Genomic DNA, 115,343 nt, shown 5'->3' with positions numbered 1-115,343 from the left:
CGAAGCGGCCATCCGGTCGAAAATCAAAGAGGGGGTGTGGATCGAAGGCCGTGAGTATGTTCGCGCGCCTGACGGTCATGTGTTTATAGACCGCGACGGCGTGCAGCGCTGGCTTGTCATGGGATCGTGATGAGCCCGACCGTCGACGTGCGCGGCGCGGCCGATTTGATGAAGGTGCACCCGAAAACTGTGCTCGACCTGATTGGCGCCGGAGCGCTGCCCGCTGGGCGCGTCGGCCGAGCGTACGTACTACTGACCCGCGATGTGATGCGCTTCATTGAACAACAAGTCGCCAGGCAAACTGCGGAGCGCATGGGAGGCCTCAAGCGGCGTAAGCGCAGCCTCTGAGACTGGCGAATGTAGCACGGTTCGAAGCGGCCCCAGAGTTATACACTTATCCACAGCCCTCTACTTCTGCCCCTTCTACTCTGCTCAGAATTGCGGATATACTCCGCCAGTCATGAGCGCGACCCTTTACTACAACGGCATTCGCATCAACGTGCCAACCAACGAACTGGCTGAAGCTCTTCGCCAGATCTCGTCGCTCTCAGGCGCCGTTCTCCAGCGTCCGACGCTCTCTGGCACCGTGGTTCTGCATCCTGCACCTCCCCCTTCGGGAGCCCTAGACACGGAAGGCCAACAGAGTATCGATTCACTGGATACATCCACAGAAAAACGAGTTGACACAGACATTGCGCTCGCATTTCTGAAGACGATTGCGGAGTACCGGCTGTCTGGTGGGGCTCCCATCAATGCGGTCATGGCGGTGCTCGGCGCTGCTCATGCAAAGGGCGTGGGCAGCAAGACAGTAATCGTCAACAAGGTACTGGACAGATTGGGCTTCGCGATCCCAGACGTGTACACGAACGACCGCGACTCCCTCGGTATGCGCAACTGGCGCCCCGGCCCGCGATTTGATGAGGCTGTGCGTATGCTTTCTCCGTCTCGCGACGAGGAGGAAGATGACCTATGAAAGGAGGAGGGCTATGTGCAGTCGCAGCACAAACGCAAAAAGCCCCTAGCTTTATGGACTAGAGGCTCTCCACGGGGTCAGGCGGCGCGAACCGCTATCACCATGTCTTTGGACGGACGACCCACAGTGTATTCACTGTGAGGGTGATGGACAAGTGCCGACTGACTTCTCCACACCACTATAGGGATACCCATGCCGCAATGCATGTACCCGCGTGGCGTGCACGTTCGCAGTTACGTTCGCTTCCGGTTTGGCCGGCTTGAGAACGTGTGCGAGCATTGCCGCTCGTACCCAGGGCAAATGAGCTTGTTCTAGCTGCTAGTGCTCCCCATTTTGCTCCCCATCGGCGCTAAAGAAAAAAGCCGGTTAGCGTTCGCTAACCGGCTTTTTTCTTACTGTCGTTGGTCGTGTGAAACCGATCTAAAGATGGGCTGTACACCGCATGAACGCTGACTTTCGCCAATTCGGAAAAACGTTTGTACCCCCTTCTGTACCCCCTCTCGGCCATCCGTCCTCCTGTGTTGTGTTCAGGCATTATTGTTGGGGCCGGCTCGACATGATCCGTGGCGGATCCAGGGGGAAGACGATCAGAGGACATGACCTCGCAACAACGGGCACGCAGGCCAGACTGGGCTCAAAATCAGTAGCCGTCGCCGGGCCCTTGTGGCACCAACGCGAACAAGACGCCGACTTTTTGGATGTGGATCTGGGTCGCCACGCCAGACAAAAGATGACTCCGGCCTGTCGCCGGTGTGGCGAAGTTCTCGGACGAGGATGACCCCATCAAATTGCTTGCCCTTCGCCTTGTGAATGTTCATGACCTGCAATCCAAGGTGCGCCTCGATTCCGTCCAGGATTTGCTCCTGGGCCAAGGCGTTATCAAGAGCGAATCTGGCGCGCGTGTAGGCGCCATCACGGAGCCACTCGGCGGCGAGCCCCGCCGAGATGCGATGACCGCGTTGAAACGCCACAAGAAAATCCAGTTGGGAGGCAGCACGTACCAACTCTGCCTGTCCGGTCTGGCGCAGGACATGCTTTACGAACAACCAATCGGCGGCCGGATCACCGGATAGCCCCTGCTCCCGAACATGCGTGACGACGAACCGCAGCGCTTTGGCGATATTGATCGTGAGCACCTTCCCTGCTCTGATCTTGATCGACTGCTCCAGTAGCTTGTCTACCGCCACCTTGCCGGTGCCCGTGGCGCGCCTTGCTGCAGCGAGCAGTTCCATGCTCGTGGCGACGTCCATTTCGGTGCCGTCCGCTTGCTTGGGCTCCAGCAGGAACGCTGCAAAGCGAGCAGTCAGCAGCGCTTCCGCTTCATCAAACAGAAGCTTGTGCCGCACGACCTTGCCAACGTTTGCGCCCAACGCGTTCAACGCGTTGGATATCTTTAGAGCACCGCCCTTTCCCATTGTGAGTATGGCAACAGACTTCGCGGATCCCTTGCCATCAGCTCGCATGTCGCGGTGCAATTCCGACAACGCACGCCGTAGTAGGTGGTTCCAGTTTGGCGCGTTCTTTCCTACTCCGTAGGAAATAGTTGCCACACCCTTGTACGGACCACCTCTCGGCTTCGTGGTCAGGACATCGTTGGCAAAGGCAAGAATCTCGGTGTCCGGGCTCCGATGATTGTCATTTCCCAGATCCACATCGAGCGGATCAAGGGTCGCCCGGATGACCTTGATCCGCTCGGGACCCACGCCGGGAAGGAAGTCGAATATCTGCTGCTCAAGATCGGCCAGACAAATGATCTGAGCACGCGGTGCGAGAAGTTCCACGCAACGCCAAGCGCTGTCACCCGTGTCTTGGGCCTCGTCAACGATGATCAAGGGGTGACTCAAGGCGATGTTGAGCTTCACATGCGAACTCTGCGCAAGCAGTTCTGCGGCATGGGAGGCAAAGAGATCGAAGGCCGTGCGCCCCTCCTCCATGAATAGCCGATAGCGCTCGGTGTGCCACTCCTCCCAACCTTTGTCTTCTTCGCCGATGCCGCCGGACAGAGCCTTCTCGTCCTGCGGGAGCAGAATGGATAACTTGCGCGGCGCGCCGATCAAATAGGCGTGCGACTTCAGAATCTCCCAGAAGAACGAATGAAAAGTCTGAACCGACAGCAGCGCAATTTCCTCCCTCGGAACCACAAGCTTCGCGGCGTCCAGGACACGAGTAACCGCCGCACGCGAGAAGCTCAGAAACAGGACGGTCTGACCTGGCACAACACCCGCCCGTATGCGTGCAACCGCCTTTTTCAACGCAAGCGTTGTCTTCCCGCTACCAGGACCGCCGATGACAAGTGCGTGGCCCTCGCAGGCCATAACGCTCTCACGCGGATCGGACATGGCTTGACCTGTCAAGCCTCAGCCCCCTGCTCCTCAACAGCATCGGGGACTTGTGGCATGGCGCCATAGACGGCGTATAAAAAATTCATGACAGACGCCGGCAGTTCAGCAAACTCACACTCCTCAAACAAGCGAGCCGCCCACCCCGCCCCCTTGCTACTCTTCAACGTGTTCCGGGCCAGAACACGAACACCGGCGTCATCAGGGCGTGCCGCCGGCAGGCCGACGCTCGCTGCCTCGCCGCTATCTCGTAACGACGACAGAAAATCCCAGAGACGCTCTGCCGGCATCTCCGCAGCTATGAGATCCTCGAAGCCCTTGTGCACGTGCTCCGTATTGATGTCGAAGTTTGCGGCCAGGCTGTCCTTCTGTGCTTGCTGACGATTCGCGACGAGGTCATAAAACGCGAAGGTCTTGAGCCCCATCGTCTTAAAGAACTTACCGAATTTCGGAACGTTGGACTCGCCATAGGCATAGAAGAACGTCGCACCGAGGATATCCAGCGGCTGGAATCCAAGCATGCCCAGTGACTCCTCAATACGCCTCGCCGCCACCGGCAGTGCGTGGAATTCTGTCAATCCCTCCAGGACGATGGCCGCCTTTCCAAGCATGCATTCGCAGAGTCCCCATCTTGCATACTGCTTGAACTCCTTGTCGGTCAACCCTGCTGCTTCGGACACTTTTCGCGCACTCACGACACCAGCATCGCGCGAAAGCAGAAGCGTATGAGATGGCTCGAACCGCTCGATCACGAAGGGCGAATGAGATGTCACAAAAGCTTGGGTCGTCTTGGTAAGCAGGTAGTGCGCGATCCGGCGCTGGGTATGCGGGGGCACCGCAATCTCTGGCTCCTCCATCGCGAAGATGACTGTGTCGGGCTTCAGTTCAGCGATGAATGAGAGTAAGGCCAGAACCAACGTGTTGAGCGTCCCCGTTCCTGCATGGGCGAATGGGACATGGCTCTGATCCGGCGACAGCGCCAGAAAGAACGCCATCGTTTTACGCAGATGGTCGCGTGTCAGTTCCGAAACATGTAGCTTGGTGGCGTGACCTGGCGCCTCCATCGCTATATACCGCGACAGTCGCTGCTCGACATTTCTGAGAACGGGAGTGATCTCGGCGGCATCGGCTTCAAGATCAAGGTCTCGCAAACGCTGGATGGTGTTCTCCCAGAGCGTCGTTCGAATTCCCTTTGTTCGGAGAATGATGTCGAGGAGGCTCCCACGCTCCAAGCTCAAGGCACGCGAACCCGTTCGAAGGGCACGCAAATACAAGAAGCCAAAGAGCCTCTTGATGGGCCTCGGAACCGGCTTGAGTTTTCCATCCTCTTCATCAGGGCTCCTAGAAAAGTACGTCTTCGCAACGAACTCATCCTCCTCTGGATCGTACTCGCCAATCGTTTCAAGCCGCAGGCATCGAACAGAGGTGGGTGGGTTGGCGAGAGCAGCCTCCCCGTCCCCGAGCAGTCGCTTCTCTGCTACGTGCCAGAACTCCAGATGCCCACCACATTTGATCAGCACCTCCTCGCTCGGCTCAACGAGGACCACCTCAATACGAATCTTGGTCAGCACTGGCGGCTCGCCTTCCGCCAACGCTGCGCTCATGTAGCGAGCGTTGTAGAAATCAAACTCGTCGATCGGAGGAAACCGATTGAGTCGATCAGTCCCGAGAACGAGGTCCAGAGCTTCGCAGATCGTGCTCTTTCCCACATTGTTCGATGCAACGAACAACGTATGCCCGTCGAACAGCAGTTGCGCTGACTTGATCCCACGGAAATTCTCTATTGCCAGTCGGACGACCTTCATGCAGTTTTCTCCGGCCGAAATTCATGTTGTCGATGAAAGGCGAGATAGCTAGCGTGCTCTCGCTTCAGTCCATTCAGGCGCCAATCGCCTGACAGCCCCAACTGCAGTCGTGCTGCCCCCGAGAGTGATGCTGAGGTCAGCAGTGCTCCATCGTCTTCGAAGGAAATCCAGCCCCCGTCGAACAGGGCATCCAGGTGCGGAGCTAGGAGCAGGCCATTGAAGACATCCAGCCGCTCGTCATCAGTCACGCACTTGGCCCAAGGCTTGATGTGGGAAGCACGCAGCAGGCTGGTCTCCACCAAGCCTGTAACGCAGCATCGCCCCTGCCAATAGTCGAGCAGAGCATCCCTGAACAGGCCCTGCCCCACCCGTTGAACAACCAAGCGCTCAGCCTCGGTCGACTGCGGGAGCTTGGCCTTTTCTTGTCGAAACTTGTCAGCAACCCTGTTCGGCATTGTTCTGGCGAGAGCCGATGCGCGTTGCAGGACGGCGTAAAGCTCGCCATACGCGTGAACCTCGACCGCATCACCAACCACACGGTCCAACAAAGCACCGGATGATGTCGACACCCTGAAGCTAGCAGCCGCACTGGTCGAAGCCGAAATACAAATGGTCTCTGGAAATGCCGCCGACCGCAGCTCAAGCACGCCATCATCGGTCAGGCGAGGGGTCATTTCGAAGCCGCAGTCTGCCCCGGCCTTCTCCAGCCGCAGGCGGTCGAGAGGGGTCATGCAGCGCCTCCATTTAAACTTTGGCTGCTTGCACGCACGGCGCCTGCGGCAGGCAGTCGACGGGTCGCCAGGAACTCCGCGCAGGACATGCTCCACCGAGCGCACTTCTGCGCCAAGGCTGCGGTGCCAACTCGCTTTCGCCAGCAGTGTGTTGGCCGTTCAGCCGAAGGGCGCATCACGACGGTCTTCCCCTGTAGCCGGCGGGCGCTGCCTTGAGTTCCTTCGGAGCCTTTGCTGGGTTGGTCGATTTGAAGGGCGCGGGGTCAACTTCGAACACGCTCACGGCAATTTGGTTGTTCCCATGAACGTGTGCAATGAGGCGCTCATGCTTCGGAAGCGGCGCCTGAGCAGTGGAACCACCGAACTCGCCGGAGTTGGCCAACACCACTGGCTGATACATGTGAAAGTGGAGCGCCGCCACCATGTTGTCAAAGGTCTGGACGTCCTGATTGAGTGCTGCGACCAAGAACACGTCGGACCGATCCCGAAGGTCGGCAACCAGGTCAAGGTCTGTTGCGTCGTAGCAAATGGCAGCGGCAATCCGTGTTCGCGTCTTCGAGCCGACCGGTAGCTCGACCAGCGTCAGGTGTGGCCGATATCCCTTCACTCCCATCGCTCGTTCCAGCTTCATCGGATGAAGCTTTCCTTGCCAGACGTACTGGATGCTGCGTCCGTGACCGGGAGACTCCGTGCGGATCAACCACAGCCCCTGGTTGATCGGTGCGCCCAACTTGGCCGACGCCTGGAACGTCAGCCCAGTGAAGATGTTCGCGCCAAGCTTGTCGGACAGTCGGCGAAGCAAAAAAACATGCTCGGGGTGTACGGCCAATTCTGGGAACAAGATGACATCCACGACCGGTCCATCTCCTTCTTCGCCCGCCGACGTTGAGCTCTGTGCCGAGGCCCAGGTTCGAAGCTTCTGAAAAGTCAGCCTGCACACCTCCGCCAAATGCCTCCGGTGTTCAGCGAGGACACCGGGGGTCCAGTGCGTCGGATCCTTGACATCAAACTCGTCCCTGCGTGGACGCATCGGCTGAACGATGGCGACACGCAGGGGCCTGTCTTGTAGCGGCGCGTGGTCGTCGGTCGGCACAACATACATGGGTGTCTTGCTTCGCGTTCCGAACAGGGCCCGCTGCACGGCAATCCGCTCCTCAAACACCGCAAGCAACTCATCGGCTGTTCGGGCCGTCCCCGCCGCGGCTGCGTGGTGCGCACGAAACTCGACCCCAGGCCAGCGCAGCAATGTGGAAAGCAACCCCGACAGCCACGGAGACACAGGCCCCGGTTCATCCAGCAGTCCGCGCCCAGAGTTCATTAGCCCGAATCTGCGCTTGAACCAACTGCTCCGAAGACCGGTGTAGTGACCTACCTCCTCGGTCACGAGATAGCGCCGGCTCGTGAAGTCAAACTCGCCGGTCAGCGCCGCTCGCAGAATTCGCCCCAATCCGTATAGCCACGCACTATCGTCGTCAACCCAAGGCGGATTGGCGTACAGAGGGCTTGCTGATTCGGTGCGTACCAAGGGCTGTACAGACAAGAAATCCTTCCCGTCGGGCAGCGCATGAATCCGTGTCCAGTCGTCGCACGCGAGCGTGATGTCCATCGCGCTCAAGCCTGAGTTCAAGTGCACCTCGATGCCCTCCACGCCGAGCAGCGCCTTGGCAAGCATCAGGACTCCGTTCTCCTGCGCGAACACATTATCGGCTTCCATCATGACGTGGTGGAGTGGCCGGACACTCCGGCGCACCCCACTGGTGCGGCGCGAAGACGTTCGCTTGTTGGTCTCAATCAGTGCGGGGGGGACAAACTTACGCCAGCGCGGAGCCCTGTTGCCCCGCCCATTCAAGGCCGCCAACATGAGGTCTGGCCGGTGCAGCGACACGGTCGTCACTACCTCCGCCTGCAGGGCGTCTTCCTTGGTCAGTCGCAGCCCCTCAGCCAACCAGACGCCGAATCGCCTCGGATTGGGGTGCAACTGCTGGGCAACAAGCGCCAACGGAAGCACCTCCTTCAACGCCCCGGAATGCGCGGGCTCGAACATGATTGCGCGGTTGAGCGCCTTGTAGGGCTGCACCAATGCGAAACTGCTCTCGTCCGTCACCGCCAGCGAGACATCGCCAATGGAGGACAGGTACAGATGCGCCTGTTGCAGCAGGTACCATGGTGAATCCGCACGCTCAAGAACCACTCGACGAGCCAGTGTGCCCAACTCCTCTCGATAGCCGGAAATATCGACGGACTCAGGGTAGTCCTCCTCTGCACGAAAGCCAGTTTCAACGGCACCTGCGCGCAGAAGGTCTGCGAGAACGTACTCGGCGACCCGAACCTGCCTCAGCTGAGCTGCACTGAGGCCGACCTGAGGGCAGAACAACTTGACGCTGAGTGCTTCGGCAACCGGCGACAACAACCTGGGATGCGGAAACAGATCCAATCCGCAGCGCAGCAAGAGGGCCAGTGATGGGTTTTCGGCCCAGCATTTGATGAGCTTGCGCGCCGTGGACTCGAACTCATGGGCCAGGGCCATGCCATTGGTCACACGGTCGCTGAGCACGTTGCCAGTGGACGTGTGTGCCGTGGCATCCGTCATCGCGAGACGATGTCGCATCAGCTGTGCCAAACGCGTTGCCACGAAACGCTTGACCGTATCGTCGCGTACGTCCGTGCTGGGCGCCGCGACAGTGGCCAGACGCAGGCGCGACGGCTTTGGCTCCTCGGCATCGTCAATCTGGTCCGACATCCACAACAGGCCATCGAGCCCGCCAGCAGCCTGGGCCAGCGACTCCAGGTCGAAGGTTCCGCTGAGCTCGGAGTTGAGCACGTCCATCAGGGCAGACATGTTGCTCTGGGCCGAAATCGAGCGGTATGGTGTCACGACGCACTTGCCGGGCGACAGCGACAGTTCAAGCACCTTCTGTGCCTTCAGCAGTTCGCAGTGGCTCTTCAGCGCATTGGTAACGAATGCGACTACGAGCTTCAGTATCTCGTCTTGCTCCGGACCACCGATGCCGCTCGGAGCTTCGACGACCATGCGCATGTCATCCACATATCGACAGTAGTCGACCAACTTCACATCGCGACCAACACTGGTTGCTCGATCTGCGGCTAGATGAAGCTCACGGTCCAGCCTCAGCAGGTATGCATTTGCCAGAAAACCGGAGGCAACCAGCCCTTGCGGCAGGCCAAGTTCCAGCTCTTCTTGACCAGCCCCGTGCATCAGCTCCGCTTGCTTGTGGTCTTCCGACCGCCACTGCCAACGAAAGATGCGCTCGGCGCCCTGCCAGAACGCTTCATCCGCCGCCGACCTATCGGGCAGCCCGAAGGCCTGCCGGTGCTCTGCCTCAATCCGGCGCAGTTCCTGCAAGAGTGCCGCCGTATCGACCCTGTCGAAGAACGACTTGATATCGAGCGAAACCACAAACAGCTCGCGTCTGGGCGGCAGCTGCGTCAGCAATTCGGCACACACTCGTCGCGGCCTTGCCAGGAACGCTCGATAGTCTTGAAAGTACTGGCGGTAAGTTCGACTGTTGCCCCAAGAAAACTTGGCGCGAGAAGGCGCATTGGGCTGCTCGACCCAATTGCACTGAAGGCGGTTGCCATAACTCACCACGCCCCGCTCGCGCATCGTCAGTACGTCCTTTCCGGACGTATCGCCCTGCGCCGTCTCAACGGCTTCCGCCAGACACATCATTACGGCCGTGGCCAGTGTCTGGTCTCGGATAGATAGATGTGCCAAGGGGCGCAGCTTTTGAGTCAGGTCGCTCGAAGCCGCATCGGCGCCAGGCTCGCTCTCCTTGGTCTTGGGCACCCAGTCATCGAATGTAGGCTCAGAGCCGAGGATGTCGAGGTCGAGGAGGTCTTCCAGCGAATGCACAACCGGGGTGGGCCTGAACTCCCACTTGGCAATCTTCGGGGCGGGCACTAGAAGCAATTCATGCGGGCGAAAGCTGTCTTGACTGACATCGGAACCCCAACGCAAGAGCTGGTCCTCGAGATCGACCGTCGACACATCTAGCTCCAGGATGTCGGCATACCAGTTGTGGCGGCGGATGAATGCGTGCGACTTCTTCCAAGCCTGAGAAAGCACCACCACATCGGCAAGGCTTCTGCCGTGCGGCACCAGCTCCAGATACGCCTCCTTAACAACTGACATGTAGCCCCTCCTCGTTCTTGTTCAGGTTATTTGCTCAAAAAGACGCTTTTTCATGCGCGTCGTTTCCCCCGGTTATTGGAAGCCGGGGAGTTCTGGCACAAGCTCGCGCCTAAACAACAGCTTCTCATCAGATCCTGGCTCCAGTTCGAGCACGACATGCGACTCACCACGAACCTTCTCGGGGGGCGGCGATGTCGTTGTCACGATGAACTGGAAAGGAGCCCCTTTGTCCCTACCCAATTGCTCCGCGGCCTCGGCAGCCACGAGAAAGAACTCTCGGTAGAGCACGTCGCTCATATCAGCCTCCCGTGGGCAGTCGTGCACTAAAAAGCCAGGGTGGCTACTTGCTTCGGATGTCGCGGAGTCAAGCAAGCACACGATGTCGCCCAGCAGCACTTCGAGAACCTGATAGGCCTCACCGCCTCTTGCGACCTCGAAAGGTCGATATTCATGATCCTGCACGAATCGAGCATGGCCCGACGCTCCAAGAAGCCTTGTTGATACAAGTGCTGTCATTGCCTTGATGGCGTCGGCACGAGCTGACTGCTGTGACCGACGACCGTGCAACGTAGAGCGCAGGCTATTAAGTTCACCTTCCAACCGTTCCAAAAGCCCACGCGCATTGACCAATTCTGCAGACTCGATTCCCTGCTCTCTTTGTGTGTGCAGAAGCTGAAGCTCCGCCCAAGAGGTCTTGAGGAGCGAACGAGAACTCTCGCTGGTCGCGACCCGAACTCGCAGACGCCGAAGCTCTGTTTGTTGAGCTGAGATTCGTTTCTGCTGCTCGGTCACTGCAGATTCTGCGCGCGCATGGTCGGCCTGGCACTGAGCGAAATGCCGTGCCCGTTCGGGCGCGTTCGCCTGGACTTCCTTGCCGTCTCGGAACCAAGTCATGTTGACCGTGCTCTTGCGAGATTGAATGTGCTGGCACGCAGAGAATTCAACGTCGCCATGGTCACATCGGCCATCCAGCCACGCCAACTTTTCACGGACTTTCGTCAAGCGCTCAAAGTCCGCCTGATTGGCTTCCACAAGTGACTTGGCGATGCTCACCTCAACTTCGGCCAGCTTCACCTTGTCGGTAAGGTGTGCAAGTTGAAGCTGCTCTTGAGCCAGCAGTTGTTCCGCTCGGGCTACATCGACCTCCCACGCCGCCTCGGACGTCTCTGCTGAAGCAAGAGCTTCTCGAACCCGAGCTTCGATGGACTCGCCCAGCATGGTTTCAAACACCGGCTCGTCCTCACCGGATCGGACACGGGCACGCAACTGCCGCTCCGCGTGCGAAAGGGCATACACAGGGGCACGTTCCAGTTCTGGGATTTGCTCTTTGGACTTGTCGAACTGCCCCTGCTTCGACTCAATATCGCGAAGCAGTTGATCCAAGCCCGCATCGACCAAACCCAGCACCGAACCGACAAACAGCGGCGGGTCACGCCGGGAACGAAGAAACCCGAGCCCTTCACCGTCGCGCCAGTGATAGAAACCGTCGAAGCGCGTGCGTTGATCTCTGATGCACCAAGCCAAAAGGTGACGCCACCGGAGCGGTTGGTTGGTGCCCGGCAGCGACTGCGAAGCGAGTCGACCTATAGAAAATTGCTCCAGCGCGCTAAGGTATTCTTGGAACTCATTGGGGACAGCCCCCTGCACCAGCGATTCCAACGCCTCGCAGGGCGCTGCGAGGGAGTGGCTATAGGCCCCGTAGGGGCGAAACACCAGCCAGGTAGTGCCGTCCACGTGCACCTTGGCAGCAACACCACCTTTCGGGAAGCCCGCCGACGCCTTCTCACGCAAAGTTGAAATGGCAGGCGCATCGTCGCCCAGGACGTACCGCATCAACAGGCACAGCGAAGTCTTTCCAACCCCGTGGCCTGCACTGGCCAGGCCTGATGCCTCCGTGGAGGTCGACTCCCGAGCCCAAACGATGTTCAGGCCTGGATGCAGATCTATGGTGCGAGTTACTGACAGGGGCTCACGGGACTCCACCAGCCAAATCGTCTCTATCCACATTCGAGGCTGATTGCGGACTGGTTCGTAGTCCTCAAGCCACTGTTTCTTCATACGTGTCACCTTGTTCCTGTAGACCTCGACGTCTGCTCGGTGCCTGACGTTCCTGCACGCTCAGATTCGAGCCGTCGTGTCTCCGCTGCAACAAGCAGCCGGGCAACTTCACCATGCTCCGGAACCTGACGCACGTCTCCAGGCAACACTGACGCACCTCGGGTGAATGTCGCCTCGCCCGTGCGCACCTGTCGAGTCAAAACACCACAGGATTCCAGGCGCTGAACGATGGGGCGGACCCGGTCCAGCAATTGCGCCGCGGCGTTTGAAATGCTCGATGAGCCCCAAAGCTCCGTGAACCGCAGTCCGTCCGGCGCTTCCAGGTACTGCAGCGCGTTAACTGAACGGGCCACGAGAGATTGCAGTTCGGACACCGAACTGCCTTTCGAGCGCTGCTCGACCAGAGCAAGGATGAGTCCGGCCAGCAGCGCCTCCTCTTCGTTTCGAATCATGCCCAGCTCGGAGAGATTGGGGGCAATAGCTGCGGCAGCCGACTGCACCTCAACGGGGGTAGAGCTAAGTCTGTCCCAGGCTTCCAACACCAAGCGCTGGGTACGGAACTCGCCGAACTCGCGCATCTCGTTGTTCTTGAGCACGCGGAAGGTCTCACTGGGGTAGTCCGGCCCCATCACATCGGCGGGATCAAGGATGTAGCGCAGCTCATTGCGAGTCAGGCCGTAGAGGCGGGCGTAGTAAGCGTCTAGTTCAGCGCGCAGTTGGATTCGGCGGTCGGGGTTCCATGCGAAGGGTTGCCCACGTTCGAGGACGGAACGGAGGTCATAGGCGGCCAAGTCGTCTGCCCAGGGGCGCAGATCGTGAGCGGTGTAAGTGAGTTCGAGGACGCGCGGAACGATGAATTCGAGGTCTTGTCGCGAAAAGAATTCAGGAGGCAGCGTCGGAAACTGTTTGACGTAGCCTAACGTCATGTTAGTCCCCCCCAGCTTCTGGCGCACCACATAGTCGAATGAGAGCGAAGTCTGCATCCCAAGGAGCGCTGCGGCGAGCGCAGGTGGAGTAGTCACGCTATACAGCGGCATCGAATGTCCGACGCCAAATCTCGGCATCACTGTTGCAATGAAACTGCGTTCGTCTGTACTGCGTGCAATATTTCGGAATCCAAAAAGCCATTTTGGGCTACGCCTGTCCATCCATTCGTCAACTAGGCTCAGCAGCGAATTCGCCATCACTGCCCGTTGCAGCGTCCCGCCTAAAGCCTCGAGTTCGGCATCTGATAGGCGCGCGTCGAGATTCTGTAGCGCCCATTTTGGGAACTCGACCAGGGCCTTTTGGGTTGTCAAGCCGGAGCTTAATAGCGCCTTTGACAAGGTCTCGAAGCTGGCTTTGAGCTGCATTTCGGTGCGAGCGATGTGGGTCAGCACACTCTTTTGCTGCCGGCCGGTCTGCCCTGCCAACTTTGCCACCTCAGGCTCGCCCGCCGTTCGCGTGAACAGTTCGCTCGCCACCCAAACAGCCAGGGCCAGCAGCAGCTCGGTAAGGGCGCTGTCTTGTCCTTCCCCCGGGGCGGCCGCATGCAACGCCAGCCAAGCACGTGCGACACGCGCCGGGACGCGCGCGATGCGAGCCAGCACCTCCCGCTCGGGCACCCAGTATCGTGGACGCACGGCGTAGGCTGGGTCGGTCTTCTGCGCGAAGCATACGTCGGCGGTATCCAGCCCCCCTGGTTTTTCGGGTGCGTCGAAGAAGGTGGCCCAGCGGTGGTCAAACTGGTGAATCATCTTGGCCTCGTACAGAGGTAGGGAGCGCGAGACGTTGGTCGAACTACTCTCGCTTTCGGGCTGGTCGAGAAAGAGCCCACTGTCGTTGGACATATCCAGCATGCGCTGGAAACTGATGCCCCACGGGTTGACCTCCGGTACCAGCAGTTCTCCCTCACGACCGAATTGCGGCTCGCGAACTAGGACCGGCGCGGTGCGGTAAAGCTTTTTGGTCAGTTCGGCATCGCGCTCACTACGGAAGACCGGGCAGGTGCGGGTATTGGGGTTGATGAGGGCAAACTCTTCCGACGTGAGCCGGAATTGACGTCGCATATCGTGAATCTGTTCAGGCTGGCGAGCAAAGAACACCAGAGAGGCGGCTTCACTCGAGGGTGTACCGGCCAATGTGAGGAGCGCAAAGCGGAACGAGTGATGTACGGAGGGGAATACAAACTCCTCGTTTTCTAGGCACAGCAGACTTCGAAGGAAGCCGCCAACCGCCAGTCGCTCAAAGTAGGCTTTTGTCGAATCATCGGTCGCGATTCCAGTCGGCACGATGAAACCAGCCCGCCCGTTCGGCGCCGTCGCTTGAAATAAGGTCTCGGAGAACAACGCGTATGTATTCACGTCACCCACGCCGGTCAACGGATAACGACCGCCATCGTGCGCAAATAGGCTCGCTGCCTCTGCACCCCGACGAGAGGCGATGAAGGCCTCGTAGAGCGCCATTTCGGCCCGGTTGGGCGGGACCCATCCTTCAGCGCGCTCAAGGGCTGGATTGAGGTTATGAAGCAGGACGCCTTCACGCAACCACTCGATGCGTTGTCCCCGTTCGGATTTGTTCTTGGCTGTGGCCACCAAGGGGCTGCGTGTGGCAAAGAATTCTTCTTCCTGCAGCTTGATACGCTCCCAAGGCGGGTTGCCCAACATGACCGAGAAACCACCTGTAGCGGCAACCTGCGGGAATGCCAACCACCAATGGAACACGCTGTGCGTGCGACATAGAAAGTGCGCTGCCTCTTCTACATCGGCCCTGGACGCTTGACCACTGAGCACGCCCCACAGATAGCCAGACAACGGCACTTGCTCACCCGTGTTCTCTAGCTTAGGCGCCAGGAAAGCCGCCACATAAGTATCGGCCAAGCGTGCTAGCGTCGAGTGCCGGGCGACGGTCTGCGCTTCGCGCCACGCGGCACGCTTGACTGCGATGCTCTCAGGGGTATCGTCAGGCAGTGATTCAACAGCCACCGCTTTAACCGCCAGCCCGGCTTGGGTGAACAGATCGCCAAAAGCAATGGCTCTCCAGCTTTTGAGGTCTGACTTGTTTTGCTTCTTCAAGGCGGAGGCCACCGCCTTATCGTCGCCGGAGAGCGCTGTGTAGGCCTCATCTGGAATACCGTGCTCCAACACCTTGGGATCCAGCACACCCAGCAGGGCATCGCCTACTTGCAGGTGATGATCAACGAAGGACAGTGGACGGTCGGGGGAATACGCCTCAAGCCACAGCGCTGTCTTGGCCAGCTGAATGGCCATCGGGTTCTTGTCCACGCCAAAGATGCAATGACTGACCACGTCGCGCAAGGCGTGGCGGTAGTCCACGGGTGTGGGGGCGCCGCCTTCACGCTCTGCTGCGGCGCGGTGCAAGGCCACCTCGTCGGCCAGGCGTCGGGCGGCGGACAGCAAGAAGTGGCCGCTACCGCAAGCAGGGTCGCAAATGGTCAGGCCAAGCAGCGCCTCGACTGGGCGCTCGGGGTTGGCGCGAACCGTGTCCACAATGACAGGCTCCAGCGCCGTCTTGATGAGCTCTTGAACCAGGCTGTCCGGCGTGTAATAGCTGCCGGTCAACTTGCGGGTGTTGCCTTTGGTGCTGCCCTCGCTGTCGTCATCGCCGACAAAGGCAAGACGAGCCGCTGACGGCTGCGACAGCATCTGCAGGTCGGGCACCAACTCCAGCAGGCTTTCGTAGACGCTGCCCAGCTCTTCAGGACCCATGTCGCGGTAGTTGACGCGGGTCAGGCCGCCGTCGGCACGGAACCAGCCCAACTGGAAAACGGCAGCCAGCAACCAGCGGTTTTCCAGCTGCGCGCCATCGAGCCACGCGCATTGGTCCGCATCGAACAGGCCACCAAGCGCGGGCAGACCCAGATGCGCTTCACCCCTTGCCAACGAGCCGAAGGTGATGCCGAGCGCCTGCCAGAGGTCGGCATGCCGGTCGTGCTGGCTGCGCCGCACAGCCCGCTCGCGCAGCCAGGTCATCGAGTAGCCTGACAGGTAGCGTTGCTGCACTTCCGGCGGCGCGTCGGGCGTGAAGATGAGGCGTTGCCCACTGGTCTTGTCAGTTCGGTCCTCGACCGTTGACAGGAAAATGAGGCGATAGACCAAGCGCAGGAGTTCTTCAAAGAAGGCTTGGCGGCCCAAGGCGCCGTCCTCGCCGTTCAATCGCTGCAGGGCCGCCCGCAGCTCGCCGTTTGCGGGGTGCGAGAGGAAGCCCGTGCCCAGTGCACGCAACGCATCGGCAACCTGAAAGCGCAGGTTGGTTCGCACGGTGACACCTGCTGCCTGGCCCGTTGCTCGCCAGCGTTCCCACACGCAGTTGGTGGGCTCGCGCGAGGGACTGCCAAATCGGCTGGCGTGCGCCAGAAGCCAGAACGCGGTGAAGTCGGGGTGTAGCTCTTCGGTAAAGAGCGCCTCCAGGTCCACTTCGACGTATGCCGGCCGAGTCAGGCTGGGATTGTCACGCAGGATGCGCAGCGTCAAACCGTTGGTGACAATGGCCCATAGAGAGGCATCAGAGGCATTGAGAGCCTCTTGGGCCAGCATGTAGGGACTGCGCCGGCGAACCTTGCCGGTGTCAGGATTAGTCTCACCGAAACGCCCAGCCGCCGCATCCAGCAGTTGGTCATGTGCAGCAAAGACCAGCGGCACGCGGCCGCCCTCGGCGGCGTGGCCAATGGCGTAGCTGTGCCCACTGCTCTCGATGGCCGCGCAACGGCCAACGTCGGCAAAGTGCAACACATCCCGCATCAAGGGCAGCAGCAGTTCCCGAACGGTCACCTCATGGGCGTTGACGTCGGTGCGCTTGCGCAGCGCCTTGAAGTCTTTCCACAAGCTCAGGGCAATCTTGAAGTCGCGCCCGATTTCGTCGCGAAGCTTGAGGCCCTTGGAGATTCGGTAGTGCGCCTCGGTCTGCTCTGTCGAAGCCGGCTCGGCCAGGGTGGTCAGGCGGGTGAGTTCGTCTGCAGGGATGAGCCCGCCTTCGATGCGGATGGCCCGGTAAGCCAGGGTGGTGACCTTCTTGCGTGCCATGGTGTCAGGCTCCCTCGCCCTGTGCTGCAGCGGCAGGGACCAGCACGTAAACGCCCATCACGTCCACGGGCAGGCTGGCGGTCACTTGATAGGTGCCCTTGGCATCAGCAGCCTCGCGCACACGTCGATGGTCTTGCAGCAGTTCCTGGGCACGTGCTTTGGCGATGGCTTCCAGTTGCGGCTGCCATGCCGGCAACCCCTCAAGTGCCGTTTGCAACTGGCGGTCTCGCAAGGGGCGCGGCATGTTGCGGGTGGCTTCGGTGCCCAACAGCTCACGGGCTTGGTCGGCGGCCAGCAACTCGAACGACGCGGCTCCTGCTGAGGCCACGGCCACGGACTCCTCGCAGAGAATGAGCCGCGTCTGGCTGCCGTGCGTGACGCTGAGCTGATGGCGCATCCGCAGCAGCAATACGGTGGTCTTGAACTGGACGTTGCCGACGAAGGCCGCACCGGCTCGGGCGACGGCGCTGTCGTCACTGGCGCCGTTCGTGGCGTCAAGTGCCCTTTCGAGCAGCGTGTCCGCAAACACCACCACCAGCGGGTGGGTGCGGTGAATGAATAGCGCACCCTGTGCGGCGGGTTGATGAAAGTCGATGCGTAGCGTGCCTTCAATACCCTCCGCACTGAGGCGTTCGCGAATGGGCTGCGGCAGGTGCTCGGTCAGGAGCTTGAAATGCCCGCGAACAGGCTCCAGCGGCGCTCCCAGCTCGGCGGCTGCACGAGTGACGAATCGCTCGACATCGGCCTCGCCACCTAGCACTGCGGCCGATTTTCGCCACTCGGGCAGCACGTCCTCAGGCTTCAGGCGGCGCTGGGCGAAGATGGAGCGATTCAGCTTGGCCTTCTCTTTGGCGCTCTGCCATGCCAGCTCAATCTGTCTGGCAGGCTCGCCAAACAGGTCGAGTTGCGACTGTGCGTTGATGGCCGTGCCCTTGCGCAGCAACACCGCGTTCAGCAGCGCCTGGGTCAGCTTGCCCTCGTCATCGGGCATAGGCACCAGCACGCCCAACTCCTTTCGGATGCTCTCGGCCTTCCGAAGAATGACCTGGAGCACAGCACCGTCCACCGGGTTATCTTCGCCGTACAGCATGGTGCTGCGAACTTCACGGGCCTTCTGGCCGAAACGGTCCACGCGGCCTTCGCGCTGTTCGTGACGGGTGGGGTTCCAGCTGAGGTCGTAGTGAACGACAGCCGTGAAAAGGCTCTGAAGGTTGACACCTTCGGACAGACAGTCCGTGGCCACCAGGACGCGGATCTCGCTTTCGCCCAGTTGCTCGACAGCGGCTTCGCGCTCGCCGGGCGTGAGCTCCCCCGTCACGGCCTTGACCGAGGCGGACTTGAACTTGTCGCGCAAGTAGGCCGCCAGGTAGTGTGCCGTGGCGATGTAGCGGCAGAACACGACCGGCTGGAAGCCATCTTTCAGTAGCACGGCCAGGTGCTCTTGCAACTTGGCCAGCTTGGGGTCGTTTTGACTGCCGGCCAGTGCATCGGCGGCGGAAATCAGTGCCTGGAGTCGTTGCGAGTCTTCTGTCTGCGCACCGGGCTCGATGTCGTCGGTCGAAAGTGCGTCGTCCGCACCGTCCAGCACCCGGTCACTGGCTTGCAGTTCCAGCTCTTCGAGGGACAGCGTCCCGGCTTCCCCATCGTCTACCTGAACACCATGCAGCCGTGTGCGCAGCGAATTGACGGCAGCCGCAGGCGACGACGAGATGCAGCGCAGCAAAGCCAGTGCGGCCCACCAGTTCATGCGCTGCTCACGCAGGCCCTGCCCCTCGGAACGTTCGACGAGCTCACGGGCGTAGACCAGGACGTCGTTAAACAGTTGCCCCCAGGCACCGGTCAGGCGGTAAGTTATCTCAGCCGTCCTGCGGTCCGGGAACATGGACGAGTCTTGCCACTCAGCAATGTCGGGCCGGCGCCGTTGGACGAAATGGCGCGACAGTGCCTCGCGCAGGTCGCTACGCTGGGTACTCGGCAGGTCCTTCAGCAGCGTGAAGTCCGTACGCAGCAGACCCAGGAGGTTGAAGAACGCTTCTTCGTCGCCGCTGTGTGGCGTGGCCGTCAGCAGCACCATGTGGCGACTGGCGTCTTCGGCCAGCCCCTTGAGGAGCTGATAGCGCTGCTGCCGGCCTTGACCACCCTGCGTGCAGGTGTGTGCCTCGTCCACGATGACGAACTCGGGGCAGAAGCGCTGAAAGGCCTCGCGCCGACGTTCGGACTTGATGTAGTCCAGGCTCACCACGGTGAAAGGGTGCGCGTCGAACACAGAAGTGCCGGGGGGTAGATCTCGCTCCAGCCGGTCGGCGGTGTTCGAGCGCACCACCATCGCGTGGATGTGGAAGCGCTCGGCCAGTTCACGCTGCCATTGCTCACAAAGATGGGGAGGACAGAGCACGGCAAGACGCTGAACCTCGCCGCGGTCAAGCAATTCACGGGCGATGAGGGCTCCCTCGATGGTCTTGCCGATACCGACGTCGTCAGCAATCAGCAGACGCACCGTGGGCAGCTTCAGTGCCATCAACAGCGGTACGAGTTGGTAGGCCCGTGGTTCAACAGCGATGTTGCCAAAACTTCGGAACGGGCCTGCGCCACTGCGCAGTTTGAGCTGCAAGGCATCCAGCAGCAGTTGGCTGGCGGAGTGATTGCGAGCCTGGCCGACCGTAGGCCAAGGGAAGGTTGCCGGTTGAACCGGATGGCGCTCCAGGGGCAAGAAGATGAGGGTTTCGTCGCGCTCACCGCCTCCCAAGGGGCGCAGGTGCAGCGTGCTGGTGTCGGACTCGGGCAGCACGATCCACTCGCGGCCACGAGCGGCAATCAGGCTTCCCGGAAGGAACTCCGGCAGGGGTGCATTCATATCGATTCAGTTCTTCCCGAGACCAAACAGGTCCGTGTTGTTCTTGAAGATGTCGGGCCAGGCCGTGGCCTCTTTGGGGAACCTCACGACCAGGTAGCCCAGTTCATCGAGCTTGCGATTGATGTCGGCGTCTTTCTGCTTCTGGCTCTCAGCATCGTGATGAGGGCCGTCGACGAAGACAGCCAGATGGAGGTCGTCGTAGAAGAAGTCTGCGCAAGTGCCTGCAGCGGCAATCGTGTGTTGGCCCCGGTCCGGCTTGCGGTAGCCGTTGTCGCTGACATGTGCAAGCCACGCCTGCTCCAGGCTGCTGCCGGCCGTGCGTGACAGCTCAGCGTCGTGTTGCTCAGGCGCACGGCCTTGTGTACCTTGTTCGGTACTGGCCAGCGTCAGTCGACAGAGGATGTCCAGCAGCAGGCCGCTGGCATCCTTGTCTTTTCGGTCAATGAGCGTGTGGTCAGGCTGGTTGTAGTACGACAGCAGGCATCGATAGCACCCCGCCTCGCACAGCGGCTGACCATCGGCATCACGCTCCTCTTCCAAGGTCCTACGCAACCAGGGCTGCCCAAGTGAGGGTGGCAGGAAGTGCATGACCTCCAGCGCCTTGGCGGCGATTGCCCCCATCGCGGTGGGCTCGGTTGCCAAACGAGTCAGCACGCCCGCGCCACCCTCGGCCGCCTCGAAGAAGAGGATGGACTGACGGTTGTCGCGCGTTGGAAGGGGTTCCGCCATCAGCTCGCTCTCTTCGAGCTGATACACCGCCTCGATGCCACGTTTCAGAGCGTATTGCAGGGTGGTCAACGTCGCTGCAGACAGAACACCGAGCCGGAAGTGCGGTCGCACGATGAGGATGTTTCGGCGGTCCTCGACGTAGGGGACGATGCGTTGCGGTGGCGTCTTGTCCGGCGGCGCCTCGCCTTCCATTTCAGACTCGCCGTTGCCATCGTCGACGCCGCCGACCCAATGGCCCGTGACGGGGTTCATCATGAAGCCTTGAATGGCCTTCTCTTTGCGGCGGCGCCAACCAAAGTTCATGCGCCACACCGTCGCAGCCGGGCCGTATTGCAGTTCCAACAAGGGGCCTTGGTCATCACTTGCGACTGTGGTCACCATCTGCAGCTTTCCGTCCGATTCGGCGAACTGCAGCGTGGTTTGCATCTCGTAGCCCTGTCGAACACGTTCCTCCTCGTTGGCGGTGATGCGCTCGGCCCGCTTTGTGGAGACGTTCTCGATTCGGTAGAGGTTCTTGACCTCCTGGGCACCGTCCAGCGATGCACCGCAGGAGACACAGCGGTCAGCATCACGCTGTGAGCGGAAGTGACCGTAGCCGCAGGCGGGGCACAGGCGGGCAACTTCCGTCGGCAGGCGTGCACCGTCACTGACTTGGTCTTGCCCCGTAATGGTCAGCAGGGCCTTGGTGACCCGGTACTGGCTGCCCTCGTGATAAATGAGGCTGTACGGGCCAAACTCACCAAGTGCGAGGAAGCGTGGACGTGACAGGAAGCTCTCGCGGCCGATGTGTCCGCGACGTGCAGGCAGATAGGCCAGCAGTGGCAGGCGTGGGAAGTTGTAGCCGGGCAAAAAACCCTGGCTGGCCATGTAGCGGTAGGTGTAGAAGTCGCTGTTGAAGGCGCTGTCACCTGCCAGTAGCAGATCACGCTGCTTGCGGGCTTCATTGTGGCGCTGCTGGGCTTCACGCCGTTCACGCTCGCTCGCAGCGGGGTTGTTTTCAATTTTGAAGTTCAGGTCGATGGCTTGGGCCGTGGCACGGTAGAGGTCGCGCCAGCGCTGCAGGGCTGCATCGAACTCGATGTATGAACGCTGGAAGACGGTCTCGGCCCACGCGTCGCTGAACCATGGTGCACGTTGTGGCGTGAGCTCAGTCTTGAGCATGCCAAGGACTTTGAGGCCCCGCGAGTGTGCTCGCTTTTTCGCATCGTGTTTGTCCAGGTCCGACGCCACCTCTTCCGTCACAGGAAGAGACTCTGGCTGGTTCATGTCCAGCAAGTCGCGTACGCTGTTGCCAAGCTTCTTGCCGGTTTCAGCAAGCCAGATGGCATGCATGTGACTCTTGATGAGTTCCAGGTTGGCCAGGTCCAGCGTCGGCGCGTTCACTTGACCATGAACCATTCGGACGGGGTCGCGGAAGTAATACTGATCGTGTGGGCTCTGGGCGGCACAGTAGGTGATGACCAGCGCTGGCTGCCCTGCCCGGCCAGCTCGGCCACTGCGCTGCGCGTAGTTCGCTGGTGTGGGCGGAACGTTGCGCATGTACACCGTGTTCAGCGACGAGATGTCGACGCCCAGCTCCATCGTGGGCGAGCAGAACAATACCGGGAGCCATTCAAGAGGCGTGCCGTTCTTGTTCTGCCACTCCGTTCGGTCCTTCTCGGTGAAACGGAATCTGGCCTCGCGCTCCATCCGGTCGTCCTGCTCGACTTGGGCGGTGTGCTCGCGAGCTTCGAAGTCGAAGAGCTGGTGAACCGGGCTGTCAAGCAGGTTTGCGATGTTCTTGTAGAGGCCTCTGAAGAACGTGTTGTCGTTGGCCTGACGCTGGCTTGCACCCGAGCCCGGCGCCCAGACCAATGCAGTGCCATTCAGTTGCCAGCCGGTGAGACCGACATCTGTATCTTCCTTGCGGACCAAACCATAGGATTCGGCGGCCTTCAGCAGTGCAGCGATGACATCCGGGTACGTTTGGTCATTGATCTGCTTGTAGTACGGATTGGCGCCGCCCCAAGCGCTGCTCTTGCGCAGGTCCCTGCCTAGCCGGGACCGGCTGGAGCCGATGACGAGGAAGTCATCCAGATTGACACGGCGGCCCCTGCGGTCGCTTTCTTCCTTGGGCCGGCTCGTGACGAACCACTTGGAAGGCTGTGGGCGCTCGTCCTCCGTGAAGCCCCATGGCTCGCACAGATTGGCGTAGCTTTGGGTACGGAGCTGGTCCAGTTCGGTGCGGTCAAGGTAGCGAGTGGCGATACACAGACCCTGCCGCATGAAATCGAACAAGGCGCGCAACACCAAGGCGCGTTCGCTCGGCTTGGCGACCTGCAGCACCGGCGGTGCATTCGCCCACTCGGCGGCATCGGCGGCCAGGTCGTCAATGTCCTGGTAATCAATACGCACCAGCCCCAACTGTTCCAGGTTGGGGTTGTTGAATCGCCAACCACGACGCAGATCGAAGTAGCTTCGGTAACCAAGGATGCCGCGCATGGCCTCCTGAACTTGTCGTCGAGTGTTGCCCTTGACCTCGGGCTGCTGCATGTATTCCGACCGGACAGCGAAATCATCGCGGTGGAAGCCGAGCGCTTCGAAAACCGCATTGGCGACCTCCTTCTCGCTCAACACTTTGGACGGGGCCTTGTTGACGGCCGACAGGAGCGCAGCGCGGGTCAAGAGGACCTGCAGGAAGTCGTTGAAGTGACCGGCCTGGAGCGCGGCATCCTGGCGGTTGTCCGAGAAACCCAGAACCTTCTTGGCGTCTGCGGAGAGCTGCTGGTCTTGCTCGTACAAGTAGCGCAATGCAGACAAGGTCAGCATGGTCGTGGCAGAGCTGCGTCCCTCGCCCGACAACGAGGTCAGACGCAGCGCATCCTTGCCAGAGGTAGCGTGGGCAGTGCCACACGCGAGACAGAAACGGAACGCGCCAGGGATGAACCACGCGGTGAGCCCGAGTTCTGTGGTTGTCACTCCGTTCGCACGGACATTGACGGATTGCGGAATGAACTTGCGTTTGTCGGGTTTGACGCGCCACTCACCATCCACGCGCTCTTCCACCCAGCCCTCTGGGTAGCGTTCGGGGTCAGAAGGGTCCCATCCGTCTAGGCTGGGTAGCAGGAAGCCGAACTTGACTTGATCGTCGCCATGTTGGCGCTCCTCAATGCTGCGGACATTGAAAGTTCGACCTTCCGGACTTTCAGCATCCCAGACAGGCAAATATTCTTGCCCACAGTCTCGGCAGAAATGGACGTGGTAATAGCGGCGAAAGCGGTCCGCGTCGCCTGACACGTACTGCTGACCATCGAGTGTGATGGCGCGGTGACGGGGTGGCTCCAGCGTTGCGTAGACTTTGCCGCCGCCAGCAATGAACTGGTGCAGCTTGAACGCGAACAGCGACTTGCCCGACTCGTCAGTGACCGCATAGGCCAGCAGCATAAAGCGTTGCAGGTAGTCGAGACAGGTATCCGTCGTCTCGCCTGACGCCTCGTGCAAAAGCCTGGCGGCTTCAGCCAGTGTCCGCGGGCGAGCACGGCGCGGCTTATCGTCTTCGTAGGTCAACCCGAGCGTCAACTCGACCCAGACAGAAATGGGATGCGCCGCAAGCGTTGTGAAATCGGCCCCAATCGGAACTCCGGCGCGAATGGCCTGGCCGAGGCGGCCAACAACGGTCGTCAGAGTGTCCTGCTCCGGCGTGGTCCGACGCAGCGTCTCGGTGATGATGTTGCGGTCTGGGATGCTTGCGCCGAACAGTCGAGAGGCGACCCCCGCAACAACGGCATTGCGCGCCATCTGCGTGCCCTCGGTCGCCATCGTTGCTGATGTACCGATACAGACGAGTTGTTCGGCCAGTGCCTCCCTCACGCGGCGAACGAGCAGCGCGACGTCTGCGCCTTGCCTGCCGCGGTAAGTATGCAGTTCATCGAGCACGAGGAAGCGAAGGCCTTTGGCGTTGCGCATCACCGCCTTGTCGATATCGTTCTGCCTCGTCATCAGCAGTTCGAGCATCATGAAGTTGGTGAGCAAAATGTCAGGCGGATTCGCCGCCATGGCCTGCCGCTCTTCGTCAGACTCCTGCCCGGTGTAACGCCCGAAGGTTACGGCTCGCTCTGCAGTATCCGATCCTAGAAACTTCTTCAGCTCCTCCAATTGCGAGTTGGCCAGAGCATTCATCGGGTAGATGACGATGGCCCGCGTGCGCGGCTTGGGATCGACTGCTTTCGCCTTCAGGCAGGCATCAACAATGGGGATGAAATAGCTCAGGGATTTGCCGGAGCCCGTCCCGGTGGTCAGCACGTAACTCTCCCCTGCTGCAGCCAAGCCGATGGCCTCGGCTTGGTGCTTGTGAAGGGGAAGCGAGACTCCCTCGGACGAGGTAGTTTTTCCGAGACGAAAGATGTCGGCGCATTGAGCGTTTAGCTGACCGGCTGCAACGAACTCATCGACCGTCCCGCCCGATTTGAAGTTCGGGTTGATTTGGATGAGCGGCTCTGGCCAATATTTTTGACTTGTGTATTGGCCATCCACATAGTCGCGGATGTCATCCGCGCGAATGCGCGTGAAGCTGCGGGTGAACTGCTCGTACTCACTGACGATGTGTTCTCTGAACTCGAAGACATCCATGTCGGCTCCCTGTTTGGCTCAACGGCTCTCAGCACGCTTGACTTCTGGGTTCACTCCTTGCGCACGGCAGTGCTGTCTGACCAGCACTTCGATGAAGTTGGCAATCGTCCGTCGATCCTGCTCCGCCGCTATCCGAATTAATTCCTTCAACTCAGGTGTAACTCGCAGGTTGAGGGTTTCGGTCTTTCGTTCCATGCCTTGGCTCGTCGAGGGGTGTACCGCAAATGTAACGCTAAAAGTAAGTACTTGTCAGGGCGACTAGGTGCCCGGGACCGGATGAGACTTGAACGTTCTGCGACTCGTCCGTGGTGCCGGACAAGATATCGGGGGCTTTCGAGAGATGGCCGCCAAGGGCGGAAACAACTGAGTGACATAGCCACTCAACGAGCTCTTGTCGCGTCCATCACACGTCCCTGGATGCGAGAGATGAATGCGGCACGCTCGGTGACAGCACTCATGGAGGTGCGAGGTTTTGGGTCGGCGGTTCGTCCATCCTAGGGTTGGATAGCGCACCGCCATCGGCACTTCGAGCCGATCTCGGTGACCTGCGGGACCACACCGCGTTTTCGCACATGATGTTCGAGGACCCGTTTGCGCGATGCAAGATCCTGTGAAGCGCGAATTCAATTCCGCGCTGAACTGACTTTCCCGGAGAGGACTTTCGAGAGAGCTTGGTTCCCGGCGGTCGCCATCTGCCGCAGGATCACTGAAGGGATGTCTTCCAAGGCCGATTTAAGCAGCAAGTAAACGTGCGAGAGCCATGCAGCAACTGCATCAACCTCCATGCCCAGCTTTCAAAGGTAGCAATTCACAGCTCCCCGCACTGAACATCCGACAACGGATTGGCCGCCAACTTTCTAAACTCCCTGTCGCGAGCCATGAATGTGTACAGCATGTGAGGGATCAGCGCAGTTGCATCGACGATCTTTCCATATTCCCGGCTGTGCAGTTCCGCGTACCGATCCAGCGTCGTTTTCAGTTCAGCAGACACTGAGATCGTCAGCTTTACCACCTCTGCTTTCGGCAGTGGGCCCAGCCGAAGTTTGGTTTTTTTCATCGCAAACCCCCGCGTTTGAAGAACGGCGACTTATACGGTCGGAGGACGAGGTCCTTGTTCACCATCACCCCCATCGGAAACCCCGGGCGGATCGTCAGTGTCGGCTGGATGCTCGCGTTGCGCTTTGTGATCTCCTGCCCGACCTGGTTCACCGTGTCTTGTGCACCCTCGCGCACGGCGATCACGAGGCGATTGCCGTCCGGATCGGTCCGACTCTCTGGCGCCGCCAACTCGGCCCCCACGCCAAGCAGCGTCGACAGCGCCGCACCGGCCAGGATGCGATCCCAATGCCAGTCAACACCGTCCTCCAGCCCGGCGTAACCGGCCGGATCGATCCCCGGCAACCGGTCCAGCGCCACCGACGACGTGTCCGGCAGGATCAGCCGCGTCCACACCAGCAGCACGCGCCGCTGCCCGAACGCCACCTGGCTGTCGTAGCGACCTATCAGCCGCGAGCCCTGAGGGATCAGCAGGTGGCGTCCCGTCGCCGTGTCGTAGACCGCCTCGGTCACATTGGCGATCACCTGCCCCGGCAGGTCGGAGTTGATGCCCGTCACCAGCGCCGCCGGGACGACGGTTCCCGCCATCACCTGGTAAGGCGAAGCCGGTAGCTGGAGGCTGCCCGGATTGCGCGTGGCCGTGTCACCGGCATTCGCGAGAAAGGCTTCCTTGCGGTCCTGGCGGTTCTGCGCCATCGCAGGATCGATCGGCGAAGCCACGGCAGCGTTCATCGCGCCCAAGAGATTGAACGGCTGCTGACCCCCCGTCAGCCCGGACGGATCCGCGGGGGCAGCGGGCATGGTCCGCTCGGCGGCCGTCCCCCGCTTCACGGCGGCTCCGTCGCCGCTGCGCCGGAAGAACACCGAGGACCGCGCCGCCTCCTGGTCTGCCAACCGCTCGGCCTGCTCTGGATCGACGCCCTGCCCCGCCCTCGCCTCCATCAGCGGCTGCGCCTTCGCCATGGCCGACCCGAGGTCTCCTGGCAGTGGCGGACCCAGCACCGGGGGCGCCGGCTTCGACGCCGGCGGCATCCCGGCATAGTCCTTCGGCAACTGGTCCAACCCATCGGCCCGGGCCACGCGGTCCACGTTGTACAGCTCGGCCGCCGGGTTGCGCTCGCGCTTCTGCGATTGCAGCGACCACATCGTGCCGCCGAGCACAGCCGCGGCCAGGGTGCCGGCGCCGACCGCCAGCATGCGGCGATTGAGCCGCATGACCGGCCGCGGCTGCGCTCGCAGGGCCACCGTCTCCGGCGCCACCTTGGCCGCGACCTGGGACGACAGGGGCGGCACGGTCTCTTCCGCGCTCATGACCCACCGCTCCGCGCGCCCTGTACGCTGCCGATCGCGCCATCCGTGCGCTCGATGCGCACCACCTCGGCCCTGCCGCCCTTGATGCCGCCCAGCCGCAGCTCCGCCGCGCCGAAGAGGCGGTCGACCACGTAGTACGGCGAGCGGAAGCGGTAGTTCACCAACTGCCCGTCGCCCTGCGGCCCGATCACGAACAGCGGCGGCAGCTCGCCCTGCGCGATCCCCCCTGGAAACTGGATGTAGACCCGCTGCCCGTCGTCGAAGGCGCGCAGCGGCTTCCAGGACGGCGCATCGCCGCTGATCGCATAGCGGAACCGGATCTGCTCCACCGACAGGCCTGCATCCACCGGCGCCGCGGCCTGCGCCTCCCTCGCCTGCTTCTGCAAGGCCAGCATCCGGTCCTTCGGATAGTCCCACGACACCGACGCCATCCAGGCCTGCGGCGTCGAGGACAACTCCAGCAGGTAGGTGCGCCGGTTCGTCGTGATGACCAGGTTCGTCTTCAGGCCCACGCGCGTGGGTTTCACCAGCACGTTGACCCGCTGGTGCGCCCCACTGCCGCTGACCGTATCGCCCACGATCCAGCGCACCGTGTCGCCGGCCGAAACCGCCACCAGTTCCTCGCCCTCCTGCAGCGCGACGAGGGTCACACGGCCCGGACTGGTGTAGACCTGATAGAGCGCGCCGTCCGCATAGGGCCAGACCTGGATCGCGTTGACGTAACCCTCGCGCGTCGGCGCGACGCGGGCGTCTTCGTTGGCCCGGGAGACACGGACTTTCTCGTCGGAGGGTTCCGGCGCCGGCTTCGATTCCTGCCCGCTCGGCAACGCCTTCATCTGCCCGGGCAGCGGCAAGGGCTTCGGCACCTCGACCACCTCGACGGGTGGGGTCGGTTCCGGCAACGGCTGCGCAGCAACGGCCACCGGCTCGTCCAGCGAGATCGCGGGCGGTGCCTTGCCCTGCGTGGCACAGCCCGCGACGACCGCCACCACGCTCAGCAGGATCGGCGCAGATACGCCTCTACGGAAATCAGTCTTCATGGCTTGGTTCCTTTGGCTGTATCTGTCGCATCGAGCTCGCGGCTCCAGGACAGGCCGTTGACGTAGATGCCCAGCGGGTTCCTGCGCAGCCGCTCCTCGGTGCGCGGCGTCTGCAGCACGATCGCGAGCACCGCGGTCCAGCGCTCGAGCCCTGCCGCTTCGCCATTGACGTAGCGCCGCTCCGTCCACCGCACCTGGAACGAGGCATCACTGGCGCGCACCACACTGTTGATCTGCACCGCCACCGAGTTCTCCCCGATGCGCGAGAACGGATCGTTGGCACGCGCGTGGTCGTTCAGGGTCGCGGCGCCGCGGTCCGTCGTGTATTCGTAGGCCTCGAGCCAGTTCTGCCGCACCACGATCGGATCGATCGACAGCGAGCGCACGTCGGTGACGAAGCGCGCCAGGTGGTGTGCGATCTGCGCGTCGCTGGGCTTGTAGGGCGTCGCGGCCTCGCCGACCGCGCGCACCTGGCCCGCGCTGTCGACCTCGACGACATAGGGCGTCACGATGGACTGCGCCGAGCGCCAGACCAGCCCGCCGGCCATCAGCAGGGCCATCGATAGACAGCCGAAGGCCATCAATCGCCAATTCTTCGCCTGCACGCGCGCACTGCCGATGCGCTGGTCCCAGACCTGCGCCGCGGCTTGATAGGGGGTGACGGGCTCGGGCGTGTCCGAGTACCGCACCTGGGGTCGCTTGAATCGCATGGATGGTTCTCCTCAAGAAGCCGGATCAGGCGTTGCTGTCGTCGCGCAGGCTCGGGCCGGTGCCGCTGCCGCCGTGGTCGCCCGAGCGCAGGACGTGCGCCGTTGTCGAGGCCGCATGGCTCAGCTGCTGCCTGCGTCGCATCTGCCGGGCCCATGCGGGCTCGGGGGGCGGTGTGCCGGCCTCGTCCACAGCGGCAGATGCTGCATTCCCCGCGGCGACGGGCGCTGCTGCATCGGCCACGAAGTTCGCCACGCGAGCCTTGACCGCCTGGGCGCCGGACGCGACGCGCTGGCCGACAGCACCGGCACTGGTTTTCGCGAGATGGGCCAGGCCGGCACCGGCCGCGCGCACGCCGCCACCGCTGGATGCCGCGCCATCCCGGTAGGCCGACTTCGCGCCGCCGCCGATGGCCGCACGCGCCGCGCCGGGCGCCATGCGCGCCCCCGCGGCCACCGCGGAACCCGCAGTCGCCACAGCCGCGCCACCCCCGACCACCAAGCCCGCCGCACCCAGGGCCGTTCCCGCTGCCGCACCGGCACCGAGCTGCGGCGCACCCGACACCAGCCCGGTCGCAATCCCCGGCCCGAAGATCCCCAGACCCAGCATCGCGAGCGCCGCCAACATGATCGTCAGCGCATGGTCGATGGAGGGCTCGGTCCCGGGCGGCGTGCGGAACTCCGCGAAAAGGCCCGCGGCGATCCCCACGATCACGGCCAGCACCAGCACCTTGATGCCGGCGGACACCACGTTGCCCAGCACCTTCTCGGCCAGGAACGCGGTCTTGCTCCACAGCGCGAAGGGAACCAGCACGAAGCCCGCCAAGGTCGTGAGCTTGAACTCGATCAGGGTGACGAAGAGCTGCACCGCGAGCACGAAGAAGCTCACGATCAGCACCAGCCAGGCCAGGAACAGCACGGCGATGGTGTCCAGATGCGCGAAGGTTTCGGGGAAGCCCGTCATCTCGCTGATCTGTTCCATGATCGGCCGCCCCGCCTCGATGCCGACCTGCGCGAGCCGGCCCGGCTGCAGGAACTGCGCCTGCGTCAGGCCGGAGCCCGACGCCACCAGGCCCAGCCCCGCGAACGACCGGAACAGGACGCCCGCCAGCTGGTTGAAGTGGCCGATGATGAAAGCAAAGGCTCCCACATAGAGCACCTTCCGGATCAACCGCGCGATCACGTCGTCGCCCTGCCCGCTCGCATGGCTCATGGCCCAGAACAGCCCGGCCAAGGTCATGTCGATCACGACCAGCGTGGCCGTGAGGAACGCGACCTCGCCGTGCAGCAAGCCGAAGCCCGAATCGATGTAGCGTGAGAAGACATCGAGGAAGCGATCGATGACCGCGACATCGTTCATGGCGTCAGTCCTTGGCGTTCGCGTCGGCCGGCACTGACGCAGGGGCTGCCGGCGCTGGCACCGGCTCGCCCGCGTAAGGCGACGGGCCGCCACGCATGAAGCGCTGGCGCGTGGCTTCGGCCACCGCATGGCACTGCGCGTCGCCCATCCGGGCATGATCGGCCTTGCACTGAGCCCGCAGGTCCCGGAGGCGCTCAGGATTCGCGACCAGGGATTCGACGGACTCGATCGCAGGCTGGGTCTGTTCGGACTTGCCGCAGCCGGCGAGCAGCAGGACCACGGCGGCCGTGATGATGAAGATCAGATTCTTCATGGACGCCCCTCAGTTGCCGTAGAAGTTGACGCTGTAGGGCGTGTACGGCGTGCCGCTGCCCATGAAGCGCCGGCGCACCTCGCGCGCACGCTCCTGCACCGCCACCTGCCGCGCCTGCTCCGGCGCCGCGGCGCGGTCCTGCGTGATCTGCAACTGCTGCGCCTGGATCGCCTGGCGCGACTGCAGCGCCAGCAGCTGGTTGGTCGCCTGCATCGCCTGCAGGGCCCCTGTGGCCGACTGGCTGCGGTTCACGAGGTCCGTGAGTGCCTGCTCGTCCGACGCGAAGTTCTGCATCGACTGCGACTGCACCTGGGTCGCCGTGCGCAGGGCTTCCAGCGAGTTGCGCCAGCGCTGTCGCGCATCGCCGGCCATCTGCGCGCCGGACAGCGCCGCCGAAAAGGACTCGGGATAGAGGCGCTTGAACTCCTCCTCCATGCGCGAGACGTTGAAGGCCAGCCCCTGGGCCTGCTGGATCAGCTGGTTCGTGGCCGCCAGGGTCGACTTGAGCTCGGACAGCGCACTGAAGTCCAGGCCCTGAAGGTTCCTCGCCTGGTTACGCAGCATCTGCGCCTCGTTCTGCAGCTGCTCGACCTGGTTGTTGATCTGTTCCAGCGCGCGCGCCGCCGTCAGCATGTTCTGGATGAAGTTCGAAGCATCGAACACGGTGTCGCCGACACCGAAGATGGCATGCGCCGGCGGGGCCACACCGAAAGCGATCGCACCGGCCGCGACCAGCGCGGCGATCCGGGGCTTGAACGAGGACGTGAGGTTCACGGTGATTTCTCCTGCGGGGTTGAGGAAAGAGACGGTGATGCAGAGGGAAACGAAGGGATGAGGTCGGCGGCCCAGCCCAAGCCACGGTGGCGCAGCCAGGCCGCCGCGAATACTGAAGGCATGCGCGCGAACGGCGACGCCAGCACCGAGGCCTGGACGCGGTCGATCTCACGCTGGTCCTCGGGCGAGGCAGCGCCGGCAAAGGCCAGTGCCACCGGCCCGAGCCCGAGTTCGAAGACCCGGTTGCCAAGGCGCGACTGGTAGTAGTAGTCGCGCTTGGGCTGCGCCGTGGCGACGATCTCGATCTGCCGACGGTTGAGCCCGAAGCCCTCGTAGATCACGCGGATCTGCGGCTCGGTGGCCTGCGGGTTCGGCAGGAAGATCCGGCTCGCGCAGCTCTCGACGATCGCAGGCGCGATACTGGAGTTCTGGATGTCCGCGAGCGATTGCGTCGCGAAGATCACCGAGACGTTCTTCTTGCGCAGCGTCTTGAGCCACTGGCGGATGCGCGCGGCGAACACGGGATCGTCGAGAAACAACCAGGCCTCGTCGAGGATCAGCAGGGTCGGCGCGCCGTCGAAGCGCTCCTCGAAACGCGCGAAGAGATAGCCCAGCACGGCGAGTACGGCCGCCTTGCTGTGCATCAGCTCCTCCATCTCGAAGCACTGGATGGAGGAGGCTCCCAGCCGGTCCCGGTCCGCGTCCAGCAGCCGTCCGTGCGCACCACCGAGCACATACGGCGCCAGTGCCTGGCGCAGGGCATTCGATTGCAGCAGTACCGCGAGGCCCGTCATCGTGCGCTGCTCGAGCGGCGCGGTGGCGAGGCTGGCCAACGCCGACCATACCATCTCCCGCTCGGCCGGCCCGACCTCGAGGCCCTCCTGCCGAAGCCGTCCTTCCACCCACTCCGCCGCCCAGGTGCGGTACCCGTCCTGGTCGATGCGCGCGAGCGGCTGGAAAGCGATCTCTCCATCGGCCCCGAGGTCGTAATGCTCGCCGCCGAGTCCCAGGACGGTGGCGCGCATCGAGCGCCCCATGTCGAAGGCCAGGATGCGCGAGCCGGCATAGCGTCGGAACTGCAGCGCCAGCGTGGCGAGCAGCACCGACTTGCCCATGCCGGTGGGACCGACCACCAGCGTGTGCCCGACGTCGCCGATGTGCGTGACCAGCCGGAACGGCGTGGCGCCATCGGTGCGTGTGACGATCAGCGGTGGGCCGTCGAGGTGCGCATTGCGCTCGGGACCGGCCCACACGGCCGAAACCGGCATCATGTGCGCGAGGTTCAAGGTCGAGACGATGGGCTGGCGCACGTTCGCATAGACATGGCCCGGAATCGACGACAGCCAGGCCTCGACCGCATTGAGGGTTTCGGGGATCGTCACGAAACCCCGGCCCTGGATCGTGCGTTCGACCGCACGCAGCTTCTCGTCGGCCGCCGCCGCGTCGGCCTCGAGCACCGTCACGGTGGCGGTCACGTAGCCGAAGGCCACCTGGTCGCTGCCCAGTTCCTGCAGCGCCGCATCGGCATCCGCCGCCTTGTTCGAGGCATCCGAGTCGACCAGCGGGCTCTCCTGCTGGAAGATGGTCTCGCGCAGCAGCGCCACGATGTTCTTGCGCTTGGCGAACCATTGGCGGCGCAGCCGCACGAGTTCCTTCTCCGCCTCGGCCTTGTCGAGGCACAGGAAGCGCGTGCTCCAGCGGTAGGCGAAGCCCAGGCGGTTCAGGTCGTCGAGCAGGCCCGGCCAGGTCGAGGTCGGGAAGCCGCGCACCGTCAGCACCCGCAGGTGCCGACCGCCGAGCATCGGTGCCAGCCCGCCCGTCAGCGGCTCGTCGGCCAGCAGCGCATCGAGGTGCATCGGCATCTGGGGCATCGCGACCGCATGCCGACGCGTGGACACGCAGCCGTGCAGGTGGGTCAGCGTCTGCGCATCGTCGAGCCAGTCGATCTCGGGCATCACGCCTTCGAGCAGGCCAAGGAAACGCTCGGTTTCGGACACGAAGGCTTCCAGCCGACTCTTCCAATCCGTCCCGTCCGACGCACCCGATCCATCCTGGACGTCTGTCCCTGGGCGCTCATAGAGCAGCCCCGCGGCGCGTGCCTTCGCCTCCTCGGGCGGCAGGTACAGCAAGGTCAGGTGGTAGCGGCTCTCGAAGTGGCTGGCGTCCTCCTCGAACGCGGCGCGGCGTTCCTCGTCGACCAGCCAGGACAGCGCCTCGGGGAACGACGACTCGGGATAGCCAGCCGCCTCGCGCCGCTCGGCTTCCACGAACAGCGCCCAGCCCGAGCCGAGCCGGCGCAGCGCGTTGTTCAACCGCGCCGACGTGGCGATGAGTTCGCCCTGCGTCGCGCTGTCCAGATCCGGTCCGCGGAACCGTGCCGTGCGCTGGAACGAGCCGTCCTTGTTGAGCACGATCCCGGGGGCCACCAGCCCGGCCCAAGGCAGCCAGTCGGCCAGCAGCGCCGGGCGCTTGCGGTATTCGGCGAGATTCAGCATGGCGCCGGCGTCTTCCCTCACCACATCACACATCCAGCAGCGGTCGCTGCTTGATGTGCCGCGCGAAAACCTGCATGAACTGCGGGTCCAGCCGAGCGCCCCAGACCGCCAGCGCGTGGCCGACAACCCAGAGCGCAATGCCCGGCAGCCAGAGCTGCAGCCCGAGGCCGACCGCGGCGCCCAGCGTGCCGTTGGCGATCGCCACGGTGCGCGGCGCGCCGCCCAGCAGGATCGGCTCGGTGAGGGACGGGTGCAGCGGGATCTCGAAGCCGGGCGCGTGCCCCGGTGAGAAAGCAGTCGACTCACTCATGCCAGCACCGCCCCACCCGAGAAACTGAAGAAGGTGAGGAAGAAGCTGGAGGCGGCGAACGCGATCGACAGGCCGAACACGATCTGGATCAGCCGGCGGAAGCCGCCGCTGGTGTCGCCGAAGGCCAATGTCAGCCCGGTCACGATGATGATGATCACCGCGACGATCTTGGCCACGGGCCCCTGGATGGAATCGAGGATCGACTGCAGCGGCGCTTCCCAGGGCATGTTGGAACCGGCCGCCTGCGCGGGCAGCGCGGCGGCCAGCAAGAGCATTGCCGCTGCCGCCGTGTGCAGCAGAGGTTTTGCGGAATTGCGTGAAATCGTCATGACGGTTCTCCAGGAGACGACGGGGTTGATGGGGCAGGACGAGATGAAGAGAGCAACGGGAAGCCAGGCACCGCCGAGGTATCGAGCTGATATCCCTCGTTGTCGTGGCCGATCACGCGCGCGATCTCGCGCACCCGCCGGGCGCGGCCGCGCCCGGCGATGAAGACAATGACGTGGACCGCCTCGGCGATCAGGGCGCGCGGCACGGTCACGGAGACTTCCTGCACCAGCTGCTCCAGCCGCGTGAGCGCGCCCAGCGCGGAGCCGGCATGCACGGTGGCGATGCCGCCCGGATGCCCGGTGCCCCACGCCTTGAGCAGGTCCAGCGCCTCGGCGCCACGCACCTCGCCGACGACGATGCGGTCGGGCCGCAGCCGCAGGGTGGCGCGCACCAGGTCGGCCATGGTGGTCACGCCCGGCTCGGTGCGCATGCTCACGTGGTCGTCCGAGCGACATTGCAGCTCCACGGTGTCCTCGAGGATCAAGACGCGGTCGCGCGTCTCGGCGATCTCGTCGAGCAGCGCGTTCGCGAGCGTCGTCTTGCCCGTGCTGGTGCCGCCGGCCACCACGATGTTCAAGCGCTCACGCACCGCCTGCCGCAGGAACCCCGCCTGATCAGCGGTCAGGATGCCGTCTTTCACATACTGCGCCAGGCTCATGATGCGCAGCGCCCGCTTGCGGATCGCAAACGAGGGAGCCCGCACCACCGGCGGCAGCACGCCCAGGAAACGCTCGCCGGTCTCGGGCAGCTCGGCCGAGAGGATCGGCGTACCGGCATGCACCTCGGCGCGCACGTGCGCGGCCACGAGGCGGATGATGCGTTCGGCCACGGGCGGCGGCAGCGCCGCGCCGGTCGGCGTGCGGCCGGTCCCCAGACGATCCACCCACAGCGAGCCATCGGGATTGAGCAGCACCTCCACGACCTCCGGATCCGCGAGGGCCGCCGCGATCTCCGGCCCCATGGCCGTGCGCAGCATGCGGATGCGACGGTCCGCTGCGTTGTTCGCGGCGCCTGGCGACGACCCCGAAAAACGATCAGACGGCTGGACCATCGGCGGCCTCCTCTGCTGCTCTCTGCCCTGCGTGTGTGGGCGCCGATTCGGGCTCGATCTCCTCATGGACCTCCCGCACCAGGCTGCGCCCGCGCTGCAGGTGGCGGCCAAGCTGCTCGACAAACTGGGCGAAGCGGGCTCGCCCCTGCGCGCGTGCGGCTTCCTGCTGGCCTTCGGGCACCGGGATCGAAACAGTGAGGAAGTAGCGGACATAGAGCGCCACCGTCTCGATCAGGATGTTCTGGTCACGCTCCAGTCGGTCGAATTGGCGCGAAAGCCGGTCCAGGCGCTTGGCGATCGCCGACTCGCGCTGGTCGCCGCCATCTGGCGACAGGAACGAAGCGAGCGCAGCCGCAATCACGGCCGACTTCGACACACCCTTGTGCACCGCCAACCGATCCAGCCGTTTGGCGTGCTCTGGCTCGATGAAGATATTCAGGCGGGTCCGGCTCATAGCGCGATCCCGTCGTCAGGGTCCAGCGCGGCGAGGCGCGCCGTACGCGTGAGCTGACGGTCCACGTCGCGCGGCCGCAGCGGCACGTCGTCCTCGTCATCGAGCACCAGCAGCCCGTCGTCCTCCTGTAGCACCGAAGGGTCGCGCACGACCTCCAGCTCGGGCTTAAGCTGTTGGCCTCCCTCGTCGGCGAAACCAGCCGCATCGGCTGACGACAAAGACTCGGGCGCGCTCAGCGGCGCCAGTCCGCTCCAATCGTCGGGCCGTGTCGTGGGACGATCCGCGTAATAGCCCGCCGCCAGCGCCGGTGGTGCCAGCACACGCCGCGTGAAGTTGCGGTCCTGGTAATAGCGCAGCTTCCTCGCCTTGATCGGCGGATGGCCCGAGACCATCAACACCGCGTCGTCGGGCGGCAGCTGCATCACCTCGCCCGGCGTCAGCAGCGGCCGGGCCGTCTCCTGGCGCGAGACCATCAGATGGCCAAGCCACGGCGCGAGCCGATGCCCGGCGTAGTTGCGTTGCGCACGCAATTCGGTAGCCGTTCCCAGCGCCTCCGAGATCCGTTTGGCCGTGCGCTCGTCGTTGGTGGCGAACGCGATGCGCACATGGCAGTTGTCGAGGATCGAGTGATTCGGGCCATAGGCCTTGTCGACCTGATTGAGAGACTGCGCGATCAGGAAGGCGCGAAGCTCGTACCCGGCCATGAACGCCAGCGCCGACTCGAAGAAGTCCAACCGGCCCAGAGCCGGGAACTCATCGAGCATCAACAGCAGCTTGTGGAGACGCGCGATGCCATCGGAGCCGTCGAGCGATTCGGTCAGGCGCCGGCCGATCTGGTTGAGGATCAGGCGAATCAGCGGCTTGGTGCGGCTGATGTCCGAGGGTGGAACGACCAGGTACAGCGACACGGGATGTTCCGCCGAGATTAGATCGGCGATGCGCCAGTCGCAGCGCGAGGTGACCTCGGCAACCGTCGGGTCGCGGTACAGGCCCAGGAAACTCATCGCGGTGGACAGCACCCCGGAGCGCTCGTTGTCGCTCTTGTTGAGCACCTCGCGCGCGGCCGAGGCAACGACCGGATGGATGTCCTCACCCAGGTGCCGCGTCGTCATCATCCGGTGCAGCGTGACCTCGAAGGGACATGCGGGATCGGAAAGGAAATTCGCGACCCCGCGCAGCGTCTTGTCCTCACCCGCGTAGAGCACATGCAGGATCGCGCCGACCAGCAGCGCATGGCTGGTCTTCTCCCAGTGGTTGCGCCGCTCGAGCGCGCCCTCGGGATCGACCAGGATGTCCGCGATGTTCTGCACGTCGCGCACCTCATGCGCGCCGCGGCGCACCTCGAGCAGCGGGTTGTAGGCCGCGGAGCGCGCATCGGTCGGGTTGAACAGCAGGCAGTGCGAGAAACGCGCACGCCAGCCGGCCGTGAGATTCCAGTTTTCTCCTTTAATGTCGTGGATGACGGCCGAGCCGGGCCAGGACAGCAGTGTGGGCACCACGAGCCCGACGCCCTTGCCGGAGCGCGTGGGCGCGAACGCCATCACATGCTCTGGGCCCTCATGACGCAGATAGGCGCCGCTCTTGTCCGAAGTCTTGCCGAGGAACACACCTGCCGGCTTCGTCAGTCCGACCTTGTCGATCTCCTCACGCTCGGCCCAGCGCGCGGAACCGTAAGTTGTGACGCGCTTGGCCATCCGCGCGCGCCATACGGCCATCGCAATGGCTGCGCCCGTCGCCGACATCCCGCTCAATGCGGCTATGACCCCACCACGCTTGAACACCTGGGGCGCATAGGTCTCGTAGGAGTACCACCACGCGAACAGCTTCCACGGCTCGTAGACTGGCACGCCGGAAACCTCGAACCACCAGGGCCCGAGCCTCGATTGGTAACCCAGCGCGTGCGCCGTCCACTGCGTGGCCGCCCACACCCCGCCCAAGGCGACGCCGAGCACCACGAATATCTGTCCGAACAGGATGCCGGTCGCTGCTGTCGGCATAGGGCGCCACCTCCCAGGCGTATGAGTTCCAGCACATGTGTGCCGCTGCGGCACGCAGGCATGAGTCTGGAATCAAGCCGCCGGGCGGCACACCCATGGGGGCGTGGCGTGGCGTACGTTGGCGTGGGACTGGCTTGCGACTCCTTCTTCTGCTGAGTGCATGAGCCTTCAGGCTGTCATGACGGGAGCATTCCACGGGCAGCTCGACAACTCCATGGCTGTTGGAGCGAGGCAGTTCGCCTTGCAATCCCGCACCGTAACGTTCAGTTCAAAGCTGTGGCGTGGGTAAGAAACTGTTGCAGCGATTCGGGCAGGCCATTGCGCCGGTGCTTGTGCAGCACGTAGGTTGTGAAGTGCACCGGTTCGGCGAGCGGCACGACCACGACGTCCGTACGTCGCAGTGCCCGCATGTGGTCAGCATCTGCAACCCCAACCCCCTGACCTGCCGCCACACGGGTCAGATAGCCAGTCAGTGTGCGAGCCTCCCCGACGATTGTCGGAGCTACAGAATATCGCCGACGTACCGCCTTCATCTGCTGACATAGTCCTGGATGGTAGGAAGCACTGCAGGCGATGGCGGGGAAGGATGACAACTCGGCAAGGGAAACCACCTCGCGGCAGGCGAGTTCATGTGCTCTTGGAAGCAACGCCACGATGGGGCTCATCCAGGCCACATGTTGTGCGATGGCTTCACTATCTGGCAGGCCGAAGGAGAACCCTGCATCCATCTCCTCGCTGCGCAGCGCGGCCAAGAGTTCTGCCGGGCGCATTTCCGTCAGCTCCACTGGGATATCGGGGACAAGCTCCCGCCAGCGGGTCAGGCATTCGGCCAGCCTGGGCTGCACCGTGCTGTCGTCCGCGCCGATGCGCAAGGGCTCGCGATAGCGTGCATCGGTTTCGCGTATGACGCGTTTAATGCGCTCCAGACGCAAGAAAAGTCCTCGCGCATGATCAAGCAATTTGGCACCTGCGGGAGTGAGCTCGAGTCTGCGGGGCTTTCGAATTAAAAGAGCCACGCCCATTCGGTCTTCCAGGTCACGGACGGTTCGCGACAGTGGAGTCTGGTCGATATGGACTCGCTCGGCGGCGCGACGGAAGCTCAGTTCCTCTGCAACGGCCATGAAATGGCGAAGGTGGCGCAGTTCGATCATCTGCGCGCGAGCAATGAGGCAAGACAGAACTCGGTCACGGGCGGCCATGGTGCCGATGTCGGAGCGAGCCGCTTCGAACTTTCGAGTTGCGGTGCCATCTCAATCAACCGATCAAGTCATCCTAGTCGCGATCTTGGCCGAGATTCGCGAAACGCGCGGGGTCACGGCGCTTGAGTCGACCTGCCGCCAACCACCCGACAGACGCTGCGATCGGCAACAGACCGATCAAAGCGAGAGCACTCCTTTCGCTGGCGCCCGTCAAAATATGGAAGTTCGCAACCGCAAGCACCAGGACCACGCAAAGCCCCATTCCCGCCAACGCCGGCAGCAGCAGGATCCGGACCTTGCCATAACCGTGCGATGCGCGGCGAAAGAACCTAATCACCGAGATCGCGGTGGCGATCATCAGCAAGAGCACACAGACCGTGGCCAGGTTACTCAGCCACGAGAACATCGTCAGGACCGGATCTGCACGGGCCACGGCGAAGCCGATCACCACGGCGGCGCACAAGGCCGTCTGCAACAGCGAAGCAATATGCGGGCTCTTGTGCCTGGGATGTGTCCAGCCGAGCCGTGATGGCAGCAAGCGTTCACGTCCCATCGAGTAGAAATAGCGCGCGGTCGAGTTGTGAAATGCGATCAATCCTGCATAGATACTGACGATGAACATGCCGCGCAGGATCATGGTCAAATGCGATCCCGCATAGGTATCTGACAAGGTGTACAGGAAATTCGTTGGGTCACCCAAGGCAGCAACCGTGGCAGCGACCTTGTCAGTGCCGGCACCCAGCACCAGGCACCACAGCGAGAACGAGTAGAAGCCGCCCACGAGCAACAGCGCGGCGTATGTGGCGATCGGGATGCTGCGTTTGGGATCCTTGGCTTCCTCGCTATAGATAGTCGTCGCCTCGAAGCCTATGAAGGCCGCAAAGCAGAAGAGCAATCCGATGAACGGGTTTCCGCCAGCGATCACCTGCGGGGTGAAGGACTTGAAGTTGATACCGTCCGCCCCTCCCTGGCTGAGAATCAGCACATCAAGAATCAGCACCACCGCATATTCCGCAACGACGAAGCCGGCCAGCACCTTCGCGGAGAAGTCGATCTGGCGATAGCCGAAGTACGCTACCGTCGCCATGGCTGCCAGTGCGCAAGCCCACCATGGAACACTCAGCCCAAACTGGGCAAGCAAGGCCTCGGACGAGACAGCGCCCAGCAGGCCGTATAGCCCGAATTGCAGTGTGAGGTAGCCCAGGATCGCCACCATCGCCGCAGCGCCGCCGGCGCTTCCACCAAGGCCGCGGGCAACCATGGCATAGAAGCCCCCTGCACTCGTGACGCAAGTGGCCATCGCCGTGTAGCCCGCGGCGAACAGCAGCAGCAGCGCCAGCGCCACAACAACCAGCGCGGGCGTGCCGGCACCGTTGCCCAGCATGATCCCAAGTGGAAAGCCGCCAGCGACAACGCTCAATGGGCTTGCCGCCGAGATCACCAGCAGTGTGATGAACCCCGCGCTGAGCGTTGAACGGCGCAGAGTGGTGGAGCGGACTGCGGCAGCCTCCTGTGGCCGCTCCAACAAGGTGTTCATAACTTCCATGTACTGTCTCCTGACTCGGCATGCGATGTTCGAAGCCGGAATTGCGGGTGGGCGCGAACCTGCTCGGTTGCAGCAGAGGGGTGGCCGGCAGTCTATGAATAGAAGCCTGCTGCGCGGTATCCCGGATCGGCAAGCCATTGCGCGGCCGTTGTGCGCGAGACCAGTCGTGGCACATCCAGCCGATGCTTCATTCGCTGAAAGTGAACCGCCCCTCGGCTGCCAATTGGGTCAGCGGCAGTCGTCCGTTGGGCATCTCGCGAGCGCGCAGCCCCTCGGCAAGCAAGGCCTTGTCGCCCTGCTTGCCAATCGCCAACACCGTTTCCAGCGCGTAGGTGTCTGGAATGCCTGCGGCCTTTCGCAGCCGATCTGCATCGAAGCCCGCCATCCCATGGGCGGACCAGCCCGCGAGCGTGGCCTGGAAGGCGATGCTGGCCCACGCCGCGCCGGCATCGAACGAATGCCATGCGTTGGGCGCGGCATCTGTCTGCCCTGGAAACACGGCTTGCCTGGCCGACACGATGACCACCAGTGCAGCTGCATGCTGGGCCCAGCCTTGGTTGAATTCCACCAGCGTAGCAAAGATCGGCTCCCAACTGAGGGTCTCGCGCTGCGCATAGATGAAGCGCCATGGCTGCGCGTTGTATGCCGAGGGTGCCCACCGAGCTGCTTCCAGCAGGCTCAGCAGCATGGGCCTGGCAATCGGCTCGCCCGTGAATGCGCGCGGCGACCAGCGGTCGACGAACAGGGAATTGATCGGGTGATCGGGCTGGCGTGCTTCAGTCATGGTTTCCTAGTTGAGTTGATTCGTTCGCGGGCTCTCGATTCCCGCCATGTTGATGTACTTGATGACCAAGTAGTCCTCGATGCCATGGCGCGATCCCTCGCGTCCGAGGCCCGATTGCTTGACACCGCCGAACGGCGCCACCTCGTTGGAGATCAGCCCGGTGTTCACGCCAACCATGCCGTACTCGAGGCGCTCCGCGACACGCCACACGCGGCCGAGATCGCGTGCATAGAAATAGCTTGCCAGGCCGAATTCGGTGTCGTTCGCCATCGCGACGACTTCGTCTTCTGTCTCGAAGCGAAACAGGGGCGCGAGCGGCCCGAAGGTCTCCTCGCGCGCGACGCGCATGGCCTGGGTGACGCCCACGAGCACGGTCGGCTCGAAGAAGCTGCGCCCCAGCGCATGCCTGCCGCCACCGGTGATCACCTGCGCCCCTCTTTCTAGCGCGTCAGCCAGATGTTCCTCGACCTTCCGCACGGCCGCGTCGTCGATCAACGGCCCGATGCGTACGCCCTCCTCCTCGCCGGACCCCACCTTCAGCGCCTTCAGCGCGTCCGCCAACTTGCGTGCAAACTGGTCGTAGACCTTGGAGTGCACGTACAGCCGGTTGGCGCATACGCAGGTCTGGCCTGCATTGCGGAACTTGGACACGATGGCCCCTTCCACCGCGGCGTCGAGATCTGCATCTTCGAAGACGATGAAAGGTGCATTGCCTCCCAGTTCCATCGACACCTTCTTTACTGTCGCCGCGGTCTGCTGCATCAGATGTCGCCCGACTTCGGTGGAGCCGGTGAAACTAAGCTTGCGCACCAACGGATTGGTCGCCAACTCCGTCCCGATGTCGCCAGCCGACCCGGTGACTACCGACAGCACGCCCGAAGGAATCCCTGCACGTTCGGCCAACGCCGCGAGAGCAAGCGCCGTCAACGGTGTCTGGCTCGCCGGCTTGACGACCATGACGCAACCCGCGGCCAATGCCGGTCCCGCCTTGCGCGTGATCATCGCAGCGGGAAAATTCCAGGGCGTGATTGCCGCGCACACACCCACGGGCTCCTTGGTCACCACGATCCTCTGGGTGGAGATCGGCGAAGGAATCGTCTCGCCGTAGACCCGCTTGGCCTCCTCGGCGAACCATTGGATGAAGGACGCCGCGTAGGCAATCTCGCCGCGCGCTTCCGCCAGCGGCTTGCCTTGCTCGGCAGTCATGATTCTGGCGAGGTCGTCCTGGTTCTCCAGGATCAGCGCGTGCCAGCGCGCCAGCAGCGCCGAGCGGTCATGGGCCGTGCGCGCGCGCCATGCGGGCCACGCACCATTCGCGGCGTCGATCGCCTGGCGGGTTTCGGTGGCACCCAGGCGCGGTACGTGAGCCACCACGGCGCCACTGGCGGGGTTGGTGACGGCGATGGTTCGGGCGGCAGATATCCACTGACCCGCCACGAAGCATTGCTCTCGAAGCAGAGAAGGGTCTCGCAGGTTCAACATGGTGCAGGAACTCGGGGTTGAGGTTTCAGATCTGGGTGATCAGCTTGGTCACCAGGAAGCTGTCGAAGGACTCGGTGCCGCCCTCGCTGCCGAAGCCGCTGTCCTTCACGCCGCCGAAAGGCAGCTCGGGATGCGCCATGCCGGAATGGTTGATGTTGACCATGCCGGCCTCCAGTTCGTTGGCCACGCGCGTCGAGGTCTGGATCGACTGCGTGAAGACGTAGGCAGCCAGGCCGAAAGGGAGCGCGTTGCCCAGGCGCAATGCATCGTCCACCGTATCGAAACGCGCGAGGGCGGCCAGGGGTCCGAATGGTTCCTCACGCATGACGCGAGCGTGCTGCGGCACGTTAGCGATCACGGTCGGCTCGTGAAAATGGCCGCGCTCGCCCAATGTACCGCCGCCTGCGAGCACCTGCGCGCCCGCCTGCACTGCGTCGTCCACGAGTTCGCGTATGGCTTGCAGGCGCCTCTCGTGGATCAGTGGCCCCATTTGGACGCCCTCTTCCAAGCCATGGCCCACCTTCACGCCGCGCATCGCATCGGCGAAACTGGCCACGAAGCGGTCGTGGATGCCTGCCTGGACAAAGAAGCGCGAGGGCGAGACGCACACTTGGCCGGCATTGCGGGTCTTCAGTCGCGCAAGCAGGGTCGCGGCCTGCTCTACGTCAGCATCATCGAATACCAGAACCGGCGCATGACCGCCGAGTTCCATGTTCATTCGCTTCATGTGCGAGCCCGCGAGCGCCGCGAGATGCCTGCCCACCGGAACCGAGCCGGTGAACGAGACGACCCGCACCAGGGGCGATTCGATCAATTGGCGCGAGATCTCGCTTGGCACGCCCCACACGATGTTGAACACGCCTTCGGGCAGTCCCGCGTCGTGGAACAAGCGAGCCATCGCCACAATGGCGCTTGGCGATTCTTCCGGCCCCTTGAGCACGACGGTGCAACCGGCGCCGATCGCGGCCACGACCTTCTTCATCGCCTGGCCAAATGGAAAGTTCCAAGGGCTGAATGCGACGCAGACGCCTGCCGGCTCGCGCACCACGAGCTGGCGCACCGCGGGATTGCGCGATGGCACGACACGGCCGTAGATGCGACGGCATTCCTCCGCGTGCCATTCGATATGCTCGACGGCGTTGAGCACCTCGGCCACTGCTTCCGGCAATGGCTTTCCGTTGTCCAGCGTGATGCCATGCCCGATCTCGCTGGCGCGCTCGCGTGCCAGCGCTGCCGCCTTGCGCAACACCTCGGAACGCTCCATCGGCGAACTGCGCCGCCAGGACTGGAACGCCCGGTGTGCGGCCCTCAGTGCCGCATCGACGTCCTCGCGCGTTGCCCAGGGCAGGCGCCCGAGCAGATCAAAGGTGGCGGGATCACGCACGTCCTGTCCTGGACGGCCATCGCCATTCAGAAAGCGGCCGCCGACATAGAGGGAAAGCTCGGGATACAACATCATGGTTTCCTCAGGCATGCGCCGGCAAGCGGGACTGCTCGGAGGCGCTCGCCGAGCCGGCGAAAACAGAGCCAGTTGGCGGCAGTACGGTTTCGCAAAATGTCGAAAGCTGCGGCACCGAATCGCCCGCCTTGCCAGCGGCCGCGATGAAGCGGTCCGGGCGGATCAGCACCCAGTCGACACCTTTGGCCTGGAACCAGAAGTGCAGCGTGTTCTCCACGTCCTCGATCACTGTTCCCGATGGCTGGACCGGCACGTGAGAACAGGCCTCGCTCCTGATGCTGCGCGAGCGCACGCCGACATAGTGGTCGCAGCCCAGACGCTCGAGCTGCTCCCGCAAACAGGCGGGTGCACCCGCCAGTGCGTCGCCGCACCAGCTCAGCAGCGCGAAGCGCGCACCGACCATATCGTCCAGGCGCTGGGTGCGCCCGGCTTCGCGCTCGACGTTGGGTTGGATGAACATGCGCCCCACCAATTCGTCGCTCCGCGCATCGCCACTGTTCAGGACAACACCCTTTGTAAAGCGCGGCATGGGTTTGAACTTCATCTGCAGCACGTAGTCGCGCACGCGCGGAATGTTCTTGATGGACAGGAAGAAACGGTCACGCATCCAGGCCACGAAGCGGTTGCGCTGGGACAGCACGGAGCCGAACAAGTCCGCCAGATCGATCATCGCCTTGGCGTGCGCGTGGCGCTCTTCGTGATAGCTCGCCAGCAACCCGGGCTTCATCCGTCCCTGCAGGATCCAGGCTAGCTTCCAGGCCAGGTTGAAGGCGTCGCGCAGGCCCGCGTTCAACCCCTGGCCGATCCATGGCGGCGTGATGTGTGCAGCATCCCCGGCCAGGCAAACGCGCCCGACGACGAACGCGCCGGCCACGCGAGAGTTGTGCGTGTACACGCGGGCGCGGATCACGTTGAGCTTGTCGGGTTCTGCCACATGCCGGCCCAGCAGTTCTCGCACCTTCTCAGGCTGCAGCATCTGCTCGCCGTCTTCGCCCGGAAACAGCATGAACTCCCAGCGCCGCAGCCCATAGGGGAGCCTCAGGCACACGTAGGGCCTTTGAGGCTCGCAGTGCAACGCGGTATAGGGCGCGTCCAGGGGATCGTGGTCGCATTCGATCACCACCCACTTGGCTGGATGCGTGCGCCCTTCGAAAGGCAACTTGAGGATGCCTTCGCGCACTATGCTGCGTCCGCCGTCGCATGCCACGAGGTAGCCTGCGCGCACCCGGTGCTCGGCCCCCTCTGCGTCGCGCAAGGTCGCCGTCACGCCCTCATCGTCCTGGACCAGATGAACCAGTTCCACGCCGGGACAAAGGTTCACGTGCGGGAAGCGTTCGAGCCCCTGGCGCAGCGTCAGCTCGCCGAGCGGCTGTGAAAAGAGATTGCGGCGAAACCAGCCGAACTCGCGCGTGCTCGGCAGGATCTCCGCAAAACAGCGCTTGCCGGCGGTGTACATGCGCATCGGCACGTTCTGGATCATGTCGCGCAGCATCGCCTCGGCCAGGCCGGCCGCCTGGAAGGTGCGCAGCGCCTCATCGTCGAGGCCCACCGCGCGGGGATAGTTCAGCACCTGCAGGTTGCGCTCGACGACCAAGCAAGCGGTGCCGTAGTGGCCCAACAGGTTGGCGATGGAGACGCCGACCGGGCCCGCGCCGACGATCAGCACCGGAATGTCCGTGGGGATTTTCATAGGTTCTTGTCTCCGTGCCCGCCGACTCAGGCGGCGGTGAGAAGGCGGCTGTCCTGCCGGACCAGCAAGTGGCGCACGCTCTTGCGAAACTCCGTGAAGCTGGCGTCGGCCATCAACTGGGCACGTCGACGCGCGCGCTCTTCATGGCTGTCATAGGCCCAGAGAAAGACAAGCTGATTGAGATCACCACTCTCCGGCGTCATCAGCGTCACCAGGTTGCCCAGCATGCGGGTCTGCAGCGCTCGCGCCGTCTCGTTGTAGATGCGCAAGTACTCGCGCGTGCCGCCTGGTACGAGGGTATAGGTTCGAAGTTCGTGGATCACGGTGCGCCCTTTCCTGCATGGAACAGACCCCGATCGAGAAAATGGGATACCGCCTGCTGGAACAAGGCCGGCTGGTCGTCATGCACGTAGTGGCCGGCGTCCGGGATCTCGATGCTCGCGATGCGCGGATTCAACGCCTGCATGCGCTCGACCATCGACGGCTGCAGGTAGTCGGATCGCCCCCCGCGGATCACCAGGGTCTCGCAACCGATGGCCGACAGGCACGGCTCAAGATCAACGACACGCGCCGGGTCGGGGTTCAGCCGCGTCGCCGCAATGCCGGCATGGTCGTAGCGCCAGGTGTAGCCGCCCTCGCGCAGGGGCTTGAGCATGCTGTGCAAGCGCTGCTGCCGGGCCTCTTCGCTCACCGTGGGACGCAGCGCCCGCATGAATTCGCCGGCGGCCTCCCAGGACTCGAAGCGCTCCGGCGTCGTTGCGAGTTCCTTGCGGATGCGTGTCGCGCCGTCGCTCGTCTCGAAGGCGCCGGGGCCGGCGTCCTCGATCACCAGGCGCCGCACACGCCCGGGATGGCGCGCGGCATAGACGATCGCGTTGATGCCTCCCATGGAGTGACCCAACAGGTCGAAGCGGTCGAGCCCCAACTGTTGAACGATGGCCTCCACATCCGCCACGTAGGCGTCGGCATAGTAGTTGTGAGCGGGGTCCCAGTCAGAGCCGCCGCGCCCGCGCTGATCGAACGCAATGACGCGGAAGCCGGGATGCAGGGCCGCCGCGATGCCAGCGAAGGTCTCGGCGTAGCCGCGAATGCCGTGGAGCATGACGACGGGCCATCCCTGTTCCGCCCCCCACTCGCTGACGTGGAAGTTCAGCCCCGACAGGGCCAGCATGTAGTCGCGCCGCTCCATGTGCGTCTTTCAATACAAGCCGTCCTGGCCCTTGACCTCGGAGGCCTTCAGGCCCCCCAGCCGCGCGTTGAGGCGTCCGCGGGTGGCGAAAGCCCAGCAGACGATGACCTCGTCGCGGTTGGGGCCGTCGCTGAACTGGGCGGTCACGGTGTCGTAGTGCGAACGCACGTACAGCGCGTCCTTGTGCGCCAGCGGGATGTCGATCGCGGCGCCGGGACCGCCACGCTTTCCGGTGGAAGGCACCCAGGACTTGCCGCCGCCGAGTGCGTCGCGGATCGGGTTGGCTGCCGGATTGGTGAGCAGCGCGTTGCCATGCTCGTACTCGCCGTCGATGCCCACGAGGCAGGCCTTGCCGTAGCTCTCGATCGCGCGGCCCTGGGCAGCCTCCTGGATGCGGCGACCGAACTCGCGCCCCAGTTCAGGCGACGGCTCGATCCAGGCAGACAGGTCCTGGACGAACCTGCCGGCGAACGGGTTGTGGATGGAGGCCGCAATGACGATCTTGCGCAGTGGGTCGCCATCGGCCGGCGCGCCGGTTTCGCCTGCGAGGGTGTCCTCGATCTGCAGGTACCACTTGCGGATGTGAAAGACGCTGAAATTGGCTGACTTGGTCATGAGAATGATGTGTGAATGTTGAAGAACAGGAAGGGGAAAGCGCGCCGCACTCAGTCGTACAGCGGCTCCAGTTCGAAGTGGTCGCTAGGCGCGTTGTAGTTATGCAGCACTCGCTTGCCCTCCTCATCGTCGTGGACGGTTTCGCAGAAGAACTCGAAGCGATGACCATCCGGGTCGTTGAAGTACAGGCCGTAACCCACCTTGTGGTCGGTGGTCTTGATCACCTCCACTCCGGCCTTGAGCAGTTGCCCGTAGAGCCGCCGCAGTTCCGTGATGTCGCCATCGATTTCCAGGCCGTAGTGCTGCAGCGCACAGCCGCCCACAACGATGCCCGGCTCCGGGCGGATCAACGCGATGTCATGGTGCTTCTGTCCGAAGCTCATGAACACCCACTGCTCGCCGCGCGCGGTTTCCTGCATGCCCAGCACGCGCTCGTACCAACTTGCCGATGCGAAGGGGTTCGACACAAAGAGCGAGAGGTGCGTGCGGCGAATCTTCGGGCGCACGGTCCGGGTCGTCGTATCAGTCATGTGGCTTCGCCCCGAGAGTGGATTTCGGGTGCGCCTTGACGGCGGCGACGACCGGCGTCCATGCCACTGCGGTGATCTCGCTGAAGTCGCGCCAGTCCTTGAACCAGGTTTTTCCCGCGTCCATGGAACGGAAGAGGTGGCCGTATTTGGTGCCGGCCAACACAAACTGAGGGTCTGCGGCGTGCGTTCCCAACGCCCAGAACGTGGAGTTGGGCACCGCATGAAGCAGTGCCGCCGACCATGTCGCGCCACGGTCGAGCGAGCGGTAGATCTGCGTGCGCGTGCCCGGCGTGCCATCGCCGATGGCCACCAGCAGCACGTCCTCCGCGCCCTCCAGAGGTGCGAGCGTGCGGGTGTAGTACATGCCATCGAAGCGATCGGCCGAACTTTCCGCGGCCCACGGCCCGTAGCCACCGTCGCGGTTGGTATAGACCGAATTCACCGTGGCGAGCAGATGGGTCTTGGGCCGGCCGCCGCGGGCCGGAAGGATGGTGATGGCGTGGATGTCGCCGTTGAGGATGCCGCTTTGCGCATCGTCCGCGCGGCGCCAGGTCTCGCCCTGGTCCAGGCTGTGCCAGGCACCGCCCTCCTCTACGCCGAACCACACCGCGCCGTCATCGGCGTCCACGCAGATGGTGAGGATCCGCGGACGGTTTACGCCGCCGCAGAACTCCGGCAATTCGATGCCAAGCCGCGTCCAGCTCTGACCCCCATCGAGCGAGCGGAACATCGCGGCGCGAGAAGGCGCGCCCGTTCCTGCGTAGATGACACTGGAGTCGCGCGGGTCGATCGCGATGGACCAGACATGCATTCCGTTCGCGGGCGATTCGAGGCGCCTGAAATGCGCACCCGCGTCTTCGCTCAGGCAAATGCCGGCGTCCGCACCCGCGAAGATCCGGTTCGGGTCCCGAGGGTCCACCAGAAGACTTCGCACGACGCCATCGAACTCGATGGCTTCCTTCAACCCGAGGCGATGCCATGTCGCGCCGTCGTCTGCGCTGCGCAGGATGCCCTGCCCCGCGGTTCCCACAAGAATCGTTCCTTGCATGATTGAGTGCTCCTTCGCTTTGCTCAGATGAAGATGCCGCGCGTGATGCCGCCGTCCACCGCGATCGACTCTCCGGTGATCGCGCCCGCTCGTTCGGAGGCGAGGAACAGCACGGCATCGGCAATCTCGTTGGGCTGCAGCACGCGGCGAATGGGCGTGGCCTTGGCGTAGTTCGCCTCCACCTGATCCGGCGTGAGGCCCTGTAGCTTGGCCTCCTTGGCGTAGAGCTCGTAGATGTGCGGTGTTTCCACCACGCCGGGATGGATCACGTTGACCGTGATACCCGACGGGCCGAGTTGGTCGGAAAGCGTCTTGGTCAAGTGGCAGATCGCCACGTTGCGCATGCCCGAGAGTTGCTTGCTGCCGCGGCCCGTGAGGCCGCCGATGTTGATGATGCGGCCGAAGCCGCCCTTGCGCATGTGGGGCGCGGCCGCCTTGGCGCAGCGCATGTAGCCCACCACCTTGATGTTGATGTCTTCCAGCAGCCCTTCGGGGCTGGCGTTCTCGATCTCGCTGCGCACCAGACCGCCCGGGTGGGCAGCCCCATTGACGAGAATGTCGATTCGGCCGAAATGCGCCGCGACCCTGCTCATCATGGCGTCGACCTGCTCGGTGCTGCTGACATCCGCGGGCGCAGCAAGAATCTCGATGCCGGTTTGTTCGCTGATTTCGCGCGCCGCCTGTTCGAGCGGTTCCTTGCTGCGCGCCACGATCGCCACGCGCACGCCTTCGGCCGCCAGCGCCTGCGTCACGGCCCGGCCAATGCCAAGGCTGCCGCCGGTCACGACCGCGACCTTGCCCCTGAGTTTCAGATCCATATGTTCTCCTTGATTGATGCAGGCCGCCTGCCGGCGCCCGGACGTTGCGCCCTCAAAGGGCCATTTCGATGAGCGCAGGGCCGCTTCGCCCGAACGCGCGTTGAAGTTGTTCGGTCAGTTCTTGGGCGGTGTGCGCGCGCGTTGCGGGGACGCCGTAGGCCTCGGCAAGCCCCACCCAGTCGATGCGCGGGTGATCCAGCGCAGTCAGGGCCTCCGCCCGTGTGCCGAGCGCCGCGCCATCGCGCCGCAGTTCGTTGCGCAGGATGGCGTACTGGTGGTTCGCTGCGATCAGCACGACCACGTCGAGGTCTTCATGCGCGAGCGACCACAGCGTCTGGATCGTGTACTGGGTGCTGCCGTCCGACAGCAGCCCGACCACCTTGCGCTCCGGGCAGGCGATGGCCGCGCCCATCGCCACGGGAAGCCCCTGCCCGATGGCACCTCCGGTGTTGGTGAGCGTGGTATGCGGACGGGCGGCCGAAGACGCCGCATAGAAGGGGTAGCCGCAAGTCCCGCCCTCAACCGAGACGATCGCGCCCGCCGGCAATTCGCGCGCCAGAACCGCTGCGATCCTGGCCGGCGTCAGCGCGCCCTCGGGCGCGTCCGGCAGCGACGACACGGCCGCCTGGTAGGCCGGCGCCCCCAGGGCATCGGCCATTTCCTCGAGCCGCCCGGCCACTGGCTGCCCCGGCTCGCTGATGACCAGCAACCGTTCGGCATCGACCAGCAAACTCGGGTGACCCGCATAGCCGAAGTACGTCACCGGCGGCAGCGCGCCGACGAGCACGACGAGTTCGGCCGCATCCAGCACTTCGCGCGCCGGCTCGGGAAAGTAGGACAACCGATCGAAGGCCGGCAGCCCCTGCCCGCGCTCTGAACGCGACGGAAAGGTCTCGGCATAGGCCTGTGCGCCCAGCAGCGTGCACAGGCGGGCCGTCGCGCGCTGAGCGCGCTGACCCAAGCCAGAGAGTTCTCCGCCACCGCCCAACAGGAAGACCACGCGCCGCGCTGCGCGCAGGCGCTCGATGCATTGTGCTGTGTCGGGGCCGCCCTCGGCGCTCGTGCTGGTGGCGCCAGGCCTTTCGATCTTGGCGGCCTGCGTGACATCGCCCGCCTGAAAATCGGCGGGGAAGATCAGCGTCGTGCCGCGCCCACCTGCTGCAACGCTTTGTCGCACAGCCTCGGCGGCCGCGGCCGCGCTGTCGTCGACACTGTCGATGCGGTGCACCCAGCCAGAGACGGGCCGCGCGAGCGATTCGATGTCGGAGGTCAGCGGCGCGTCATATGGCAAATGCCAGCTGGCGTGATCGCCGACGAGGTTGACGATCGGCGTACGTGCGCGCCGCGCGTTGTGCAGGTTCGCGATGCCGTTGGCAAACCCCGGCCCCAGGTGCAGGAGCGTTGCCGCGGGACGCCCGAGCATGCGGCCGTACCCGTCGGCCGCTCCCGTGCAGACGTTTTCCTGCAGGCCGACCACGCACCGGATTTCATCGCGCTGCTCCAGTGCACGCACCAGGTCGAGTTCGGTGGTGCCCGGATTGGCAAAGCAGGTGTCCACACCTTCGCCTGCAAGCGCGAGCCAGAGCGCCTCGGCGCCGGTCATTTTCTTCATTGCCTTGTTCCTCTTATTGCACCTTGATGCCGCGCTCGCGCACCAGCTTGCCGACACGCTCGGCGTCGACGGCGATCTGCGCGTCGAGCTCTGCGGGCTTGGAAGCCCCGGCCCGCAGGCCTCGGGCGGACGCCCAGGCCTGCAGGTCGGGAGCGGCCAGCACCTTGGCCAGGGCTGCGTTCATTCGCGCCAGGATTTCTGCAGGGGTGCCTGCCTTGGCATGCAGCGAGTAGGAGGTGGACAGCAGCATGTCGGACCCGCCGGCCTCGGTGATCGTCGGCACATTCGGTGCCACCGGCGTGCGCGCGCTGGCGCCGACAGCCAGCAGCTTCAGGCTGCCCTTTTGCACATGGGGCAGCAGAGCCTCCACGCCGCCCGACGTCGCCACCACCTGGCCACCGAGCATGGCGGGAATGACTTCCGCGAGCGCCTTGTACGGCACGTGCAGGAACTGCACGCCGGTGCCTGCTTGCAGCAACTCCATGTTCAGGTGCATGACGCTGCCAACGCCGCCGGTGCCGAACGGCACCTCCCCGGGATGCGCCTTGACGTAGGCGATGAAGGATCTGAAATCGTTGGCAGGCACCTGCGCACTGGCCACGAGATACAGATTCACGTCGGCGATGTTGCTGACCGAGACGAGATCCTTCCGGGGGTCGAACGGCAGCGGCTGGTAGAGCAGCGGATTGACCGTGAGGGTGAGCCGGTCGACCAGCAGGAAGGTATAGCCGTCGGCCGGCGACTTCACTACCTCCGACGTCCCGATGATCGCGTTGGCCCCCGCCTTGTTTTCCACGACGAAGGCGGTCTTGAGCTCCTTCGCCATTCCTTCCGTCACCAGGCGAGCCATCACGTCCGGCCCCGTACCTGGCGGGTACGGAACGACGATGCGGATCGGCCGGGATGGCCAACCGCCCTCGGCCCAGGCTGGAGCCGGGGCCAGACACGCGGCGAAAAGCATCGCCAGGGCGGCACATGTTTGCCGAAAGCAATTCCTGTTCATCTCGAACTCCTGAACACCCCGACTGACGACGTTCGGCTTCGAGCGGGGCGTGCGCTCGCTGGGCCGGGGCCAACGGCCCGACTACCCCTGCCAGAGCTCTTGCATTCTGCGAGGAATTTTGCAAGTTTATCGATTAGACAAAACAATGCAATATTGTTTGTCATTTTCACGCGCATAACATGCACATTTTTCTCAATATGAGATATTGATCGATCATTTCGAAGCGAGCAAGAAGCCGACAACGGCGCCGATGCTTCGATTAACCTTCCGGGTTTGCCAAGACATGCCGCCCACCCATGACGCCACGCGCTGCCAACGCCCATGAATAGCCTCAGCCGCATGCTCGAGGTGCTGAATCTGTTCAAGCCGGAACAGCCCGTGATTGACATCGAGGTCATCTGCTCGCAGTTGGGTTACACGTCCGCGAGCGCATACCGCTATGTGAAGGAGCTGTCCAACGCGGGCCTGCTCGTTCGCCTGCCCCGCGGTTACGCCCTGGGGCCGCGAATCATCGAACTCGATCGGCACATGACTCAGTTCGACCCATTGCTGGCAGCCAGCCGCGACATCGTGGGCGACCTGATCGCCCAGACCCATCTGGAACTGCTGATCAGCGAGCTCTACGACTCGACCGTGATCAACATCCTGCAGCGCTCCGGTGCCGACGAGCAGGCGCTGAACTTCGGACGCGGCAGACCCATGGACTTGTTTCGCAGCGCGACGGCCAAGGTGATCCTGGCGTACCTGCTGCCGCGTCAGTTGAAGCGGCTCTTCGACAACGCCGCGCCAGGAGACCTGGAGCGCATCGGGCTGACCTGGAAAGACTTCTCCAAGGCCATGCTGCGCATCCGCAAGGACGGCTACTGCATCAGCGAGGGCGAACTCGATCCCGGCAAGAGTGGTATCGCCGCGCCGATCTTCGACGAGAAGGGACGCATCCTCGGCAGCATCACCCTGGCGGGAAACTCCGAACGGTTCAATGCCTTCAACCGGGAGTTCCTCTCGACGCTGATGATCGACGCCGCGCGCAAGATCACGTCGCGGATCGCTGGCTAGGGCGGCCAACTCGGCACTCCCTTTAGCTCACGAACGCACCGAGTCTGGCGCAAGGTTTGTCATGGCCGTCAATCGGCCACCTTGATCTTGCGCTCCGAGACCACGCGCTGATAGGTCGCCTTGCCTTGGGTGATTCGCGCCTGCATCTGTTCGGGAGTGCTGTAGGCCGCGGTGAAACCCAGGTTGTCGAATGCGTGGCTGACCGCGGGCGCCGCAAGCGCCGTCTTCATGGCGCCGTTGAGCTTCGCCAGTACTTCCAGTGGCGTCCCTCCGGGCGCGAGCAGGCCGAAGAAGCCGGTAATGGCCAGGTCGGGCAGTCCCACTTCCAACGCGGTGGGAATGGACGGGAACAGCCGGTCGCGCGTGTCGCCCGTGATGAACAGCGGCACCAGTTGATTGGAGCGCAACGCGCCGATGAGCGGCGAGACGACCTCGTCCATCAGTTGGGCATCACCCTTCAGAAGCCCCTCCTTCGCCGAGGCGGCCCCTCTGTAAGGCACGTGAACCAGTTGGATGCCGGTGACCGACATGAGTATTTCGCCCAGCAGATGATTGCTCGACCCCGTCCCGGCCGATGCGAAGTTCAACTCACCAGGCCGTCGCTTTGCCAGCGCGACAAATTCAGCCAGCGTTTTCGCGCCGGTGGCAGGCGTCGTCACGAAGACAAAGGGCTGGGTCGCGCCAAGGCTGACGGGAGCCAGGCTCGCCGCATGCCCCTGGTCCGGATAAAGCACCGGCCCAGCCGTCAGGGTGCTCCCGCTCCCCCAGAGAAGCGTGTAGCCGTCGGCCTTCGCCGAAGCGGCGTATTTCGTCCCGATACGCCCCCCTGCACCCGGCTTGTTGTCGACGATGACAGGCTGGCCCAGGGCGACCGAGAGTTCCTGCGCAACCGCACGGGCAGAGATATCAGTGGAGCCCCCTGGCTCGAACGAGACGACGAGCGTGATCGGCCTGGACGGATAGGCCTGGGCACCGGCCGGCTGCACGAGGGACAGCGCAGTGGCAAGGACGCAGCAAGCCAGGAAGGCCATGCGCAAAAGCGCCGGGTGCAAGCGATTCATCATCATGGGCAGCCTCTTCAAGTGAAAGGGAACGCCGAAGCCCCGCGCCGAGGCGCGCTCAAACAGTGGCAATGGGCGTGACAGGCGAACCTGCGGCACCGGGAAGATTCAATGGCGGCGCAGTCAGAAGGAAACGGCTTCGCTCGTTCTTTCTCAGCCAGCGCGCGAGTTCGCCCAATCGCCACAACTCGCCCAGGTGGATGCCGTTCTTGAAAAGGCAGTGCTCGTGAAGCGGCAGCATTGCGTGCCTGGCGCTCTGGCGCATGGCTTTGGGCATCAACTCCACCGCGAAGTTGTCCGAGATCAGCGCAGCAATGCCTGTGTCGGTGATCCACTGAAGCAACCGCTGGTCGCCGCCATTCAGGCCAGCACAGGAATGAAGCAGTTTCTCGGCGACGGGCTTCCTGTTCATGCCGAGGATCAGGTCGTCGAGGCCGGTGTAGAGGCAGACCATGTCTCCGCGCTCTATGACCACCCGATCCTCCTGCAGGATTCGCATCAGGTCCGCATAGCCGACGGGATGATTCTCCTCGCCGTAGTGGCGATTCAGGTCGATCATGACCGCGCGCCCCTGCACGCCGTGGCTGGCCAGTTGCTCGATGCCAAGCGCGCTTGCCGTCGGGTCCTCGTAGGTGTCCCATCGCACGGCGCCTTCGGCACGGCGTGCCGGCTTGACGTGCTCTCCGCCCCGGTAGCCGTTGTAGAAGACGATCTCGTCGACGCCATCACCGTCGGCGTCAAACTCCGCGCCGACGTGCGCCAAGCCGTCCCACTGCGTGGAGTACTGCGTGTGCAGGACCACGACGTCATCCGAATAGACGTCGGAATAAAAAGGATTCTCGCGGGAGAGCGCAAAGCAGAAGCACTGCTCGCCCTCGTTCTTTCCGCCCCGCAGCGTGGCGAAGCGCCGAGGGGCATGGCGGCGCGGATGCAGTGCCGTGCCGCCGGGGTAGTCCAGCGGAAGCGACAAGCTGAATGTCAGCCCCTCTTTCGCCTCCTCGAGCCCCTTCAGCACTTGCGGCCGGCCAACGAGGTTCATCGATCCGCGCTGATCGTCGTTCCCGAAGAGGCCCCAGTTCGAACCCGGCGGCCTTTGCTTCCATCGGTTCGTCATGGCGATCTTTCTTCGGGCGCCTCAGGCGGCGGCACGGGCGGCGATCTCCTGCCGCTCCGCATTCAGTGCCGCCCGAACACTCTCACGTTGCTCGATGCGTTCGAGATAGGCATTCAGGCTGGGCCATTGCGAAAGATCGATGTCGTGGACGTGGCTCCACATGGCGATGGTGTAGCAGTAGGCGTCGGCAATCGTGAAGCGATCGCCGTGCAGGTACTCGCGCCCCGACAGCACGGTGTCGAGCCAGGCCAGCCGCTTGTTCAGGTTCTCTATCGCCAGCACCCGATACGCGGGAGGCGTGGTCGGTCGGAACAACGGAGTGAAGCCCTTGTGCAGTTCCGAACCGATGAAGTTGAGCCACTCGATGACACGGTATCGGTCCATCACGGCACCGGCAGCCAGCAACCCGCTTCCCGGCTTCATGTCGGCCAGGTACTGCACGATCACCGGGCCTTCGGTCAGCAACTCCCCTGCGTCGGTCTCCAAGGTCGGAACCTGTCCCTTCGGGTTGATGGCGAAGTAGTCGCCTCCGTCTTTGAGCTTCTTGGCGCGCACATCCACCCAGATCAGTTCCAGCGGGATACCCGCTTCTCGCGCCACGATGTCGACGGCCAGCGAGCATGCGGTGGGTGTCAGGTACAGCTTCATGTGTTTCCTCAGTCAGTTGTGGGGGTCTCGCGCCATGCCAGCGCCGTCAGGTCAAATTGCCATTTTTCCCATATTCCGATAATTTATTTGTTTCGTCAACACATCACCCACGAACCCGCATCGGCCATCCACCGGAAGGCCGGGCGCAGCCTCGAGCGACGCGGCCCCTAGAATTCCCAGCCATCGCTCAGCCGAAGGGAGAGGAGACCCATACATGCCGCGTGCAAACACAAAGACCAAGCCCCTCAAGGCGACTCCCAAGACGGCCCGCAAGACGCGCTCGGTCGCCGTCAAGGTCCGCGATTCGGAGCAGGACTCCTCGAGCCTCTCCCGGATGCTGAGCACGCTTCAACTCTTCACGCGCGAGCACCCGGTGCTGTCGGCCGAGGAGATCGCCAAGGGCGCGGGCGTTCCCACCAGCACGGCCTATCGCTACGTGAAGCAGTTGGCAACGGCCGGCTTGTTGGTTCGCTGGAAAGGCGGCTACACGCTCGGGCCCAGCATCATGGAACTGGACCTGCAAATCAGGGAGTGCGATCCGGTCATCCGTGCGGCGTCCGAACCCATGCGCACACTGTGTGCGCAGACAGGCCTGAACGCGCTGCTGACCAAGCTCTATGGCAACAAGGTCATGACCGTGCACATCGAATCCACGAGCGACACGGGCTCGCTTGCCTACGGCCGGGGCCGGCCGCTGCCCCTGTTCCGAGGCTCCAGTTCCAAGGCCATCACCGCCTTCCTGCCGGCCGCCAAACTGCGCCGACTCTTCGAGAACGGCGAGGCGCAGGGCGACGAACAGCTCAACGACTGGGAGAGCTTCCACGCCAGCATGTCGAACATCAGACGCCAGGGTTTCGCCCTCTCCGTCGGAGAGCTCAACAGCGGCATCGAAGGCATCTCCGCGCCCGTCTTCATCGAATCCCGGCAGGTCGTGGGCAGCATCACCCTCATTGGCGATGCGGCGCGCATGGCACTGCTGCGCGAGGAGGTCGTCATCGAAATGGTGAAAGCTGCGGCAGCCACGGTCAGCAGCGCCCTGCAGTAACGCGCCGGTAAAGCACCGCGCTTTCGCGCCCCGGAAAAGCCGGCATTTCTTTTTTGTTTGATTTTTTCCCAAAATATGAGAAAGTTCTTCTGACACAACACTGAAAGGCCGACCATGGTGCTTCGCTTGCTCCGAGACGCGCTGAAGATCGGACTTCTGGCTGCAGTGCCGCTCTCGGCCTGGACTCAACCTCAGGCGCAAGCGTTTCCCGCAAGGCCCATCACCATGGTTGTCGGCTTTGCCGCCGGCGGAGGCACGGACACAGCGGCGCGCTTGCTGGCGCAGGACCTGGCCGCCGAGCTGGGACAGCCGGTAGTGATCGAAAACAGGGCGGGCGCCGGAGGAATGATCGGAGCCGCCGCCGTAGCCAAGGCATCTGCGGATGGCTACACACTGTTCTTCGGGTCGGGCTCGGAGTTGACCGTTTTGCCGGCCCTGAAAAAGGCGGTGCCCTATGACACGCTGAAGAGCTTCAGGCCCATCACGCAAGTGGGCACCGTGTCGTTCATGCTGGTGGCGCATCCATCAGTCCCAGCCAGCAGCGTCGGCGAGTTGACCGCCCTTGCCCGGGCGAAGCCGGGGCAGCTGAGCTTCGCGTCCTACGGCGCAGGTTCGACCAATCACCTGATCGGTGAACTCTTCGCGATCAAGACGCAGACAAAACTGCTGCACGTGCCCTACAAGGGAAGCGCAGCTGCCGCGACGGACCTGGTCTCCGGCGAGGTGCAGATTGCGTTCGATACCGTGTCGGTGATGCTTCCGTATGTGCAGGCGGGAAGGCTCAAGGCACTTGGTGTCCTGTCTGCTCAGCGCACCACCCAGGCCCCCAATCTTCCAACGATGGCCGAGGCGGGTATCCCGGACCTGGTGGTTGACGGCTGGCTTGGTGTCATGGCCCCGGCGGGAACATCCGACGCCATCGTGCAACGCCTCGACAAGGCAATCGGAAACGCACTTGCCAAACCGCAGGTCGCAGAGGCCTTGGCGCAGCGCGGCGTGAAGGTATCCGGCGAAGGTCCAGGACCGTTTCGAGCCTTCATCGAACGAGATCAGGACAAGTGGCGAAGCGTTGTCCAGCACGCTCACATTCAACTCGAGTAGCCACTCCAACCCGACAGAGCACTTTTGCCGAAACCCGCATCGACGCCGGCACACGGTCGACCACCGCCGATCGACGACCCGGACCCGGCGCCGCCGAGCGCCTTCTTACCCCACTTGCCATGCTCAAGAAAATACCTCTCGCAGCGCTTGCACTGTTTACCGCTCTCGCATCCCTCAGCGCCCAGGCCGCTCCTGCATTCCCCGCAGATCGCCCGATCGCGTTGGTCGTGCCGTTTTCCGCCGGTGGCGGGACCGACATACTTGCCAGACTTGTGGCGGCCAAGCTGGGCGCGATGATTCGGCAATCCGTTGTTGTCGAGAACAAGCCGGGTGCCAACGGTGTTCTCGCGAGTCAGTATGCCGAACGAGCGAAAGCCGATGGCTACACGCTGATGTTCGGCGGCAGCTCGACCCACGTCCTGTCGCCGCTGCTGTCTCCGAAGAAGCAGCAGATGGAACAAACCCGCAAGAACTTCTCGATGGTCGGCATCGTGGCGGAAACACCGCTTGTACTGGCCGTGAACGCCAAGTCTTCGTTCAAGAATCTCGATCAGCTGCTGAAGGCTTCGCGCGACCGCGAGCTGACTTTCGGCACCTTCGGCTCCGGGTCGTCTCCCCACATCATGGGGGCGCTGCTTGCGGCGCGAACCAATGCGCGCCTGCAGCATGTTCCGTACAAAGGCTCTTCGCCCGCGATCACCGAGTTGCTCGGCGGTCACATCGACAGCGTGTTCCTGACAGTCGCCGCGCTCAGCAGCCATGTCGAAGACAAGGAAGTGCGCGCCTTGGCGGTGACCGGGGCCCGCCGCGTGCAGACATTGCCCGACGTTCCCACATTCAAGGAAGCCGGCGTATCGGGTTTCGAAGACTCGGGTTGGTTCGCTGTGTTCGCACCCGCCGGGACTCCGGAGCCTGTCATGGACTTTCTTCACGATGCCATCGGGCGCGTGATGGCAACCCCGGAAGTTCAGGCCAAGTTGGTGGAGCTTGGATTGCGCAGCGCGAACAGCAGCCGTGCGCTCCAGATGGCCGTGTGGGAGCGATCCATCGTCGCCACGCAGGGCATCCTGACTCAGGTCAAGATCGAAACGGACCGGTAGCGAACCGTCGCATGAGATTCGACTCAATTCCTGGTCGGCACGACGCTGGCCATTTATGCACTAGAAGAAGATGAGAAATGTCATGAAGCTTTATCACGAGGTGCGCGGCTGCTCGCTGGCTGTCGATATCGTTGCGCGCGAACTGCAAATCCCTCTTGAGCTTGAATGGGTCAACATGACCACCAAGCGTCTGAAGGACGGCACCGACTACTTTCAGGTCAACAGCAAGGGAACCGTGCCCACTCTCGAAATGGCCGACGGGCAGTATCTCAGCGAAGGCGCGGTCATCATGCAGTACTTGGCAGACCAGAGCCCGGGCAGTTCGCTGCTGGCGCCCCCGGGCACGCTCGAACGGTACCGGACGCTCGAATGGATGAGCTTCATCGGAGCGGACCTTCACAAGGGTGGCTTCATGCCGCTCTTCAAGGCGGCGACTCCTCCTGAATACGGGAGCATCGCTCGCCAATACCTCAATGGCCGACTGGGTTGGCTGAACACGCAGTTGAGCGACAGGAACTACCTCATGGGGTCCATCTTCACGATTGCGGATGCGCATTGCTACACCATTGCCATGTGGACAAGAGCCCATGCTATCGACACTGCGCCATGGCCCCACCTGGAAGCCTACCTCACCCGGACCGGTTCACGGTCCAGCGTGAAAGCGGCCGAGCAGGCAGCGCGCGAACAAGGTGAGCGTGAAAGCGCAGAGAGAATGCACAACACTCACTAACCGATTCGCGCACGCGCTCATCGCCGAGCCGACGGACGAGCGTGATCGCCCCCGTCACGGCCATAGCGCTTGAACTGGGTTACGCGATTGCGAGTGCGCTCGTCGGCGTGTCTACCGCACCTTCGAAGAGACACGCGCATCCATCGGGTGCATCGCTGGCCCGCATGCACCTCTTGACTCTATTCAATTGTCGCGGCGCTGCGCGCGCGTCTTTCGGCGCAAGTCGATGTGCCGCTCGCAGGCGGTCAAGTTCAAGCGGCACTTGACGCCGCCCGCTCCGCTGGCGACTTCGTCCAGTTGCTGATTTGGGCTAACGCGGGTGACACAGGCAAACGCACACTCGCCATGCGCCCAGAGTTCGGCGCGACTTTCTTCAACCTGCCAGAGCCTCTGGCATTTGTGCGATTTTCATCTGGCAGATCACCCATGACCCTGCAACTGAATCACTTTATCGAGGGCGCTTTGGTCCCTGCCTCGGACCATGCCCGCATGAGCCTCGTCAGTCCTGTTGACGAACTGGAATATGCCACCGCAGCGCGCGGCACGTCCGAGGACGTGCAGCGCGCCGTAGCGGCTGCGCATGCCCAATTGGAAAGCGGCGCCTGGAAGCTACTCAGCGGAGCGCAACGCGGCCACCTGCTGAGCAAGCTGGCCGACCTCGTCGAACGCGACACTGCGCTGTTGGCCGACATGGATGCCAATGCCATCGGACGCTCGCCGATGGAGCCCCGCATGATGGACGTTCCCAATGCCGTGGCCAACTTGCGTGCCGCAGCGGGCTGGGCCAACCAGCTTGAAGGCCGCGCCATCCCTACGGGCGGCTATATGGGGAATCGGACGCTCTCATACACGATCCGGGAGCCGATCGGCGTGGTCGGTGCCATCCTGCCGTGGAACTCGCCCCTGATGATCACGACATGGAAGCTGGCCGCTCTGTTGGCGGCGGGCTGCACCGTGGTGGTGAAGCCGTCAGAGGAAACGCCCCAATCCGCGCTGCATCTGGCTCTCCTCGCGCAGGAGGCGGGCTTTCCCGACGGCGTGATCAACGTGGTCACGGGCTACGGTGAGGTGGTCGGCCGTGCGCTTTGCGAGCATCCCGACGTGGCGAAGATCAGCTTTACTGGAAGCCCCGAAGCGGGACGGGCCATCCAGCGCATCGCAGCTCCGTTGTTCAAGCGAATCACACTGGAACTGGGTGGCAAGAGTCCGCAGATCGTATTTGATGATGCCTCCATGGAGGAGGCACTGCGCGGCTGCGCGATGGGCCTGTTCGTGAATCAGGGGCAGGTGTGCGCGGCTGGATCGCGGATCCTCGTGCAGCACGGCATCGCCCGCGAATTCGCGGCTGCATTGGCGGAGGCGGCGAATTCCATCACCGTGGGGGATCCGCGCCAACCCGGTGTGCAGATGGGCCCAGTGGCCAAGAAGGCGCAGTTCGACCGTGTGAATCGCTACGTGCAGATTGGCCTCGACGAAGGCGCCGAACTCCTTGCCGGCGGTGTGTCGCAGCCTGAGAGAGGATGGTTCGTGAAGCCCACCATCTTCGCCAACGCAACAAACTCAATGACGATTGCGCGGGAAGAGATTTTTGGTCCCGTGGGGACGATCATCGTCTTCGACACCGAGAAGGAAGCCATCGATCTGGCCAACGACTCCGCCTATGGCTTGGCCGCCACAGTGTGGACCAGCCACCTCGCGCGCGCTCACCGCGTCGCAGCCGCCCTCAAGGTCGGAGCCGTTGGCGTGAATTGCTGGAGCCCTCTGGATGCGAACCTGCCATGGGGTGGACTCAAGACGAGCGGCATTGGCCGCGAGGGCGGGTTGTCCGGTGCCCTCGCGTATACCGAAGAAAAGGTTGTCACTGTGCTGTTGCCAAACTGACCTTGGTGCTGCAGTCAAAAGAAGAAGGAGATTGCGATGGGTTGGCGCAACAGAATCGACGCTTACGGAAATGCCTCAATGCTGTTCCATTGGTTCACAGCGGGGGCATTCATCACCGCCTATGTGATTGCGTACTATGTGATCTGGATAGTCGATCCGGAAACAAGTATCAAGCCGGCACTCTTCGGCATCGCTCCGGAGCCTGACCGGGTCATCCCGCTCCTCAATATCCACTGGATTCTGGGTATCTCCATCGGCGTGCTCACGCTGCCGCGGCTCGTCTGGCGGCTCTGGGGAGGCGTCCCCCACCACGTCCCCGGTTCACGCCTGGAACATCTCGCCGCGGACGTGGCCCATTGGGCGCTGTACGCCTTCCTCATCCTTATGCCCGTGACAGGCTACATGACGACGTATCACCCGACTGATTTCGGGCTCTTCGTGATTCCGGCATGTCGAGACACGGCCTTTGCGGCCTGGGTCCGGGACCTCTTCGGCTTGAGTGTCAAAGACCTGGAAGACATCATGTGGTCGATTCACAGCTTCTGCGGCAAGTGGCTGGCATGGCCGCTGGTGGTGCTGCACGTCGCTGCGGCTCTTGTGCATCACTTCGTTCGCAAGGATGCCGTGCTGCGGCGGATGCTGCCGTTGAAGCCCCTGCCCCATGTCGTTCCGGGACACACCCATCCAGAAAAACGCTGCAACCCCTGATCTGCAAGACCTCCGGCACGGTTCAACAGGCCGACGCCCGGCCTGGCGCTGAACGGGGTCGGAAGACTGGGTCATTGGAGGATCCTTTCATGCAAGAAGCTCGAAGCCTGGTGCTCCCGGCCGTGCTGGGCTGCATCGCGCAGACCAGCCTGGCACAGCCCGCTGTTGCTCAACTACCACCTGTGCATGTGATGGATACGCGGACTGCAGCCGGCAGCACGCTGTCGCTCGACGTGCCCAACAGCACCGGCTCGCGCCTGGGCCTCACCGCTCGCGAGGCGCCGGCCAGCGTCAGCAGTCTGGAAGCGGCCGATATCGCCGAGCGTGACCTCACGCGTGCCCAGGACGTGGCCGTGCGCATGCCCGGCATCAGCGAAGCGCCCGCTCCGGGGAATGGCGGCACCAGCTTGGTTGCGCGCGGCTTCGTCGGCCACAACTCGGTAGCCCAGTTGGTCGACGGAACACGTCTCACCGTCGCAGCAGGCACCGTCACCTATCCCTTCTCGACATGGCCCATGGAGTCGGTCGAGGTCCTGCGAGGCCCTGCGTCGGTGCTCTATGGCGACGGAGCCATCGGCGCGGCCGTGAACTATGTGACCAAACGCCCCGGCTTCGAGCGCACCCAGCGCGAGGCCTTCCTGGGCGGCGGCTCCTTTGGCACAGTGCAAGGGGGCGTGGGCCTGCGCGGCCCCATCAACGATGTGCTGGCTTATTCGGTCTACCTCGATGCAGAAAGAAGCGACGGCTATCGCCAGTTCATGGATGTGCAGCGCCGCAACTACGCGCTGACACTGGCGGTGCGCGCGAGCCGCGACATGAGCGTGACCCTCTCCCTCGACGGCGGCGTGAACGACGACGCGCGCTACTTTGGTACACCGCTGCGCAATGGTGTGTTGGACCAGCGGCTGCGCCGGACGAACTTCAACGTCTCCGACTCAGTGGTCAAGTACAACGACCGCGTCTGGCGCGCCAAGGTGGACTATCAGGTCGCCGCCGGCCTTCGCCTGCGCAACGAAACCTACCACCTCACCACCGCCCGGCACTGGCGCAACGCCGAGGACTACAGTTTCAGTGCCCCGGGAACCAGCGTGGACCGCAGCGATTACCTGGAGATCCTGCACGACCAGGAGCAGACCGGCAACCGATTCGACGCGACCTTCGACGGCACGCTGGGCGGCTTGAAGAACCGCTTCATCGTGGGCCTGGACTGGTACCGTACCCGGCTCGTGCACACCAACAATTCGCCCTATGGGGGCGCCAGTGCGGTAGACCCCTACAACTTCGCGCCTGGCGTCTTCATCAGTCCTGTTCCCACCATTCCGGGCCGCGCGTCAGAGCTGGAGACCACCGCCTTGTTTGCCGAGAACGCGCTCGACCTGACTCGGCAGTGGAAGCTGGTTGCAGGCCTGCGCAGCGACCGCATGGAACTCCACAGCACGGACCTGCGCAGCGGCGTGAACCTGGCCAAGAAGTATTCGCCCGTCACCGGCCGCCTGGGCGCCGTGTGGTCGCCCAGCGAGACGCTGTCGCTGTATGGCCACTTCGGCACCGGTACCGACCCGCTTTCGGGCGCGCTCTCGCTGCCCGGCGGCGGCAACACCTTCGACCTCACGAAGGGCCGCCAGGTCGAGTTGGGTGCCAAGGGCGCCGTGCCCGCCGTGCGCGGTGAATGGACGGTGGCGCTGTACAAGATCGAAAAGAGCAATCTGCTCTCACGCGATGCCGGCAACCCCAACGTCACGCAGCAGATCGGCCAGCAGTCCTCTACCGGTATCGAGTTGGCCTTCGCTGCCGAGCCCGTGCGCGGTTGGACGATCGACGCCAATGCCGCCTTCTTGCGCGCGCGCTACGACGATTTCGGGGAACGGGTCTCGGGCGCCCTGGTCTCGCGCAACGGCATGACGCCTCCCGGCGTGCCCGAGCGCACAGCCAGCGTCTGGACAACGTGGCGCTTCCTGCCGCAATGGCAGGTGGGCTTCGGCGCGCGCTACGTGGGTGAGCGTCAGGGCAACACCGCCAACACCACGAAGCTGCCGTCGTACGTGGTACTCGACGCGTCGCTGGCCTACGAACATTCACCCAACCTCAGGTTCAGCCTGTCCGTGAAAAACCTGGCCAATCGCGACTACGCGCTGACAGGCACCGCCAATACAAGCTGGCTGCTGGGTGCTCCGCGCACAGTGCAACTCACCGCGCGAGCGAGCTTCTGATCCGCGCCTGCTGTACAGCAGGCGCGGATTGGGGAATTCCCTAGCCTCAGGACGAACTGCCGTTTTGGGCTAAGGCCACATCACGAAGCGGCCTAACCTTGGCATGCATCGCGATGGCGCAGTGGCATTTTGAGAGGCCACAGATCAATACAAGAGTGGAGACACCCGCAATGAGACATCCGAGGTTATCGCCGTCCTCAATCAGAAGGCGCCTCGTGCTGGCAGTGATCGCATCGGGCCTGCTGCCATTGACTGCATCGGCACATCACTCCTTTGCCATTTTCGACAGAACCAAGACCACCGCGGTCAAAGGCCTCGTCGGTCGGTTCGACTGGACGAATCCCCACGTGACGATCTACGTGGATGCAGAGGGCACGCCGGCCCAGCGATACAAGGTCGAGACCGGAAGCATCAACGCCCTGGCCAGATCGGGCTGGAAATCCGATTCGATCAAGGTTGGCGACAAAGCAGAGGTGTCGTTTCACCCGCTGAAGAACGGTGATCCTGGAGGGTTGCTCATCGAGATCAAGATCGGCAGCGTGGTTCTGACGGGGGGAGGATGATGACGCGCCGCCCAGCCCTTTGTACTGAGACCGACGACGTCCGCCGGGTGGAGATATCGATATGACAATGACACGACGCTCTCGTGCGGGCTTGCTGGCCCTGTTCATCGCCGCAGCTGCCGCAGTGACGTTCATCGCCTCCGAACGCGGTGGTGGTCCTGCAGAAGCGCAGAAGCTCGGCATCAGCGGAACGTGGGAAAGAACACCGGACGACTGGTTTGGCGAGGATCCGGACAACCCTGTATTGCCAGGCGGAAAGATCGACCTGAAAGAGCCCTTCCTCAGTGAATACGAGACGCTGAAGAAGAAGCAGGCTGAGGCCAACGAAGCCGGGACCCCGCTTGCCACAACGAGCAGCAAGTGCCTCCCGGAGGGAATGCCCACGCTGATGGCGGCGCTTTTTCCGATCGAGATTATTCACAACAACAAGCAAGTGGTCGTGCTCGGCGAGTATCTCCAGCAAGTACGTCGCATCCTGTTGACCGAACCGATGCCGTCAAAGGACAAGCTGGAGGCCACGTTCCAAGGGCAATCGCGCGGGCGGTGGGAGGGCGACACGCTCGTGGTGGAGACCCAAGGTATTCGGCCCGAGGCGCGGCTGTACGACGTTCCGCATGGGAAGGACATGAAGATCACGGAGCGAATCCGGCTCAAGGATCCCGATCATCTCGAGAACCAGATCGTGATCGAGGATCCGGAAGTTCTTAACGCGCCGTATCGCTTCACCTTCGAATACAAGAGGTCCGACTACAGGATCCAGGAATACGTCTGTGAGAACAACCAGATCGTGATCGACAGCGAGGGAAAGACCGCCCTTCGTCGCAACTGACACCGCCGCCCTGCCCCCTCACTCCATCCCAAGAGCGGACGTACTGAAATGAATTGGATCTCGAGCGGTCTGATGCGTGCCGTGCTGCAAAGCGCTTTGGTTTCGCTCAGCGTTTCCGGGCTGTCGTGGGCGGAGGTTCCCACCACGCCCACGATCGTGGCAGTCCCCCCCTCCGGCAAGGCGCCCTTGTCTTCGGCGCAGCGCAGGGGCACGGAGTACATCGACCTGGCGCGCCACGGGTATGTCGAAGAGGAGTACTACCTTTCGGGCATCGCGCCAGCCATCACCGCCGCAGGCGAGACGCTGCTGCAAGCCCCATATACCACGCGCATTCTCGTGCGCAAGCCGATCGACCCGGCACGCTTCAATGGAACCGTGGTGATCGAACCGTTCAGCTGGTTCGGCGAGCGTGGAGCCGGCTGGATCCTCACCCGCGACTACCTGCTGCGGCGAGGATACGCCTACGTCGGCTACACGCTGAACATCAACAAGCCAAAGCGTGATCCCAAGTTCATCTCCGAAATGGCGGCGGAGGAAGCCGACGGCATCAGGCAGTACGGCCGGATCGTGAACTTCGACTTCATGCGCCGGTACGACTACGCACGCTACGCACCGCTGGGCACGTACTCCGATCCCGAGCGCTTCAAGCGCGGCAGCGTTGCCGATCCCTTCGTTCCGCAATCGCAGGCCATTGCGGCGCAGCTTGCGATGGCGTTGAAATCCAATGCGCCACAAGGTCCGCTCACCGGACTCGAAGTTCATCGCGTGTATGTCAACAGCTGGGCCGTGACGGCCCAGGTGTGGATGGACTATCTCGACCAAGGGCGTCACCAGCAATGGCGGATGCCCGATGGTGGTCCCCTGATCGACGCCTATATGACTGGCCGCATGGCCTACGGCGAAGTCGGGGGTGACGCCATTCGCGTACCTCGCAAGATGCCCGACGGCGTGCCATTCGTGACGGTCTACAGCCAGTCCGAATTGATGCACGACGCGATCGAGGGCATCGAGCTGCCGCCGGACACGGACAGTCCGAAACTTCGCTACTACGAAGTGACCGGCATGCCGCATCTGCGCCTGGCGGACCTCGGCACGGAGCATTCGGAGCGCCTGGCCGCCGATGTCGGCAAAGGTCGCGATCCTCGCTGCCAGACCTTGTACGACGAGCCGGTCGAAATGCTTGCCTCGGCCTTGCTCGACGGCATGGACCGCTGGGTCCGCGAAGGTACAGCGATGCCCAAGGCGCCACGGGTGGCACGCAAGGGCAAATCGGTGGTGCGCGACCCCGCAACCGGCAACATGCTCGGCGGCGTCCGCCCCCCCTGGATCAGCGTGCCATCCAGCCGCTACATGACCGACCAGGAGACCCGCTGCGGCCTGATCTACGACACCAAGATTCCGTACTCGCGTACGCAGCTGCGCAAGCTCTACGGAACCGGTGAAATCTACGCAAAGAAGTTCGAGGAGGCCAAGGCGCTGTCTGTCAAGGAGGGTTATCTCCTTCCCGAAGACGCCGCGAGCTTGCGCCCGATCGCGAAGCCAGGTGACTTCTGACGAGAAGTTCCATGGTCCCGGCCTGCCAGGCAAGCCAATCCTGATTCTTTTCATTGAAAGGCGACAGATGTCCTCGGAGACCTTCATCGCGTGGCTCTATGAGTCCGCGCCCAGCACCATGATCCGGGACGTGTCCTGGATCGTTCCGACCGTGCAGTGCATCCACATCATTGCGATCGCCGTGATCTTCGGCTCGGCATTCGTTTCCGATCTGCGCCTTGCAGGCGTACTGGCCACGGATGAGTCCCCGGGCAAAGTCGTTCGCCGCTATTTCCCGTGGATGTGGCGCGCGCTCATCGTGCTGCTCCTCACCGGGCTGGTCATGAGCATCGGTGAGCCTGAACGCGTTCTGACGAACTCGACGTTCTGGCTCAAGATGGTGCTGGTCGTTGCCGCCTTCACGTTGACCTGGCTCGCGCGGCGTCCGCTCCTGTCTCCGGACGCGGAGGCCAGTGGCGCTCGATGGGCACACCTCGTCAAGCCGATCTCCTGGCTATCGCTTTTCCTGTGGTGCTGCGTGATCGTCTGCGGCCGATGGATTGCTTACACGATCTAGGTCGCCTCCTCTTTGACGCAACGCTCACCGGTACCTTCCATGGTCATTCAATCCATCCTCCAAGCCGTTCAAGATTCCCGGCTTTCGACTTTCATCCGGGAGACCGGTGTGGCATTTCCGGCGCTCGAGTCAGTGCATGTGATTGCGATCACGCTGGTGCTCGGAATCATTGCCATTGTGGATCTGCGGCTCATCGGCTGTGCCTCGCACCGCTGCAGCGCCCATCGGCTGATGCAAGAGCTGCTGCCATTTACCTGGGTGGCCTTCATCGCCTCCGTGGCGACGGGCCTGCTCATGTTCGCGTCGAATGCCACTACCTACGCCGAGAACAGCCTGTTCTGGTGGAAGATGACCATCCTGGTCTTCGCCGGCATCAACATGGCGATCTTCCATCTGGGCATCTATCGCCGGATCGGCGAATGGGACGAACTGCTGCCGCCGCCGCGCGCGGCGCGCGCCGCGGGATTGAGCTCGATGGGGTTGTGGATCGTTGTGATTGTTCTCGGCCGATGGATAGGATTCTCCTCGTGAGCGCGGGAGGCAGTCTCGTGGGGCGCAGCATCCGGCGGGCGTTGGGTGACTCACCGGCCTTGAAAGGTGGGAGCGCTCGACTCTGGACCGTGCGTCCCCTCACCGGCAGGCTTGAAACGCTCATGATGCCTCTGCTGTTCGTGGCGATGGTCGGCAGCCTGGCAGGCTACGTGCTGTTGCGCCCCGCCCATCCTGAACCCCCGAAACCCCTCAGCTGGCAGATCAGGTCCTTCGACGGCCTCAGGCCCGCCGACCAGGCCATTCACGGCGCGCTGCTGCCCGCCTCGGAAGAGATCATCTGGTTCAACAACGACACGGGCGGCTGGATCTCCCTCGCGGACGCCCAGCGGATGCTGCTCCCGCCCTTCTATCAGGACACCTTCTGGAAGGCGAATGGGGAGGTGCATTGGCAATTGATCCTCCCCGGCGCTCACCAGCCCCATGCCAGCCAGCCCGGCGCAGAGAGCGGCCATCGTGAGACGCCTGCCGCGGCGGCGCCGAACGCTGTGTCCGAAGGCACGCAGGGTCAGGGTGCCACCGTCTACTACGGCTCTGCTGGCAAGGCGCCGGCCCAAAGCGCCTACCTGCTGGTGATCGGACATGCGCACGCGGGGGTGATGTGGGCGAACCAGGCCACCATCTGGATCCATCCCGATGCCCTGGCGCCCTACCCCGAGATCGTCAAACCCGAAGCACTGGTCGCCAAGGGATGGCGGCAAGTCATCGCCTATAACGGCGCGAGTGAAGTCGAGCGCATCAAGGAGGCTCGATGACGGCCACGTCGAAGAAGCTTTCGCTGCGCCGGCGCGGGACGACGATGTGCCTGCTGCTTCTGGGATGCGGATTGGTCGGCCCGGCACTGGCCGCGGGTAAAAAGCTCAAGGTGGGCGTCACCTTGCACCCCTACTACAGCTTCGTCGCCAACATCGTCGGAGACAAGGCAGAGGTGGTCCCGCTCATCGCGGGAGATGCGAATCCGCACAACTATCAGCCGCAGACGGAAGACATCACGCGTGCCATGTCACTCGATGCGCTGGTGGTCAACGGCATCGGGCACGACGAGTGGGCCTTCGAGATCGTCAAGGCAGCCGGACGCAAGGGGACGCTGCCGCTCATCTACGCCAATGCTTCGGTGGCGCTCATACCGATCGCGGGGGACCAGGGCGACGCCAAGGTCGTCAATCCCCACACCTTCGTGTCCACCACCGCGGCCATCCAGCAAGTGTTCGAAATCACCCGGCGCCTGGGAGAGCTCGACCCGGACAACGCCGCCGCGTACCGGCGCAATGCCGCCGCCTATGCGGCGCGGATCCGGGGGCTGCGTGCGGAGTTCATGACCCGTTTTGCCAATCTCGACCTGTCGTCGTTCCGATGCGCCACGACACACGCGGGCTACGACTACCTGATGCAGGAGTTCGGCCTGACCGTGACGGCGGTCATTGAGCCGCGCCATGGCGTTGCGCCGACCGCGCGCCAGCTCGCCAACACGGTCGATGCCATCAGGAAGGCGAACGTCCGCGTGCTCTTCGCTGAAAAATACTTCTCCATCGGCCTGGGCAAGCCAATCGAGGAAGCCACGGGCGTGAAGATCTTTGCGCTCTCTCACATCACCGGCGGACCGTACACCGCGGACCGGTTCGAAGTGGAGATGCGCGAAAACCTCCAAACTTTGGCCTCGGCCATCGAGTCCACGCGCCGTTGAAGGAGAAAGACCGATGCGTGGCCCGGCCCTGGTATTCGAGCATGTCACCCTTCAGTTGGGTGGAACGCGTGTTCTGGACGACGTGACGTTCCGCGTCGAGGCCGGTGCGCTGCACTGCCTGGTCGGTCCGAACGGCGGCGGCAAGACCTCATTGGCCCGCGCCCTGTTGGGCCAGATGCCGCATTCGGGGCATATCCGCCTCGAAGGTGATGTGGTGGGTCCGATCGGCTACGTTCCTCAGTTGCCGGAGTTCGACCGCAACTTGCCGATGACGGTGGATGACGTCATGGCGCTCCTCAGTCAGCGCAGGCCCGCCTTCATGGGCGCCTCCCGACCGGGCCGGGAAGCATGCGCCGCGGCCCTGCAGCGAACCGGCGTCCAGGTCTCAGGCAGGCGCCCCTTCGGAGCCCTCTCCGGCGGGGAGCGGCAGCGCGTCCTGTTGGCACAGGCCCTGAATCCGGCGCCATGGCTGCTGGTTCTTGACGAGCCCACCACCGGTGTCGACAGGCCGGGCATGCGGCTGCTCGAGGATCTGGTGGCCGAACTGCATGCGCGTGGGGTCACCATCCTGTGGATCAATCATGACCTGGATCAGGTGATGCGTCTCGCCCAGTGCGTGACCAGCATCAATGGTCAAGTCCTTTTCCATGGCTCTCCCGCCGAAGCACTCGACTGGACGCATTTTCGGTAAGAGACCAGCCAATGACGCCCGTATACGAATTCATTCGCAACCAGTTGCAGGCACTCGCCGAACGAGGTGCCTTGCCAGAGCCGTTCCAGTATGAGTTCCTGATCAATGCGCTGCTGTGTACGTTGCTGATCGGCCCGCTGCTGGGGGTGCTGGGCTCGATGGTCATGATCAAGCGGATGGCATTCTTCAGCCAGGCTGTCGGCAATGCAGCCATGACGGGCGTGGCCATCGGGGTGCTCATCGGCGAGTCCTACACGTCGCCCTATGTCTCGATGTTTGCCTTCTGCCTGCTGTTCTCTCTGACGCTCAAGTACGCACAGCACCGCACGACGTTGTCCAACGACATCCTGATCGGCGTCTTCCTGTCAATCTCGCTGGCCCTGGGGGCCTCTCTGTTGCTGTTCGTGTCCGCAAAGATCAATACCCACGTCATGGAAAGCGTGCTGTTCGGCTCCATCCTGGCGGTCGACCACACCGACATGAACGTGCTGCTTGTCGTCACGGTGATCTGCGCCTGCATTGGACTGCCGATGTACAACGCGATGCTGCTGGCCAGCATCAACCCGAGCCTGGCACATGCAAGGGGCGTGCGGGTGCGCTTTGTGGAATATGTATTTGTCGCCATGGTCACGCTGGTGACCGTGGCCTGCCTGAAGATCATTGGTGCCGTGCTCGTCGAAGCTCTTCTTCTCATTCCGGCGGCGGCAGCCCGCAACGTCAGCCGCTCACTGGGTGAATTGGTCGCGCGCTCGGTCGCCATCGCGACGGTGTCCTGCGTGCTCGGCATCCTGCTGCCGATGCAGCTGCATATCCCGGTCCCCACGGGCGGGGCGATTGTCCTCGTCGCTGCGGCGATCTTCGTCTTTACCTCCGTCGTTCGAGCCCGCGCGCCCCGGTTCCGAAGCGCTGGCATCTAGAGCGCACTCCATGACCTTCCGAAACTGGTTGACGATCTTGGTGTTCGCGTGGGGCGCCCCTCTTGCGGCACATGCAGGCGCCGGCGGTGAAAAATGCCGCGTGCTTACGGCACTTCCTGCACTACACGCCCTCACCTCCGCCCTCACCGAAGGGACAGACATCGAAGCTATACGCCTGCCTGAAGGTGCTGCAGTGCCAATGGAAGCACAGGGCAACGCGCTCGCACGCTTGCAGGCCGACGCGTTCATGAAGGCAGAAGCGGTTGTCACGCTGCGCAACCTGTGGCGCGCGGACCCGCTGTATCCGACGGCGCGCCGGCACAACCTGCGCATCATCGAGATCGATGCATCGCGCTCGTGGGATGCCGCGAAGCCGGGGTTGTCGGTGCTCGAAACACCAAGGAACAACGTCCCCTGGGTTGAGGCAGCTGGCCCGGATGCGGGGCCGTCGCCCTACGCTTGGCTCAGCCCCGACAACGGCATGCGCATGGCGGCACTGATCGCTGCCGACCTGGAGCGCTTGTCGCGTCCGGATGCCAACCGGATACAGCAGAACCTCGCCGCCTTCGAAGGGCGCTTGCGCCGATTGAAAGCCGAATATGGCGCACGCATGGCGGCGCAGCGCGACCCTCGCGTTCTTTCGCTGGCCAGCGAGTTCGCCTACATGCTGGGCGACTTCGGCGTGTTCGTCGAAGGCTGGTATGTCAAACAGGATGTCGACTGGAGCGATGGCGATCGCTCGGCGCTGAGCCGCTACTTGCGCGAGCGAGACATTCGGCTGGTTGTCCACAAGTGGAAACCGGACGAGCGGATCGTCAAGGCCATCGAGAAAGGCGGCGCGCGGCTGCTGGTACTGGATGCGGGCAACCCCGGCATTCTCACCGACGAGGCCGGCGCCTACGAGGCCCTTCTGAGGTGGAACATGAATGCCTTGTCGACGGCTCTAGCAGAAACCGCCGGCGACGCAATGAAAGACACGGACCGCTCGCCCCGGCGTTGAGCGGCATGTGAATGAAGGAAAAGACTTGATGAGGCCATTGCTCTCGCTTCGTGGGACGTCGGTTGCTGGAATTCTCTCCGCGTGCGCGGCGGCGCATGCGCATGCGCCCGTCCTTGACTGCTACATCAAACAAGACCAGGTGCAATGCGAAGCTGGTTTCTCGGACGGCAGTTCAGCCGCCGGAAAAAAGATCCAAGTGCTCGACGCCAAGAACAAGGTGCTGCTGGAGGGCGTCCTTGACAACGCCGGCACCTACGTATTCAAGCCACCAGGCGTCGATTACCACGTGGTCTTTCTCGGTGGCGACAACCACCAAACCACGCTGTACAGCTCCAACATCACCAAATGAGGACTTTGATGAACTTTCTTCGCCGAGCCGGAGTGCTCACGTTGGCCGGTTGCCTGGCCGCACTGCCCGTGCAAGCCCATTTTCAGACACTGTATGTCCAGGAGTCGACACTCGAACGCGGCACAGATCTGGAATTCGCGCTGGTGTTCACCCATCCCTTTCAGGGTGGACCCACGATGCCGATGGCAGAGCCGCGTTCCTTCAGCGTGACCACCCACCGCGCCGGCGCAGAGCCGGTGAAGGCTGATCTCAAGAAATACCTGCGCCCCGTCGAATGGAAAGCGGGTGGCCGGCGGGCCGCAGCGTTCCGGGCCTCCATCCCGAGAGAGGTGGTGCGCTCGCTCGGAGATCACGTGTTCGTACTCGAGCCCGAGCCCTATCTCGAGACAGAGGAAGACCTGTACATCCAGCAGTTCACCAAAGTCGTTGTGAATGTCGGCGGCGTGCCCAGCGGTTGGGCCAACACGCAGGGCCTTCCGGTCGAGATACAGCCCCTCACGAGACCGTACGGCATCTGGACCGGCGGCGTTTTCCGCGCGATCGTTTTGTCGGACGGCAAGCCGGTCCCCTTTGCCCGCGTGGAGATCGAGTATCTGAACCACCCGGTCGATCTCAAGACGGGGGCATTCGGACGAAAGGCGCACGTGACGGCGCCTCATGCCGCATACGAACGCCTGAGCGTTGTCGCCGATACCGAAGGCGTCATCGCGGTCGGCTTGCCCAAAGCGGGATGGTGGGGCATTGCGGCCTTGGACATCGGTACCGCGAGAAGCCACAAGGGAAAGACCATGTCGCAGGACGCCGTGCTGTGGGTCCAGGTCAAGGACATGAAGTGACATCGAGTGGCAGATGCCCAAGAGGTCCCCCTGGGCGGCAAAGCTCATGAAGCGCGCGCTGATCTTCGCTCACAAGTGGCTCGGCGTTGTCCTGGCGCTTTTTTTCCTGATGTGGTTTGCCTCCGGCATGGTGCTGCACTATGTGCCGTTTCCCAACCTGTCGCAGGTGGATCGGCTCGAAGGGCTCGCGCCGCTGCGGGTAGAGCCGGGCTGCTGCTTGACGGCGGAAGCGATCGCGCAGCGCGCCGGCATCGGCTTGGGCGCTGCAAGGCTGGGCATGCACGCCGACGTGCCTGTCTGGCGCATCCTGGCCGGCGAGGCCGAGGGCCGCGCCCCCGTCTGGCGGACCTTCGACGCGGAAAGCGGCGCACCGGTCGCGCCGCTGATTGCGCAACAGGCCGCGCTGGTCGCCCAGGCCTTCAGCGGCCGCAAGGCTGTAGACACCGAGGAACTGGAGCGCGACCAATGGACGGTGCCGCAGGGACTCGATCCTTATCGTCCGCTGGTGAAGGTCAGGCTGGCCGGCGACGACGGCCTTGAGTTATATGTGTCACGCGGCAGCGCCGAAGTGGTTCGAGACACGCGCCGGGCCGAGCGTTTCTGGAACTGGATCGGCGCGGTGCCGCACTGGATCTACCCGACAGTGTTGCGCCAGTTTCCGCAGGCGTGGAACCAGGTCGTGGTCTGGCTGTCGATTCCGGGCGTGGTGCTTGCGGCCACCGGGCTTGCGCTGGGCATCTGGCAGATCTTCCTGAATCGCACCCGCTGGATTCCCTATCGCAAGTTCTGGATGCGATGGCATCACATCGCGGGCCTTGTGGCCGCAGTCTTCACGCTGACGTGGATGTTCTCGGGCTTGATGTCGATGAACCCGTACGGCGTTTTCGGTCCGCGCAGTGCCTTGCCTTCCGAGCAAGCGCGTTGGTTCGGTGCGCCATCGGTCGCACAGCTTCAACCGCGCGACGCACTTGCCGCGCATGCCCGAAGCTCGCCGAACGCCGACGCCCTGGAACTTGAGCGTGTGCAGTTTGCAGGGCACACCTGGTATCGCGTCCATACCCGCGTGGGCCAAAGCGTAATGCGCGCCGATGCCGCCGCGCCGGCTCCGGTGTTGCACGCCAGGTTTCCTGAGGAAGAGATCGCGCGGGCGCTGGGAGGCATCCGGGGCGCCGGGCATGTTCCGGTCGAGTTGCGGCGGATCGACGCCTACGACAGCGCCTACTACGTGCAGAACGCCGCGTCCTCCGACGTACGGGATACGCGTCCGCTGCCGGTGTGGCGAGCCCGATGGGCGGACGGGATCGACCTGTATGCGGATCCGCTGTCGGCCAGGGTGCTGCTGCGTATCGCCCCCTCGGGCCGCTGGCAGCGTGTGCTGTACCAGGGCATGCACAGCCTGGACTTCGAGGCATTGCGCAACCGGCCGTTGGTGCGCGACGGCGTCGTGATGATGCTGTCGCTTCTCGGCCTTGCGCTGTGCATCACGTCGTGCGTGATCGGTTGGCGAATTTTCGCGAGCAAGGTCAGGCCGCGCCGCATGCCCAAGCTCGATGAGCCCTGGTCGCCATCTTCTTGAATTCCTCGCGATTGCTGATTTGGGCTACCACCCCACCCACGGGCAACAGGACACTCGCCCCGCTTGTGGTCGACTCCCTGTCTCCATGGCGCGGTCGTCGTCGAACGACGACAACGCGCACGCTCTGCCGCCGCATGGGCGCCCATCACAAGTCTCTCACGACACAACACAGGAGACAACATGCGTCCGATCCGCAGCCTACCCTTCATTTCACTCACCGCCCTTTGCGTGCTCACGCCTGCGGCCCATGGCTATGAACTCTACGCCGAAAGCGAAACGACTCTGAACGCAGAGCTCAAAGCGGGCTACGGCATGTTCGGCACCCGGCGCAACTATGTGGGTCGACCCGGCGGTTTCCGATGGCAAGAGGGCTTCGCCAAGTACGGCCTGAACGGCTCCACCGACCGGATCGGCAGCGGGACGCTCTACGGCGCACTGAGTGCGATCAGCACGGCTACATGGGGAGACGGGGACCCCGGCGGCATTACCACGGGCCGGGAACACCGCACACGGTTCGAGGACGCGTACGTGGGATGGAAGTCGGGTGACTTGTTTCCCGCATTGGGCAAGGACGGAATCGACTTTTCCGCGGGCCGCCAGGTTGTGAAAGCCGGCTCCGGCTTCCTGGTCAACGACGACGGCGTGAATCCCGGCAAAGGCCTGGCAGATGGACGCTATGACCGCGGCGGTGCCTACTACTTCGGCCAGCGCCTGGCGTTCGCCAGGACGGCTGTCCTGCGTCTGGGCGGCACCGAGGGACTGCACGGAAGCGCGATGTGGCTCAAGTCGAACACGCGCCTGCAGGCCAACACGGAGATTGCGGTCGGGACGCTCGACTACACCGCCCCCGAAGGCACCGTCGGATTCACCTTCATCCGCGGCCTGGACGTCGATGAGCGATACGCCATCTCACCGACGCGTCTGGAGCGCAAGGGCATGAAGATCTATAGCATTCGCGCGGACGGCAACGCCGGAATTCCGGATGCAGACTTCGCATTCGAGTACGCCTACCAAAAGAAGCGCTCTCGCAACGACAACGCATGGTACGCGGAGGCGGGCTATACGTTTTCCGACGTGGCATGGCAGCCTTCGCTGAGCTACCGCTACACCCGGTATTCGAAAGAATTCGACTCCCTGTTTCAGGGTGGCTTCCGCGGGCGGTACCAGGGCGAGGTCGCATCGAACTATGCGTTCTCGTACAACTTCAACACCCGCATCCACGACGTCGCACTCACCGTTCGGCCGCTTGAGAAGCTGGCAGCGACGCTGATGTTCTTCGACTTCAGGACGCTCGCCGACCGCTCGACGCTAAACCTGGACGCGCGCGAATTGGCTCTTTACCTGGATTGGGCCATCACCAAGAACCTGACTTTCTCGCCGATCATTGGGATCTACAAGCCTCGCAAATACGAGGGCAACGGGGGCAATCAAAGCGGCAGCGCCAAGGCCAATCCCTATCTCAAGCTGATGGTGGTGGCAAGCTTTTAAACGGTGCACCACGCCGCGTCGTGCCCAGAAAGGGCCGGGAACGTATGCGGCGGGGAGTGCTGCACATGATGGGCTGGCGTGCAGACTGCTCTTCCGGCGAGCGATGCCATCGGCGACGCCAATGAACTCCACGATCCTGTGGGCACCGGAGGTGCTTTCTGCCACCAGCGCGACGATTCGACGCGCTGCTTCAGGCAGCGTATGCCCGGGCCTCTTCCGCCCGCTTGGTCTGGGACGGCAGGACACCGAACAGTTCCTGGTATTCCGCTGCGAAATGGCTCAGGTGGAAGAAGCCCCATCGGGAGGCCGCGTCGCCAATGGAAAGCTCGGAGGCCGGAGTCGACATGAGAGTCCGACGTACTCCGTTCAGGCGCACGGAGCGCAGGTAGTTCAAAGGCGTAGTCTCAGCGACCAAGCGAAAGCTGTTTTGGACAGTGCGCCGGCTCACCTGAAGGCGTTGGCACAACTCGATCACGCTGGGCACGTTGATCGTCTCCGACATCGCCAATCTGTGGCACTTCTCAACGATGAAACTGTGCGTGGAGCTGCCGCTGCGCTGCCGCCTGTCGCAGGCCGGGTCGGTCATCAGCACCAGAAGTTCATCCAGCATGGCCTGTTCCAGCTCGCGCTCGCGCGCCTGCGTATTGCCAAGCTCCTCGTTGACAAGCGCTTCGGAGAACATCGTGAGCAAACGCTGGCGACACTCTGCAAGACGCGGCGGCGGCACCTTGATTACTGGTTGCCGAAGCAAGATCTGGATCTCGCTAGCCGAAGCGGTGTCGCCCAACGCGGCTTCGAAGAATTCGCGCTCGAAGGTAATCGCCAGCATGTCCATGCCTGTTGGCATGTGGAACATGAACTCCTCTCCGCCACGAAGAAAAAAGATGCTGCTGTAGTCCGCCTCGCGTCCCTGCATCCGGATCGCCCCCGGGATCGCAAGTGGCACCGCGAAACACACCCTGCCCTTCGGCGCCTCCCCGTGCTGCACCACCCGCTGGTTGATTTGCTCCCGAAAGACATGGCATCTTGCACTCGTGAGTTGCATGAGTGAACTCTCGAGCGACCCAGCAGTGATCTGGCTGTAGGTCTGGTTCCACTCCTGCACCGAGACCGCGTGGGCATGTATGTCTTGAAAGCGATGGATGCTTTGATTCACCGGCTGGCACTCCTTGAAGGACGGCTGCTTTTTGCTATGCCAAATTCTCACATAGACGAAATTTTGCACAGATCGATCAGAGCTTCATAGAGGGGAAACCCCTTTAGGCGAAGGACAGCTTCGCGGCCAACGCAAAGGCCGTGCCGATCAAACGCCGTTGACCTGTTGAATGCTTGTCCAATGCGGAGCGCCTTGGCGTGCAGTCCGTCCGATCCTCCGCAGCTCGTCAGAGAGATTGCACAAGGCAAGCCCGTTGCCGATGCATTGCACGTATCTAAATGGTGAAACCGTTGCGCCAACTTGTCGTGTTCAAGAGGTACGAGCGGCCAAAATCCCCTTGGCCGACTTCCCTGGTTTCAAGAAAGCGAATGTTTCGTTCAGCGAACTCGCGGTCATCGTCCGCCAGGGGACTCCGTCTTGGCGGGCAGCACTCGAGAACGTTGCTGGGGTCTACCTCATCTCGGACGGGCTGACTGGCAAGCTCTATGTTGGCAGTGCCACTGGTGCGGGTGGCATATGGTCGCGGTGGTGCGTCTGCCTCAACGGTCACGGTGAAAACGTGCGCCTTCGAAAGCTCATCGGTGAAGGTGGCGCCGCGCGCGCTGAGTACTTTCATTTTTCTGTGCTGGAGATTGCTGACACGCACACCAAGCCTGAGGAGGTTCTCCAGCGCGAAGCACACTGGAAAGAAGTACTACTCTCACGACTTCATGGCCACAACGGAAACTGAACACAATGAGCTCACCCTTTGTTTTCGGCCTGGCACTTGCTGTGCTCACTGCGCCTGCCTGGTCGACCACCTGGTCTGGCACGTATGTGGGTGGTGGTCCTGGCGTGAGCTTCTATGTTCAGCTCGTGGAGTCCCAGGGCGGCACCATCGTCGGTCGCTTCAAGCAAGTATCTGTCGACAAAGACAACAAGCTCAACACCCTAGATGTTCCACTGAGTGGCGCTGCCAATGGTGAGCAGTTTGTGGGAAGGATTGAAGCGGGTTGGGCCAACGGCGACAACATTGTGGTCTCAGGGAAGCGCACACCTGGAGGAATACAAATCAGTGGGGCCACAGGCTTGCGTGCGAACCTGCGCCCCGGCACGGAAGAAGACGAAGCAAGAGCGTTGGCAGCACTTCGCCAGGGGGCTCAACAAGCCATTGCTGCTGGTGAGCTGCAGAAGAGCCGAGAGCAACAAGAGCGCAATCTGAAAAGGCGGGTTGAGTCACTCCATGGCATCTTGAGTGGTGCCTCTTCCTATGTCGAAAATGGAAGCTTCACTTATCGCAACTACGCTGCATATCCGAAGAAGTATGAGGCCACTACCGCGAAGCTCGAAAGCACGCTGGATAAATTGAGAGCAACACCTGGCAGTGGTGGCGAAGCCGGCGGTCGTAGAACCCAGTTGAGCTCGTCAATGCTCCACTCGAAAATTGACGGCACAGAGCACCCGCACATCGAAGTGCGGCACGCGTATGAGAAATCCATGAGGGATTGGAAAGACCTTGATGCGAAGCTCTCTGCGGCCACAAAGGCTTGTCTAGAGCCAACGCCAGTTGATCTCGACGTGAAGGCATTCCAGCTCGCTTGTATACGTGTTCCAACAGTCAGAGGATTGGTGAAAACTGCTGGAGAGAATTCGACGACCGAGTTCTTCAAGATCCGCGATGTCTACAAGAGTGAGCTCGCGAAGCAAGAAGCACTTCTGGTCGAGGCAAATCGAGTGAGCCGCAGCTATGACGGTCGGTGAGTTTTATGATTATCGTCCTCAGGAACGCTGTGAACAGTGAATCGGACATCAGACGCCCCAACTCGCAGATATCACTGACAAATCAGGTGATAGCTCCAATAGAGGAGCGACATAGTACTGGCCATCTTGGTAGCCATTCAAGCCCAGATTCGCAGAGCCATCGGCGGCAATGCTGATCCATCTGATGCCCGGTTTCTGCAAAGTCCTCTCCCAATCAGCAGGCACGTCGTCCGAGGGCGGCTTGCCTAGACCTGCTGCTGAGAGCAATTGCGGAAGCCATCCAGCGACCCGATGAGCAATATTCAGCTGTTCCTGCGTTGGTGTTTCGCCAGCGCCAAATATGCGAACGGTGGATCCAATTTCGGGAAGGAGTCTGTCAATGCGCCAACGCCCGCCGTCAATGCGGTAGAAATCCCCAAGAATCGGATGAACACGCAGCTCGCTCATGGGTGTTCATGACTCGGCCAGGCGCTCGGAAACTTCGCGTGCACCGAGGTCCCTTACGGCCGCAAGATTTTCGAGTTGCGCCGCTCGCGGGCGTGCCTTGCCTTGTTCCCAGTGATAGATCGTCTGCCCGGACACGCCAACCAACTGCCCATAGCTCGCTGCGGAGAGCCCAAGCTTTGCGCGATGTGCCGCCAGCCTGGTTGCGCTGAATCGACGCTTCGTACCTTCTGCAGCTTCATTGGCCGAATCAGGCACTATGGTGGAGCGCGTCGCGCTCTTCGCAACACGGCGCAATTCTTTCTCGAGCGCATTCACTTGGCGACGTAGCTCGGCAATCGATGCGCGATGCGCGACCGATGCTTTCTTGAGCGTTTCGATCTCGGCGCGCACTTCTTTGCGAGCAACGCGGGAGATTTCAGCTTTGAGGATCGAGGCGATATTTGGCATGGACGCATTGTGCCGTTCCATTGCAACGCTGCAATTTTGCCGCCGGACCTTCAAGTCCGGGCATGAAAAGTGACAGCGGTCGGCATCGAGGCGGTTCCCTGAGCGGCTTTTTTTCTCCCTGGCCTCTACCAGCGCCGAACCACTGTCGAGAGGCAGTGTGGGTGACTCGAGTGAAATCGGGGTGAAGTCCGCGCAGGAGTTCTGTGAAACGATACTCTCCGTCTTGTTTCTTGCAACGATTGATTGCCATCTTCATGGCGCGTCCTACATCGCTGATGGATCTTCGGGTGTTTCGCTGGTGAACTTGACATCAGTTCACACGTCGCGAAGGTAGGCCCTCGCTAAGGCAAGGCCTCAGCGTGCACCCTGCTTCGGCCAGTTTCGTAGCCACTGTGCTAAATGCTGCGCGAAGCCCTCAGCCGCCGGTGAAAGCTTCCGCGCCGTCGGCTGATATAGGCAGACCTTGCGCACTATTTCGGGCTCAACCACGCGCCGCATTTCCAGTCCAAGCGGCTTCGCTATCACACCCACGTAGGCCGGCGCCAGCGTGGCGGCCAGTCCTTGCGCTGCGATGCCGAGCGCCGTGGAGATGTTGTCCACCACGTCCACCGGCTCGATGCGCTCACCTTCAGGCGCGTTGACATGCATCTGTGACACGCTACGCTCGTGGTCGCGGCCGGCGGCCACCAGCGCATGACCGCGCAGGTCGGCCCAGCGCAGCCGCCGCCGGCGCGCCAGCGGATGCGCCGGCGCGCACCACAGCACCCAGCGGCTGTCGAACATCACGTCGCAGCGCACGCCCTCGCCGGTGGGGCGGTCGGGGCCCACGGCCAGATCCACGTCGCCGACCTGCACGGCGTCCACCAACTGATCGACCGGCAGATCCTTCACGCGCACCACCACACGGGGTCGCAGTGCCTGATACGCGCGGATGGCGGCAGGCACAGCCGTGCCCGCCAGCACCAGCGGCGCGCCCACGCGCACGATGCCGGCTGCCCGGTTGCGCACGTCCGACGCAGCGCGGTCGACCGCCTGCACATGGCGCAGCACGGTCTCGGCCGGGCCGAGGAAGTCCTGCCCGGCACTGGACAGACTCACGCGCCGCGTGGTGCGGTCGAAGAGCCGGAAGTCGAGCACTGTCTCCAGTTCGGCCACCAGTTGGCTGACGGCCTGGGCCGAGAGGCCCAGGGACTGCGCTGCACCGGAAAAGCTGTGTTGCTCGGCCACGGCGACGAAGGCTTCGAGTTGGCGCAGGGTATAGCGGGTGAGGGCCATCTGCCGATTATCAAGCGTTGCTTGATCATTGCCCGAAATCCATTGCTTGTGTGGAGGCAGTGCCTTGCCGAGACTCTGCTGCATCAACACGCCCACTTGCCGCTAGTGCCGGCCCGCGCAGGAGACAACCCATGACAGACCACCGAGAACAGTATCGCGCACTCGCGCACGAACTCATTGAGGCCGAGCGCAGCCGCCGGCCTGTCACGCATTTCAGCAAGCAGCTGCCGGGCATGACCGTCGCCGACAGCTATGCCATCCAGCGCGAATGGACGACATTGAAGCTGGCTGCGGGCGAGACCATCGTCGGTCGCAAAATCGGTCTGACCTCACGTGCTATGCAGATCGCGTCGCAGATCACCGAGCCCGACTATGGCGTACTGCTGCAGAGCATGGTGATCGAAAACGGTAGCGAACTGGAGGCGGCCCGCTTCCTGGTTCCGCGGCTTGAGGTGGAATTCGCCTTCATCCTCGCCAAGCCGCTGCGCGGCCCCCGCGTGACCCTGTTCGACGTGCTCAATGCCACCGACTATGTAGTGCCGGCGCTGGAGCTGATCGACGCACGCATCGAGCAGTTCGACCGCGTGACGAAGGCACCTCGCACGGTGCTGGACACCATCGCCGACAACGCCGCAAGCGCCGGTATCGTGATGGGCGGGCGGCCGATGCGGCCCGATCAGGTGGACTGGCGCTGGGCCGGCGCGTTGCTTTTCAAGAACGGCGTCATCGAGGAATCGGGCCTGGGCGCCGCGGTGCTCAATCATCCGGGCAACGGCGTGGCCTGGCTGGCCAACAAGCTGGCGCTGCACGGCGAAGGCCTGGAGGCGGGGCAGATCGTGCTGGGCGGCTCTTTCACGCGGCCGGTGCACTGCGCAGCGGGCGACACCTTCCATGCGGACTACGGCCCGCTCGGCGCCATCTCCCTGAAGTTCGTGTGATGAGCTCGGCCGTCATCAACCCCTTCAAGGCGGCGTTGGCCCGATCCGACGCGCAGATCGGCCTCTGGCTGGGTCTAGCCGAGCCCTACACCGCTGAAGTGTGCGCCGTCGCCGGCTTCGACTGGTTGTTGGTGGACGGCGAGCACGGGCCCAACGACCTGCGCTCTATGCTGGGCACGCTGCAGGCCGTAGCGCCCTACCCGGTCCATCCCGTGGTGCGCATTCCGCACGGCGATGCGGCGCTAATCAAGCAAGTGCTGGAGATCGGCGCCACAACGCTCTTGGTACCCATGGTGGAAGACGCCGCCCAGGCCCGTGCCTTGGTGCAGGCGATGCGCTACCCGCCCCACGGCATCCGCGGCGTTGGTAGCGGCCTGGCGCGCTCCTCGCGCTGGGGGGCGGACGCGCAGTACCTGCAGACGGCCAACGCGCGGATGTGCCTGCTAGTCCAAGTGGAGACAACCTCCGCGCTAGCACGCATCGACGAAATCGCGGCGGTGGAGGGTGTGGACGGGGTGTTCATCGGCCCAGCGGACCTGTCCGCCTCCATGGGCCTGCTCGGCCAGCCCGGCCATCCAGAGGTGCGGGCAGCCATTGAGCACGCATTTGCCCGCATCCAGGCGGCTGGTAAGGCGCCGGGCATCCTTGCCGTGGACGAAACTCTGGCGCGCCACTATATCGGCCTGGGCGCGCGCTTCATCGCCGTGGGCGTGGACGCCACGCTGCTGGCCCAGGCCAGCCGTGCGCTCGTCCGCCGCTTCAAGGTCGCACCTGCGACCGTTGCCGGCAACTCGTCAGGCTACTGACCATGCAAATAGAACTGGACGATCTGCGCCGAACCTTTTCGGGCCGGCTGCTTGTCACCGACGAGGACAAGGCGCCCTTCCTTACCGACTGGCGGCGCAAGTGGACTGGCCAAGCTCTGGCCGTAGCCCAGCCGAACACAGCGGCCGACGCAGCTGCCGTAGTGCGCTGGTGTCACACGCATCTCGTGGCGGTGGTTCCGCAGGGGGGCAACACGGGACTTTCAGGTGGCGCCACGCCCGATGCGAGCGGCCGCTCGCTGGTACTGTCGCTGACGCGCTTGAACAAGGTGCGCGCCATCGATCCCGTCAACAACACGATTGAGGTGGAAGCTGGGGTCACGCTACAGCAGGTGCAGGAGGCTGCACTGGAAGCCGGCCGGTTGTTCCCGCTAAGCCTGGCAGCCGAGGGCACTTGCACCATCGGCGGCAACCTCGCCACCAACGCCGGCGGCGTGCAGGTGCTTCGCTACGGCAATGCACGCGAGCTGTGCTTGGGCCTGGAGGTCGTCACGGCACAGGGAGAGCTCTGGAACGGCTTGCGGGGCTTGCGCAAGGACAATACCGGCTACGACCTGCGTGATCTCTTCGTAGGCAGCGAGGGCACGCTGGGCGTGATTACCTCGGCAGTGCTCAAACTGCATCCACTGCCGGCCGCTCAGGTTGCGGCCTTCGTGGCCGTGCCTGAACCGGCGGCCGCGACCGCATTGCTGCAAGAGGCTCAAGCGCGGCTGGGCCCGGCGCTTACCGCGTTCGAACTGATGAGCGATACCTGCATTGCGCTGGTAGAAAAGCACGTTGAAAGCGCGCGCCTTCCCCTGGCCGAACGCTCGCCCTGGTACGTCCTCCTGGAGGTGAGCGACACCCGCGACGAGACCCATGCCGTCGGCACCATGGAGGAATTGCTGGGCGAGGCGCTGGAGTCCGGCTTGGCCACCGATGCTGCCCTCTCGGCCAGCCTTGCGCAGTTCCAGGCCTTATGGGCGCTGCGCGAGGACATCTCCGAATCCCAGGGCGCCGAAGGCCGCACCATCAAGCATGACATCGCACTGCCGATCTCGCGAATCGCAGACTTCATTGATTCCATGAGTGTGGAGATCGCGCGCCGCTGGCCCGGCGAGCGGCTGGTCATCTTCGGCCACCTGGGCGACGGAAACCTGCACTACAACCTGTCGCCCGCGGGCGACCGGCTTGGCCCGGCACACCGCGCCACCTTCGAGGGGCTGGAAGGCCCTATCAACCGCTGCGTGCACGACGCGGTCATGGCCCATGGCGGCTCGATTTCGGCCGAGCACGGACTGGGCGTGCTGCGCCGCGACGAGGCTGCCCGTCACAAATCGCCGGTCGAACGACAACTGATGCGCGCCATAAAGGTTGCGCTCGATCCGCTCGGCCTCATGAACCCCGGCAAGCTGCTGCCAACTTCCATGGAGCTTTCTGAATGACCCCTTCCCTGTTAGACGTGGCGGGCGTGAAGGTCTCGCCCGACCACTACATCGACGGCCAGCGCGTGCCTTCGGCCACCACCTTCGACCTCTTCAGCCCGATCGACCAGCGGCTGCTCGGTCAGATCGCTGAAGGCCTTGAAGACCACACCGAGGCCGCGCTGCAGGCCGCGCAGCGGGCCTTCCCGGCCTGGAGCGCCATGACCGCGGCCGAGCGCCTGCCCTACCTGGAGCGCTTCGCCGAAGAAATCGGCAAGCGCGCCGACGACTTCTGCCGGCTGGAGAGCATCGACGCAGGCGTGCTGCTCTCGCGCATGCGCCACGGCGTAGTGCCTCGGGCCGTGCTCAACATTCGCTGGTTCGCGCAACATGCGCTCGAACTGCAGGACCGCCCGATCGACACCGAGCAAGCGCATCACATCGTGCGCCATGATCCAGCGGGGGTGGTGGTGATCATCACGCCTTGGAACGCGCCGCTGATGCTGTCCACGTGGAAGCTCGGCCCAGCGCTGGCCGCGGGCAACACCTGTATTCTCAAGCCGCCGGAATGGGCCCCGCTGACCTGTTCGCTGCTGGCCGACTGCGCCCAGGCGGCCGGTCTGCCGCCCGGCGTATTCAACGTGGTGCAAGGCACCGGCGCCACCACCGGAGCGCGGTTGGTGAGTGATCCGCGCATCTCGCGCGTGTCCTTCACCGGCAGCGTGCCCACGGCCAAATTTATCGCGCAGGCGGCGGGCGCCAACCTGGCGCCCTGCAGTCTGGAGTTGGGCGGCAAGAGCCCCTTCATCGTGCTGGAAGATGCCGACCCCGAGGGGGCCGCCGCCACCGGTGCGCTGATGTACCGCAATGCCGGTCAGGTCTGCCTGGCGGGCACCCGCTTCCTGGTACACGAGAAGATTGCCGAGCGCTTCGTGGCCGCCATGCGCAGCCATGTCGAGAAGCTCATCGTGGGCGATCCCCGCGAGGAAGGCACCGAGGTCGGGCCCATCATCCACCCGCGCCAGCTGGAACGCGTGCAGGGTTTCGTGCAGCGGGCCGTAGCCGACGGCGCTGAACTGCTATGGGGCGGGGAGCGGCATACCTTCGGCGCCCAATTCTTCCAGCCCACCATGCTCACCGGGGTGAAGCAGGACGACGAGATCGTGCAGAACGAGGTATTTGGCCCCGTGCTCACTCTGCAGACCTTCGCCAGCGACGACGAGGCCATCGCCATGGCCAACGGCACCGACTACGGGCTGGGCGGCGTGTGCTACGGCGAAACAGCGCATGCCACCGAGGTAGCCCAGCGTGTGCGCACCGGCTTCATCTGGGTCAACAGCTTCGGCATCCGCGACCTGGCCGCACCCTTCGGCGGCATCAAACGCAGTGGTGTGGGCCGCGAAGGCGGCGACTGGAGCTTCGAGTTCTTCTGCGACGTCAAGGACGTCGTCGTGCCCAAGAAGCCGTTCCGCGCGAGCTTCAGCCATCGTTAATTTCCAGGAGAGAGTAATGGGACAAATTGTTGGCGCGGCTGTCGTGTCGCACCACCCGGGCCTGATGCAGTGCGAGGAATTCCGCCGCCTACAGGGCGCCGGCGAGGACTCGGATCTGATCGCCGGCTACGCCCGGCTACGCGAACGCATTGCAGCGGTGCAGCCCGATGTGGTGATGATCTTCGATAGCCACTGGTTCACCACCGGATATCACTTGGTCGATGCCGGCCAGCACTACCAGGGCATGTACCTCTCGGACGAGATGCCGTGGTACCTCCATGGCGTGCCCTACGACTACCATGGCAAACCCGAGCTCGCCTTCGCGATTGAGGCGGTCTCGCGCGAGCGTGGCGGCTACCACCGCGCGATAGATCATCCGGACCTCGGTCGCCAGTACCCCACGATCAACCTCGTGAAGCAGCTGAAGCTCGAGCTGTCGAACACGCCGGTTCTGACGGTGAGCTCGTGCCAGAACTGCGAATGGCCGCAGTTCCTCGACTCTGGCAAGATCATCGGCGAGGCCATCGCGCGCAGCGACCACCGCGTGGTGCTGCTGGCCTCGGGCGCGCTGAGCCACAAATTCAATGGCATCGACTGGAGGCCGAACCATCCGCGTATCTTCCATGAAAGCAATGTCTCGCGCCCCGAGAACGTGGAGAGCGACAAGAACGCAATCCGGCTGATGGGCGAAGGCCGGCACGACCTGATCCTGGAACGCTGGGACGAGGACTACCGCCGCAAACCGTGGGAAGCCTTCGGTGCGCACTACCTGCAGATGCTCGGCGCGCTCGGCGGTGCCGAATGCCGTGCCAAGGGGCAACCGCTATCGGACTACGAGAATGCCCGCGGCACCGGAAACATCCATGTTTGGTTCGACACGCAGCCGCATCTGCGCGCCATACACAACAGCGGCACCGAGTTCGCCATGGCTTCTCAAGGAGCAGGTTCATGAACTTCGAGTTTCCGCTCAAGGCGATTCCATCCATCATGCGCGGACCGCGCGTAGAGCGCCGCCGGGCGCTGATCGGCGGAAGCGCTTTCTGGGGCACACTGGTCGAGGAAGGTGAGGACGCAGGGTTGTTGCGGCTGGATGACGGCCGTCTGATCGACGCGGACAAGGCGACCTACCTGCCGCCTGTAACACCGTCGAAGATCATCGCCGTCCATATCTCGTACAGCTCGCGCAGCGTCGAGACGCGCAACAAGCCGAAGCCGACCGAGTCGCCGACCTACTTCACCAAACCGACAACCTCGCTGAACGGTCATGGAGGCCAAATCCTCAAGCCGGCGGATTGCCAGTACCTCAACTACGAAGGCGAGTACGCGGTCGTGATCAGCCGCACCTGCCGCAACGTGACGCCGGACGAGGCTTGGGATTACATAGAAGGCTTCTGTCCCGCGCTGGACATGGGCTTGCAGGACTTCCGGGACACGGACCAGGGTTCAATGCTACGCGTCAAAGGTGCGGACACCCTGCTGCCGATCGGGCCGGGCATCGTTCGAGGTGTGAACCTTTTCGAGCAGACCCTGCGAACGTATGTGAACGGCCGGGTTGTCCAGGAAGCGCACATCGGCGATGAGACGATCTGGGGGCCGCACTATGTCATCGCGGATATCGCGCGACACATCACGCTGCTGCCAGGCGATGTGATCTTGATGGGCACGCCCTGCCATTCACGCAGCGTCGATCCAGGACATCTCGTCGAGTGCGAGATCACTGGCCTGGGCCGGATCGCCGGCACCGTCACGGCGATCGATGCACCGCGCGCTGCCGCACTCGGCGTGGGACATGCACCAACCGACACACCCGAGGTTCGAAGAGTCGCGCTGGGCTTCGACGAGCGCGTCCCGGAACATTTCAAAGTCAACCTGCGCATGGCAAAACAGGAGTCGCCGCAATGAAGGTCTGTATCGTGGGCGCTGGCGCGATCGGGGGATTCTTCGGCACTAGGCTGGCCGCGGCAGGCCGAGCGCAGGTCAGCGCCGTCGCGAGGGGGGCGACATTAGGTGCCCTCGCGAAGCACGGATGGCGGATGAACACCACCGACGGACTCATCCAGGCGCCCGTTGCGCAGGTCAGCGATGATCCGGCCGCTCTCGGACCTCAGGATCTCGTCGTCATCGCGGTCAAGGGGCCGGCGCTGCCCGCTGTCGCGCGCAGCATGGGTCCGCTTCTCGGTCCTCAGACCGTCGTGTTGCCGGCCATGAACGGCGTGCCTTGGTGGTTCTGTGAGGGCTTGCCGGGATTCGAGCACCCGCTGCAGAGCGTTGACCCTGGCGGCTCGATCGCAGCCTCTATCCCGTTCGAACAGATCGTCGGGTGCGTGGTCCATGCCAGCACCTTCTCGCTCGCGCCCGGCCTTGTTCAGCACAAGATGGGGCAGGGCCTGATCGTCGGTGAGCCACGCGGTGGACACAGCGATCGCGCTGAGCGTATCGCAGACCTTCTGGCGCACGCCGGCTTCGACTTGACTCATTCCAAAAATGTCCGCTATGACGTCTGGTACAAGCTGTGGGGCAATCTGACGATGAATCCGGTGAGCGCCATCACAGGCGCGACCATCGACAGGATTCTGGGGGATTCAATGGTGCGATCGTTTTGCTCGCGTGCCATGCAGGAGGCATCGGCCGTCGGCGCACGGATCGGCTGCGCCATCGAACAGAGTCCGGAGGATCGCCACGCGGTCACGGCGAAGCTTGGCGCGTTCAAGACCTCGATGCTTCAGGACGTCGAGGCTGGTCGCGAGATCGAACTCGACGGAATCGTCGCCGCAGTCCAGGAAATCGCGCAGCGTCTTGGAGAGCCCACTCCCTCGATCGACGCGTTGCTCGGCCTGACGCGTTTGTTCGGACAGACTCACGGTCTATATCCGAGGGCAGCGACGTGAAGCGCAACTTCATTGCGGGTGAGTGGGTTAAGGGCGACGACTGCGCCGAAAACATCAATCCTTCCGACACCCGTGACGTGATCGGCGCCTACGCACGGGCGAGCCGCTTCCAGGCGACCGAAGCGATTTCGGCCGCACACGCGGCGGCGCCACAGTGGGCGGAGAGCACGCCCCAGCAACGGGCCGAGGTCTTGGACAAGGTCGGCAGCGAAATCCTCGCGCGCCACAGCGAGCTGGCCGACCTACTGGCCCGCGAAGAAGGCAAGACGCTCGCAGATGCGCGAGGAGAGGTGCTGCGAGCTGCGCAAATCTTCAAGTTCTTTGCCGGTGAAGCGCTGCGCATCCACGGAGGGCTCGCGGGTTCCGTCAGAGCGGGTATCAGCGTCGAGGTCGCGCGAGAGCCGGTCGGCGTCGTGAGCATCATCACGCCGTGGAATTTCCCGATAGCGATTCCCGCGTGGAAGATCGCACCGGCGCTGGCTCACGGCAACGCAGTCGTGTTCAAGCCGGCGGACCTGGTTCCCGCATCGGCCTGGGCGTTGGCAGAGATCCTGAGCCGCACGGATCTGCCAGCCGGCTGCTTCAACCTCGTGATGGGGCGCGGACGCGAGATAGGTGACGTACTGCTAGAGGATTCACGGATCTCGGCCGTCACCTTCACGGGCTCCGAAGTAACGGGCCGTCGCATTGCCGCGGCTTGTGTGAGCCGCAAAGGCCCGATGGCCAAGTTTCAACTGGAGATGGGGGGAAAGAACCCGCTCGTTGTTTTGGACGACGCCGACCTTGACCTCGCCGTCGACTGCGCAATCAACGGTGCATTCTTCGCCACGGGGCAACGCTGCACCGCGAGTTCTCGGCTCGTCGTCACGAAGGGAATTCATGACCGTTTCGTTGCTGCGATGGTGGCGCGGATGTCGGCGCTGCGCGTTGGCGATGCTCGCAAGCCTGGCACGATCATTGGCCCGGTTGTGGACGCTGCGCAGTTGCGCGAGGATCTCGACTATGTCGACATCGGCCGTCGCGAGGGGGCAATGCTCACGGGCGGCCACTTCCGTGAGCAGATCGACGGGAAATCGGGCTTTTATCTGGAGCCTGCCCTATTCGTCGCGACCACCAACGACATGACGATCAATCGCGAGGAGGTCTTCGGCCCAGTGGCGGCGGTGATCCAAGTCGCCGATGCGGAAGAAGCTCTTGCGGTTGCTAACGATACTGAGTTCGGCCTATCGGCCGGCGTTTGTACGACCTCGCTGAAGATGGCATCACTTTTTAAAAGGAAGCTGGAGGCGGGCATGGTGATGGTCAATGCGCCGACTGCCGGCGTCGATCCGCACGTTCCGTTCGGCGGGCGGAAGGCGTCGAGCTATGGCCCTCGCGAACAGGGGCCGCATGCCGCAGAGTTCTATACCACGGTCAAGACCGCGTACGTGCAACCGTAAGGCTGCGGATCTCGGTGCAAAAGCGTCCCGCGATCTTGGCGGTGCAGGCGTGGCCGAGTGGTTTCATCTGAAGCACGACGCGCCTGCGTCGCGACTGCAAAGCCGCTAGAGGCAAGCTCCAACGCGGGTCGCTGAACTGCGGCGCTACGCGGCCCGGAGTTGCCGGCAATCATCTGATTCGGGACCCGGAGGAGTCTGTCCGTCGATATGGCCCGCAAAGCAGCAGCGGATGCCATCTTTGCCCGAACGAGGATCCATCAGCGAGACGCAGGGAAACGCACGACCGATAGCGGCCTTCAGCCTTCAACAAGCGTCCTGAAGCTTGTAGCCTGCTCATCGATTAGTACGCTGGCCACAAGCCGCCCACCGCAGTACTTCGTGACGAGGTTTTGAGCGTCCTGCATGGCGTGGCGAACCTCGTCCATACCCGTCGGAGGCAGCCCGTCGATGTTGAAGAACACGCGCGTCGTCTCAGCCAGCGTTCGGGTCGTGACCGACTGCCGCCATGTCCATCGACGCGTCAGCACGTCGGTTTGGTTGGCAAACACGATCTCTCCTGCTGGCACTGCCTCTGGCTCATGACCTTCCGATGTGATGAAGACATCCCCGTCTCGTGCGGGACGAAGCTCCACATCGAAGCCGCCCAGCGGCAGTGGATGCATGCCGGCGGGCAGACCGTGTCGCAGCGAAACGATGTTGCCGATGTCTACCAACGTGTTGATCGAAGGGATTTCATCGCCCTTCACTACGCGCCGTAGAAGCGCCTCGATCGAACTCCGGTGCTCAGCGGGTTTCGCACCGAAGGAACGATAGGCAGTTCGCCATGCCACGACCGCGGGCATCTCTGCAACGTTGCCTGGCAGCCCATCCCGAGCCTGCTGCTCCGCCTCACGAAGCAACTGCGCGATGTCGGACTTCACGCAATCGTTGCGCAGCTGGTCGAAGACGAGCACACCGCGTACGTAGCCCGGGAAGGTCGAGAAGACCTGCGGCGAAATTGAATACTGAAATGCCGCCAAGTTAGTCCTCGGCCATCACCTTGGCGATGGCGTCCGCCACCACATCGACGTTGGAGGCATTGAGCCCGGCGACGCACATCCGGCCGGAGCGAAGGATGTACACGCCGAACTCCTCGCGCAAGCGGTCGACCTGGTCGGCACTAAGGCCGGTGTACGTGAACATGCCGCGCTGGGTCAGATAGCGCGAGAGATCGTCAGTCACCCCGCATTTCTTCAGGCGATCATGAATGGCCTGTCGCATTGCCTTGAGGCGATCACGCATCTCGTCAAGCTCGCCATGCCACGCGGTACGGAGGTCGTCATCGCCAAGGACCGTGGCAATGATCTTGGCCCCATGCGTCGGTGGATTGCTGTAGTTCGCCCGAACCGTCGCCGTGAGTTGGCCCTGAACGCACTGCCGCTCCTCCGCCGATCGACAGACGACAGAAAGCCCGCCGCAACGCTCGCCATAGATCGAGAAGTTCTTTGAGAACGAGTTGGCGACCAGCGCGGGCACCCCGGCTGCGGCGAATGCCTGGGGCCCGTATGCATCGCTCACGATGTCGTCACCAAAGCCTTGGTAGGCCATGTCGATGAACGCGATCAGGCCACGCTCGAGGAAAAGCTCTGCGAGCCGGTCCCATTGGGACTTCGAAAGGTCGACGCCAGTCGGGTTGTGGCAACAGGCATGCAGGAGCACCACGCTTCGCGCAGGCAAGGATCCCAACGACTTGATCATGTCGTCGAACCGCAACCCACCATCCTCAGCGTCGTAATACGGGTATACGTCGACGTCGAACCCGGAGCCTTCAAAAACGGTCCGGTGGTTCTCCCAACTCGGATCGCTGATCCAGACCTTCGATGCAGGGAAGTAGCGCTTCAGGAAGTCGCTGCCGACCTTCAAGGCGCCCGATGCACCGATGGTCTGCAGCGATGCGACGAGATCCGGAGAGACCGCAGCTCCGAACACCAGCTTGTGCACGTGATCGCGATAGGACTGAAGCCCCGACATCGGGATGTAAGGGCGCGGGCCGGTCTCCTTCGCGACGCGAGCTTCGGCGTCTGCGACGGCGCGCATCATCTGCAGCTTGCCCTCGCCATTGAAGTAGATGCCGATGCTGAGGTTGACCTTCTGCGGGCGAGGATCTTTTTGGAAGTCCTCGTTGAGGCTCAGGATCGGATCTCCGGGATAGGCTTCGATGTGTTCGAACATGGGTTCCATTGCAAGATGAGGTTGAAGGGAGGGCCGAGTGATCGCCCCCCGGGAATGGCGCGACCGGCCTAGAAGGTGTGGTCGATACCGAACAGAACCCTGTTGGCGTTGGTCACAAACAGGGTGTTCACGGGGTTGCTGAAGCGCGCGTACTGGCCGTAAACCTTGGTGCGCTTCGACAGGTAGTAGTCCACGCCCACTGCGGACTTGGTCAAATTGCTCGACGTGCCCTTGGCGGCGTCGAGCAGTGTGGGCATGTCCATCCGCATGCGCGACACCGCCGCCAGGAACACGGCCGGTCCTACCGTGTAGGTCAGGCCCAACAGCACGGACTGCGCCTTGTTGTGGCGCGCGTATTCGTCGTCGCTGTAGTAGCCGGTGGTATAGCCAACCGAGACGCGGGCCGGTCCAAAGGTGTAGCCGCCGCCGAGGTGAGCCGTCCACGCGTCCTTGGAGAAGGCCTTGCGCTCGTAGCCTGCCTGGGCGAACAGTTGTTCGCCGTCATAGCGAAGTGCGATCGAGCGCCCACTGGGCTGGCCGCGCACTTCGGAGAGCGGTACCTGGGCCTGCACGCTGAAGCCACCTACCACGGGGCTTTCGTACTGAATCGCATTGTTTTGGCGGACGTCACGGTTCGGGAGGCCCTTCGCCGCGTCATAGGGATTGCCAGGGCTCAGGTTGTGGCCCAGCGAGGTCAGGCCGGTCATGCTTCCGACGCCATCGCCGTTGAACGGATCGATGCGGCCGGCGACAGCGAGGTAGAACGGCGAATAGATGCGGCCGAACTTCACCGTGCCCAGCCCGCTCTTCGACAGGCCCACATAAGACTCGTCGTTGAAATAGGTCCCCCCGTCCTGCGGGGTGCCGTTCTTGGCGAGGAAGCGCGCCTCGAGCTTGAAGATCGCCGACATGCCACCGCCCAGGTCCTCGGCCCCTCGTAGGCCCCAGCGGCTGGTGTGGTAGTGGTCCTCCAGGGTCTTGTGGGTGCCGAAGCCCCAGTTGTGACCGATGCCGACGTCGACGCGCCCATACAGGACGACGGAAGATGTCGTCTGGGCACTCGCGCCCGTGGTCGCACCGGCCAGCAGGCCGGACACGGCAACGAGGATGGCTTTGCGTTTCATGGCTCTCTCTCCTACTTTCGGGTTGAAAACTGGCGGTTGCGCGTCTTCGCCGGCCTGAAGGCGGCTGCATTCGGGCAAAGCGCTGCCTTTGCCCCTGCGGAGCAGCGCTTACGGTGTGTGATGGGAAGGGGCCCTTGGCCCCGGTACGGTCGTCGGCAGGGGGGCGGCCCAGCGCCGATGCCAAGGTCGAACGGATATGGCTGTCGCGTCTACGGCGGCTTGAGCCTGCGCTCGACCAGGTCGCCCAGCCTGGAGATGCAGAAGACGATCACCACAAAAATAGCAGCGACCACCGAGTAGTACTCGAACTGCAGGTAGTTGACACTGGCGGCCTTGCTCGCCACGAACATGATGTCCGCCACGCCGATGGCGCCGACGATGGATGAGTCGCGCAGTATCACGATGAACTGGTTCAGCAGCGACGGAAAAGCTTGGAAAGCTGCCTGCGGAAGAACCGCATGGATGAACGCCTGGCGGCGCGTGAGCCCGGTGCAGATGGCGGCCTCGCGCAGGCCGGGGTCCACGTTCATCATGGCTGAACGGTAGATTTCCGCGATGTAGGCGCTGTTCAATAACGACAAGGCGACGATGGCAGCCTGGACGGGCGGAATGTCGATCTTGAAGAATGCAGCGAGCCCGAAGTAGATGAACAGGATGTAGACGTAAGTCGAGAACGCGCGAAACAACTGGACGTAGATGAAGCCGATGGCTCTCGCCGCAGCAAAGCGGGAAAAGCGAAGGGCCGCAAGCACGAAGCCGAGGACGAGGGCGGCCGCCATGCTGACGATGGAGATCAGCGCGGTGTACTTGAGCCCGGCGAGCATCAACGGCAGGGCTCGGAGTACTTCGGCCCAATGGCCTTGGGAAGCGACGTTGGCGATCTCGTTCATGGCAGTTTGAGGACCCGCTCGAGGCCCATGACGATGAAGGAAAGAGCGAGCACGATCATGAGAAGCAGGGCGGCGACTGTGGCGTACGCCTCGAACGGACGGAACTGCGTCATGCTGAGATCCTGGGCGAGGTACACCATGCCGGGCACCGCAATGACTGCCCCGTAGGTCGCGGATTTCACCTGCAGGATCACCACGTTGCCGAGCGGTGGAATCGCCACGCGCATCGCCACTGGCAAGAGAACGTGTCGATAAATCTGGCTTCGACGCAGCCCCGTTGCGCGCGCCGCTTCCACCTGACCGGGATCAATGGCGGCGAATGCCGCCCGGAAGATTTCCGCAGTTGTCGTCGACGCGAACACGCCGATCGAGATGACCATTGCGAGGACTGGCGAAAGATTGACGCCCGCGGCGGACGAAAGCCCGAAGTAGACCCACAGGATCAGCACGTAGAGTGGTATGCCGCGGATGATCTGGGTAAAAGCGTAGGCAGGGGCGCGAACGGCGCGGGCTGAACTCGACCGCATGGCTGCGATCATCAGGCCCAGCACACAAGCCACGACAAAGCCCATCGCGGCAATGTAGAGATCAATCACGACTGCCTGTTCGAAGCTTGGCAGGTTGGCCTTGATGACGGCCCAGTCGAGACGGTTGTCGTTCCCCATGGATGATTCCGTTCAGTTGATGGTCATAGGGTGGATGGATGCCGCAGCGTGGCCGCAGAGGTAGGCCGCCGTCATGATGGGTCCCAGAGAACCTCCGGCGCCGGGATAGCCGGGGCCCATCCAACTGGCAGCGGCATTGCCGCAGGCGAAAACTCTCGGCATTGGCGTTCCATCCATTCGCACTACTCGGCCTTCTACGTCTGTCTTGATGCCGCCCTTGGTGCCGAGATTTCCGAGGGCAATGGGTACGGCATAAAAGGGGGGGCGGCCGATTTTTCCGAGGTTCGGATGTCCGCTTTCCGTGTCGCCGTGATAGCGGTCATGCCGTGCAGTGCCTCGAAAGAAGTCGGTATCGCAGCGACCATCCACAAGTGCATTGAATCGGGAGACTGTCTGCTGTAGGCCGAGTGGAGAAATGCCGCAGGAGTTGGCTAGTTGCTCCAAGGTGCCGGCCTGATGCCACCAGTCTGGCGCTTCTGCGATGGCCGGGACGGTCGCTACCGCATAGCTGCGCTTGAACTGCTCGTCGAATACAAGCCAAGCCCGCTCGTTGACGTAGCAATTGCGCCGTGGATCGAAGTGCAGGAAAGCCTTCCCAAGCACGTTATACGAAGCCGCCTCGTTGGCGAAGCGCTCGCCACCCTTGTTCACAAGAATGGAACCCGGCAAAGCCAGCTCTTTCACGATGTTGCGCCCCAGGCTCCGACCGTCGTAGCGCTCATCGGGTACCGCGAAGGCTGCGGACCACCACGCTTCACCCATATTGTCGACCGCCGCTCCCGCGGCGAGAGCCATACGCAGCCCGTCACCCTCGTTGGAGGGGGGCGATAGCGGGAGCGTGGAGACCCGCGGCAGGAATGCGTCGACAAGCATGCGGCTCCACTCGAATCCGCCGCTGGCGATGATCAGCGAATGAGCTACGAACCGAAGGGTTTCTTCTCCGGCGCTCGCAGTGACAAGCAGCCGCCCCTCGCCGGCCAGCATCACGTCACCTACACGGCAATCCGTTCTCAGCGCAACGCCGTGGTGCAGGCAGCCTGACAAGAGCCCGGCGATCAAAGCGACCCCTTGTGTTACTTCGCCCGCAGCGCGTCGGTCGGCATCCAACTCGGCACCGTAGCCGGCCTTGGCCTCGGCCGATGTCAGCGCCAAGCGATATGGAGACCTACGCAACTTGACGGCCATGTCGCCGAGGGTCGCCGTCGATACCGGCAAAGGCTCCAGCGAACGACCGTACTGGGCACCTGGCCACTCAGAGTGGTAGTCGAAGCGGTGAACTTGGGAGAAGCGCAACGGCGAAAGATCCTCGAGAGCTCCCACCATCGACGGGGCATGATGGATGAATGCATCGATCAACCCCTCGTCCACCTGCCCCAGCGTAACTTCAGCCAGGTACTCCCGAGCGCTCGCTTCCGTATCCTTGCCTCCGCCGAGAAATCGGTTGTTGGGCACCCAGAGCTGCCCCCCGGAGATAGCGGTCGTGCCTCCGAAAGTCGAAGTCTTTTCCAGGACCAGTACTTTGGCGCCAAGGGCGGCCGCGGCCAGCGCTGCGGTCAACCCGGCAGCGCCCGAACCCATCACGATGACATCAAAGCTCGAATCCACGATTTACGCCTCTTCTTTTCCGTCAAGTGGCGTCGACAGGAATACCCTGCGGGCCGACATACTGCGTCGGAACCTTGTACTTGCGAGCTTCCTCACCGATCCATTTGTCCCACAACACCTGCAAGTTCCCTTTGCTGGCTTGAAAGCGCAGCCAGTTGTTGATCCACATGAAGGCCTTTGCGTCGCCTTCGGGAACCATGAAGGTGTTGAAGTCGGTGTAGATCGGAGCGGCCAGCGGCTTGAGTCCGCGATTGGTGCGCAAGACGTTCAGGGCCGTGTAGCCCGATTGCAGAGTGCAGTCGGCACGACCTGACGCCACTTCGCCAACAGCTTCTGGTACGCCGGGGAATGCGACGATCTTGGCTTTCGGGAACAGGATGGAAGCCTGTGCCTGCTGGGAGCCACCTTGGAGAACGGCAATCCTCACGTTCGGCTCGTTGAGCTGCTCACGTTTCGTGATCTTCGATGCGCCGTTCATCAGGGCCAGCACAGAAGCATAGTGAGCCGGCATCTCGAGGAGCCAGCCGCGCAGGGCCCGGATGGGCAGGTTGGTCACTGGCTCGATCATGTCGACCTTGCCTGCCGCCAGGGCGGGCACCAACTGACCAAAGGGCATTTCCGCCCACTCGATCTCGATGCCGGGATCCAGATCCTTCAACATCTGGGTGACGAGTTCTACGGTGTAACCGGCTGGTTTTTGCGTCGCCGGATCCTTGAACTGCATCGGCGGCGAGCCAAATTCCCAGCCCAGAACCGCCTTCTTGGTCCGCAGCCACTTGTCGATCAACGAATTGCCTGCGCTGCCCGCAGCCGGTGATGAGGATTGCGCTTGCGCTGGGCCGCCGGCCAAGCCGAGAGCCGCGACGGCACCGAGTCCAGCTGTGGTACCCAAGCCGCGGAACATGGCACGGCGGCTGGCGTTGGCACCTGAGGTCTCGATGCCCGAATCGTGTTCGAAGGTCATGGCCATTTCTCCGTTTTAAAAAAAGAATTCGAAAGGAGCCCGCGGTCACACCAGGGTGAAGCCGCCGTCGATAACTAGCGATGCACCGGTGATGTAGCTAGAGTCATTGGAATCAGCGAGGAACAGCACTGCGCGCGCTACTTCCTCATAGCGGCCCTCGCGGCCCATCGGCACCAGGCCGGAGGCGCGCTCGCTGCGGCGGGCCAGCAATTCGTCCGTCATGTCCTCTCGGCGATCAGTCATGACTTTCTCCAGAAAGCCCGGGCAAATGCAGTTCGACCGGATACCCTCACGGGCGTGGTCTCGAGCCACCGACTTGGTCATTTGGACCAGAGCTGCCTTGCTGATGCCGTAAACGGACTCGCGGGGGGACGCCTTGAGGCCTGCCGTCGAAGCAGTGTTCACAATCGCCCCGCCGCCGGCCTTGCGCATGAATGGAAGCACCGCTTGGATGAACATGTAGGCCGACTTAAGGTTTACGTCGATGACCTGGTGCCATGTCTCGGCATTCGTCTCTTCCAGCGAAGTCGCGTTCCACGGGTCGATCGCCGCGTTGTTGAAGAGCACGTCGACACGATCGACGTGCTTCGTTGCCGCTGTGACCGCCGCTTTGACGGTCCTGGCGTCGGACACATCGCCAACGACGGCCTCCGCGTCGCCGCCCTCTTCACGCAGTTGGCGCGCCGCCTCGGTTACTTCGGCCTCGTTTAGATCGACGAGAACGACGCGCGCGCCTTCTTCGACGAACATCCGTGCCGTCGCAAGACCGAGACCCGACGCGGCCCCGGTGGCAATGACGACCTTGTTTTGAAAGCGCTTTGACATGCCTGTGATTCAGTTCAGGATTAAGAAAAGATAGAGTTCAGGAAAGTTTGGGTCCGCGGGTTCTGCGGGTTGTCGATCACTGCCTCGGCGGTGCCTTCCTCGACGATCTGACCGTGGTCCATGAAGACCACGCGATCACCAACTTCGCGTGCAAAGCTGATCTCATGGGTAACGACGATCATGGTCATACCCTCCGCAGCCAACTTCTTCATTTCCTCAAGGATGCCGCCCCGCAGTTCTGGATCCAGGGCCGAGGTGGCCTCGTCGAAGAGCATCAGCGCGGGCTTCATGGCAAGCGCTCGCGCAATGGCCACACGCTGCTTCTGGCCACCCGATAGCTGGCTCGGGTACGACTGGGCTTTCGCGCCAAGGCCGACGCGCTCGAGCTCCTGCAGAGCGATCTTCTCAGCCTCGGCCCTGGAGATCTTCTTCACCAGTCGAAGCGCAAGAACTACGTTGTCGAGTGCGGTCTTCGTCGGATACAGATTGAACTGCTGGAAGACCATGCCGATCTGGGAGCGAAGGCGTACCAAGCGCTTCTCTCGCTGCCAGCGGGAGAAGAGGCCTGCACCCTTGGGTTCAGCCTGCCAGGTGTCGCCCATGAACGTCATTTCGCCCTCGTCGAAGGGCGCGATGAGATTCGTGCAGCGCAGCAGGGTGCTCTTGCCCGAACCACTTGGCCCAAGGAGCACAGTGACCTTGCCCTTGGGGACATCGAGCGAAACCCCGTTGAGGATCGTCACCTCGCGCTTTGTCCCTTGATGGAAGCGCTTGTGAACCCCCCGCAGACTCAGCAAGGTTTCGGGATGCGCGGCAGGCGATGGCTTGGTCATGGTCACGATGCGAGGTGCAGGACGTTGATCTAGAGCGGAAAAGATGGCGGCCTCAAATTGGTCCGCAGGGCAGCTATGCGGCGCGATAGCGCGCTTCGCGACGAGGAGCTACACTACGAATCGTGTCCGAAATCGTATCCGATAAGGAATCTGATGACAACGGTATTACGAGATTTTTATGATCAGGGTCTACGCCGACGTCAGTGCCGCGTAATCGGCGAAGCGTCACGGTTTCGCGTTGCCGTACTATCTCGAACGCACTTCAGCGCCCCAGTCCTCCCAACTTAATGTCCAGCAGAACCCCCACGTCCGCCGCTAGTAAGCAGCAAATCGCCTACGAGTACATCAAGTCTGGCATCGAACGAGGAACCTTCGCACCTCGTCAACGTCTGGTGTTGGACACGCTCGCACGCGAGTTGTCGATCAGCAAGGTACCGGTGAGAGAGGCTGTGCGACGCTTGGAGGCCGAGGGGCTGATCAAGTTCAGCGCCAATTCTGGAGCGGAGGTTTCGGGTGCAGATCCGACCATCTGGTTTCAACTGATGGAACTGCTTGCGGTGCTAGAGGGCTACGCCACAGCGAGCGCGGCAGCGAACATCACCGCTCAGGACATCAAGAAGCTTCGCGCCATCAACTCAGGCATGGCGAAGTCGCTCGTTGCCTACGACTTTGCCGGATGGACGGACGGCAATCATGAGTTTCACGCAACGATCAACGCCCGGTGTACGAACTTGGCACTGATCGAACAGATGGCAAGCCTGCATGCCCGAACTTCCGCGATAGGCCGATTCGTGTTTCACAGCGACGCCGCGATCCTGCACACGCTCGGCCCCGACAGCGGCAAGTCTGCCCTCGAGGCACACGAATGGCTCGTGGCCGCATTCGAACGCAGCGAGCAACCGGTACTCATCGAGCGGCATGCCCGCGATCACATTCTGGACGTGGCCAGTCGGACGCTTGATCTCTTGCATTCGCCGGGGCGCACGGCCTCATCGGCCAAGGCGTCACTACGAACGTGAGAACGTTGATCAAGAAATAGAAATCAGGATATCCCGCGCACCTACGATATGCGGAGCGCGCTCGCAGGCCTCAACCGGTGCTGTAGCGGCAGCATGAAGCTTGCGCCGTTCTGCACTCAGCCTGCCCGCGCTACGCTGTCTCTACTCTCAGTTGAGAGGACAGAGGACCATCGAACGACGCCGGCACGCGAATCACGAGACCGAATCCGCCCTTGAGCGGCACGTGTTTGAGCTGGATTCCCCGAATGCGAGGCTCGACCCAAGACTCGAGCGTCTGAAGCAGGCGACGAGATGCATCGTCGTAGGACTCGCCCACGAGGGGCGCCACGCTTTCGGCAGTTCCACCTGCGGAGTCTTCTTTGACCCCGTAAACCAGATCGCCGCCGTCTGCGTTGGCAAGTGCGCAAACGTCCTTGGCGAGCTCGTTCTTACCCTTGTCGTCGTTGCGCGTGAGCTCCTGCTTGAAATCTACAGTTCCGCTCTCGCTGAAACGTTGGTCGCAGATAGCCTGGAAGGTAGCGGCGTCGATTTGGTCGAGGGCGTATGGAAGCATCGGATTGCCAGTGATATGTTGACGAGATGGTATCGAGACCTGTCAGCGCAGCCTAGGCCGTCCAGGAACCGCGAGCGACCAAGTCGTGTAAAAGCACTCCGAAGTGAGCGTGGCGGCGACATCGTTGCCGTCCGCCTGATGAAGGTTGAGCCATGAGTACATGACTCAACCGGGGCGCCTCCGGCGGCCTGGCAGGGGCCTGAAGATTCAGAAAATAGACCTCCAGCCCCGCTGCTTGCCCCAAATCCAAGAGACGGAGGCGGAAGCTATTCCATCCGTCGATCTAAGAATTCGGAACTTCCAATAGGAAGTGAATTTTCAGAGTTCTGATGCTCATGGTCATCAGATGCAGTGACTAGGTCTTCAGATTGAGTGACCAAGTCCGCTGGAATACGCATGACAGTCGTACGTGTGCGGCCAGCGTCAGGCGCAGAGGGTCGCGATGTTCCGCGAAGTACTGAGCCTCCTAAAGGAACCCACCTCAGGCACGATCACTTGTGGGATCCCCAAAAACCCAAACGCCGACGTATGTTGGCGCATCTGCCGACCGGCTCCGGAAGCGAAACCCCGGCCAGCGTGGAAAAACGGTTTGCCTGGCCAAGCGAGATCGAGCGGCAAGGCCATCGTGCTGACCCAAGCGCAGTTCGGCGTGCTGGTTACGACGCGATTTACCGAACAAGCGCCCCCCTAAACCATGAGCTTCTCAAATCTGAACATGTCCCACCTCCCGGGGAGACCTGCAGGCTGGGGATGCTCGGGATCGGGATGGCGCCGGTTGTAAAACTCTACGATTTTGAATCCGCATTTGTTCACGTAGAAGTGGATATTGCGTTTCTCAAAATACGGCGTGTGCGTTTCCCAGACTTTCGTCTCAGGATAACGAGCCTCGATGACCTTCCAGGCCTGGAGTCCGACGCCACGGCCGTGAGTGCCGGTCGACACAAAAAAGAGGTCCAGCGAGTTGTACTGGGTGGCCTCGTCAATTCTCAGTACTACACCACCGACCCGGGCTCCATTCATCAAGATGTGACAGGTGACGGCACCCGTCGCGCCAAACGATTTCTCCATGTCCTCATCCGAGGGGATGAGCTCGTCCGGGCTGGTGCCCAGGGCTTCGACCATGCCTGCAGCAAATGCTTTCTGCAGCTCCCGTTTGAATCCCCGCAGATCCTCCTTGCGAGCAATCTCGAGTGTCAGGCAGATCTCCTGCCAATTTTTCTTCACGACTTCTGCTCCTGTTCCACTCGCCGCAAGGCAATAGTGATAGAGGTCTCATTCATAGTGGTTTGAAGCCACTTCGCCGAGCGCCATCACGCAGGGGATTTTTTGACTTGCGAGATTGTTTCATCCGCCGTCATCGATGCACGATCGCGTCAGCGACCACGGCGCCCCCCCGTTGGGCACACAGCGGAGCACCTGATCGTGGCGTCCGGCAACGCAAAGCTCACAACCAGTTCGCGGCAGCTTGGCGATGGACAAGCTGCGTCCCACCTCACCGCACTCTCGGGCCGCGCTACATGAAACCCATAGTCCGAAAACAAGCTGGCTCTTCTGCGCGCAGGCTAGGCCGATCGGGAAAGAATCTTGGTGCGCGGTGTGCAGATACCCCAGCAACGGAGGCCTCGATCATCCGCGTGCGGCACCATGACCTTTTCGCAGCCACGCAGCGTCTCCCTTGCCGCTGGCAAGGCGTGGCGCATATCGGCTCGTCGCGTTGCGGCCCCGTCAAAGCGTGGACAAGCCCCGTCCAAAGATGTCAAGCGCCTTGAACAACAGCGATCGCGGAATCGTGAGCGACGGCATCACGCGCATCACATTGCCATAGCGCCCGCATGGCACCATCATCACGCCGTGGCTCAGAACATAGCCCATCAGCTCGCCAATCTTCTCGTGGCTCAGGGGCTCCTTGGTCGCCCGATCCTGCACCAACTCGATACCGATCATGAGCCCCAAGCCGCGGACTTCGCCGATGAACGGACTGTTGAGGCCTTGGATGTACTCCTTTGCCTCCTGACCAAGCGAGCGAGCGCGATCCAGCAGACCCAGCGAAGGATCCTGCAACAGACTGATGTTGGTGAGCGCAACGGCGGCGGAGACCGAATTGGCTGCGAAGGTGTTCGGTACTGATCCGTCCGGAATCTTTGCCGCTAGGTCTGAGCGCATCACGAGTCCTGCCATAGGGACATCGCCCCCGATGCCCTTGCCGAAGGTGAGCATGTCCGGCTTCACGCCAGAGTGCTCCACCGCCCACATCTTGCCGGTCCGACCTGCGCCGGCTTGCACCTCGTCAACAATTAGCAGCGCGCCACTGCGATCACAGGCCTTGCGCAATATTTGCAGGAACTCCGGCGCGGGCGGCACGTATCCGCCTTCGCCCTGCACAGGTTCGACAATCACAGCTGCAACATCGTCGGCGGCCGTGTATGGCGTATTCAGAAGATAGTCGACGTACTCACCTGCGATCTGTTCGGCACTTTTTTGATTGGTGTCGAATGGAAACCGATAAGCATAAGGATAGGGCGCGTGAATTACGCCGCCCATGAAGGGAGCGTAGCCCTTGCGATAGGCTGTACCGGTAGTCAGCGCCACGGAGGCGTTCCACACACCGTGATAGCCCCCATGAAAAGCGATGATCTGGTGCCGTCCCGTGACGCGCTTGGCAAACTTCACTGCTGCTTCGAGCGCGTCGCTGCCGCCCTGCGTGAAGAACGTGATGCAATCGCCTCGCAGTCCTTCCGGCATGATCTCAGAGATCTTGGTGGCCAACTCCGTGCGCTTCGTGCTATTCACCTCCATGGCATGCATCAGCACTTCGGATTGCTCGCGCATGGCTGCGACCACCTTGGGATGGCAACGTCCCACACTGCTTACACCAACGCCAGCCGACAGGTCGATGAACGTATTGCCGTCGGGGTCCTTGAAAGTCACGCCGAAAGCGCGATCGATCACCACGGGCGCTCGACCGGCACCGCGCGCCATGGATTCGGTACGTGCCGACTGGGCCAGCGCATCAGCCGACTTCGGGCCAGGGAACTCGGCTGACACCATTTTCGGTGCGTCGGGGAAATTGAGGGCTTCCAGATCGGTCTCGGTCATAGTCATAGCTTTTCGGTCGGATTCGGGGTTGAGCAATCGCCGCATCGCTGCGACGGACAAGGACGGAGCGGACAGCTTCGTGAGGTGGCTAGGCCGCGAGGCGGCGGCTCTGCATTCATGAAATACGGTCCGACAACGCTTGGTCCAACCGATGTTGGCCGAGATCACCTCGGCTCGGTAGCCCGAATCGGCAATGCACGCCGGGCGGTCGTCATGCGGAGATGCCCCGCTGCCGCCCCAACTGCCAAGTCACCGATTGGCCACGGCTGACGGCGGAGACCTGTTGACCCAGGTGCTGTTCAATCACAGGTCGCCAAGGCAGCAGGGCGAAACCCACCCCGTCATCGAGCATGGCGAAGCGACCACTGGCAAGCTGAATACTTCGGCGATAGGTGCCGCTGGCCCGCTCGCCGTCCTTCAGTCTCCGGTAGCTCCGGCCGGTCTGATCCTGCAAGGATTTGGCAGCTACCGCCAATTCCCGATCCCGCAAGGTCGACAGCAGGTCACGTGCGAGCGCGAAACGCCGACCTCGACGTTCGGCCAGGCCCTGTTCGATCAGGAACTCCGCGCGGCTGCGCATTGCATCGCGTACCTGGGTACCGAAGCCTTGCGCTACCAAGCCGCGGCCCCCATCGATCAATTGCCTGTCCAGCCAGGTGGCGCCGATGGCGCGTACCTGCTGATCGATGCGCAGGTGGGAGTGCAACTCGATGGTCGGTCCTGCAGCTTTCTGCGCATCGTGTTGTCGCGCTTTCACCGTCAGATCCGACGGCACCTTCCAGACGCCATCGGCCACACGCTCCACGACGCCCGCACGGCGCAACGCCTCAAGTCGGCGCACGTGGACATCCACGGCAGATCGAGGATCCGGATCGTTGGCCAGCTCGAGATGGGCCAAATGCTCGGCGGTCCTGTAGACGCCATCTCTCGAGACCGCCGCGATGTTGCGGTCCACCGCCCGCTCCTGCGCCGGCGGGCTCGCCTCCACAATCCCGCCCATCGGAAGCGCCGACAAGTCGGCGCCGACCGGCAGCTTCAGGTAGTGCGCCCGTCCGTCGACGCCATCGACCACCAGATAGCCTCGCCCGTGCAGTTCGTCGGCCAAGCCCTTGCCTGTGATGCGCCCGACGATGGACATTGTCGGGCTCGCCTCAATCACCAGCTCGCGCTTGTCGCCCTTCATTGCCCGGTGCATCGCGCGCAGGATGTCTCCGCGCGCGCCCATCGCTGACAGCGATCGCTCCACGCCCGGCGCCAACCGCCAGTGGTTCGCGTCGAGCCGCTCGGCCAGCCCCATGGCTTCGAGCCGCTGCAGCCGGGCACGCAGCAGGGTCTGGCGCTGCCGCAGGTTCGCGGTCTTCTCTGGCGCCTGGGTCAGGTCCACCACATCGGCCGCCGCTTGCCGCAACAGCGCCCGGTCGAGGTTAGTCAGCCGCTCCTGCTCTACCTCTCGCTGCAGCCCTTGCCGGATCTCCAGCTCGGTACGGGGCCCGAGCCACTCGGTCGCGATCTCGCTGGCACGCAACCGCATGCCGTGGGCCATGTAGTCCGGGGCGATGACCAGGTCCCGGCTCGCCCTCCCCTCGCCGACCTTGCCGCGCAACACGACGTGGGTGTGCGGGTTGTCCGTGTCCCAATGATCGACCGCGACCCAGTCCAGCCGCGTCTCCAGATCCACCTCCATGCGCCGCATCAGCTCGCGCGTGTAGCCGCGCAGGTCTTCCAGCTGCTCGGCGTCTTCGACTGAAACGATAAGACGGAACTGGTGCCTGTCGCCTCGGCCTCGTTCCTCGAAGGCCTTGAGATTCGCCTCGTCCGTGGCCGCACCGTAGGCTTGGCCGCGCTGCCCATCGCGCGTGACACCGTCGCGCTCGATGTAACGCAGGTGCGCGGCGACCGAACTGGCGCCCGCTTTCTTGAGGACCACGAAGCGGGACTTGATGACCACGCGCCGGGCGTTCGCCGGGAGCCGGTGGTCAGCCATGCCGGCAGCCACGCGGCCGCGGCCGAAGATGGATGCTGGCCGCCCAATACGTACACCTGAAGCATTGGCGCCGGCCTTCGAGGCCGCCTTCAGGACATGCGAGACGAAGCGCTGCGAACGTGGCCCGGCGCGCGACCTCGGCGCCGCCGGCCTGACGCGAAAACGCTCGCCATCCTGCGTGTCTTTACGCGAGGCCATGGCGCAAGCTCCAGCGCAACACAACACAAAGCAACGCAGACGGCACGCAGGCATGCTTGGCGGCGAACCGCGTTGCATGCATGCGCGGCACAGGCACTGCAAGGTGCCGTGCCGCGCCAAACCCACGTGCAAACTGGATCGGCAGGCGAAGGCGTGCCGCCCCTTTTATCTTGCCCTCCGTCTCCGCCTCCCGCATCCGCTCCCGGCTCCGACCCACCGCCAGCCGCGCACGAGGTGCGCAACGCTGCCCGAAGGGCAGCGGCGGTGCAGCTGGCGCTGCACGCTGGCGGCAGGATGTCTGTACGGCAGAATGCAGCCCGAGCGCCAGCGCGGCGGCCGTTCGGAAGCACGGGCTACGCAGGGCCGGGCACGGCTGTGGCGCATGTTCAGTGCAGGGGCCGTGCACGCACCAACGCAATGCGATCTCCGCCTGGAGGCGAGACGGAAGAACACTCACCGCGTGTTCCAAGTGCACAGTGCGTGCGCGCTGCCGATCACCGCAGACGCATGGACAGGACCGAAGTAGCGACTGTCAAACGACGCAGGATGGGCATTGCTGAGCAAGAACAGTTCGCCCTCCGCGAGCGTCCTGCACTGCGTCCAAGTTGGCATGGGGCGATGCGTGCCGTCCTGCGCCAGCACCGCCGCCACCGCTGCGCCGTCGATGCGCACGACGCTTCCTCGCACACATATCGATTGCGGCGCCACGGCACCGATCCGCTTGAGCAAGGGAACGCCCTCCGGCAGGTAGCCCCGCTGCGCCGCGAGAGCAGCCGCATCAGCCGGAAGCCGTACCAGCACGATGCTGCCAACGTGCGGCGACTCAGACGGCTCGATGCGATACCAGCCACGCGCCACGCTGTCGCTTGGGTTGTAGACCAGGCGCACCGGAACCTGCACCATGGCCGGCACGCACAGTGCCGCAAGGCTGATGCCCATGCAGGCGAAAACCATGCGGTGCATCATTGCAGCGCCTCGCGCGCGAGATGCGCCGCATGTCGCTCGGCCGTGTAGACGGGCAACGACTGACGTGCGGCCAGCCGGTTGCCGACTGTGCGCCAGTATGTGGCGGCGGCTGCGCACGGGTCGATGCCCAGCGCCTCGACGGCGTCAATCACCGCGAGCACCGCCTTGACCTGCAGCTCGCCGTCGGCGCGCAGCAGTATGCGCGCGCCGGGTGCCACGCCGGCAACGCGCTGAGCGTCGTCAAATAGTGTCGGCGCCTGCAGCACCATGAGCTGCCAGAGCGCCGTGCCGTAGTCATTCCCGATCCACTTCACGCGGCAGCAGACTTTGCGTGGCGTGAACATCGCCACGCGCCGCCAACGATCCAGCACGATCTCCGCGGTTGGCTGACCAAACCGCAACCAGACGTTCACCCGATGCTCGACGAAAGCGAGCGAAACCCGCATCCCGGTGGGCCAATGCGGCGCCACCGCCTGCAGAGAAGCCTGCGAGACGGTTGGCGTCGGATGCGAAGCCGGCGCCGTCATGCCGCGTCCTCCGGGTACTCACGCTCCAGCAATTCGCGCAGCATGTCCGCCGCCGTGAGGTCGCGCCGGAATGCCACCACCTTGATACGTCCGCGCAGCGCCGGCGTCACGTCGATGGTGAGCCGCGCGGTGTAGATGGAGGCCTTGGCTGGCAGCTCGAGCGTTTCCGCCTGCCGCACCCAGGCCGATGCCGGATCGGCACCGGGCCTGCGGCCAATGGACGCCCGGCGCGGCTTCGCGGATGGCAGGGGCTTGGTCATCGCAGCATCTCCCGCACCGCCTGCGCGAGCGCCGCGATCTCGCGCGCGGCCGCGCACTGCGGCGCCACTTCGCAGGCCAGGCGCCCCGCGGCGACGCTGTCGGCGAACACGATGCGCTGCGAGACTTCCGCCGTCAGCGCGGCGAACGGCTGATCGGCGAGCGCGGCGCGTGCCTCGCGGCCGATCACCGTGCCGACCACGCGCCGGTTGATGACAAAGGCCGCGCGCAGCGCAGGCCGGAACACCCGGGCCTCTGCAATGAGCTGCACCATCTCGTGGCTGGCCCACACGTCGTAGGCGCTCGGCTGCACCGGAATCAGCACGAGGTCGGCGGCCAGCAGCGCGGAACGCGCAAGGGCCGCGACGCGCGGTGGCCCGTCGATCACCACGAAATCCGTCTGCAAAGCGATCTGCGGCGCCTCCTGGTGCAGCGAGTCCCTCGCCAGCCCGAAGACGCTGTACAGCCGCCCCTGCCTGTTCTGAAGCCGTCGTTGCGCCCAGTCGAGGGCCGACCCCTGCGGGTCGGCGTCGAGCAGCGTGACGCGGCTTCCCTGCAAGGCCAGCTCGCCAGCCAGGTGCGTGGCGAGCGTGGTCTTGCCGGCGCCGCCCTTCTGGTTGAGCAACGCGATCACCTTGCCGGGGCGGCTGTCTTCTCTTGCCGGGAGGCGGATCTCGGGTATTGGACCTGCCTGATTTGCAGTCGCCGAACCATTGCCCATTTTTTGGGCATCCTCCGCTCGTGCGCGCGTGACTTCCATTTATGTATCCCTTTAGATGTTTAGGGAGACCCGAAACCGTTGCTGGGCGCGGCTTGGGGGATGTTTCGCGCCGGTGATCTACCGATAGAAGCGCCGGTGATACCCCGAGTCGCGCGCCGGTGATCCACCGAGTCCGTCCACACACCATCCACAGGTTCTTCAACAGAAGCTGTGGACAAGTCGCCCCTCACGACGACGTCCGGGCAATGGCGGAACGCCAGCCATTCGCTGCCGCCGCTGCGCTCGATGAAGAGGCGATAGCCCGGCAGCGCCTGGCGCAGAGCCAGGCCGCGCACATGCGCGGCGAAGTCGCGGTAGCGCTGCAACGCGCCGGACTTCAGATACAAATGGCGCATATCGAATCGCCAGCCACCGGGCTGCCGGCCGCCATGCTTGCGCACGAGCCGGTACAGCCAGCGCTCGATGCCTCCGGAAAGCCGGAAGTACGTGGGGTCCAGAGTGAGCACCAGGGCCTCGTCCATCACCCCCGAGAAGAACCAGTCGGCCAGGATCAGCTCGATGCCGTCGGAGCGGCCATCGAGCCGGATGTACTCCTTCCACTCGTTGATCCAGGAAAAGCGGTGCGTGCGCCTGGCTCCGTTGGGGCGCTCCCGCTGGCGCAAGGTCGTCGAGACGGTGGTGGACTGCAGCCGGTCCAACGCGGCGCGCAGCGCCAGGTAGTCGCTGCGGCCGGTGCCGCGCTGCGCGAAGCGCAAGATTTCGTAGGGCGTGGCCACCATCAGGCGCGAAGGCGCGATGCCCTCCTTCTTGGCCTGGACGATCTGGCTCGCGGCCCAGATCAGCACGTCGGCATCCCAGATGGTGGCGATGCCGTGTTCCGGGACACCCTCCACGGTGAGCGACACGCCGCCGGCCTCGAAGCGGACCGGCACGGTGCGCGGCGACTTGGCCAGCGAGAAGAACGGGTAGGCCATCAGGTCCTGCGCGTCGCGCAGCGCCATGTCGCCGCCCGGCAATGCGCGGAACAGTGACAGCTGTTCGCGTTCACTCGGGCGCTTCGACATTGAGACCGGCCCCTGCCCTGCATCGATCAGCGGACCGAGTCGCGCTGCACGTAGCCGGGATCGGAGGTCATTCCGTAGGCGCGGCTGTTGGCCCAGGTGCGCAGGTCCTCGACCGCGTAGACCACACGCGCGCCGAACTTGCGGAAGCGTGGGCCACCGCCCAACACGCGCTGTTTCTCCAGCGTGCGCGGCGACAGCCGCAGGAAGGCGCCGGCCTCCTCGGTGGTCAGGAACTCGGGGTTAGCTGGCGCGGCGGGTACCGCTTGCGCCTTTAGCGATGGCGCAGGGGCGCGGGTGGGATACAGGGAACTGGCACTCGCCATGACGGCCTCCATCACTGTCGGTGAGCCGCAAACCATTTGCAGCCCGATGGAGGCAGTCTCGGGAGTAAGGGCCTTCCTGCGCAGGGAGAGATTCAGCGCATCGGTTCGTCTCCGGGGGACTGTGCTACGGTGCGCCTGGCCCCCGCCAGGACCAGATAGCCGCCCCTCATGTACGCCTCGGCGCGCCGCAGCAGGTGCCGGACCTGCGCTCGCAGTTCACCATCGGCTTGCCAGCGCAACGCCACGGCTTCGAGGCCGAACAGGGCCTGAGCGATGTCGCGATGCGACGCGCCGGCCTGCGTGCCGTCGAGCGCCTGCAGGGCGCGAAGATGCAGCAGTTCGGCACGGCTAGCAGCCCGCACGCCCCCTGCCGCGGGTGAAAGGCCCTGCAGGGCCTGTGCCTGCACGGTGAATGTGTCGAGTTGCCCACGCAGGGCAGGGCCGAGCGGAACGGTGACGGCGTAGGCCGTCCCGTCGGCGAGGTCACCAGCCAGTGACGCATGCAAATGCTGCGCGGACACCTCAGCCAGCAGCGTCAGGCCTGCGCCGCCCAGCGCCAGGCGCTTGCGTCCAGGCACACGCCACAGGTCGAAGGACTGCTGGTCAGATGCGCTGCGCGCAGTCAATGCGCGCACGTGCAGCAAATCATCAGTCGCCGTGATCCAGAGCGGATGCGCCTCACGCGCGTCGAGAGTTGGATCTTCAGCGCCATCGCAACCCCCATCGCTCGAACGATGCACCGCGCCGTGCCCAGTCCCTCTGGTACTGCGGATGGCGGCGCAGATACTCCCAAGCGAGTGCGGGACCATCGAGGCTCAGCGTGTACAGATAGGCGGCCGACACGCCCCAGGGTGCGTTCGGCTGATCCTCAATATTGCGGCCAGTCATGGCGGAACTCCGTTTTTCTTGCCTGGGAGTACGCTGCCACAGGTATGGCTGGCATGGCTGGCTTTTGCGGCGGTGCGCTGTCGCGCACGCGGCGACGCTGCCGCGCGACCCAACCGTCATGAAGCTCAGTCGTTGATCGACCCGTCGCGCTGTGCGTCTGCCACATAGGCTGACAGCGGCTGACGCGCGTTGAAATGCGGATCGGCCACGATGCGCAGGCCCTTGGGGCCGCGCACGCTCTCTAGCGCCGACAGGCTCACTCGGCCCAACTCGGGGAAGCCGGTGCCGGCATCGGTAAGCCCGTAGGCGCGATCGCCATCGGCATCGAGCTCGGTCAGTAGCCAGCAGGCGGGCGCGTCCAGCGTGTACAGCTTGACGATGGGATAGGGATCGATGGCCTGGCCAGTGGCGCGGGCCGCGCCGTTGGCCAGCAACCGGGTGCGCTGTTGTTCGGTGAGGAGGGTCATGGTTCCTCCGCAAGAGGGGTTGAAGCTACTGCCGTGAAGGGGAAAGGACGCAGGTAAGTACTTCCAAGAGGCATTAATTAGACGCCAGATTGAGTTAAAGATAACGTGGTTTAAATTGTGCTGAACCGGGACGCTTCTGTCCATGCAGAAGCGAACCATCCAGCGTGGACGGCCGGCCGGCGCGACGACCTTCGAGGTCGCGCCCGCGCTGGCGTTCGGTGCCGTGGTGCGCGCACTGCGTACCGCGGATGGTGTTGCCCAGGAAACGCTGGCGCACCTGGCCGGCATCGAGCGTTCGCACATGGGCAAGATCGAGCGCGGCGAACACATGCCCACGCTGGTCCTCGTGCTCAAAATAGCCCGGGCACTCGACCGCAGCGCGGGCGAACTGCTGCTGGAGACGGAGGCCAGGCTTCCGAAGGAATGGCACCAGCCGCCCGCCGGACAAGCCGGCGACTGATGCCCGCGGCGCCTATGTCACGATGCGCCCCGCCAGCCGGGCTTCGCGTGCATAGGCGCTGATGGGCTTGTCACCCTGGAAGTACAAGTCGCGCTCGATGGGCAGAACCCAGCGCCCTCGCAAGCTCTCCAACTCTTGAAGGCTCACGTAGCCCAACTCGGGAAATCCTTGCCCCAGATCGCACAGGCCGAAGGCGCGGTCCTGGTCATCCGGATCGATTTCGGTCAGGAGCCAGGTCGCACCTGCATTGGGCGTGAACAGCTTGACCACGGGATATGGATCGAATCCGTCGTTTTCGATGGATCGCCGGCCGTTGGCCAGCAGCTGCGCACGTTGTTCGTCGGTGATGAGCTTCGTCATGGTCTTTCTCCTTGGAAGGAATCCGGGCGGAATTGCCCGAGACCGGACGCAGCACGGCGCAGCGCAGCCGTCAGGGTTCGAAGACGGCCGCCAGGACGCCAGCGCGCAAGGCACGCGCCGACCTTGACGCGAGAACGGCGTGCAACGATGAAGGGAACAGCAAGACAGTCCCCCAACCACGGCATCCGCATCGCAAGCGCAGCGCGCAGCACCGCAGGTGCGAAGGCGTCAGCGATGGAAGCCCGAACGGGGCGAGACGCCATGGGCGGCTCGATGCGCAGCACGAGAGCGCGGTCCGGCATCGTTGGAGACGCACGGAATCGTGAAACCATGGAAGCGCATCAGCTGAAATCCGAGGAACCGTCATTCCGACTCCACACATCGACGTAAAACCGCAGGTCAGCACAAGCACGGAATCGGCTCTTCGACAAAGCGCAAATGCGGAGTTGCGCTTTTGGGTATATCCGCACATGCACAAAAAAGACGAGCCGCGAACACGAACGCCAACACGACGACGCCCGCGAACCTTCGCGGGCCATCGGTGCGTTCGGCAGAGAAAGCGCCCCCCCCCAGCCGGGCGCCCCCGGCGCCGCGCAGACGCC

Annotated in this window: 102 protein-coding genes and 1 pseudogene (1 of these 103 running past the window's edge); 37 read left to right on the top strand and 66 right to left on the bottom strand. The window is 63.3% G+C overall.

Features of this window, described 5'->3' with window-relative positions:
- The 3 genes from ACCD11_RS05925 to ACCD11_RS05915 all read left to right on the top strand — a co-directional run.
- On the top strand, window positions 1-130 hold the 3' portion of the coding sequence (locus tag ACCD11_RS05925; protein ID WP_413312910.1) for an excisionase. It extends 137 nt beyond the left edge of the window; the window shows 130 of its 267 coding nt (coding positions 138-267); its start codon lies beyond the left edge, outside the window; it ends in the stop codon at window positions 128-130.
- Window positions 130-348, top strand: a complete 219-nt coding sequence (locus ACCD11_RS05920) for a helix-turn-helix domain-containing protein (RefSeq protein ID WP_413312908.1) — start codon at window positions 130-132, stop codon at window positions 346-348. Before ACCD11_RS05925 ends, ACCD11_RS05920 begins: the two co-directional genes overlap by 1 nt.
- A gap of 112 nt (window positions 349-460) precedes the next feature.
- Window positions 461-973, top strand: coding sequence for a hypothetical protein (locus tag ACCD11_RS05915; protein WP_413312906.1), 513 nt, complete (start codon window positions 461-463; stop codon window positions 971-973).
- Window positions 974-1,560: 587 nt separating this feature from the next.
- Here ACCD11_RS05915 and ACCD11_RS05910 read toward each other — a convergent pair.
- From ACCD11_RS05910 to ACCD11_RS05735, 36 genes are all read right to left on the bottom strand, one after another.
- On the bottom strand, window positions 1,561-3,312 hold the full coding sequence (locus ACCD11_RS05910; RefSeq protein ID WP_413312904.1) for a UvrD-helicase domain-containing protein: 1,752 nt from the start codon (window positions 3,310-3,312) through the stop codon (window positions 1,561-1,563).
- Between the two features lie 11 nt (window positions 3,313-3,323).
- Window positions 3,324-5,117, bottom strand: a complete 1,794-nt coding sequence (locus tag ACCD11_RS05905) for an ATP-dependent nuclease (RefSeq protein ID WP_413312903.1) — start codon at window positions 5,115-5,117, stop codon at window positions 3,324-3,326.
- Complete coding sequence (locus ACCD11_RS05900; protein ID WP_413312901.1) at window positions 5,114-5,848, bottom strand: HNH endonuclease; 735 nt, start codon at window positions 5,846-5,848, stop codon at window positions 5,114-5,116. Before ACCD11_RS05900 ends, ACCD11_RS05905 begins: the two co-directional genes overlap by 4 nt.
- A 175-nt stretch (window positions 5,849-6,023) precedes the next feature.
- Entirely contained in the window at window positions 6,024-10,001 is a 3,978-nt protein-coding gene (locus tag ACCD11_RS05895; RefSeq protein WP_413312899.1) for an RNA-directed DNA polymerase, read from the bottom strand.
- Window positions 10,002-10,073: 72 nt separating this feature from the next.
- Window positions 10,074-12,059 (bottom strand): hypothetical protein, encoded by a 1,986-nt coding sequence (locus tag ACCD11_RS05890; RefSeq protein WP_413312898.1) that lies wholly within the window; start codon window positions 12,057-12,059, stop codon window positions 10,074-10,076.
- Window positions 12,060-12,064: 5 nt separating this feature from the next.
- On the bottom strand, window positions 12,065-17,080 hold the full coding sequence (locus tag ACCD11_RS05885) for an Eco57I restriction-modification methylase domain-containing protein (RefSeq protein WP_413312897.1): 5,016 nt from the start codon (window positions 17,078-17,080) through the stop codon (window positions 12,065-12,067).
- A 4-nt stretch (window positions 17,081-17,084) separates the two neighbouring features.
- On the bottom strand, window positions 17,085-19,934 hold the full coding sequence (locus ACCD11_RS05880; RefSeq protein WP_413312895.1) for a helicase-related protein: 2,850 nt from the start codon (window positions 19,932-19,934) through the stop codon (window positions 17,085-17,087).
- Between the two features lie 6 nt (window positions 19,935-19,940).
- Window positions 19,941-25,271 carry a DEAD/DEAH box helicase gene (locus ACCD11_RS05875; protein ID WP_413312893.1) on the bottom strand — a complete coding sequence of 1,777 codons (5,331 nt, stop codon included), beginning with the start codon at window positions 25,269-25,271 and terminating at the stop codon, window positions 19,941-19,943.
- Window positions 25,272-25,289: 18 nt separating this feature from the next.
- The gene (locus ACCD11_RS05870; RefSeq protein ID WP_413312891.1) at window positions 25,290-25,466 is read right to left on the bottom strand and encodes a DUF1778 domain-containing protein; all 177 of its coding nucleotides are present in this window, start codon (window positions 25,464-25,466) and stop codon (window positions 25,290-25,292) included.
- A 613-nt stretch (window positions 25,467-26,079) separates the two neighbouring features.
- A complete protein-coding gene (locus ACCD11_RS05865; RefSeq protein ID WP_413312890.1) occupies window positions 26,080-26,328 on the bottom strand; it encodes a DUF2274 domain-containing protein in 249 nt (82 codons plus the stop codon).
- Complete coding sequence (locus tag ACCD11_RS05860; protein WP_413312889.1) at window positions 26,325-27,638, bottom strand: TrbI/VirB10 family protein; 1,314 nt, start codon at window positions 27,636-27,638, stop codon at window positions 26,325-26,327. The genes ACCD11_RS05865 and ACCD11_RS05860 overlap by 4 nt, the downstream gene beginning before the upstream one ends.
- Window positions 27,635-28,678 (bottom strand): P-type conjugative transfer protein TrbG, encoded by a 1,044-nt coding sequence (gene trbG / locus ACCD11_RS05855; RefSeq protein ID WP_413312888.1) that lies wholly within the window; start codon window positions 28,676-28,678, stop codon window positions 27,635-27,637. The genes ACCD11_RS05860 and trbG overlap by 4 nt, the downstream gene beginning before the upstream one ends.
- Window positions 28,675-29,388: a conjugal transfer protein TrbF gene (gene trbF / locus ACCD11_RS05850; protein ID WP_413312886.1), complete on the bottom strand. Its 714-nt coding sequence runs from the start codon at window positions 29,386-29,388 to the stop codon at window positions 28,675-28,677. The genes trbG and trbF overlap by 4 nt, the downstream gene beginning before the upstream one ends.
- Window positions 29,389-29,413: 25 nt before the next feature.
- Window positions 29,414-30,745, bottom strand: a complete 1,332-nt coding sequence (gene trbL / locus ACCD11_RS05845) for a P-type conjugative transfer protein TrbL (protein WP_413312884.1) — start codon at window positions 30,743-30,745, stop codon at window positions 29,414-29,416.
- A gap of 4 nt (window positions 30,746-30,749) precedes the next feature.
- Window positions 30,750-31,058 carry an EexN family lipoprotein gene (locus tag ACCD11_RS05840; RefSeq protein ID WP_413312883.1) on the bottom strand — a complete coding sequence of 103 codons (309 nt, stop codon included), beginning with the start codon at window positions 31,056-31,058 and terminating at the stop codon, window positions 30,750-30,752.
- 9 nt (window positions 31,059-31,067) lie between these two features.
- Window positions 31,068-31,832 carry a P-type conjugative transfer protein TrbJ gene (gene trbJ / locus ACCD11_RS05835; RefSeq protein WP_413312881.1) on the bottom strand — a complete coding sequence of 255 codons (765 nt, stop codon included), beginning with the start codon at window positions 31,830-31,832 and terminating at the stop codon, window positions 31,068-31,070.
- The gene (gene trbE, locus ACCD11_RS05830) at window positions 31,829-34,327 is read right to left on the bottom strand and encodes a conjugal transfer protein TrbE (RefSeq protein ID WP_413312879.1); all 2,499 of its coding nucleotides are present in this window, start codon (window positions 34,325-34,327) and stop codon (window positions 31,829-31,831) included. Before trbE ends, trbJ begins: the two co-directional genes overlap by 4 nt.
- A gap of 25 nt (window positions 34,328-34,352) precedes the next feature.
- On the bottom strand, window positions 34,353-34,637 hold the full coding sequence (locus ACCD11_RS05825; RefSeq protein WP_413312877.1) for a VirB3 family type IV secretion system protein: 285 nt from the start codon (window positions 34,635-34,637) through the stop codon (window positions 34,353-34,355).
- Complete coding sequence (locus tag ACCD11_RS05820) at window positions 34,634-34,966, bottom strand: TrbC/VirB2 family protein (RefSeq protein WP_413312875.1); 333 nt, start codon at window positions 34,964-34,966, stop codon at window positions 34,634-34,636. Before ACCD11_RS05820 ends, ACCD11_RS05825 begins: the two co-directional genes overlap by 4 nt.
- Entirely contained in the window at window positions 34,963-36,018 is a 1,056-nt protein-coding gene (gene trbB / locus ACCD11_RS05815) for a P-type conjugative transfer ATPase TrbB (RefSeq protein WP_413312873.1), read from the bottom strand. The genes ACCD11_RS05820 and trbB overlap by 4 nt, the downstream gene beginning before the upstream one ends.
- Entirely contained in the window at window positions 36,002-36,472 is a 471-nt protein-coding gene (locus ACCD11_RS05810; protein WP_413312872.1) for a CopG family transcriptional regulator, read from the bottom strand. The genes trbB and ACCD11_RS05810 overlap by 17 nt, the downstream gene beginning before the upstream one ends.
- Window positions 36,469-38,469 (bottom strand): conjugal transfer protein TraG, encoded by a 2,001-nt coding sequence (locus ACCD11_RS05805; RefSeq protein ID WP_413312870.1) that lies wholly within the window; start codon window positions 38,467-38,469, stop codon window positions 36,469-36,471. The genes ACCD11_RS05810 and ACCD11_RS05805 overlap by 4 nt, the downstream gene beginning before the upstream one ends.
- 263 nt (window positions 38,470-38,732) lie before the next feature.
- Complete coding sequence (locus ACCD11_RS05800) at window positions 38,733-39,668, bottom strand: LysR family transcriptional regulator (protein WP_413312869.1); 936 nt, start codon at window positions 39,666-39,668, stop codon at window positions 38,733-38,735.
- 73 nt (window positions 39,669-39,741) lie between these two features.
- Window positions 39,742-41,205 carry an APC family permease gene (locus ACCD11_RS05795; protein WP_307614625.1) on the bottom strand — a complete coding sequence of 488 codons (1,464 nt, stop codon included), beginning with the start codon at window positions 41,203-41,205 and terminating at the stop codon, window positions 39,742-39,744.
- A gap of 196 nt (window positions 41,206-41,401) precedes the next feature.
- Complete coding sequence (locus tag ACCD11_RS05790; protein ID WP_413312868.1) at window positions 41,402-41,998, bottom strand: nitroreductase family protein; 597 nt, start codon at window positions 41,996-41,998, stop codon at window positions 41,402-41,404.
- A 6-nt stretch (window positions 41,999-42,004) separates the two neighbouring features.
- Window positions 42,005-43,480 (bottom strand): NAD-dependent succinate-semialdehyde dehydrogenase, encoded by a 1,476-nt coding sequence (locus ACCD11_RS05785; RefSeq protein ID WP_307614368.1) that lies wholly within the window; start codon window positions 43,478-43,480, stop codon window positions 42,005-42,007.
- Window positions 43,481-43,505: 25 nt separating this feature from the next.
- Window positions 43,506-44,933 (bottom strand): NAD-dependent succinate-semialdehyde dehydrogenase, encoded by a 1,428-nt coding sequence (locus ACCD11_RS05780; protein ID WP_413313018.1) that lies wholly within the window; start codon window positions 44,931-44,933, stop codon window positions 43,506-43,508.
- A gap of 13 nt (window positions 44,934-44,946) precedes the next feature.
- Window positions 44,947-46,629, bottom strand: a complete 1,683-nt coding sequence (locus ACCD11_RS05775; RefSeq protein WP_413312866.1) for a bifunctional 3-(3-hydroxy-phenyl)propionate/3-hydroxycinnamic acid hydroxylase — start codon at window positions 46,627-46,629, stop codon at window positions 44,947-44,949.
- Window positions 46,630-46,655: 26 nt separating this feature from the next.
- Entirely contained in the window at window positions 46,656-46,952 is a 297-nt protein-coding gene (locus ACCD11_RS05770) for an NIPSNAP family protein (protein WP_145745758.1), read from the bottom strand.
- Entirely contained in the window at window positions 46,949-47,818 is an 870-nt protein-coding gene (locus tag ACCD11_RS05765; RefSeq protein WP_413312864.1) for an alpha/beta fold hydrolase, read from the bottom strand. The genes ACCD11_RS05770 and ACCD11_RS05765 overlap by 4 nt, the downstream gene beginning before the upstream one ends.
- A 9-nt stretch (window positions 47,819-47,827) precedes the next feature.
- Window positions 47,828-48,433: an amino acid synthesis family protein gene (locus ACCD11_RS05760; RefSeq protein WP_192322820.1), complete on the bottom strand. Its 606-nt coding sequence runs from the start codon at window positions 48,431-48,433 to the stop codon at window positions 47,828-47,830.
- A 50-nt stretch (window positions 48,434-48,483) separates the two neighbouring features.
- On the bottom strand, window positions 48,484-48,963 hold the full coding sequence (locus ACCD11_RS05755) for a VOC family protein (RefSeq protein WP_413312861.1): 480 nt from the start codon (window positions 48,961-48,963) through the stop codon (window positions 48,484-48,486).
- Window positions 48,956-50,011, bottom strand: a complete 1,056-nt coding sequence (locus tag ACCD11_RS05750; RefSeq protein ID WP_413312859.1) for a WD40/YVTN/BNR-like repeat-containing protein — start codon at window positions 50,009-50,011, stop codon at window positions 48,956-48,958. The genes ACCD11_RS05755 and ACCD11_RS05750 overlap by 8 nt, the downstream gene beginning before the upstream one ends.
- Window positions 50,012-50,034: 23 nt before the next feature.
- Complete coding sequence (locus ACCD11_RS05745; protein ID WP_413312858.1) at window positions 50,035-50,829, bottom strand: SDR family NAD(P)-dependent oxidoreductase; 795 nt, start codon at window positions 50,827-50,829, stop codon at window positions 50,035-50,037.
- A 52-nt stretch (window positions 50,830-50,881) separates the two neighbouring features.
- Window positions 50,882-52,441: an acetolactate synthase large subunit gene (locus tag ACCD11_RS05740; protein WP_413312857.1), complete on the bottom strand. Its 1,560-nt coding sequence runs from the start codon at window positions 52,439-52,441 to the stop codon at window positions 50,882-50,884.
- A 13-nt stretch (window positions 52,442-52,454) separates the two neighbouring features.
- Window positions 52,455-53,444 carry a Bug family tripartite tricarboxylate transporter substrate binding protein gene (locus tag ACCD11_RS05735; protein ID WP_413312855.1) on the bottom strand — a complete coding sequence of 330 codons (990 nt, stop codon included), beginning with the start codon at window positions 53,442-53,444 and terminating at the stop codon, window positions 52,455-52,457.
- A 339-nt stretch (window positions 53,445-53,783) separates the two neighbouring features.
- On the opposite strand from ACCD11_RS05735, the gene ACCD11_RS05730 reads away from it, so the two are divergent.
- Window positions 53,784-54,500: an IclR family transcriptional regulator gene (locus ACCD11_RS05730; protein ID WP_307614363.1), complete on the top strand. Its 717-nt coding sequence runs from the start codon at window positions 53,784-53,786 to the stop codon at window positions 54,498-54,500.
- A 68-nt stretch (window positions 54,501-54,568) separates the two neighbouring features.
- On the opposite strand, the gene ACCD11_RS05725 is transcribed toward ACCD11_RS05730, so the two are convergent.
- Genes ACCD11_RS05725 through gstA (ACCD11_RS05715) form a run of 3 tightly spaced genes read right to left on the bottom strand, consistent with a single transcriptional unit; the run spans window position 54,569 to window position 57,323 of the window.
- Complete coding sequence (locus tag ACCD11_RS05725; protein ID WP_413312853.1) at window positions 54,569-55,567, bottom strand: Bug family tripartite tricarboxylate transporter substrate binding protein; 999 nt, start codon at window positions 55,565-55,567, stop codon at window positions 54,569-54,571.
- 52 nt (window positions 55,568-55,619) lie between these two features.
- Window positions 55,620-56,675: a cyclase family protein gene (locus tag ACCD11_RS05720; protein WP_307614361.1), complete on the bottom strand. Its 1,056-nt coding sequence runs from the start codon at window positions 56,673-56,675 to the stop codon at window positions 55,620-55,622.
- Window positions 56,676-56,696: 21 nt separating this feature from the next.
- Complete coding sequence (gene gstA / locus ACCD11_RS05715; RefSeq protein WP_413312851.1) at window positions 56,697-57,323, bottom strand: glutathione transferase GstA; 627 nt, start codon at window positions 57,321-57,323, stop codon at window positions 56,697-56,699.
- A gap of 214 nt (window positions 57,324-57,537) precedes the next feature.
- Here gstA (ACCD11_RS05715) and ACCD11_RS05710 point away from each other — a divergent pair, with 214 nt between their 5' ends.
- The 21 genes from ACCD11_RS05710 to ACCD11_RS05610 all read left to right on the top strand — a co-directional run bounded on the left by ACCD11_RS05710 (window position 57,538) and on the right by ACCD11_RS05610 (window position 78,690).
- Complete coding sequence (locus ACCD11_RS05710; protein WP_413312850.1) at window positions 57,538-58,368, top strand: IclR family transcriptional regulator; 831 nt, start codon at window positions 57,538-57,540, stop codon at window positions 58,366-58,368.
- 114 nt (window positions 58,369-58,482) lie between these two features.
- A complete protein-coding gene (locus ACCD11_RS05705; RefSeq protein WP_309929003.1) occupies window positions 58,483-59,469 on the top strand; it encodes a tripartite tricarboxylate transporter substrate binding protein in 987 nt (328 codons plus the stop codon).
- 119 nt (window positions 59,470-59,588) lie between these two features.
- Window positions 59,589-60,569, top strand: coding sequence for a tripartite tricarboxylate transporter substrate binding protein (locus ACCD11_RS05700; protein ID WP_145745771.1), 981 nt, complete (start codon window positions 59,589-59,591; stop codon window positions 60,567-60,569).
- A gap of 82 nt (window positions 60,570-60,651) precedes the next feature.
- Entirely contained in the window at window positions 60,652-61,299 is a 648-nt protein-coding gene (gstA, locus tag ACCD11_RS05695) for a glutathione transferase GstA (RefSeq protein ID WP_413312849.1), read from the top strand.
- 426 nt (window positions 61,300-61,725) lie between these two features.
- Window positions 61,726-63,180 carry an aldehyde dehydrogenase family protein gene (locus tag ACCD11_RS05690; RefSeq protein ID WP_309928998.1) on the top strand — a complete coding sequence of 485 codons (1,455 nt, stop codon included), beginning with the start codon at window positions 61,726-61,728 and terminating at the stop codon, window positions 63,178-63,180.
- A gap of 36 nt (window positions 63,181-63,216) precedes the next feature.
- The gene (locus ACCD11_RS05685) at window positions 63,217-63,888 is read left to right on the top strand and encodes a cytochrome b (protein ID WP_413312847.1); all 672 of its coding nucleotides are present in this window, start codon (window positions 63,217-63,219) and stop codon (window positions 63,886-63,888) included.
- Window positions 63,889-63,977: 89 nt separating this feature from the next.
- Window positions 63,978-66,098, top strand: coding sequence for a TonB-dependent siderophore receptor (locus ACCD11_RS05680; RefSeq protein WP_309928994.1), 2,121 nt, complete (start codon window positions 63,978-63,980; stop codon window positions 66,096-66,098).
- A 215-nt stretch (window positions 66,099-66,313) separates the two neighbouring features.
- Complete coding sequence (locus ACCD11_RS05675; RefSeq protein WP_209499599.1) at window positions 66,314-66,661, top strand: DUF6152 family protein; 348 nt, start codon at window positions 66,314-66,316, stop codon at window positions 66,659-66,661.
- Window positions 66,662-66,722: 61 nt separating this feature from the next.
- A complete protein-coding gene (locus ACCD11_RS05670) occupies window positions 66,723-67,490 on the top strand; it encodes a hypothetical protein (RefSeq protein WP_307614353.1) in 768 nt (255 codons plus the stop codon).
- Window positions 67,491-67,538: 48 nt separating this feature from the next.
- Complete coding sequence (locus ACCD11_RS05665) at window positions 67,539-69,044, top strand: alpha/beta hydrolase domain-containing protein (RefSeq protein WP_309928990.1); 1,506 nt, start codon at window positions 67,539-67,541, stop codon at window positions 69,042-69,044.
- The gene (locus tag ACCD11_RS05660) at window positions 69,034-69,600 is read left to right on the top strand and encodes a DUF6644 family protein (protein WP_307614351.1); all 567 of its coding nucleotides are present in this window, start codon (window positions 69,034-69,036) and stop codon (window positions 69,598-69,600) included. The genes ACCD11_RS05665 and ACCD11_RS05660 overlap by 11 nt, the downstream gene beginning before the upstream one ends.
- Window positions 69,601-69,639: 39 nt before the next feature.
- On the top strand, window positions 69,640-70,131 hold the full coding sequence (locus ACCD11_RS05655) for a DUF6644 family protein (protein WP_145745778.1): 492 nt from the start codon (window positions 69,640-69,642) through the stop codon (window positions 70,129-70,131).
- A gap of 122 nt (window positions 70,132-70,253) precedes the next feature.
- Window positions 70,254-70,904 carry a hypothetical protein gene (locus ACCD11_RS05650; RefSeq protein WP_413312843.1) on the top strand — a complete coding sequence of 217 codons (651 nt, stop codon included), beginning with the start codon at window positions 70,254-70,256 and terminating at the stop codon, window positions 70,902-70,904.
- Window positions 70,901-71,833, top strand: coding sequence for a metal ABC transporter solute-binding protein, Zn/Mn family (locus tag ACCD11_RS05645; protein WP_413312841.1), 933 nt, complete (start codon window positions 70,901-70,903; stop codon window positions 71,831-71,833). The genes ACCD11_RS05650 and ACCD11_RS05645 overlap by 4 nt, the downstream gene beginning before the upstream one ends.
- 13 nt (window positions 71,834-71,846) lie before the next feature.
- Complete coding sequence (locus ACCD11_RS05640) at window positions 71,847-72,524, top strand: metal ABC transporter ATP-binding protein (RefSeq protein ID WP_192322832.1); 678 nt, start codon at window positions 71,847-71,849, stop codon at window positions 72,522-72,524.
- 11 nt (window positions 72,525-72,535) lie between these two features.
- Window positions 72,536-73,441, top strand: coding sequence for a metal ABC transporter permease (locus ACCD11_RS05635; RefSeq protein WP_413312839.1), 906 nt, complete (start codon window positions 72,536-72,538; stop codon window positions 73,439-73,441).
- Between the two features lie 10 nt (window positions 73,442-73,451).
- Entirely contained in the window at window positions 73,452-74,441 is a 990-nt protein-coding gene (locus tag ACCD11_RS05630) for a metal ABC transporter substrate-binding protein (RefSeq protein ID WP_209535076.1), read from the top strand.
- Window positions 74,442-74,469: 28 nt separating this feature from the next.
- Window positions 74,470-74,790 (top strand): hypothetical protein, encoded by a 321-nt coding sequence (locus ACCD11_RS05625; protein ID WP_309928978.1) that lies wholly within the window; start codon window positions 74,470-74,472, stop codon window positions 74,788-74,790.
- An 8-nt stretch (window positions 74,791-74,798) separates the two neighbouring features.
- Window positions 74,799-75,626, top strand: a complete 828-nt coding sequence (locus tag ACCD11_RS05620) for a DUF4198 domain-containing protein (protein ID WP_309928976.1) — start codon at window positions 74,799-74,801, stop codon at window positions 75,624-75,626.
- 46 nt (window positions 75,627-75,672) lie between these two features.
- The gene (locus ACCD11_RS05615; RefSeq protein ID WP_413312837.1) at window positions 75,673-77,202 is read left to right on the top strand and encodes a PepSY domain-containing protein; all 1,530 of its coding nucleotides are present in this window, start codon (window positions 75,673-75,675) and stop codon (window positions 77,200-77,202) included.
- A gap of 180 nt (window positions 77,203-77,382) precedes the next feature.
- Complete coding sequence (locus ACCD11_RS05610; protein ID WP_307614343.1) at window positions 77,383-78,690, top strand: alginate export family protein; 1,308 nt, start codon at window positions 77,383-77,385, stop codon at window positions 78,688-78,690.
- Between the two features lie 190 nt (window positions 78,691-78,880).
- On the opposite strand, the gene ACCD11_RS05605 is transcribed toward ACCD11_RS05610, so the two are convergent.
- Complete coding sequence (locus tag ACCD11_RS05605; RefSeq protein ID WP_309928961.1) at window positions 78,881-79,846, bottom strand: helix-turn-helix domain-containing protein; 966 nt, start codon at window positions 79,844-79,846, stop codon at window positions 78,881-78,883.
- 337 nt (window positions 79,847-80,183) lie between these two features.
- On the opposite strand from ACCD11_RS05605, the gene ACCD11_RS05600 reads away from it, so the two are divergent.
- Both ACCD11_RS05600 and ACCD11_RS05595 read left to right on the top strand, forming a co-directional pair.
- Entirely contained in the window at window positions 80,184-80,576 is a 393-nt protein-coding gene (locus tag ACCD11_RS05600) for a GIY-YIG nuclease family protein (RefSeq protein WP_413312834.1), read from the top strand.
- Between the two features lie 5 nt (window positions 80,577-80,581).
- Entirely contained in the window at window positions 80,582-81,586 is a 1,005-nt protein-coding gene (locus ACCD11_RS05595) for a hypothetical protein (RefSeq protein ID WP_413312832.1), read from the top strand.
- 48 nt (window positions 81,587-81,634) lie between these two features.
- Here ACCD11_RS05595 and ACCD11_RS05590 read toward each other — a convergent pair whose 3' ends face one another.
- The 3 genes from ACCD11_RS05590 to ACCD11_RS05580 all read right to left on the bottom strand — a co-directional run bounded on the left by ACCD11_RS05590 (window position 81,635) and on the right by ACCD11_RS05580 (window position 83,755).
- Window positions 81,635-82,033: a hypothetical protein gene (locus ACCD11_RS05590; protein WP_309928953.1), complete on the bottom strand. Its 399-nt coding sequence runs from the start codon at window positions 82,031-82,033 to the stop codon at window positions 81,635-81,637.
- 6 nt (window positions 82,034-82,039) lie between these two features.
- Complete coding sequence (locus tag ACCD11_RS05585) at window positions 82,040-82,480, bottom strand: helix-turn-helix transcriptional regulator (protein WP_309928950.1); 441 nt, start codon at window positions 82,478-82,480, stop codon at window positions 82,040-82,042.
- Between the two features lie 354 nt (window positions 82,481-82,834).
- Window positions 82,835-83,755: a LysR family transcriptional regulator gene (locus tag ACCD11_RS05580; RefSeq protein ID WP_413312831.1), complete on the bottom strand. Its 921-nt coding sequence runs from the start codon at window positions 83,753-83,755 to the stop codon at window positions 82,835-82,837.
- A gap of 131 nt (window positions 83,756-83,886) precedes the next feature.
- Here ACCD11_RS05580 and hpaH point away from each other — a divergent pair, with 131 nt between their 5' ends.
- The 8 genes from hpaH to ACCD11_RS05540 are packed head-to-tail and all read left to right on the top strand — an operon-like array spanning window position 83,887 to window position 92,740.
- A complete protein-coding gene (hpaH, locus tag ACCD11_RS05575; protein WP_309928945.1) occupies window positions 83,887-84,693 on the top strand; it encodes a 2-oxo-hept-4-ene-1,7-dioate hydratase in 807 nt (268 codons plus the stop codon).
- Complete coding sequence (gene hpaI, locus ACCD11_RS05570; RefSeq protein ID WP_309928943.1) at window positions 84,693-85,499, top strand: 4-hydroxy-2-oxoheptanedioate aldolase; 807 nt, start codon at window positions 84,693-84,695, stop codon at window positions 85,497-85,499. The genes hpaH and hpaI overlap by 1 nt, the downstream gene beginning before the upstream one ends.
- Before the next feature lie 2 nt (window positions 85,500-85,501).
- A complete protein-coding gene (locus tag ACCD11_RS05565; protein WP_309928940.1) occupies window positions 85,502-86,941 on the top strand; it encodes an FAD-binding oxidoreductase in 1,440 nt (479 codons plus the stop codon).
- The gene (locus ACCD11_RS05560; RefSeq protein WP_309928938.1) at window positions 86,938-88,413 is read left to right on the top strand and encodes an aldehyde dehydrogenase; all 1,476 of its coding nucleotides are present in this window, start codon (window positions 86,938-86,940) and stop codon (window positions 88,411-88,413) included. The genes ACCD11_RS05565 and ACCD11_RS05560 overlap by 4 nt, the downstream gene beginning before the upstream one ends.
- Window positions 88,414-88,429: 16 nt before the next feature.
- The gene (locus ACCD11_RS05555; RefSeq protein ID WP_413312828.1) at window positions 88,430-89,365 is read left to right on the top strand and encodes an extradiol ring-cleavage dioxygenase; all 936 of its coding nucleotides are present in this window, start codon (window positions 88,430-88,432) and stop codon (window positions 89,363-89,365) included.
- Window positions 89,362-90,315 (top strand): fumarylacetoacetate hydrolase family protein, encoded by a 954-nt coding sequence (locus ACCD11_RS05550; RefSeq protein ID WP_413312826.1) that lies wholly within the window; start codon window positions 89,362-89,364, stop codon window positions 90,313-90,315. Before ACCD11_RS05555 ends, ACCD11_RS05550 begins: the two co-directional genes overlap by 4 nt.
- Window positions 90,312-91,301, top strand: coding sequence for a 2-dehydropantoate 2-reductase (locus ACCD11_RS05545; RefSeq protein WP_413312824.1), 990 nt, complete (start codon window positions 90,312-90,314; stop codon window positions 91,299-91,301). Before ACCD11_RS05550 ends, ACCD11_RS05545 begins: the two co-directional genes overlap by 4 nt.
- Window positions 91,298-92,740, top strand: coding sequence for an aldehyde dehydrogenase family protein (locus ACCD11_RS05540; protein WP_413312823.1), 1,443 nt, complete (start codon window positions 91,298-91,300; stop codon window positions 92,738-92,740). Before ACCD11_RS05545 ends, ACCD11_RS05540 begins: the two co-directional genes overlap by 4 nt.
- A gap of 296 nt (window positions 92,741-93,036) precedes the next feature.
- Here ACCD11_RS05540 and ACCD11_RS05535 read toward each other — a convergent pair whose 3' ends face one another.
- The 9 genes from ACCD11_RS05535 to ACCD11_RS05495 form a co-directional block, all read right to left on the bottom strand.
- Window positions 93,037-93,759: a B3/4 domain-containing protein gene (locus tag ACCD11_RS05535; RefSeq protein ID WP_309928927.1), complete on the bottom strand. Its 723-nt coding sequence runs from the start codon at window positions 93,757-93,759 to the stop codon at window positions 93,037-93,039.
- 1 nt (window position 93,760) lies between these two features.
- A complete protein-coding gene (locus tag ACCD11_RS05530) occupies window positions 93,761-94,951 on the bottom strand; it encodes an amino acid aminotransferase (RefSeq protein ID WP_309928925.1) in 1,191 nt (396 codons plus the stop codon).
- A 68-nt stretch (window positions 94,952-95,019) separates the two neighbouring features.
- Window positions 95,020-96,075 carry a porin gene (locus tag ACCD11_RS05525; RefSeq protein WP_309928922.1) on the bottom strand — a complete coding sequence of 352 codons (1,056 nt, stop codon included), beginning with the start codon at window positions 96,073-96,075 and terminating at the stop codon, window positions 95,020-95,022.
- A gap of 209 nt (window positions 96,076-96,284) precedes the next feature.
- Complete coding sequence (locus ACCD11_RS05520; RefSeq protein ID WP_309928920.1) at window positions 96,285-96,965, bottom strand: amino acid ABC transporter permease; 681 nt, start codon at window positions 96,963-96,965, stop codon at window positions 96,285-96,287.
- Window positions 96,962-97,630: an amino acid ABC transporter permease gene (locus ACCD11_RS05515; RefSeq protein ID WP_309928918.1), complete on the bottom strand. Its 669-nt coding sequence runs from the start codon at window positions 97,628-97,630 to the stop codon at window positions 96,962-96,964. Before ACCD11_RS05515 ends, ACCD11_RS05520 begins: the two co-directional genes overlap by 4 nt.
- A 12-nt stretch (window positions 97,631-97,642) precedes the next feature.
- A complete protein-coding gene (locus ACCD11_RS05510; RefSeq protein ID WP_309928915.1) occupies window positions 97,643-99,235 on the bottom strand; it encodes an FAD-dependent oxidoreductase in 1,593 nt (530 codons plus the stop codon).
- A 22-nt stretch (window positions 99,236-99,257) separates the two neighbouring features.
- Entirely contained in the window at window positions 99,258-100,199 is a 942-nt protein-coding gene (locus ACCD11_RS05505; protein ID WP_413312820.1) for a substrate-binding periplasmic protein, read from the bottom strand.
- A gap of 45 nt (window positions 100,200-100,244) precedes the next feature.
- A complete protein-coding gene (locus ACCD11_RS05500) occupies window positions 100,245-101,024 on the bottom strand; it encodes an SDR family oxidoreductase (RefSeq protein WP_309928909.1) in 780 nt (259 codons plus the stop codon).
- A 20-nt stretch (window positions 101,025-101,044) separates the two neighbouring features.
- Entirely contained in the window at window positions 101,045-101,857 is an 813-nt protein-coding gene (locus tag ACCD11_RS05495; RefSeq protein ID WP_309928905.1) for an amino acid ABC transporter ATP-binding protein, read from the bottom strand.
- A gap of 287 nt (window positions 101,858-102,144) precedes the next feature.
- Between ACCD11_RS05495 and ACCD11_RS05490 the strand changes: the two genes are divergently transcribed.
- Window positions 102,145-102,876, top strand: coding sequence for a GntR family transcriptional regulator (locus tag ACCD11_RS05490; RefSeq protein WP_309928903.1), 732 nt, complete (start codon window positions 102,145-102,147; stop codon window positions 102,874-102,876).
- 130 nt (window positions 102,877-103,006) lie between these two features.
- Here ACCD11_RS05490 and ACCD11_RS05485 read toward each other — a convergent pair whose 3' ends face one another.
- The 13 genes and pseudogenes from ACCD11_RS05485 to ACCD11_RS05425 form a co-directional block, all read right to left on the bottom strand.
- Window positions 103,007-103,429 (bottom strand): ATP-binding protein, encoded by a 423-nt coding sequence (locus ACCD11_RS05485; protein ID WP_309928901.1) that lies wholly within the window; start codon window positions 103,427-103,429, stop codon window positions 103,007-103,009.
- Between the two features lie 687 nt (window positions 103,430-104,116).
- Complete coding sequence (locus tag ACCD11_RS05480; RefSeq protein WP_309928897.1) at window positions 104,117-104,653, bottom strand: GNAT family N-acetyltransferase; 537 nt, start codon at window positions 104,651-104,653, stop codon at window positions 104,117-104,119.
- A gap of 501 nt (window positions 104,654-105,154) precedes the next feature.
- Window positions 105,155-106,525, bottom strand: a complete 1,371-nt coding sequence (locus ACCD11_RS05475) for an aspartate aminotransferase family protein (RefSeq protein ID WP_145745788.1) — start codon at window positions 106,523-106,525, stop codon at window positions 105,155-105,157.
- Between the two features lie 211 nt (window positions 106,526-106,736).
- Window positions 106,737-108,707: a DUF3363 domain-containing protein gene (locus ACCD11_RS05470; RefSeq protein ID WP_413312816.1), complete on the bottom strand. Its 1,971-nt coding sequence runs from the start codon at window positions 108,705-108,707 to the stop codon at window positions 106,737-106,739.
- A 453-nt stretch (window positions 108,708-109,160) separates the two neighbouring features.
- Window positions 109,161-109,673, bottom strand: coding sequence for a S26 family signal peptidase (locus ACCD11_RS05465; RefSeq protein ID WP_374710874.1), 513 nt, complete (start codon window positions 109,671-109,673; stop codon window positions 109,161-109,163).
- Complete coding sequence (locus ACCD11_RS05460; RefSeq protein ID WP_413312814.1) at window positions 109,670-110,200, bottom strand: DUF2840 domain-containing protein; 531 nt, start codon at window positions 110,198-110,200, stop codon at window positions 109,670-109,672. The genes ACCD11_RS05465 and ACCD11_RS05460 overlap by 4 nt, the downstream gene beginning before the upstream one ends.
- Complete coding sequence (locus tag ACCD11_RS05455) at window positions 110,197-110,460, bottom strand: chromosome partitioning protein ParB (RefSeq protein WP_192322844.1); 264 nt, start codon at window positions 110,458-110,460, stop codon at window positions 110,197-110,199. The genes ACCD11_RS05460 and ACCD11_RS05455 overlap by 4 nt, the downstream gene beginning before the upstream one ends.
- A complete protein-coding gene (parA, locus tag ACCD11_RS05450; protein ID WP_309928887.1) occupies window positions 110,457-111,218 on the bottom strand; it encodes a ParA family partition ATPase in 762 nt (253 codons plus the stop codon). The genes ACCD11_RS05455 and parA overlap by 4 nt, the downstream gene beginning before the upstream one ends.
- A gap of 200 nt (window positions 111,219-111,418) precedes the next feature.
- Window positions 111,419-112,243 (bottom strand): annotated as a pseudogene (locus ACCD11_RS05445) (replication initiator protein A); the annotation flags it as partial.
- A gap of 26 nt (window positions 112,244-112,269) precedes the next feature.
- On the bottom strand, window positions 112,270-112,566 hold the full coding sequence (locus ACCD11_RS05440; RefSeq protein WP_225612725.1) for a helix-turn-helix transcriptional regulator: 297 nt from the start codon (window positions 112,564-112,566) through the stop codon (window positions 112,270-112,272).
- Window positions 112,567-112,658: 92 nt separating this feature from the next.
- Window positions 112,659-113,201: a DUF2285 domain-containing protein gene (locus tag ACCD11_RS05435; RefSeq protein WP_261380369.1), complete on the bottom strand. Its 543-nt coding sequence runs from the start codon at window positions 113,199-113,201 to the stop codon at window positions 112,659-112,661.
- 67 nt (window positions 113,202-113,268) lie between these two features.
- Window positions 113,269-113,454 carry a transcriptional regulator domain-containing protein gene (locus ACCD11_RS05430; RefSeq protein ID WP_309928881.1) on the bottom strand — a complete coding sequence of 62 codons (186 nt, stop codon included), beginning with the start codon at window positions 113,452-113,454 and terminating at the stop codon, window positions 113,269-113,271.
- A gap of 125 nt (window positions 113,455-113,579) precedes the next feature.
- On the bottom strand, window positions 113,580-113,921 hold the full coding sequence (locus ACCD11_RS05425) for a DUF2958 domain-containing protein (RefSeq protein WP_413312810.1): 342 nt from the start codon (window positions 113,919-113,921) through the stop codon (window positions 113,580-113,582).
- Between the two features lie 142 nt (window positions 113,922-114,063).
- Between ACCD11_RS05425 and ACCD11_RS05420 the strand changes: the two genes are divergently transcribed.
- On the top strand, window positions 114,064-114,381 hold the full coding sequence (locus tag ACCD11_RS05420) for a helix-turn-helix domain-containing protein (protein ID WP_145745795.1): 318 nt from the start codon (window positions 114,064-114,066) through the stop codon (window positions 114,379-114,381).
- Window positions 114,382-114,393: 12 nt separating this feature from the next.
- Here the strand turns inward: ACCD11_RS05420 and ACCD11_RS05415 are convergent, their stop codons facing one another.
- A complete protein-coding gene (locus ACCD11_RS05415; protein WP_413312808.1) occupies window positions 114,394-114,741 on the bottom strand; it encodes a DUF2958 domain-containing protein in 348 nt (115 codons plus the stop codon).
- Window positions 114,742-115,343: the final 602 nt, after the last annotated feature.

Source organism: Variovorax sp. Varisp36 (assembly GCF_047304235.1).
GTDB lineage: Bacteria > Pseudomonadota > Gammaproteobacteria > Burkholderiales > Burkholderiaceae_C > Variovorax.
This window is presented reverse-complemented; position numbering and strand designations above follow the sequence as displayed.

Bases quoted from the DNA above. Each gene is read 5' to 3' on its own strand.
- ACCD11_RS05920 (WP_413312908.1), top strand. From the start codon at position 130: ATGAGCCCGACCGTCGACGTGCGCGGCGCGGCCGATTTGATGAAGGTG.
- ACCD11_RS05915 (WP_413312906.1), top strand. From the start codon at position 461: ATGAGCGCGACCCTTTACTACAACGGCATTCGCATCAACGTGCCAACC.
- ACCD11_RS05910 (WP_413312904.1), bottom strand. From the start codon at position 3,312: ATGTCCGATCCGCGTGAGAGCGTTATGGCCTGCGAGGGCCACGCACTT.
- ACCD11_RS05905 (WP_413312903.1), bottom strand. From the start codon at position 5,117: ATGAAGGTCGTCCGACTGGCAATAGAGAATTTCCGTGGGATCAAGTCA.
- ACCD11_RS05900 (WP_413312901.1), bottom strand. From the start codon at position 5,848: ATGACCCCTCTCGACCGCCTGCGGCTGGAGAAGGCCGGGGCAGACTGC.
- ACCD11_RS05895 (WP_413312899.1), bottom strand. From the start codon at position 10,001: ATGTCAGTTGTTAAGGAGGCGTATCTGGAGCTGGTGCCGCACGGCAGA.
- ACCD11_RS05890 (WP_413312898.1), bottom strand. From the start codon at position 12,059: ATGAAGAAACAGTGGCTTGAGGACTACGAACCAGTCCGCAATCAGCCT.
- ACCD11_RS05885 (WP_413312897.1), bottom strand. From the start codon at position 17,080: ATGGCACGCAAGAAGGTCACCACCCTGGCTTACCGGGCCATCCGCATC.
- ACCD11_RS05880 (WP_413312895.1), bottom strand. From the start codon at position 19,934: ATGAATGCACCCCTGCCGGAGTTCCTTCCGGGAAGCCTGATTGCCGCT.
- ACCD11_RS05875 (WP_413312893.1), bottom strand. From the start codon at position 25,271: ATGGATGTCTTCGAGTTCAGAGAACACATCGTCAGTGAGTACGAGCAG.
- ACCD11_RS05870 (WP_413312891.1), bottom strand. From the start codon at position 25,466: ATGGAACGAAAGACCGAAACCCTCAACCTGCGAGTTACACCTGAGTTG.
- ACCD11_RS05865 (WP_413312890.1), bottom strand. From the start codon at position 26,328: ATGAAAAAAACCAAACTTCGGCTGGGCCCACTGCCGAAAGCAGAGGTG.
- ACCD11_RS05860 (WP_413312889.1), bottom strand. From the start codon at position 27,638: ATGAGCGCGGAAGAGACCGTGCCGCCCCTGTCGTCCCAGGTCGCGGCC.
- trbG (WP_413312888.1), bottom strand. From the start codon at position 28,678: ATGAAGACTGATTTCCGTAGAGGCGTATCTGCGCCGATCCTGCTGAGC.
- trbF (WP_413312886.1), bottom strand. From the start codon at position 29,388: ATGCGATTCAAGCGACCCCAGGTGCGGTACTCGGACACGCCCGAGCCC.
- trbL (WP_413312884.1), bottom strand. From the start codon at position 30,745: ATGAACGATGTCGCGGTCATCGATCGCTTCCTCGATGTCTTCTCACGC.
- ACCD11_RS05840 (WP_413312883.1), bottom strand. From the start codon at position 31,058: ATGAAGAATCTGATCTTCATCATCACGGCCGCCGTGGTCCTGCTGCTC.
- trbE (WP_413312879.1), bottom strand. From the start codon at position 34,327: ATGCTGAATCTCGCCGAATACCGCAAGCGCCCGGCGCTGCTGGCCGAC.
- ACCD11_RS05825 (WP_413312877.1), bottom strand. From the start codon at position 34,637: ATGAGTGAGTCGACTGCTTTCTCACCGGGGCACGCGCCCGGCTTCGAG.
- ACCD11_RS05820 (WP_413312875.1), bottom strand. From the start codon at position 34,966: ATGACGATTTCACGCAATTCCGCAAAACCTCTGCTGCACACGGCGGCA.
- trbB (WP_413312873.1), bottom strand. From the start codon at position 36,018: ATGGTCCAGCCGTCTGATCGTTTTTCGGGGTCGTCGCCAGGCGCCGCG.
- ACCD11_RS05810 (WP_413312872.1), bottom strand. From the start codon at position 36,472: ATGAGCCGGACCCGCCTGAATATCTTCATCGAGCCAGAGCACGCCAAA.
- ACCD11_RS05805 (WP_413312870.1), bottom strand. From the start codon at position 38,469: ATGCCGACAGCAGCGACCGGCATCCTGTTCGGACAGATATTCGTGGTG.
- ACCD11_RS05800 (WP_413312869.1), bottom strand. From the start codon at position 39,668: ATGGCCGCCCGTGACCGAGTTCTGTCTTGCCTCATTGCTCGCGCGCAG.
- ACCD11_RS05795 (WP_307614625.1), bottom strand. From the start codon at position 41,205: ATGAACACCTTGTTGGAGCGGCCACAGGAGGCTGCCGCAGTCCGCTCC.
- ACCD11_RS05790 (WP_413312868.1), bottom strand. From the start codon at position 41,998: ATGACTGAAGCACGCCAGCCCGATCACCCGATCAATTCCCTGTTCGTC.
- ACCD11_RS05785 (WP_307614368.1), bottom strand. From the start codon at position 43,480: ATGTTGAACCTGCGAGACCCTTCTCTGCTTCGAGAGCAATGCTTCGTG.
- ACCD11_RS05775 (WP_413312866.1), bottom strand. From the start codon at position 46,629: ATGAAAATCCCCACGGACATTCCGGTGCTGATCGTCGGCGCGGGCCCG.
- ACCD11_RS05765 (WP_413312864.1), bottom strand. From the start codon at position 47,818: ATGGAGCGGCGCGACTACATGCTGGCCCTGTCGGGGCTGAACTTCCAC.
- ACCD11_RS05760 (WP_192322820.1), bottom strand. From the start codon at position 48,433: ATGACCAAGTCAGCCAATTTCAGCGTCTTTCACATCCGCAAGTGGTAC.
- ACCD11_RS05755 (WP_413312861.1), bottom strand. From the start codon at position 48,963: ATGACTGATACGACGACCCGGACCGTGCGCCCGAAGATTCGCCGCACG.
- ACCD11_RS05750 (WP_413312859.1), bottom strand. From the start codon at position 50,011: ATGCAAGGAACGATTCTTGTGGGAACCGCGGGGCAGGGCATCCTGCGC.
- ACCD11_RS05745 (WP_413312858.1), bottom strand. From the start codon at position 50,829: ATGGATCTGAAACTCAGGGGCAAGGTCGCGGTCGTGACCGGCGGCAGC.
- ACCD11_RS05740 (WP_413312857.1), bottom strand. From the start codon at position 52,441: ATGAAGAAAATGACCGGCGCCGAGGCGCTCTGGCTCGCGCTTGCAGGC.
- ACCD11_RS05735 (WP_413312855.1), bottom strand. From the start codon at position 53,444: ATGAACAGGAATTGCTTTCGGCAAACATGTGCCGCCCTGGCGATGCTT.
- ACCD11_RS05730 (WP_307614363.1), top strand. From the start codon at position 53,784: ATGCTCGAGGTGCTGAATCTGTTCAAGCCGGAACAGCCCGTGATTGAC.
- ACCD11_RS05725 (WP_413312853.1), bottom strand. From the start codon at position 55,567: ATGATGATGAATCGCTTGCACCCGGCGCTTTTGCGCATGGCCTTCCTG.
- ACCD11_RS05720 (WP_307614361.1), bottom strand. From the start codon at position 56,675: ATGACGAACCGATGGAAGCAAAGGCCGCCGGGTTCGAACTGGGGCCTC.
- gstA (WP_413312851.1), bottom strand. From the start codon at position 57,323: ATGAAGCTGTACCTGACACCCACCGCATGCTCGCTGGCCGTCGACATC.
- ACCD11_RS05710 (WP_413312850.1), top strand. From the start codon at position 57,538: ATGCCGCGTGCAAACACAAAGACCAAGCCCCTCAAGGCGACTCCCAAG.
- ACCD11_RS05705 (WP_309929003.1), top strand. From the start codon at position 58,483: ATGGTGCTTCGCTTGCTCCGAGACGCGCTGAAGATCGGACTTCTGGCT.
- ACCD11_RS05700 (WP_145745771.1), top strand. From the start codon at position 59,589: ATGCTCAAGAAAATACCTCTCGCAGCGCTTGCACTGTTTACCGCTCTC.
- gstA (WP_413312849.1), top strand. From the start codon at position 60,652: ATGAAGCTTTATCACGAGGTGCGCGGCTGCTCGCTGGCTGTCGATATC.
- ACCD11_RS05690 (WP_309928998.1), top strand. From the start codon at position 61,726: ATGACCCTGCAACTGAATCACTTTATCGAGGGCGCTTTGGTCCCTGCC.
- ACCD11_RS05685 (WP_413312847.1), top strand. From the start codon at position 63,217: ATGGGTTGGCGCAACAGAATCGACGCTTACGGAAATGCCTCAATGCTG.
- ACCD11_RS05680 (WP_309928994.1), top strand. From the start codon at position 63,978: ATGCAAGAAGCTCGAAGCCTGGTGCTCCCGGCCGTGCTGGGCTGCATC.
- ACCD11_RS05670 (WP_307614353.1), top strand. From the start codon at position 66,723: ATGACAATGACACGACGCTCTCGTGCGGGCTTGCTGGCCCTGTTCATC.
- ACCD11_RS05665 (WP_309928990.1), top strand. From the start codon at position 67,539: ATGAATTGGATCTCGAGCGGTCTGATGCGTGCCGTGCTGCAAAGCGCT.
- ACCD11_RS05655 (WP_145745778.1), top strand. From the start codon at position 69,640: ATGGTCATTCAATCCATCCTCCAAGCCGTTCAAGATTCCCGGCTTTCG.
- ACCD11_RS05650 (WP_413312843.1), top strand. From the start codon at position 70,254: ATGATGCCTCTGCTGTTCGTGGCGATGGTCGGCAGCCTGGCAGGCTAC.
- ACCD11_RS05645 (WP_413312841.1), top strand. From the start codon at position 70,901: ATGACGGCCACGTCGAAGAAGCTTTCGCTGCGCCGGCGCGGGACGACG.
- ACCD11_RS05640 (WP_192322832.1), top strand. From the start codon at position 71,847: ATGCGTGGCCCGGCCCTGGTATTCGAGCATGTCACCCTTCAGTTGGGT.
- ACCD11_RS05635 (WP_413312839.1), top strand. From the start codon at position 72,536: ATGACGCCCGTATACGAATTCATTCGCAACCAGTTGCAGGCACTCGCC.
- ACCD11_RS05630 (WP_209535076.1), top strand. From the start codon at position 73,452: ATGACCTTCCGAAACTGGTTGACGATCTTGGTGTTCGCGTGGGGCGCC.
- ACCD11_RS05625 (WP_309928978.1), top strand. From the start codon at position 74,470: ATGAGGCCATTGCTCTCGCTTCGTGGGACGTCGGTTGCTGGAATTCTC.
- ACCD11_RS05620 (WP_309928976.1), top strand. From the start codon at position 74,799: ATGAACTTTCTTCGCCGAGCCGGAGTGCTCACGTTGGCCGGTTGCCTG.
- ACCD11_RS05615 (WP_413312837.1), top strand. From the start codon at position 75,673: ATGAAGCGCGCGCTGATCTTCGCTCACAAGTGGCTCGGCGTTGTCCTG.
- ACCD11_RS05610 (WP_307614343.1), top strand. From the start codon at position 77,383: ATGCGTCCGATCCGCAGCCTACCCTTCATTTCACTCACCGCCCTTTGC.
- ACCD11_RS05595 (WP_413312832.1), top strand. From the start codon at position 80,582: ATGAGCTCACCCTTTGTTTTCGGCCTGGCACTTGCTGTGCTCACTGCG.
- ACCD11_RS05590 (WP_309928953.1), bottom strand. From the start codon at position 82,033: ATGAGCGAGCTGCGTGTTCATCCGATTCTTGGGGATTTCTACCGCATT.
- ACCD11_RS05585 (WP_309928950.1), bottom strand. From the start codon at position 82,480: ATGCCAAATATCGCCTCGATCCTCAAAGCTGAAATCTCCCGCGTTGCT.
- ACCD11_RS05580 (WP_413312831.1), bottom strand. From the start codon at position 83,755: ATGGCCCTCACCCGCTATACCCTGCGCCAACTCGAAGCCTTCGTCGCC.
- hpaH (WP_309928945.1), top strand. From the start codon at position 83,887: ATGACAGACCACCGAGAACAGTATCGCGCACTCGCGCACGAACTCATT.
- hpaI (WP_309928943.1), top strand. From the start codon at position 84,693: ATGAGCTCGGCCGTCATCAACCCCTTCAAGGCGGCGTTGGCCCGATCC.
- ACCD11_RS05565 (WP_309928940.1), top strand. From the start codon at position 85,502: ATGCAAATAGAACTGGACGATCTGCGCCGAACCTTTTCGGGCCGGCTG.
- ACCD11_RS05560 (WP_309928938.1), top strand. From the start codon at position 86,938: ATGACCCCTTCCCTGTTAGACGTGGCGGGCGTGAAGGTCTCGCCCGAC.
- ACCD11_RS05555 (WP_413312828.1), top strand. From the start codon at position 88,430: ATGGGACAAATTGTTGGCGCGGCTGTCGTGTCGCACCACCCGGGCCTG.
- ACCD11_RS05550 (WP_413312826.1), top strand. From the start codon at position 89,362: ATGAACTTCGAGTTTCCGCTCAAGGCGATTCCATCCATCATGCGCGGA.
- ACCD11_RS05545 (WP_413312824.1), top strand. From the start codon at position 90,312: ATGAAGGTCTGTATCGTGGGCGCTGGCGCGATCGGGGGATTCTTCGGC.
- ACCD11_RS05530 (WP_309928925.1), bottom strand. From the start codon at position 94,951: ATGTTCGAACACATCGAAGCCTATCCCGGAGATCCGATCCTGAGCCTC.
- ACCD11_RS05525 (WP_309928922.1), bottom strand. From the start codon at position 96,075: ATGAAACGCAAAGCCATCCTCGTTGCCGTGTCCGGCCTGCTGGCCGGT.
- ACCD11_RS05520 (WP_309928920.1), bottom strand. From the start codon at position 96,965: ATGAACGAGATCGCCAACGTCGCTTCCCAAGGCCATTGGGCCGAAGTA.
- ACCD11_RS05515 (WP_309928918.1), bottom strand. From the start codon at position 97,630: ATGGGGAACGACAACCGTCTCGACTGGGCCGTCATCAAGGCCAACCTG.
- ACCD11_RS05505 (WP_413312820.1), bottom strand. From the start codon at position 100,199: ATGACCTTCGAACACGATTCGGGCATCGAGACCTCAGGTGCCAACGCC.
- ACCD11_RS05500 (WP_309928909.1), bottom strand. From the start codon at position 101,024: ATGTCAAAGCGCTTTCAAAACAAGGTCGTCATTGCCACCGGGGCCGCG.
- ACCD11_RS05495 (WP_309928905.1), bottom strand. From the start codon at position 101,857: ATGACCAAGCCATCGCCTGCCGCGCATCCCGAAACCTTGCTGAGTCTG.
- ACCD11_RS05490 (WP_309928903.1), top strand. From the start codon at position 102,145: ATGTCCAGCAGAACCCCCACGTCCGCCGCTAGTAAGCAGCAAATCGCC.
- ACCD11_RS05485 (WP_309928901.1), bottom strand. From the start codon at position 103,429: ATGCTTCCATACGCCCTCGACCAAATCGACGCCGCTACCTTCCAGGCT.
- ACCD11_RS05475 (WP_145745788.1), bottom strand. From the start codon at position 106,525: ATGACCGAGACCGATCTGGAAGCCCTCAATTTCCCCGACGCACCGAAA.
- ACCD11_RS05470 (WP_413312816.1), bottom strand. From the start codon at position 108,707: ATGGCCTCGCGTAAAGACACGCAGGATGGCGAGCGTTTTCGCGTCAGG.
- ACCD11_RS05465 (WP_374710874.1), bottom strand. From the start codon at position 109,673: ATGATGCACCGCATGGTTTTCGCCTGCATGGGCATCAGCCTTGCGGCA.
- ACCD11_RS05460 (WP_413312814.1), bottom strand. From the start codon at position 110,200: ATGACGGCGCCGGCTTCGCATCCGACGCCAACCGTCTCGCAGGCTTCT.
- ACCD11_RS05455 (WP_192322844.1), bottom strand. From the start codon at position 110,460: ATGACCAAGCCCCTGCCATCCGCGAAGCCGCGCCGGGCGTCCATTGGC.
- parA (WP_309928887.1), bottom strand. From the start codon at position 111,218: ATGGAAGTCACGCGCGCACGAGCGGAGGATGCCCAAAAAATGGGCAAT.
- ACCD11_RS05440 (WP_225612725.1), bottom strand. From the start codon at position 112,566: ATGGCGAGTGCCAGTTCCCTGTATCCCACCCGCGCCCCTGCGCCATCG.
- ACCD11_RS05430 (WP_309928881.1), bottom strand. From the start codon at position 113,454: ATGACTGGCCGCAATATTGAGGATCAGCCGAACGCACCCTGGGGCGTG.
- ACCD11_RS05425 (WP_413312810.1), bottom strand. From the start codon at position 113,921: ATGACCCTCCTCACCGAACAACAGCGCACCCGGTTGCTGGCCAACGGC.
- ACCD11_RS05420 (WP_145745795.1), top strand. From the start codon at position 114,064: ATGCAGAAGCGAACCATCCAGCGTGGACGGCCGGCCGGCGCGACGACC.
- ACCD11_RS05415 (WP_413312808.1), bottom strand. From the start codon at position 114,741: ATGACGAAGCTCATCACCGACGAACAACGTGCGCAGCTGCTGGCCAAC.